Annotated in this window: 120 protein-coding genes, 1 pseudogene and 2 riboswitches (1 of these 123 only partly in view); of the genes and pseudogenes, 83 read left to right on the top strand and 38 right to left on the bottom strand. The window is 37.1% G+C overall.

The window, feature by feature from the left end; all coding sequences use genetic code 11:
* Together QNH17_RS07570 and QNH17_RS07575 are read left to right on the top strand one after the other, a co-directional pair.
* Positions 1 to 944, top strand: the 3' portion of a protein-coding gene (locus tag QNH17_RS07570) for a response regulator transcription factor (RefSeq protein ID WP_283878124.1). It extends 247 nt beyond the left edge of the window; only the last 944 of its 1191 coding nucleotides appear in the window; its start codon lies off the left edge, out of view; it ends in the stop codon at positions 942 to 944.
* Positions 945 to 1172: 228 nt separating this feature from the next.
* Entirely contained in the window at positions 1173 to 2003 is an 831-nt protein-coding gene (locus QNH17_RS07575; protein ID WP_283878126.1) for an undecaprenyl-diphosphate phosphatase, read from the top strand.
* 90 nt (positions 2004 to 2093) lie between these two features.
* Here the strand turns inward: QNH17_RS07575 and QNH17_RS07580 are convergent, their stop codons facing one another.
* Positions 2094 to 2807, bottom strand: a complete 714-nt coding sequence (locus QNH17_RS07580; protein WP_283878127.1) for a glycerophosphodiester phosphodiesterase — start codon at positions 2805 to 2807, stop codon at positions 2094 to 2096.
* 339 nt (positions 2808 to 3146) lie between these two features.
* On the opposite strand from QNH17_RS07580, the gene QNH17_RS07585 reads away from it, so the two are divergent.
* The gene (locus QNH17_RS07585; RefSeq protein ID WP_098572537.1) at positions 3147 to 3242 is read left to right on the top strand and encodes a YjcZ family sporulation protein; all 96 of its coding nucleotides are present in this window, start codon (positions 3147 to 3149) and stop codon (positions 3240 to 3242) included.
* Between the two features lie 34 nt (positions 3243 to 3276).
* A complete protein-coding gene (locus QNH17_RS07590; protein ID WP_081825507.1) occupies positions 3277 to 3402 on the top strand; it encodes a YjcZ family sporulation protein in 126 nt (41 codons plus the stop codon).
* A gap of 26 nt (positions 3403 to 3428) precedes the next feature.
* On the opposite strand, the gene QNH17_RS07595 is transcribed toward QNH17_RS07590, so the two are convergent.
* From QNH17_RS07595 to QNH17_RS07605, 3 genes are all read right to left on the bottom strand, one after another.
* Positions 3429 to 3845, bottom strand: a complete 417-nt coding sequence (locus tag QNH17_RS07595; RefSeq protein WP_283878128.1) for a YkvA family protein — start codon at positions 3843 to 3845, stop codon at positions 3429 to 3431.
* 125 nt (positions 3846 to 3970) lie between these two features.
* Positions 3971 to 5710, bottom strand: coding sequence for an AAA family ATPase (locus QNH17_RS07600; protein WP_283878129.1), 1740 nt, complete (start codon positions 5708 to 5710; stop codon positions 3971 to 3973).
* 148 nt (positions 5711 to 5858) lie between these two features.
* Positions 5859 to 6119, bottom strand: coding sequence for a hypothetical protein (locus QNH17_RS07605; RefSeq protein ID WP_283878130.1), 261 nt, complete (start codon positions 6117 to 6119; stop codon positions 5859 to 5861).
* A 174-nt stretch (positions 6120 to 6293) separates the two neighbouring features.
* On the opposite strand from QNH17_RS07605, the gene QNH17_RS07610 reads away from it, so the two are divergent.
* From QNH17_RS07610 to QNH17_RS07635, 6 genes are all read left to right on the top strand, one after another.
* The gene (locus QNH17_RS07610) at positions 6294 to 7874 is read left to right on the top strand and encodes a peptide chain release factor 3 (RefSeq protein ID WP_283878131.1); all 1581 of its coding nucleotides are present in this window, start codon (positions 6294 to 6296) and stop codon (positions 7872 to 7874) included.
* Between the two features lie 142 nt (positions 7875 to 8016).
* The gene (locus QNH17_RS07615; protein ID WP_283878132.1) at positions 8017 to 9114 is read left to right on the top strand and encodes an SDR family oxidoreductase; all 1098 of its coding nucleotides are present in this window, start codon (positions 8017 to 8019) and stop codon (positions 9112 to 9114) included.
* Positions 9115 to 9129: 15 nt separating this feature from the next.
* On the top strand, positions 9130 to 10668 hold the full coding sequence (locus tag QNH17_RS07620; protein ID WP_283878133.1) for an aldehyde dehydrogenase family protein: 1539 nt from the start codon (positions 9130 to 9132) through the stop codon (positions 10666 to 10668).
* Positions 10669 to 10772: 104 nt separating this feature from the next.
* Positions 10773 to 11237, top strand: a complete 465-nt coding sequence (locus QNH17_RS07625; protein WP_144548682.1) for a hypothetical protein — start codon at positions 10773 to 10775, stop codon at positions 11235 to 11237.
* Positions 11238 to 11565: 328 nt separating this feature from the next.
* Positions 11566 to 12315: an RNA polymerase sigma factor SigI gene (gene sigI, locus QNH17_RS07630; protein ID WP_144548683.1), complete on the top strand. Its 750-nt coding sequence runs from the start codon at positions 11566 to 11568 to the stop codon at positions 12313 to 12315.
* Complete coding sequence (locus tag QNH17_RS07635) at positions 12312 to 13541, top strand: anti-sigma factor domain-containing protein (protein ID WP_283878134.1); 1230 nt, start codon at positions 12312 to 12314, stop codon at positions 13539 to 13541. Before sigI ends, QNH17_RS07635 begins: the two co-directional genes overlap by 4 nt.
* A gap of 40 nt (positions 13542 to 13581) precedes the next feature.
* On the opposite strand, the gene QNH17_RS07640 is transcribed toward QNH17_RS07635, so the two are convergent.
* The 5 genes from QNH17_RS07640 to QNH17_RS07660 form a co-directional block, all read right to left on the bottom strand.
* On the bottom strand, positions 13582 to 13779 hold the full coding sequence (locus tag QNH17_RS07640; RefSeq protein ID WP_283878135.1) for an alpha/beta-type small acid-soluble spore protein: 198 nt from the start codon (positions 13777 to 13779) through the stop codon (positions 13582 to 13584).
* A gap of 152 nt (positions 13780 to 13931) precedes the next feature.
* Positions 13932 to 15257, bottom strand: a complete 1326-nt coding sequence (locus tag QNH17_RS07645) for a (Fe-S)-binding protein (protein ID WP_283878136.1) — start codon at positions 15255 to 15257, stop codon at positions 13932 to 13934.
* A complete protein-coding gene (gene glcD, locus QNH17_RS07650; protein WP_283878137.1) occupies positions 15254 to 16717 on the bottom strand; it encodes a glycolate oxidase subunit GlcD in 1464 nt (487 codons plus the stop codon). The genes QNH17_RS07645 and glcD overlap by 4 nt, the downstream gene beginning before the upstream one ends.
* A 109-nt stretch (positions 16718 to 16826) precedes the next feature.
* Positions 16827 to 17954, bottom strand: a complete 1128-nt coding sequence (locus QNH17_RS07655; protein ID WP_283878138.1) for a CdaR family transcriptional regulator — start codon at positions 17952 to 17954, stop codon at positions 16827 to 16829.
* A 113-nt stretch (positions 17955 to 18067) separates the two neighbouring features.
* Positions 18068 to 18421 carry a DUF3905 domain-containing protein gene (locus QNH17_RS07660; protein WP_283878139.1) on the bottom strand — a complete coding sequence of 118 codons (354 nt, stop codon included), beginning with the start codon at positions 18419 to 18421 and terminating at the stop codon, positions 18068 to 18070.
* A gap of 139 nt (positions 18422 to 18560) precedes the next feature.
* Here QNH17_RS07660 and QNH17_RS07665 point away from each other — a divergent pair, with 139 nt between their 5' ends.
* Both QNH17_RS07665 and QNH17_RS07670 read left to right on the top strand, forming a co-directional pair.
* Positions 18561 to 18722, top strand: a complete 162-nt coding sequence (locus tag QNH17_RS07665; protein ID WP_166257651.1) for a protein YkzP — start codon at positions 18561 to 18563, stop codon at positions 18720 to 18722.
* Complete coding sequence (locus QNH17_RS07670; RefSeq protein ID WP_180230027.1) at positions 18722 to 18859, top strand: hypothetical protein; 138 nt, start codon at positions 18722 to 18724, stop codon at positions 18857 to 18859. Before QNH17_RS07665 ends, QNH17_RS07670 begins: the two co-directional genes overlap by 1 nt.
* 18 nt (positions 18860 to 18877) lie before the next feature.
* Here QNH17_RS07670 and QNH17_RS07675 read toward each other — a convergent pair whose 3' ends face one another.
* Positions 18878 to 20623 carry a B12-binding domain-containing radical SAM protein gene (locus QNH17_RS07675; protein WP_283878140.1) on the bottom strand — a complete coding sequence of 582 codons (1746 nt, stop codon included), beginning with the start codon at positions 20621 to 20623 and terminating at the stop codon, positions 18878 to 18880.
* A gap of 119 nt (positions 20624 to 20742) precedes the next feature.
* Positions 20743 to 22434, bottom strand: a complete 1692-nt coding sequence (locus tag QNH17_RS07680) for an L-lactate permease (protein ID WP_283878141.1) — start codon at positions 22432 to 22434, stop codon at positions 20743 to 20745.
* Between the two features lie 320 nt (positions 22435 to 22754).
* Here QNH17_RS07680 and QNH17_RS07685 point away from each other — a divergent pair, with 320 nt between their 5' ends.
* From QNH17_RS07685 to QNH17_RS07715, 7 genes are all read left to right on the top strand, one after another.
* Positions 22755 to 23483, top strand: coding sequence for a FadR/GntR family transcriptional regulator (locus QNH17_RS07685; protein ID WP_283878142.1), 729 nt, complete (start codon positions 22755 to 22757; stop codon positions 23481 to 23483).
* Between the two features lie 231 nt (positions 23484 to 23714).
* Positions 23715 to 24431 (top strand): (Fe-S)-binding protein, encoded by a 717-nt coding sequence (locus QNH17_RS07690; RefSeq protein ID WP_283878143.1) that lies wholly within the window; start codon positions 23715 to 23717, stop codon positions 24429 to 24431.
* Positions 24432 to 24515: 84 nt separating this feature from the next.
* Positions 24516 to 25940 carry a LutB/LldF family L-lactate oxidation iron-sulfur protein gene (locus QNH17_RS07695; protein WP_283878144.1) on the top strand — a complete coding sequence of 475 codons (1425 nt, stop codon included), beginning with the start codon at positions 24516 to 24518 and terminating at the stop codon, positions 25938 to 25940.
* Between the two features lie 2 nt (positions 25941 to 25942).
* A complete protein-coding gene (locus QNH17_RS07700) occupies positions 25943 to 26662 on the top strand; it encodes a LutC/YkgG family protein (protein ID WP_283878145.1) in 720 nt (239 codons plus the stop codon).
* A gap of 320 nt (positions 26663 to 26982) precedes the next feature.
* Positions 26983 to 27996, top strand: coding sequence for a 2-oxoacid:acceptor oxidoreductase family protein (locus QNH17_RS07705; protein WP_283878146.1), 1014 nt, complete (start codon positions 26983 to 26985; stop codon positions 27994 to 27996).
* A complete protein-coding gene (locus QNH17_RS07710) occupies positions 27996 to 30290 on the top strand; it encodes a thiamine pyrophosphate-dependent enzyme (RefSeq protein ID WP_283878147.1) in 2295 nt (764 codons plus the stop codon). The genes QNH17_RS07705 and QNH17_RS07710 overlap by 1 nt, the downstream gene beginning before the upstream one ends.
* A gap of 126 nt (positions 30291 to 30416) precedes the next feature.
* Complete coding sequence (locus QNH17_RS07715) at positions 30417 to 31001, top strand: DUF2087 domain-containing protein (protein ID WP_283879454.1); 585 nt, start codon at positions 30417 to 30419, stop codon at positions 30999 to 31001.
* A 32-nt stretch (positions 31002 to 31033) separates the two neighbouring features.
* Here the strand turns inward: QNH17_RS07715 and mtnK are convergent, their stop codons facing one another.
* Entirely contained in the window at positions 31034 to 32218 is a 1185-nt protein-coding gene (gene mtnK / locus QNH17_RS07720) for an S-methyl-5-thioribose kinase (RefSeq protein ID WP_283878148.1), read from the bottom strand.
* Positions 32219 to 32321: 103 nt separating this feature from the next.
* Positions 32322 to 32473: riboswitch (SAM riboswitch) on the bottom strand.
* Positions 32474 to 32537: 64 nt separating this feature from the next.
* The gene (locus QNH17_RS07725) at positions 32538 to 33323 is read right to left on the bottom strand and encodes a carbon-nitrogen family hydrolase (protein ID WP_283878149.1); all 786 of its coding nucleotides are present in this window, start codon (positions 33321 to 33323) and stop codon (positions 32538 to 32540) included.
* 124 nt (positions 33324 to 33447) lie between these two features.
* On the opposite strand from QNH17_RS07725, the gene QNH17_RS07730 reads away from it, so the two are divergent.
* The 6 genes from QNH17_RS07730 (at position 33448) to QNH17_RS07755 (ending at position 38551) form a co-directional block, all read left to right on the top strand.
* Positions 33448 to 34623: a pyridoxal phosphate-dependent aminotransferase gene (locus QNH17_RS07730; protein ID WP_283878150.1), complete on the top strand. Its 1176-nt coding sequence runs from the start codon at positions 33448 to 33450 to the stop codon at positions 34621 to 34623.
* Positions 34624 to 34707: 84 nt separating this feature from the next.
* A riboswitch (SAM riboswitch) is annotated at positions 34708 to 34818 on the top strand.
* A gap of 71 nt (positions 34819 to 34889) precedes the next feature.
* On the top strand, positions 34890 to 36101 hold the full coding sequence (mtnW, locus tag QNH17_RS07735) for a 2,3-diketo-5-methylthiopentyl-1-phosphate enolase (protein WP_283878151.1): 1212 nt from the start codon (positions 34890 to 34892) through the stop codon (positions 36099 to 36101).
* Complete coding sequence (locus QNH17_RS07740) at positions 36098 to 36772, top strand: 2-hydroxy-3-keto-5-methylthiopentenyl-1-phosphate phosphatase (RefSeq protein WP_283878152.1); 675 nt, start codon at positions 36098 to 36100, stop codon at positions 36770 to 36772. Before mtnW ends, QNH17_RS07740 begins: the two co-directional genes overlap by 4 nt.
* The gene (locus tag QNH17_RS07745; protein ID WP_481858580.1) at positions 36766 to 37395 is read left to right on the top strand and encodes a methylthioribulose 1-phosphate dehydratase; all 630 of its coding nucleotides are present in this window, start codon (positions 36766 to 36768) and stop codon (positions 37393 to 37395) included. The genes QNH17_RS07740 and QNH17_RS07745 overlap by 7 nt, the downstream gene beginning before the upstream one ends.
* Positions 37396 to 37425: 30 nt before the next feature.
* Positions 37426 to 37956 (top strand): 1,2-dihydroxy-3-keto-5-methylthiopentene dioxygenase, encoded by a 531-nt coding sequence (locus QNH17_RS07750; RefSeq protein WP_283878153.1) that lies wholly within the window; start codon positions 37426 to 37428, stop codon positions 37954 to 37956.
* A gap of 352 nt (positions 37957 to 38308) precedes the next feature.
* Positions 38309 to 38551 carry an aspartyl-phosphate phosphatase Spo0E family protein gene (locus QNH17_RS07755; RefSeq protein WP_283878154.1) on the top strand — a complete coding sequence of 81 codons (243 nt, stop codon included), beginning with the start codon at positions 38309 to 38311 and terminating at the stop codon, positions 38549 to 38551.
* A gap of 46 nt (positions 38552 to 38597) precedes the next feature.
* On the opposite strand, the gene QNH17_RS07760 is transcribed toward QNH17_RS07755, so the two are convergent.
* Positions 38598 to 39332: a ZIP family metal transporter gene (locus tag QNH17_RS07760; protein WP_144548706.1), complete on the bottom strand. Its 735-nt coding sequence runs from the start codon at positions 39330 to 39332 to the stop codon at positions 38598 to 38600.
* A gap of 405 nt (positions 39333 to 39737) precedes the next feature.
* Here QNH17_RS07760 and QNH17_RS07765 point away from each other — a divergent pair, with 405 nt between their 5' ends.
* From QNH17_RS07765 to QNH17_RS07780, 4 genes are read left to right on the top strand one after another with little or no spacing between them, the layout of a single operon-like run.
* Positions 39738 to 40562 (top strand): electron transfer flavoprotein subunit beta/FixA family protein, encoded by an 825-nt coding sequence (locus QNH17_RS07765; RefSeq protein ID WP_283878155.1) that lies wholly within the window; start codon positions 39738 to 39740, stop codon positions 40560 to 40562.
* 35 nt (positions 40563 to 40597) lie between these two features.
* Positions 40598 to 41629 (top strand): electron transfer flavoprotein subunit alpha/FixB family protein, encoded by a 1032-nt coding sequence (locus QNH17_RS07770; protein ID WP_283878156.1) that lies wholly within the window; start codon positions 40598 to 40600, stop codon positions 41627 to 41629.
* Positions 41622 to 42917: an FAD-dependent oxidoreductase gene (locus QNH17_RS07775; RefSeq protein ID WP_283878157.1), complete on the top strand. Its 1296-nt coding sequence runs from the start codon at positions 41622 to 41624 to the stop codon at positions 42915 to 42917. The genes QNH17_RS07770 and QNH17_RS07775 overlap by 8 nt, the downstream gene beginning before the upstream one ends.
* Positions 42917 to 43201 carry a ferredoxin family protein gene (locus tag QNH17_RS07780; protein WP_026566270.1) on the top strand — a complete coding sequence of 95 codons (285 nt, stop codon included), beginning with the start codon at positions 42917 to 42919 and terminating at the stop codon, positions 43199 to 43201. The genes QNH17_RS07775 and QNH17_RS07780 overlap by 1 nt, the downstream gene beginning before the upstream one ends.
* 135 nt (positions 43202 to 43336) lie before the next feature.
* Here the strand turns inward: QNH17_RS07780 and QNH17_RS07785 are convergent, their stop codons facing one another.
* Positions 43337 to 43678: a hypothetical protein gene (locus QNH17_RS07785; RefSeq protein WP_283878158.1), complete on the bottom strand. Its 342-nt coding sequence runs from the start codon at positions 43676 to 43678 to the stop codon at positions 43337 to 43339.
* A gap of 222 nt (positions 43679 to 43900) precedes the next feature.
* Between QNH17_RS07785 and QNH17_RS07790 the strand changes: the two genes are divergently transcribed.
* Positions 43901 to 44422 (top strand): hemerythrin domain-containing protein, encoded by a 522-nt coding sequence (locus QNH17_RS07790; protein WP_283878159.1) that lies wholly within the window; start codon positions 43901 to 43903, stop codon positions 44420 to 44422.
* Between the two features lie 26 nt (positions 44423 to 44448).
* On the opposite strand, the gene QNH17_RS07795 is transcribed toward QNH17_RS07790, so the two are convergent.
* On the bottom strand, positions 44449 to 45690 hold the full coding sequence (locus QNH17_RS07795) for an MFS transporter (protein ID WP_283878161.1): 1242 nt from the start codon (positions 45688 to 45690) through the stop codon (positions 44449 to 44451).
* 238 nt (positions 45691 to 45928) lie between these two features.
* On the opposite strand from QNH17_RS07795, the gene QNH17_RS07800 reads away from it, so the two are divergent.
* Positions 45929 to 46369, top strand: coding sequence for a MarR family winged helix-turn-helix transcriptional regulator (locus QNH17_RS07800; protein WP_283878162.1), 441 nt, complete (start codon positions 45929 to 45931; stop codon positions 46367 to 46369).
* A 95-nt stretch (positions 46370 to 46464) separates the two neighbouring features.
* Positions 46465 to 48159, top strand: coding sequence for a M3 family oligoendopeptidase (locus QNH17_RS07805; RefSeq protein ID WP_283878163.1), 1695 nt, complete (start codon positions 46465 to 46467; stop codon positions 48157 to 48159).
* Between the two features lie 50 nt (positions 48160 to 48209).
* On the opposite strand, the gene QNH17_RS07810 is transcribed toward QNH17_RS07805, so the two are convergent.
* Positions 48210 to 50363 (bottom strand): ATP-dependent Clp protease ATP-binding subunit, encoded by a 2154-nt coding sequence (locus tag QNH17_RS07810; protein WP_283878164.1) that lies wholly within the window; start codon positions 50361 to 50363, stop codon positions 48210 to 48212.
* A 276-nt stretch (positions 50364 to 50639) separates the two neighbouring features.
* On the opposite strand from QNH17_RS07810, the gene QNH17_RS07815 reads away from it, so the two are divergent.
* Complete coding sequence (locus tag QNH17_RS07815; protein WP_283878165.1) at positions 50640 to 51689, top strand: YkvI family membrane protein; 1050 nt, start codon at positions 50640 to 50642, stop codon at positions 51687 to 51689.
* A 32-nt stretch (positions 51690 to 51721) separates the two neighbouring features.
* Here the strand turns inward: QNH17_RS07815 and QNH17_RS07820 are convergent, their stop codons facing one another.
* Positions 51722 to 52333 (bottom strand): CPBP family intramembrane glutamic endopeptidase, encoded by a 612-nt coding sequence (locus QNH17_RS07820; RefSeq protein ID WP_283878167.1) that lies wholly within the window; start codon positions 52331 to 52333, stop codon positions 51722 to 51724.
* Positions 52334 to 52478: 145 nt separating this feature from the next.
* Between QNH17_RS07820 and QNH17_RS07825 the strand changes: the two genes are divergently transcribed.
* Positions 52479 to 52598, top strand: coding sequence for a DUF6254 family protein (locus tag QNH17_RS07825; RefSeq protein ID WP_283878168.1), 120 nt, complete (start codon positions 52479 to 52481; stop codon positions 52596 to 52598).
* Between the two features lie 70 nt (positions 52599 to 52668).
* On the opposite strand, the gene QNH17_RS07830 is transcribed toward QNH17_RS07825, so the two are convergent.
* Positions 52669 to 52857 carry a YkvS family protein gene (locus tag QNH17_RS07830; protein WP_026566278.1) on the bottom strand — a complete coding sequence of 63 codons (189 nt, stop codon included), beginning with the start codon at positions 52855 to 52857 and terminating at the stop codon, positions 52669 to 52671.
* Between the two features lie 250 nt (positions 52858 to 53107).
* Between QNH17_RS07830 and QNH17_RS07835 the strand changes: the two genes are divergently transcribed.
* The 9 genes from QNH17_RS07835 to QNH17_RS07875 all read left to right on the top strand — a co-directional run bounded on the left by QNH17_RS07835 (position 53108) and on the right by QNH17_RS07875 (position 59451).
* Positions 53108 to 53302 (top strand): protein YkzS, encoded by a 195-nt coding sequence (locus QNH17_RS07835; RefSeq protein WP_283878169.1) that lies wholly within the window; start codon positions 53108 to 53110, stop codon positions 53300 to 53302.
* A 281-nt stretch (positions 53303 to 53583) separates the two neighbouring features.
* Complete coding sequence (locus QNH17_RS07840) at positions 53584 to 53850, top strand: phosphocarrier protein HPr (RefSeq protein ID WP_144548718.1); 267 nt, start codon at positions 53584 to 53586, stop codon at positions 53848 to 53850.
* Positions 53850 to 55562, top strand: a complete 1713-nt coding sequence (ptsP, locus tag QNH17_RS07845) for a phosphoenolpyruvate--protein phosphotransferase (RefSeq protein WP_283878170.1) — start codon at positions 53850 to 53852, stop codon at positions 55560 to 55562. The genes QNH17_RS07840 and ptsP overlap by 1 nt, the downstream gene beginning before the upstream one ends.
* A 230-nt stretch (positions 55563 to 55792) precedes the next feature.
* Positions 55793 to 55939 carry a hypothetical protein gene (locus QNH17_RS07850; protein ID WP_283878171.1) on the top strand — a complete coding sequence of 49 codons (147 nt, stop codon included), beginning with the start codon at positions 55793 to 55795 and terminating at the stop codon, positions 55937 to 55939.
* 107 nt (positions 55940 to 56046) lie between these two features.
* On the top strand, positions 56047 to 56682 hold the full coding sequence (locus QNH17_RS07855) for an FMN-dependent NADH-azoreductase (protein ID WP_283878172.1): 636 nt from the start codon (positions 56047 to 56049) through the stop codon (positions 56680 to 56682).
* Between the two features lie 126 nt (positions 56683 to 56808).
* Entirely contained in the window at positions 56809 to 57594 is a 786-nt protein-coding gene (locus QNH17_RS07860; protein ID WP_283878173.1) for an SDR family oxidoreductase, read from the top strand.
* Between the two features lie 88 nt (positions 57595 to 57682).
* Positions 57683 to 58156, top strand: a complete 474-nt coding sequence (locus tag QNH17_RS07865) for a hypothetical protein (RefSeq protein ID WP_283878174.1) — start codon at positions 57683 to 57685, stop codon at positions 58154 to 58156.
* Positions 58157 to 58322: 166 nt separating this feature from the next.
* Complete coding sequence (locus tag QNH17_RS07870; RefSeq protein ID WP_283879456.1) at positions 58323 to 59198, top strand: NAD(P)-dependent oxidoreductase; 876 nt, start codon at positions 58323 to 58325, stop codon at positions 59196 to 59198.
* Between the two features lie 73 nt (positions 59199 to 59271).
* Complete coding sequence (locus QNH17_RS07875; RefSeq protein ID WP_144548723.1) at positions 59272 to 59451, top strand: hypothetical protein; 180 nt, start codon at positions 59272 to 59274, stop codon at positions 59449 to 59451.
* A gap of 50 nt (positions 59452 to 59501) precedes the next feature.
* Here the strand turns inward: QNH17_RS07875 and QNH17_RS07880 are convergent, their stop codons facing one another.
* The 5 genes from QNH17_RS07880 to QNH17_RS07900 form a co-directional block, all read right to left on the bottom strand.
* A complete protein-coding gene (locus tag QNH17_RS07880; RefSeq protein ID WP_283879457.1) occupies positions 59502 to 60656 on the bottom strand; it encodes an aminotransferase A in 1155 nt (384 codons plus the stop codon).
* A 160-nt stretch (positions 60657 to 60816) separates the two neighbouring features.
* Positions 60817 to 61017 carry a hypothetical protein gene (locus tag QNH17_RS07885; protein WP_283878175.1) on the bottom strand — a complete coding sequence of 67 codons (201 nt, stop codon included), beginning with the start codon at positions 61015 to 61017 and terminating at the stop codon, positions 60817 to 60819.
* Positions 61018 to 61175: 158 nt separating this feature from the next.
* Complete coding sequence (locus QNH17_RS07890; protein WP_283878176.1) at positions 61176 to 61652, bottom strand: YkyB family protein; 477 nt, start codon at positions 61650 to 61652, stop codon at positions 61176 to 61178.
* Positions 61653 to 61833: 181 nt separating this feature from the next.
* Positions 61834 to 62706 (bottom strand): metallophosphoesterase, encoded by an 873-nt coding sequence (locus QNH17_RS07895; protein ID WP_283878177.1) that lies wholly within the window; start codon positions 62704 to 62706, stop codon positions 61834 to 61836.
* Between the two features lie 277 nt (positions 62707 to 62983).
* On the bottom strand, positions 62984 to 63838 hold the full coding sequence (locus QNH17_RS07900) for a C39 family peptidase (RefSeq protein WP_481858581.1): 855 nt from the start codon (positions 63836 to 63838) through the stop codon (positions 62984 to 62986).
* 134 nt (positions 63839 to 63972) lie between these two features.
* Here QNH17_RS07900 and QNH17_RS07905 point away from each other — a divergent pair, with 134 nt between their 5' ends.
* The 12 genes and pseudogenes from QNH17_RS07905 (at position 63973) to QNH17_RS07960 (ending at position 75501) form a co-directional block, all read left to right on the top strand.
* Positions 63973 to 65184: an EAL domain-containing protein gene (locus QNH17_RS07905; RefSeq protein WP_283878179.1), complete on the top strand. Its 1212-nt coding sequence runs from the start codon at positions 63973 to 63975 to the stop codon at positions 65182 to 65184.
* A gap of 221 nt (positions 65185 to 65405) precedes the next feature.
* Positions 65406 to 65642, top strand: coding sequence for a YkuJ family protein (locus QNH17_RS07910; RefSeq protein ID WP_026566292.1), 237 nt, complete (start codon positions 65406 to 65408; stop codon positions 65640 to 65642).
* A 151-nt stretch (positions 65643 to 65793) separates the two neighbouring features.
* Complete coding sequence (gene cbpB / locus QNH17_RS07915) at positions 65794 to 66246, top strand: cyclic-di-AMP-binding protein CbpB (RefSeq protein ID WP_144548730.1); 453 nt, start codon at positions 65794 to 65796, stop codon at positions 66244 to 66246.
* A 55-nt stretch (positions 66247 to 66301) separates the two neighbouring features.
* Positions 66302 to 67813: an MDR family MFS transporter gene (locus QNH17_RS07920; protein WP_283878180.1), complete on the top strand. Its 1512-nt coding sequence runs from the start codon at positions 66302 to 66304 to the stop codon at positions 67811 to 67813.
* Positions 67814 to 67845: 32 nt separating this feature from the next.
* On the top strand, positions 67846 to 68733 hold the full coding sequence (locus QNH17_RS07925) for a transcriptional regulator CcpC (RefSeq protein ID WP_283878181.1): 888 nt from the start codon (positions 67846 to 67848) through the stop codon (positions 68731 to 68733).
* A gap of 75 nt (positions 68734 to 68808) precedes the next feature.
* Positions 68809 to 69519, top strand: a complete 711-nt coding sequence (gene dapD, locus QNH17_RS07930) for a 2,3,4,5-tetrahydropyridine-2,6-dicarboxylate N-acetyltransferase (RefSeq protein WP_283878182.1) — start codon at positions 68809 to 68811, stop codon at positions 69517 to 69519.
* A 90-nt stretch (positions 69520 to 69609) separates the two neighbouring features.
* Positions 69610 to 70731: an N-acetyldiaminopimelate deacetylase gene (locus QNH17_RS07935; RefSeq protein ID WP_283878183.1), complete on the top strand. Its 1122-nt coding sequence runs from the start codon at positions 69610 to 69612 to the stop codon at positions 70729 to 70731.
* Positions 70732 to 71006: 275 nt separating this feature from the next.
* Complete coding sequence (locus tag QNH17_RS07940; RefSeq protein WP_098572591.1) at positions 71007 to 71555, top strand: peroxiredoxin; 549 nt, start codon at positions 71007 to 71009, stop codon at positions 71553 to 71555.
* Positions 71556 to 71809: 254 nt separating this feature from the next.
* The gene (locus QNH17_RS07945; protein ID WP_144548735.1) at positions 71810 to 72265 is read left to right on the top strand and encodes a TlpA family protein disulfide reductase; all 456 of its coding nucleotides are present in this window, start codon (positions 71810 to 71812) and stop codon (positions 72263 to 72265) included.
* 80 nt (positions 72266 to 72345) lie between these two features.
* Positions 72346 to 73705, top strand: a pseudogene (locus tag QNH17_RS07950) (IS3 family transposase).
* A gap of 148 nt (positions 73706 to 73853) precedes the next feature.
* Positions 73854 to 74756, top strand: coding sequence for a DUF4349 domain-containing protein (locus QNH17_RS07955; protein WP_283878184.1), 903 nt, complete (start codon positions 73854 to 73856; stop codon positions 74754 to 74756).
* A gap of 85 nt (positions 74757 to 74841) precedes the next feature.
* Complete coding sequence (locus tag QNH17_RS07960; RefSeq protein WP_283878185.1) at positions 74842 to 75501, top strand: potassium channel family protein; 660 nt, start codon at positions 74842 to 74844, stop codon at positions 75499 to 75501.
* A 303-nt stretch (positions 75502 to 75804) separates the two neighbouring features.
* On the opposite strand, the gene rnjA is transcribed toward QNH17_RS07960, so the two are convergent.
* From rnjA to def, 3 genes are all read right to left on the bottom strand, one after another.
* On the bottom strand, positions 75805 to 77472 hold the full coding sequence (gene rnjA, locus QNH17_RS07965; RefSeq protein WP_026566302.1) for a ribonuclease J1: 1668 nt from the start codon (positions 77470 to 77472) through the stop codon (positions 75805 to 75807).
* A complete protein-coding gene (locus tag QNH17_RS07970) occupies positions 77469 to 77687 on the bottom strand; it encodes a DNA-dependent RNA polymerase subunit epsilon (RefSeq protein WP_283879458.1) in 219 nt (72 codons plus the stop codon). The genes rnjA and QNH17_RS07970 overlap by 4 nt, the downstream gene beginning before the upstream one ends.
* 501 nt (positions 77688 to 78188) lie before the next feature.
* Entirely contained in the window at positions 78189 to 78743 is a 555-nt protein-coding gene (gene def / locus QNH17_RS07975) for a peptide deformylase (RefSeq protein ID WP_283878186.1), read from the bottom strand.
* A gap of 179 nt (positions 78744 to 78922) precedes the next feature.
* On the opposite strand from def, the gene QNH17_RS07980 reads away from it, so the two are divergent.
* From QNH17_RS07980 to lpdA, 5 genes are all read left to right on the top strand, one after another.
* The gene (locus QNH17_RS07980) at positions 78923 to 79585 is read left to right on the top strand and encodes a YkyA family protein (RefSeq protein ID WP_283878187.1); all 663 of its coding nucleotides are present in this window, start codon (positions 78923 to 78925) and stop codon (positions 79583 to 79585) included.
* Between the two features lie 499 nt (positions 79586 to 80084).
* The gene (gene pdhA, locus QNH17_RS07985; protein WP_283878189.1) at positions 80085 to 81200 is read left to right on the top strand and encodes a pyruvate dehydrogenase (acetyl-transferring) E1 component subunit alpha; all 1116 of its coding nucleotides are present in this window, start codon (positions 80085 to 80087) and stop codon (positions 81198 to 81200) included.
* Between the two features lie 3 nt (positions 81201 to 81203).
* Positions 81204 to 82181, top strand: coding sequence for an alpha-ketoacid dehydrogenase subunit beta (locus tag QNH17_RS07990; protein ID WP_283878190.1), 978 nt, complete (start codon positions 81204 to 81206; stop codon positions 82179 to 82181).
* Positions 82182 to 82257: 76 nt separating this feature from the next.
* Positions 82258 to 83595 (top strand): dihydrolipoamide acetyltransferase family protein, encoded by a 1338-nt coding sequence (locus QNH17_RS07995; protein WP_283878191.1) that lies wholly within the window; start codon positions 82258 to 82260, stop codon positions 83593 to 83595.
* A gap of 4 nt (positions 83596 to 83599) precedes the next feature.
* The gene (lpdA, locus tag QNH17_RS08000; RefSeq protein WP_283878192.1) at positions 83600 to 85015 is read left to right on the top strand and encodes a dihydrolipoyl dehydrogenase; all 1416 of its coding nucleotides are present in this window, start codon (positions 83600 to 83602) and stop codon (positions 85013 to 85015) included.
* A 648-nt stretch (positions 85016 to 85663) separates the two neighbouring features.
* On the opposite strand, the gene QNH17_RS08010 is transcribed toward lpdA, so the two are convergent.
* Positions 85664 to 86098 (bottom strand): DUF1885 family protein, encoded by a 435-nt coding sequence (locus QNH17_RS08010; protein WP_283878194.1) that lies wholly within the window; start codon positions 86096 to 86098, stop codon positions 85664 to 85666.
* A 168-nt stretch (positions 86099 to 86266) separates the two neighbouring features.
* On the opposite strand from QNH17_RS08010, the gene QNH17_RS08015 reads away from it, so the two are divergent.
* Entirely contained in the window at positions 86267 to 86566 is a 300-nt protein-coding gene (locus QNH17_RS08015; protein ID WP_144548755.1) for a DUF3055 domain-containing protein, read from the top strand.
* 165 nt (positions 86567 to 86731) lie between these two features.
* Entirely contained in the window at positions 86732 to 86854 is a 123-nt protein-coding gene (locus tag QNH17_RS08020) for a GapA-binding peptide SR1P (RefSeq protein ID WP_283878195.1), read from the top strand.
* Between the two features lie 52 nt (positions 86855 to 86906).
* Here the strand turns inward: QNH17_RS08020 and QNH17_RS08025 are convergent, their stop codons facing one another.
* On the bottom strand, positions 86907 to 88379 hold the full coding sequence (locus tag QNH17_RS08025; RefSeq protein ID WP_283878196.1) for an aminotransferase class I/II-fold pyridoxal phosphate-dependent enzyme: 1473 nt from the start codon (positions 88377 to 88379) through the stop codon (positions 86907 to 86909).
* A 202-nt stretch (positions 88380 to 88581) separates the two neighbouring features.
* Here QNH17_RS08025 and QNH17_RS08030 point away from each other — a divergent pair, with 202 nt between their 5' ends.
* Together QNH17_RS08030 and QNH17_RS08035 are read left to right on the top strand one after the other, a co-directional pair.
* Positions 88582 to 89541: an NAD(P)H-dependent flavin oxidoreductase gene (locus tag QNH17_RS08030; protein WP_283878197.1), complete on the top strand. Its 960-nt coding sequence runs from the start codon at positions 88582 to 88584 to the stop codon at positions 89539 to 89541.
* Between the two features lie 42 nt (positions 89542 to 89583).
* Positions 89584 to 89856 carry a UPF0223 family protein gene (locus tag QNH17_RS08035; protein WP_283878198.1) on the top strand — a complete coding sequence of 91 codons (273 nt, stop codon included), beginning with the start codon at positions 89584 to 89586 and terminating at the stop codon, positions 89854 to 89856.
* A gap of 43 nt (positions 89857 to 89899) precedes the next feature.
* On the opposite strand, the gene QNH17_RS08040 is transcribed toward QNH17_RS08035, so the two are convergent.
* On the bottom strand, positions 89900 to 90532 hold the full coding sequence (locus tag QNH17_RS08040; protein ID WP_283878199.1) for a YktB family protein: 633 nt from the start codon (positions 90530 to 90532) through the stop codon (positions 89900 to 89902).
* A 179-nt stretch (positions 90533 to 90711) separates the two neighbouring features.
* Between QNH17_RS08040 and QNH17_RS08045 the strand changes: the two genes are divergently transcribed.
* On the top strand, positions 90712 to 90906 hold the full coding sequence (locus tag QNH17_RS08045; protein ID WP_098572623.1) for a YkzI domain-containing protein: 195 nt from the start codon (positions 90712 to 90714) through the stop codon (positions 90904 to 90906).
* 264 nt (positions 90907 to 91170) lie between these two features.
* Complete coding sequence (locus QNH17_RS08050) at positions 91171 to 91968, top strand: inositol monophosphatase family protein (RefSeq protein ID WP_283878200.1); 798 nt, start codon at positions 91171 to 91173, stop codon at positions 91966 to 91968.
* 29 nt (positions 91969 to 91997) lie between these two features.
* Here QNH17_RS08050 and QNH17_RS08055 read toward each other — a convergent pair whose 3' ends face one another.
* Positions 91998 to 92183: a YlaF family protein gene (locus QNH17_RS08055; RefSeq protein ID WP_283878201.1), complete on the bottom strand. Its 186-nt coding sequence runs from the start codon at positions 92181 to 92183 to the stop codon at positions 91998 to 92000.
* A gap of 172 nt (positions 92184 to 92355) precedes the next feature.
* Here QNH17_RS08055 and typA point away from each other — a divergent pair, with 172 nt between their 5' ends.
* The 3 genes from typA to QNH17_RS08070 are packed head-to-tail and all read left to right on the top strand — an operon-like array spanning position 92356 to position 94825.
* Positions 92356 to 94194, top strand: coding sequence for a translational GTPase TypA (gene typA / locus QNH17_RS08060; RefSeq protein ID WP_283878202.1), 1839 nt, complete (start codon positions 92356 to 92358; stop codon positions 94192 to 94194).
* Positions 94195 to 94213: 19 nt separating this feature from the next.
* Positions 94214 to 94519, top strand: a complete 306-nt coding sequence (locus QNH17_RS08065) for a YlaH-like family protein (protein ID WP_144548773.1) — start codon at positions 94214 to 94216, stop codon at positions 94517 to 94519.
* 15 nt (positions 94520 to 94534) lie between these two features.
* Positions 94535 to 94825: a hypothetical protein gene (locus tag QNH17_RS08070; RefSeq protein WP_283878203.1), complete on the top strand. Its 291-nt coding sequence runs from the start codon at positions 94535 to 94537 to the stop codon at positions 94823 to 94825.
* Between the two features lie 84 nt (positions 94826 to 94909).
* Here QNH17_RS08070 and QNH17_RS08075 read toward each other — a convergent pair whose 3' ends face one another.
* Complete coding sequence (locus tag QNH17_RS08075) at positions 94910 to 95110, bottom strand: YlaI family protein (RefSeq protein WP_283878204.1); 201 nt, start codon at positions 95108 to 95110, stop codon at positions 94910 to 94912.
* Between the two features lie 175 nt (positions 95111 to 95285).
* Here QNH17_RS08075 and QNH17_RS08080 point away from each other — a divergent pair, with 175 nt between their 5' ends.
* On the top strand, positions 95286 to 95741 hold the full coding sequence (locus QNH17_RS08080) for a pyridoxamine 5'-phosphate oxidase family protein (protein WP_283878205.1): 456 nt from the start codon (positions 95286 to 95288) through the stop codon (positions 95739 to 95741).
* Positions 95742 to 95834: 93 nt separating this feature from the next.
* Here the strand turns inward: QNH17_RS08080 and QNH17_RS08085 are convergent, their stop codons facing one another.
* Entirely contained in the window at positions 95835 to 96419 is a 585-nt protein-coding gene (locus QNH17_RS08085; protein ID WP_283878206.1) for a YhcN/YlaJ family sporulation lipoprotein, read from the bottom strand.
* Positions 96420 to 96623: 204 nt separating this feature from the next.
* On the opposite strand from QNH17_RS08085, the gene QNH17_RS08090 reads away from it, so the two are divergent.
* Entirely contained in the window at positions 96624 to 97952 is a 1329-nt protein-coding gene (locus tag QNH17_RS08090; protein WP_098572738.1) for a PhoH family protein, read from the top strand.
* Positions 97953 to 97992: 40 nt separating this feature from the next.
* Here QNH17_RS08090 and QNH17_RS08095 read toward each other — a convergent pair whose 3' ends face one another.
* On the bottom strand, positions 97993 to 98490 hold the full coding sequence (locus QNH17_RS08095; protein ID WP_283878207.1) for a molybdopterin-binding protein: 498 nt from the start codon (positions 98488 to 98490) through the stop codon (positions 97993 to 97995).
* Between the two features lie 221 nt (positions 98491 to 98711).
* On the opposite strand from QNH17_RS08095, the gene QNH17_RS08100 reads away from it, so the two are divergent.
* The 3 genes from QNH17_RS08100 to pyc all read left to right on the top strand — a co-directional run bounded on the left by QNH17_RS08100 (position 98712) and on the right by pyc (position 103904).
* Entirely contained in the window at positions 98712 to 98993 is a 282-nt protein-coding gene (locus tag QNH17_RS08100; RefSeq protein WP_026566329.1) for an Fpa/YlaN family protein, read from the top strand.
* 192 nt (positions 98994 to 99185) lie between these two features.
* Entirely contained in the window at positions 99186 to 100394 is a 1209-nt protein-coding gene (locus QNH17_RS08105; protein WP_283878208.1) for an FtsW/RodA/SpoVE family cell cycle protein, read from the top strand.
* A 66-nt stretch (positions 100395 to 100460) separates the two neighbouring features.
* Positions 100461 to 103904 carry a pyruvate carboxylase gene (gene pyc / locus QNH17_RS08110; protein ID WP_283878209.1) on the top strand — a complete coding sequence of 1148 codons (3444 nt, stop codon included), beginning with the start codon at positions 100461 to 100463 and terminating at the stop codon, positions 103902 to 103904.
* Positions 103905 to 103941: 37 nt separating this feature from the next.
* On the opposite strand, the gene QNH17_RS08115 is transcribed toward pyc, so the two are convergent.
* Positions 103942 to 104850 carry a COX15/CtaA family protein gene (locus tag QNH17_RS08115; protein ID WP_283878210.1) on the bottom strand — a complete coding sequence of 303 codons (909 nt, stop codon included), beginning with the start codon at positions 104848 to 104850 and terminating at the stop codon, positions 103942 to 103944.
* Between the two features lie 586 nt (positions 104851 to 105436).
* Here QNH17_RS08115 and cyoE point away from each other — a divergent pair.
* The 7 genes from cyoE to QNH17_RS08150 all read left to right on the top strand — a co-directional run bounded on the left by cyoE (position 105437) and on the right by QNH17_RS08150 (position 112053).
* Positions 105437 to 106372, top strand: a complete 936-nt coding sequence (gene cyoE / locus QNH17_RS08120) for a heme o synthase (protein ID WP_283878211.1) — start codon at positions 105437 to 105439, stop codon at positions 106370 to 106372.
* Positions 106373 to 106487: 115 nt separating this feature from the next.
* Positions 106488 to 107546, top strand: coding sequence for a cytochrome c oxidase subunit II (coxB, locus tag QNH17_RS08125; protein ID WP_283878212.1), 1059 nt, complete (start codon positions 106488 to 106490; stop codon positions 107544 to 107546).
* Between the two features lie 31 nt (positions 107547 to 107577).
* Positions 107578 to 109449: a cytochrome c oxidase subunit I gene (gene ctaD, locus QNH17_RS08130; RefSeq protein ID WP_283878213.1), complete on the top strand. Its 1872-nt coding sequence runs from the start codon at positions 107578 to 107580 to the stop codon at positions 109447 to 109449.
* Positions 109449 to 110075: a cytochrome (ubi)quinol oxidase subunit III gene (locus tag QNH17_RS08135; protein WP_283878214.1), complete on the top strand. Its 627-nt coding sequence runs from the start codon at positions 109449 to 109451 to the stop codon at positions 110073 to 110075. Before ctaD ends, QNH17_RS08135 begins: the two co-directional genes overlap by 1 nt.
* Before the next feature lie 4 nt (positions 110076 to 110079).
* Positions 110080 to 110415 (top strand): cytochrome c oxidase subunit IVB, encoded by a 336-nt coding sequence (gene ctaF / locus QNH17_RS08140; protein ID WP_026566336.1) that lies wholly within the window; start codon positions 110080 to 110082, stop codon positions 110413 to 110415.
* Positions 110416 to 110563: 148 nt separating this feature from the next.
* Positions 110564 to 111469 (top strand): cytochrome c oxidase assembly factor CtaG, encoded by a 906-nt coding sequence (gene ctaG / locus QNH17_RS08145; RefSeq protein ID WP_283878216.1) that lies wholly within the window; start codon positions 110564 to 110566, stop codon positions 111467 to 111469.
* A gap of 119 nt (positions 111470 to 111588) precedes the next feature.
* Entirely contained in the window at positions 111589 to 112053 is a 465-nt protein-coding gene (locus tag QNH17_RS08150) for a DUF420 domain-containing protein (protein WP_283878218.1), read from the top strand.
* Between the two features lie 36 nt (positions 112054 to 112089).
* Here the strand turns inward: QNH17_RS08150 and QNH17_RS08155 are convergent, their stop codons facing one another.
* Positions 112090 to 112449: a YugN family protein gene (locus QNH17_RS08155; RefSeq protein WP_283878219.1), complete on the bottom strand. Its 360-nt coding sequence runs from the start codon at positions 112447 to 112449 to the stop codon at positions 112090 to 112092.
* Positions 112450 to 112640: 191 nt separating this feature from the next.
* On the opposite strand from QNH17_RS08155, the gene QNH17_RS08160 reads away from it, so the two are divergent.
* Positions 112641 to 113075, top strand: a complete 435-nt coding sequence (locus QNH17_RS08160) for a CBS domain-containing protein (RefSeq protein WP_283878220.1) — start codon at positions 112641 to 112643, stop codon at positions 113073 to 113075.
* A 179-nt stretch (positions 113076 to 113254) separates the two neighbouring features.
* Entirely contained in the window at positions 113255 to 114337 is a 1083-nt protein-coding gene (locus tag QNH17_RS08165; protein ID WP_283878221.1) for a CAP domain-containing protein, read from the top strand.
* A 16-nt stretch (positions 114338 to 114353) separates the two neighbouring features.
* Here QNH17_RS08165 and QNH17_RS08170 read toward each other — a convergent pair whose 3' ends face one another.
* Complete coding sequence (locus QNH17_RS08170) at positions 114354 to 114713, bottom strand: hypothetical protein (RefSeq protein ID WP_283878222.1); 360 nt, start codon at positions 114711 to 114713, stop codon at positions 114354 to 114356.
* 20 nt (positions 114714 to 114733) lie between these two features.
* Complete coding sequence (locus tag QNH17_RS08175; RefSeq protein ID WP_283878223.1) at positions 114734 to 115219, bottom strand: PaaI family thioesterase; 486 nt, start codon at positions 115217 to 115219, stop codon at positions 114734 to 114736.
* Positions 115220 to 115343: the final 124 nt, after the last annotated feature.

Genomic DNA, 115343 nt, shown 5'->3' on the forward strand with positions numbered 1-115343 from the left:
AGTGGTTTGCACAATTCCAACGTCGTCCGGAGCCAGAGGCCCTCGTCTTTCACCTGAATTTGTTGGAAAATGCAGCACACAAGGTCTTAAAATCAAGGATTATGTACTCATCAAAATTACATCCATCGGTCCATTATTTATTTTCAAAAATGAGTGAAGTTATGTTGTTTCATTCTGAAAAAGATAATTATAGTATTTGGAAGGATGCTGTAATCTTATTTAATGAATGGATTATCCGTTCACAAAATTTTCGTGAATCAATTGAAAATATATGCTTTGGATTTGGCTATTTTCTTCCTTTTAAGCGCTGTGCACTATTTAAGTTTACAAATCATGAAAGTATCGGAATTGGTTTATTTGGACATCATTTCAACAATGATGAAGTGCAGGCGATAGCTGAAAAAATTACTAACATTCCAGTCCTTAGTGAAAGTCTGGTCAAATTAAAATCACAAGGGCACGAAATGAAGAATTTTCAGCCAATATATATTTCTAGTGCAGAAAATGACCTCCCCGAGAGATATGTGAAAAGATTTGACCTTGGCTCCTTAATCATTGTTCCTATTTATGTTCCAGCGGAAGGGAAAATAATCGGTGGAGTAATTTTAGATCAAGGTCAGGGAATCCATTTTACAGTTGACACTAGCCTATTTCCAGCCCTAATGAAATTTGGCCAAAGTTCGGGTGAATTACTAACAAAGTTTATTAAGGCTGATATTAAGAAGCAGGATATATTAACTGATGATTCGATTACACTTTCACCAAGGGAAATTGAAATTATCAAACTTTTGGCTGATGGTGCCTCAACTGCTGAGGCAGCTTTAAAGCTATATTTAAGTGAATTTACGGTAAGAGATTATATATCAAATATCATGAAAAGATTAAATGCCCAAAATAGAACAGAAGTTGCTGTAAAAGCAATTCGGTTGGGAATTATTGATTAAGAATAACAATATAAAGAAAAAACACCGAATGTGGCAAAACTTTAACGCCGCATTTTTTCTTTGGAAAAAATACATGAAACCATTTTTGAATGCCTGCGTTATTAATAGTAGAGTGTAAACTGGAATTTAATAAATATTGCTTTGTTATTGTTTAATGAGTAAAATGGATGAGTTATACCATATAATCACTTACAATACTTTTGCAAATAGGTTAGGAGATAAACAGAAATGGATCTACTTATGATTATTAAAGCTATTATTCTAGGGCTAGTAGAAGGTTTAACAGAATTTGCACCAGTATCATCTACAGGGCACATGATTATCGTGGATGATATGTGGCTTCAATCCGAAAAGTTTTTGACACAGCATGGAGCAAACACATTTAAAGTCGTTATCCAACTTGGTTCCATATTGGCGGTTGTTGTCACCTTTAAAGATCGCTTTATTGATTTATTAGGGTTAGGGCGCTTCAAAAAACAAGCTGCCTCGCAACAAGGCCGTTTAAAACTTTCTCAAGTAATGGTGGGATTAATTCCGGCTGGTGTTCTAGGCGTTCTTTTTAACGACTATATTGATGAACACTTATTTTCAACTGCAACTGTTTTAATTGGGCTAGTTATTGGGGCGATCCTAATGATTCTTGCTGACGTTATTGGTCCAAAGAGTCCGAAAGTACAAACAGTTGACCAAATTACCTATAAGCAAGCATTGACTGTCGGTTTGTTTCAATGCTTTTCACTTTGGCCAGGATTCTCTCGTTCAGGGTCAACGATTTCTGGAGGAGTTCTGATGGGGATGAGTCACCGTGCTGCCGCTGATTTTACCTTTATCATGGCAGTGCCAATCATGGCAGGTGCTAGTTTTCTCTCTTTATTAAAGAATTGGGAATATATGACGGCTGATGCCCTTCCCATCTTTATCGCAGGATTTATTAGTGCCTTTATTTTTGCTCTTTTGTCTATTCGCTTTTTCCTAAAGCTTATTAACAAAATAAGATTATTACCATTTGCCATTTATCGTATTGTACTGGCAATCATCCTGTATTTTATATTTATCTAAATCATTCGTTGCTTTTCTGTATTATAGAACCAAAAGGTTAATAAAGAATGTGAGTGGGTCTATTCAGTCAAAAATAGACCCTTTTTCTATTTATGATAAATCTGGAAAATCACTGATGATTCCTTCTACATGGAAATTTTTTAGCGTCCTTAAGTCATTCTTTTTATTAACTGTCCAAATAATTGTTTTAAAGCCATGGTAATGAATTCTTTTGATCATTCGCTTATTCACCATGGTTATTTTTGGATTTACATACGACACAAAGCTAGAAAAAGACTTTAAATTCTTATTCGAAATCATCTTTACCCCGGTGTTTTTAACCAAAATGCCAATTGGAATGGCCGGCACAAGTTCATGAAACCGTTTGAGCGCACCACGGTCAAAGGATTGAACAATAATTTGCTTGTCACCGGATGTTAACTCTCTTTTCTCTAGTTCCTCCGCAAGTTTTTCCTCCATGAGGGGATAAAGTGAGGGTTTTTTTAATTCAATTAAAATGCCAATTTTCCCAGCAAACTCATCAAATACTTCAGAGAGAGATGGGATCTTTTCTCCCGCAAAATTACAATGAAACCAGCTTCCTGCGTCAAGTCTTTGAATTTCTTGTAAAGTAAAATCCTTTACTTTTCCTTTCCCATTCGTTGTCCTGTTAACGGTTGGATCATGTATCACAACTAATTTACGGTCTTTTGTCATCTGAATGTCAAGCTCGAGGTAGTCGACACCTAATTCTACCGCTTTCTTAAAGGATGAGATTGTATTTTCTGGACAGTAGCCTGCCGCACCTCTATGACCAATTTTCAAGGGGGAATTTTCTTTCTTTTTCTCGCTGAACCGTGTTATTGCTCGTACTATTACCGTGATAAGTATTAAAAAAAGCGTAGCAGCATTCCTCAAGTTGGGGCCCCAATCTAAATTTATTTGTGAACATGGTATGAAAAATAGAAAGGAATGTCAATTGGAGGAGGATGAAATTGTAAAAAATATTTTTTTGAGGGTCAAAATCCATTATTATACTTGATTTTTCACCTAATTATGGGCTTCTTCTTTTTTTCTTAAACTGGGTAATTTGGATATGTGTCTATCGCACATTTTTAACCAAGTGAATAGGATATATGGAATTAAGAAAAGGAGGTAATGTAAATGTCAGGTGTAGCTGGTGGATACGGCGGCGGATTTGCCCTACTAGTCGTTTTATTTATTTTGTTAATTATTATTGGGGCTTCATGGTGTTACTAAAAAAACAATTTAGATAAAAAGGAGGTCTTGAAAAATGTTTGGTTACGGATATGGTGGATGCGGCTATGGTTACGGCGGCTGCGGCTACGGCGGGGGATTTGCTTTAATCGTAGTATTATTTATCCTCTTGATTATTGTCGGTGCAGCTTGCTTCAGATAAAAATATAAAAAGGGAGGCCCGCTTGCTTAATCAAGCGGGTTTTCATTTGAAAAAGCTCGTTTCCATTTACTAAAAGCATCTAATTCAGTGGAGATTTTCTTTACAGTAAAGCCAATCAGAGCTGCATCATCCAGTATGCCTAGACCAATAATGAAATCTGGTACTAAGTCAAGTGGTGAAACAAAGTAAAGCAGAGTACCGATGACAGTAAGAATTGTGCTTGGCGAGACATTTTTATATTCACCTTTTGAATAGGATTTAACTAATTCAAAAAATAATTGCAGTTTTTCCCAAACTTCTCCTAGACTTCCTTTTTTCTCATTTGCCATTTTTAATGCTTTGTTAAGTAATCCCTCTGTTTTTTGCGGGTTAAGAAGGTATTCTTTTGCCTCATTAGTATATTTATGCTGCTCTTTTTCAAAAATCTTAGTTTTACCAAACAAATCATTCACTTCCTTTTTGTGAAGTCCATGCTTAGTTTACCACCAAATGAAAAAAACATTAGATGATTCATGAAAAATGAAAACCAGGTGCCCCATAAGCAGCACCTGGTTTTCGTAGGTTATATTTATACAAAGACCATATTATCACTAATGGCTGCCGGCGATCCCCAAACTATCTCTTCAATTTCTGAGCCTTCAAGTGTTTCTTTCTTTAGTAATGCATCAACTAATTGTTGATACTGATACTGATTGTTACTAATAAGACTCTCTGCTTTTTGTAAAGCTTTTTCAAATAGCTCTTGCATTTTTTCTTCTTTATCTTGTTTTTTGAAGGTCAATGTGAATCCTTCTTGAAGCATTCCGGTATCTACCATTTGTTCGATAATTTGTTTTGCTTGCTGAACATCGCCACTTACGCCGATGCTGTGTTCTCCTAAATGCATTCTCTCAGCAACCCCGCCAGCTAATACCATTGCGACACGCTCTAACAAGTCACTGGTCGTAGATAAATGCAATTCTTTTGGAATTGGTGCAACATACCCGAGTGCCTCACCACGAGGGATAATGGTTGCTTTCCTAACTGAACCAGGTTTCGTTAAGGATGCTACAATGGCATGACCTGCTTCATGAATAGCGACCCTGCGTTTTGTATCATAATCTTGTAATGACCGGGAAGTGCTCCCTAAAATTGTTCGATCAAGGGCATAGTCGATGTCTTGCTTCTGGATCGTTTCTTGGCCGTTCCGAACAGCTCTTCTGCTAGCCGTCTCAAATAATGATTGAAGTTCCGCACCTGAAAAGCCTGAAGTACTTTCTGCTAATTCATCTAATTGTGCAAGAGCATCCTTATCAAATGATTTATCTTTAGCATGAATAGCGATAATCTCTCTTCTTCCTTTTGTATCTGGAAGTGGTACATGGAAGGAGAAGTCGATTCTTCCTGGACGAAGGAAGGCTTCATCCAACATGTCTTTTCTATTTGTGGCAGCAATAAAAAGAATTCCATCATTTGAATGGCCGCCATCAAGCTGCACAAGTAATTCTGTTAATGTTTTTTCGGCTTCCTCGCCGCCATGTGCCTTTCTTTTTGCGGCTAAAGCATCCACCTCATCAATGAATACAACGGCAGGACTATGCTTTCTTGCTGATTTGAACAATGACCGGACCCGGCTTGCTCCAACACCAATAAACATTTCATTAAATGACGAACCGCTTGCCGAAAAGAAAGCAGCGTTTAATTCTCGGGCGATTGCTTGAGCCAGTAAGGTTTTACCAGTACCCGGGGGACCGTATAAAAGAATCCCTTTGGGTGGGGTAATCCCTAATTTTGAAGCCCGCTCCGGTTCTTTTAGGGTCGAGAGTGTTTGTAAGATTTCTTCCTTCATTTCGTCACCGAGTCCACCTACATCTTTCAAACTAATGGAGGGAAGGGTTTGAGACTTTGCAACACTATTCTTCATCGAATTATTTATTCCCAATCCACCTTTTGTTTTTTGAAGGGTAAATGCTGCCCCAGCCAACAGAAGGATAACTCCGCCTAATATCCATTTTCCATATTTACTGCTCTTTGAATAGGAGTATTCGATATTATATTTAACAACCAACTTATCTACCATTTGGCTGTTTGGTGGGACATGGGAAAGATATACCGTTTCACCCGCATGAATATAAAGGCTTCCATCGGGTTTTTCAATTATGTTAACGGTTTTTCCTTGTTGAGCTTGAATGGTTTTCTCAACAGAAGAGAATGGGATAGCCACTTCATTATTGGTTGTTTGTATAATCCAGACGATTCCTGCAATAACTAATATTAACGCTGCAATGAGCGGAATAAACTTATAAACTTTTTTTATTTTTGGCTTCAATTTTCTTCATCTCCTTCAACAGAGTACTACTCTATTATAAAGGGGTTTCCAGAAAAATGGATGTGGGAATCGTTGGGAAACGCAAATCCCTGCATAAAAAAATAACCAGCACAATTTTTTATAAATGTGCTGGTGTGATTGATAAAAGCTACGATAATAAGCGAAGATGTGGAATGATTGGCAGTAATACACTTTGAGCAATTGCCCCAATACTGGCTCCTATACAGGATGCTTTATTCCATTTAAAAACATGAACTTTTTCATCTTTTCCTTCAAACAAGAATAATAATTGGACATCTTCTTCTGCAATTCCAATTTTTTTATAATGAATATTGTTCTCATTGAGGACAATTTCAAAGGCTTTATGCAATAAATTCAGGGTCTGCTGATCGATTTTAGTAATATCCAAGTCATGTACCTCCGATGTGTTATGTACTCACGCTACTTATTTTTCTCATTACCACTTTCTTTCATTATATTCTTTATGCTCTCGTGTTTAAAGAAATATTGCAAAGTTTCTGTTTGAGAGATAAGATTGAAGTTATGGACAAAAATTTTTATTGTCAAAAGAGAGGAAAACGAAATGGGTAACAATTTTAAAGAAGATGTATTGTCACGCCGGACATTTGCGATTATTTCCCACCCAGATGCCGGAAAAACTACGCTAACCGAAAAATTATTATTATTCGGAGGCGCTATTCGAGACGCGGGAACTGTAAAAGCGAAAAAGACAGGAAAGTTTGCAACCAGTGACTGGATGGAGATTGAAAAGCAACGGGGAATTTCCGTTACCTCCAGTGTCATGCAATTTGACTATGAAGGATTCCGAGTTAACATTTTGGATACTCCTGGACACCAAGATTTCAGTGAAGATACGTATCGGACTTTGATGGCTGTAGATAGTGCTGTAATGATCGTTGATGCTGCCAAGGGGATAGAGGCACAAACACTTAAACTATTTAAAGTATGCCGGATGCGCGGGATCCCTATTTTCACATTTATGAATAAACTTGATCGTCAGGGCAAGCCGCCGCTTGAACTGTTAGCTGAATTAGAAGAGGTTCTAGGCATAGAATCATATCCAATGAACTGGCCGATTGGGATGGGGAAAGAATTCCTTGGTATTTATGATCGATATAACAATCGAGTGGAACAGTTCCGAGTAGATGATGAAGACCGTTTTATACCATTAAATGATGACGGAGAAATTGCCGGTGATCATCCGCTAAAAAATTCCGGACTTTACGATCAAACGCTAGATGAAATTATGCTCCTAAATGAAGCTGGGAATGAGTTTTCAGCTGAAAGGATCGCAGCAGGAAACTTGACACCTGTATTTTTTGGAAGTGCGTTAACTGCCTTTGGAGTCCAAACATTTTTGGAGTCATACTTAAAATTTGCTCCGCCGCCAATGGCCCGGAATTCATCCATTGGAGAAATTGATCCGTTAGGGGAACAATTTTCAGGTTTTGTGTTTAAGATTCAAGCAAATATGAATCCTGCACACCGTGATAGGATTGCCTTTGTGCGTGTGTGTTCTGGGAAATTTGAGCGGGGAATGACAGTGAATATTCCACGTTTGAATAAACAAATTAAGCTCTCCCAGTCAACTTCATTTATGGCTGAAGAACGGAATACTGTGGATGAAGCGGTTAGTGGAGATATTATCGGGTTATACGACACAGGAACATATCAAATTGGTGATACTTTGACTACCGGGAAGAACGATTTCCAATATGAAAGACTTCCGCAATTTACACCAGAATTGTATGTCAGGGTTTCGGCTAAAAACGTTATGAAGCAAAAGTCTTTCTATAAAGGAATTCAGCAACTGGTTCAAGAAGGAGCCATTCAGTTATATAAAACCGTTAAAACGGATGATTATTTATTAGGTGCCGTGGGTCAATTACAATTTGAAGTTTTTGAGCATCGGATGAGAAATGAATATAATGCCGAGGTTTTAATGGAAAGAATGGGTTCAAAAATTGCCCGGTGGGTAGATAGTGAAACGGTTGATGAAAATTTATCGAGTTCTCGTTCAATGTTAGTGAAAGACAGATATGATCATTATGTATTTTTGTTTGAAAATGATTTTGCTCTCAGATGGTTTCAAGAGAAAAATCCATCGGTTAAACTCTATAATCCAATGGACCAACATGACTAAGAAAAGTGGCGGAATAGAATCCGCCATTTTTTTTTCGCGTTTATTAAACTGAAAATTCAGACTAATTACCCATGGACGAATCTTTTCCTAGGACTTTACGATTGATTACAATCGTCTTAATAAAGACTAAGGAGGAGATAAGTTGGTAAAAGGTTTCTTTTTTACTGGGTTTCCTGGGTTCATTTGTAATCAATTGATTCGCGAAGTATTAAAAAGCAATCAATTGAATGGATCTGTTTTTGTCCTAATCCTGCCTGATATGGTTGCAAGTGCAAAAAAAGAATCGGCGGCTATAATAGCGGAATATGGGTTAGATGAGTCCACCTTCCACATAATTGTTGGAGATATAACCAAACCGTTTCTTGCTATTACAGAAGAAGAACAAGAAGTTTTACAACACAGGGTTACCCATGTTTTTCATCTAGCAGCCATTTATGATTTAGCCGTTCCAAGAGATATTGCGCAAAAAGTGAATGTAAATGGAACGGAAAACGTAAATGAATGGGTACGAAGATTACCAAACCTAGATAGATATATTTATTTTAGTACTGCCTATGTAGTCGGAAATAGAGAAGGGACTCTGTATGAAACGGAACTTATTGCACCACCCGGTTTTAAAAATCATTATGAACAGACAAAATATGAAGCAGAAGTTTTAGTGGAAACTTTAAAAAAGGAAGTACCTGTTACTATCATTCGGCCGGGGATTGTCAAAGGCCATTCCAATACGGGAGAAACCATTAAATTTGATGGCCCTTATTTTATTATGAACTTTTTAGATCGGTTAAAATTTCTTCCTCTCATACCTCGACTAGGGAAAGGTGAAGCCTTTGTGAACCTTGTTCCAATAGATTATATTATAAAAGCCACTACCTATCTAAGCCAATTAGACAAAGCTGCTGGAAAAACGTATCATCTAACAGACCCTCATCCCTATCGTGCTTCAGAAATATATGAAATCATGATGCAAGAAATGCTAAACAAACAACCAAAAGGAATGATACCATTAACTATAGGGAAATGGTTCCTTTCTATTAAACCGTTGCGCAAATTTCTGGGAGTAGAGAAAGAAGCATTAGATTACTTTACTTGGAAAGGACAATTCGACTGCACACATGCTGTCACAGATCTTAAGGAATCAGGGATCGCCTGTCCTGACTTTAAAGATGGGGTTAAACCAATGACAGCATTTTATTTACAAGAAAAAAATAACCCAACCTTTCAAATTAATATCTTATAGCAGGGGTGATGACTGATGGATGCCACTCAAGAAAAGCTTAAAATAATTGCCCCGGCAACAGGAGAGCAGATCGGAGAAATTCCTGAAACGCCAATAAGCGAGGTTGACAGCTTTTATCAAAAGGGTAAAACTGCGTTTAAGCAGTGGAGTAATCTGACAATATCTGAGAGGGCAAAATACCTATTAAAGCTCAAAGATATTATCGTAGAGCAGATGGAGGCTATAGCTAAAACAATCGCTGCGGATACTGGAAAAGTGGTTACGGAGGCATTGGTAGCTGATATCATGCCAACCCTTGACAGTATTGATCACATAATAAAGCATGGGGAGAGAATTCTTCAGCGCCAAAAAGTAAAAACGCCTCTTTTATTGATAGGAAAGAAATCATTTATTGAATACATGCCGAGGGGAGTGGTTTTAGTAATTTCGCCATGGAATTATCCATTTCAATTGGCAATGGTCCCAATGCTTAGTGCTTTGGCATCGGGGAACACAGTGATTTTAAAACCATCAGAAGTAACTCCACTAGTAGGCAAATGTATAGAGGGGCTTTTTGCTAAAGTGGGCTTTCCTATGGGAGTTGTTCAAGTTGCACATGGTGGAAAAGAGGTAGGGGCAGCCTTTACAAATGGAAAACCAGATTATATTTTCTTTACAGGATCTATCCCGACCGGGAAAATCATTCAACAAGTTGCTTCAAAGCATCTTATTCCAACAACGCTAGAACTTGGCGGCAAGGATCCAATGATTGTATTTGCAGACGCTCATTTGGAACGTGCGGCAAAAGGGGCAGTGTGGGCGGCATTTACTAACAGTGGTCAAGTATGCATGAGTGCAGAAAGGCTGTATGTTGAAAAATCGATTTATCCGAAGTTTCTATCCTTACTTAAAAAAGAAATTTTAAACTTAAAACAGGGGATAGATGAAGATGATGATGTCGGCTCGATGACCTTCCCGGCTCAAAAAGAAATTGTAAGAGACCAGTTAGAGGATGCATTAAAGAAGGGCGCAAGTCTAGAGACCGGTCTAATTCCTGAAAAATGGGATAGTAGTATGTTTTTACCACTAATGGTAGTTACAAATGTGAATCATGATATGAAAATAGTCCAGGAAGAATCCTTTGGACCTATTCTGCCAGTCATTCCATTTGAGAGTGAAGATGAAGTAATTAGTCTTGCAAATGATACGGTTTATGGATTAAATGCAAGTGTTTGGTCAAATGATAATGAAAGAGCGAGAAGAGTATCCTCTAAACTCGTATCAGGGGCAGTGGTGATAAATGATGCTATTATTAGTATTGCCAATCATGGCCTTCCCTTTGGAGGGGCCAAACAAAGTGGAATCGGCAGGTACCATGGGGATGCCGGGTTAAGAATTTTTTGCCATGAAAAAGCAATTGTCGAGGATACCGGACGGAAAAAAAGTGAAATTCATTGGTATCCATATCAAGGAAAATACCCATTATTTCTTCAACTCTTTAAAAGTTATTTCCAAACCAATCGAAACTGGATTAAATTTTCACAAACCTATTTACGAATCCTTAAAAAGAATTAAGTTGGGAAAAATAATAGAATTTCCGCTGTTTTTTGGCAAAAATGGATAAACTAAGTTTAGGTTTTTCACCTTAAAAAATATGCCATGAAAAGCGGGACTGTACGATGAAAAAGATGAATAAACTGGAAGCTGTTTTTTGGAATATTGCTTTTCCTGGTTTTAGTCAGTTGTTAATGGGTCAATATATCAAAGGAATATTGTTTGTCACCTTAGAAGTAATGATAAATGCCAATAGTCATTTTAATTCGGCAATCATGTACAGCTTTTTAGGTGAAATTGACAATGCAGAGGCGGTTCTTAACTATCAATGGCTAATGTTTTACCCATGTGTCTATTTATTTTCCTTGTGGGATGGGTATCGTTCTGCCATGCCTGCTAATGAAAAATACTCATTCTTTCCATTTGTCTTCGGTGCCTATTTTGTTACTGTAGGATTAATGGTATCACCTAAGGTTACAATTTTTCAAATCCATCCTGGTCCAGTCTTTCTACCGATGCTGTTTTTAATTCCTGGGTTGCTTATTGGTTTTTTAATTAAATTTTTACTGTCTTTAAAGCTAAAAAATTAAAGTTTATTTAATAAAAAGCTTCAAATCAGGATATTCTGATTTGAAGCTTTTTATTGGGAAAAATTTTTTAAAATGAACCCCCACAAATTGCTTAAGATGCAACGTAACTATGTAGTGAAAATAAGGTTTTATACAGAAGAAACAAGATTAAAGGGTGTGGTAAGGGAAATAAAAAAACATGAAACAAAGGAAATGTAAAATAAATAAGCGCTATAACAATAAACAGGAAAAGATAGCCATTCTTGGGGCTTTTTTTTTCTAAATGCTTAACACCAAAAAGTCCAAGTTATCACTCATATGTTATAATTGGTCGAATAGAGGTGAGCATATGCTAGGTTTATTGTTTATGGCCAAAAAGAAAAAGAAGAACACCCTGGAAGAAATGGTTCTTCTGATTCAACAAGGCGACCGTTATTTGCTTGACGAAATTATTAATTCTTACAAACCATTTATAGCTAAAACAGTATCTTCTGTATGCAAACGATATATCTATGAAACCGATGATGAATTTAGTATTGGTCTCATCGCATTCAATGAAGCGATAGAGAAATATTCAAAAGAGCGAGGAAACTCCTTATTGAGTTTTTCCGAAGTCATTATCAAGAGAAGAGTAATTGACTATATTCGTAAGCAATCCAAAAATCAACATTTAAGTTTTGACTTAACCAATGATACTAACGAAGAAGAAACAGCTGGAACAATTATTGTTAATGAACTCTCATTAGATGATTACCAAAAAAAGAATGATGAACAATTAAGAAAGGATGAGATTGTTCACTTTCAGAAATTATTAACTACTTTTGATTTAAGTTTTTCTGACTTAGTTGAGAATTCACCGAAGCATGTCGATGCGCGCAAAAACGCAATTATGGCTGCAAAATTGTTAGTAGAAAACGAAGAATTAAAAGAAATGTTATTCACTAATAAACGTCTTCCCATTAAACAATTAGAGAAAATGGTAGATGTCAGCAGAAAGACGATTGAACGAAATAGGAAATATATTATTGCCATTGCACTTATTTTATCTAGTGATTATGTTTATATGAAAGATTATATAAAGGGGGTGCTAGACACATGAAAAAGGGAATTATAATGGAAATAGAAGAAGAATTCCTAACGCTAATGACCCCTGAAGGTGAGTTTTTGCATACTACGAGGCAAAATCAGCCATATGCAATTGGGGAAGAAATTTACTTTTTTCCAATGGAACGTGTTAGAAGTTCGAATCCTTTTAATTGGTTTATTAGCATTTTTAAATTTAAACCTGTTTGGGCACTAGTAGCTGTGTTCGTTATTATGCTAGGCTCATTTTTCCCTATGTATCAAAGTAATAAAGCATATGCCTATATGTCCATTGATGTTAATCCTAGTATAGAACTTGGTGTTAATAAGAAGATGCAGGTTGTTAAGATCAAAGGATTTAACAAAGACGGTAAGAAGATTGTCTCGCATCTGACTAGCTGGAAAAAGAAAAATGTTTCTGATTTAGTACAAACGATCTTAGCTGAAATGAATAAAGAAGGTTATTTGAGTAAAAATGATCACGTTATTATATCCACAGCTCGAACCAAAAGTCCGGAAGAAAATGTGGAAAAGGAACTTAAAGCGAACATTGAGGAGATTAAAGCATCAATTGAAAAGCAAAATGCTGAACCAACAGTTGTTAACGCCTCAAAAGAGTCATTAGATGATGCTCATAAACGTGGTATTACTACTGGTAAATTACATGATAATAATACCCAAGTTTCCATTAATAAAACAAAAAAAGTGAAAACAAAAGATAAAAAGAAAACTTCAGATAGTAAAGCTATACAAACGAAACCGCCTGTTAAATCTCCGCCTTCTGTACCACTAAAAAAACGAACAGAAACTAAGGCCCTACAAAATAAGGCTTTTGCAGAAAATAAAAGGCAGCCTGAAAAGAAAGGGATAAATGGAAAATTTACTCCACCCGGACAATTGAAAAAGATAAATGAAAAGCAAATAAAGCAAAATCAAGAGCGTCCTAAAAAACAAAATAATAATCAAAAAGAAAATAAGGCAGAGAACAAAAAATCGACGAAACAAGAAAAGTCTAAAGGGAAAGACAGCCATAGAGATCCCGGAAAAGAAAAAAAAGCAGAGAACAAAAAACCGTCGAATCAAGAAAAGTCTGAAAAGAAAGACAGTTATAGAGATACCGGTAAAAATAAGAATGGGAACAAATGGAAAGATAAAAATAAAGAAAAAGAAATAGCTAAACAGGATGACAAAAAAAATAAAAAACCTTATGGAAACCATAGGAGTAATCAAAAGGATAAATAAAGTCCGGAAGTAATTCCGGACTTTTTCCATATTTATAAAGTTATTGTTGTTGTCCAGATAATTGTGCTTGTGCTTGTTGGACAAGGCGTTTTGTAATTTCCCCGCCTACAGATCCATTTGCTCTTGAAACTGTATCTGACCCTAAATTTACTCCAAATTCTTGGGCAATTTCGTATTTAACTTGATCTAAATATTGTTCAATCCCAGGTACTAACAACTTGTTCCTGCTATTAGCCATATAAATCAGCTCCTTATTTTCTGTCCAGAGATAATTTTACCTCTGTATAGGTATTATTAATTTATTTTGTTGTTTTATTAGTGGAAATGTTTTTCGTTATTGGATATAAATTTCTAAAGAAAAATAAAAAGGAGCCAAACGGCTCCTTCCTCCTATTCCTTCACTGCCTCTAATAATAGGTCAACGATGTGAACACCTCGCATCTTCTCAGCGAGTCCTTCCTTTTCAATCCCAACCTTTACTTGTAATAAGCAGCCTGGGTTAGCAGTTACAATTGTGGTAGCATGAATATTTTTGGCTTGGACCATTTTGTAATCAAGCATTTTCATCGACATTTCTGATTCGATAATATTATATATGCCCGCAGAACCGCAACAACGGTCCGCATCTTTCATCTCAACATACGTTGCTCCTTTAATAGATTGCAGAAGGAGCCTTGGTGCAGATGCAGTTTTCATTACATTTCTTAAATGACAAGAATCCTGATACGTAATTATTTGAGATGGAAGCTCTAATTTTACTCTTTCATGGAAGGTAACTGAAACTAGAATTTCGGACACATCCTGAATTTTTTCTGTGAATTTCTTTGCTCGTTCGCTCCACTCTGGGTCTTCTTTTAATAAGTGATCATAACCAAGTAAGAATGCGCCACAACCCCCGGCATTTGTAATGATAAAATCAATATTTAAATCTTCAAAAGCTTTGATATTTCTCTTGGCAAGATCTTTTGAACCACCCTTTTCACCATAATGACCGTGCAGGGCACCACAACATGTTTGCTCCTCGGGAATAACAATTTCACAGCCAGCCAGTTGGAGTAATTTGATGGTAGCGTCATTTGTTTTCATAAACATGGAGTCCATCAAACAGCCACTAAAGAAGGCAACTCGGTGTGTTTTTTTTCCAATTGGTTCTGCATGAACCGGTCTATTTTTCAGTTCTTTCATCGTTGATACTGGAGGTAGTACTTTTTCCATTAAGGTTAGATGCTCAGGCAATATACCTAAGAATCCAATTTTTCTCGCCATAGTTTGTAAACCAGACCGTTGGTAAAACCCAATTAACCCTGTCACATTTTTCATTCGATTTGGATGTGGGAACAATCCTTCGAATACTGTTTTTCGAACGATACTAGTCGATAATGAGTATTTCTTATTCTGACTGACAATATCACGTGCTTCTTCGAGTAAATGGCCATACTTTACTCCAGATGGGCAAACAGTTTCACATGCCACACAGCCAAGACAAAGGTTAAGTGAACGCTCAAAATCTTCATCCGGTTCAATTAAACCATCGGTTACAGCCTTCATTAAGGCGATCCTGCCTCGCGGGGAATGTGATTCTTTATAGCCTGATTCAATATATGTGGGACACGCAGGCAAACAAAAGCCACATCGCATACAATTTAATAGTTCATCTTCATTCATTCTCACTTTAAACTGTTCTTGGATGATTTCTTTTTCTTTAACAGTTGTCATTTTGAAACCACCATGTCTTTTTTGTCGTCTGCTGCTAATACTGTTCCTTGGCCAGAAACTACCACGCGCTTTTTATAACTTTTAGCAAAAACCTTCCCTGGATTCATGATATTATTTGGATCCAAAGCAAGCTTAATGGCTTTCATCACGGCAATTCCTTCTTTACCCAGTTTCCATTCAAGATAAGGTGCTTTCATAACTCCAACACCATGCTCACCTGTAATGGTTCCGCCAAGTTCCACTGCTTTTTCAAAGATTTCAGCAAAAGCCATCTCGACACGTTCCATTTCTTCGTGATTTCTTGCATCCGTTGGGCATGTAGGATGGAGATTTCCATCACCTGCATGGCCAAAAGTACAAATTTGCAGATTGTATTTGTCAGCAATGTTATTGATGGCGTTTACCATTTTCGCTAGTTCTGACCTTGGGACAGTAGCATCTTCAAGTACAGTAGTTGGCTTGAGTCGTGCAAGTGCAGAAAGTGCTGTGCGCCTTGCAGCAGCTAAGGCTAACGCTTCTTCCTCTGAAGATGCTACTTTAACGGAGACGGCACCTTCCTGCTCGCAAACCTTGATGATTTTTTCAATATCACGTTCGACAACTTCAGGTGAACCATCTTGTTCAATTAATAAAACTGCTTGAACGTCTGTAGGTAATCCAATTTTAGAATAGTCTTCGACTACTCTAATCGTAGGTTGATCTAGGAATTCAAGTGTGATAGGTATAATTTTATTGGCGATAATTTTGGAAACAGATTTTGCTGCAGCTTCTAGATCCTGATACAAGGCTAGCATCGTTTTCTTGGTTTCAGGCATGGGGATAAGCTTTAAAATTGCTTCAGTGATGATCCCAAGAGTTCCTTCCGAACCCACCATTAACCGAGTTAAGTCATAACCTGCGACATCTTTTGCCAGTTTTCCACCTGTTCTTACGATATCCCCGTTCGGCATGACAACCTCAAGACCAATCACATAATCCCGGGTTACTCCATATTTAAGTCCACGTAATCCACCAGAGTTTTCGTTAATAGCTCCACCAATCGTGGCAATTTTCATTGAACCTGGATCAGGTGGATAAAAAAGTCCCTTTGCTGAAGCAGCGTTAGCTACATCGAGGCAAATGACGCCTGGCTGGACAGTAATCGTTAAATTTTCTTCATCTAGATCAACAATTCTGTTCATATGCTTGAAAAGAATAACTACGCCACCCTCAGTTGGGCAGGTACCTCCACAAAGATTTGTCCCAGAACCTCGCGGTACAATAGGCACTTTATTTTCATTACATACCTTAACAACTTCTGAGACTTCCTTTGTATTCCTTGGGCTGACAACCGCATCTGGCATAGCCTGCAAGTTTGGTGTTGAATCATAAGAATAAACAAGTCTTTCGGTTTTAGCATCATCAAAATTTTCCTTTGAGACAATGCTGATTAATTTGTCTTTTACTACTTTGGAAAGCATTCTGTTTCCTCCATTCACTGAATACGCTTACAAGCTAAATGATTTTTTCTTCTAAATTAAGTATAAAAAAACAGGCTTCTGCCTGCTATGGATGAATATCTAAAAAACCTCAATAATATTTTTGAATTTTTGTTTGTTCATCCAAAAAGAGAATTGCAAGATACAACGTAACTAAATCTTGGATATTATTAGGGTTTAATTGTGTTAATTCCTCAACTTTTTTTAAACGGTAGTGGAGGGTATTAATATGTATATGTAATGTATTGGATGTGTTCTTCAGCGAATGATTTTGCTTAAATAATTCTTTAATGGTTTCTAATAGTTCTGTTTCCTTCAATAGGGGGCCAATGGTTCTTGTAATAAAATCAGCTTTGATTTTAGGATTTATTTCTTCAGAAATCATTTCAAGTGTCAAATCTTCATCGAAGATAATCGAGGAATTTAACTTAGCTATTTTCAGGGATCTTTCGGCTTGTCGATATGAATTACTGATTTCCTGCGAATCCACTGCCTGACCAACACCAGCAACCGCTTGAATCCCGAAATTGCTTGTCAAGAATTGAAAAAATTGCTTCAAGCGTCTTTCAATACTCTCCCGTGTAGGCCGATTAGTGCAATTTATGAGTAAAACCATCCTTTCGTTGCCCGACCGGGAGACAACTTCTTTTGTATTTTGCTGAAACCTATTAAAAATCATTGTCCAACTATCTCTCGAAAGTGGTGCATTTAACCCGATAAACTCAATAATTACAACCATTCTTTTGACTTCTATGTCTATTGATAGAAGCTTAGCTCTGTCTAAGAAGGAGTAATTCCACTCTTTGGCTTGGACCCAATCCATTATGAATGATTCTACTGCCCGGGTATGCCATTCAAACTGTTCTGCATAATAATTTTCACTAATAAGGAGTTCAGTCATTTTTCGGATTACTTCTCCAAAGGGGGTAACTTTATTTGGTTCGCCAGTAATCCCAATAACACCAATCACATCATGTTGAAATAAGATCGGTAAATTAATCCCAGCTTTTACACCAGATAACTTTAATTGGTCTTCATCTTTAATAATCATCTTTCGTTTTTGTTGTAATGCGATCAATGCTCCTTCATGGAAAGAACCTACTCTATCGAGGTCTGTACTTGCAATGATATAGCCCTCCGTATTTACAACTATAATATCTTCACCAATTAACTTCTGAACTTCTTTGACAATTTTTTCTGCTAATTCAGGTAATATCAAGGGTGACACCTCCATGAACAACTGCTTATATTATAACAGTGTTTGTCTGCAAGTTGTTTTGGTATAAAAAATACTCTGGATGTATCACCCAGAGTTTGGTAGAAATTATAATCTTAATCACTTCCTTGACTTACATCTTTTGAAGGATGCATAAAAGGATATGCTTGCGGTTTCTTTTTGCTTTCCAATAGCTCACGATTTTCACTTGTGTTCCAGCCAATATCATTTGTCGGATGAACCCATTCATCTCCCGCCATAATCGAAGGGTCGGTATCCTTTGTCCAGTTTTCTAATGGAGAATTAGGCGAGGCATAAATACTATCACCAATTGTAACGCCATGTTTATTAACAAAGGGAGGCTCCATTTTTATTCCCGTACCCTCAAAACTAGGCGCACTGATTTGATGGGGCATCGTTTCATTCAAGCTCACTGGTTTGGCGGACTGTGTATTTTTCGCTTTTTTCATTTTCTAATCACTCCTGTTTTTTCTTTATTTTCTTCGAGAAGGACAATTTTATTTATGAAAAATAAGGAAAGGAATGATTACCTTTAGTTTGTTCAAAACTATGGAAGTAAGATTAAACTATTTCAGGGAGGATTATTTGATGGCTAAGCGTAAAGCAGAATTTGATGCAGTGGAAAAATATACAAAAACACCTCATAAAAATGTTCAAGAAAGTGAATTTTCAGCGGAATTTACTGATAATAACAATGCGATTAGATTTCAAAATCGAAATTCAAAATTAGGGAAAAAGGGAAGAAGTTAATGAAAAGCCGCCGTAAAACCCCACCACGTATTCCTACTGAAGAATTCAGCATCGAATTTGGCGATGTTAACGGCACAAAATTATATGATATTATGCAGGTGACTCAAAAAGAGAAGAAAAACAATAAAAAGAAATAAGCCGGCAACGCCGGCTTGTTACTTTTCAGAATATGAAAAGATAAGTGTACGATTGTTCATTGGGTCAAAATAAGCTAATAGACAGGAGGCTTGTTTAGAAATTTTCCCAGTTGTTTGGAACTCTGATAAATCAAAAGAGAGTTCTTCAAGCATCGTATGTTTATATAACTCTTTTTCATCGAGACCAAGCTCTACAAATGAATGTCCTAAAATAGCTGGGTGTTCTGAAATTCGTTTGTAAATTTGTGTTCTTTTTTCCTTATTAAAGCTTGCTTCCCACCAGGGTTTCCTCGGTTTGAATTTGTGCTTCAAGAGGTAATCATATTTCATTAGCCCAACAATAACATCAAGGTCGGCTACATCCTGGTGTTCCAAAAAGGCAAACAGTCTTCGGAATAAATCTTCTAGTTGATGACCAATTCTAGACCAGCCTTGGCTTTCCCAAAAAGAACCAAATTCTTGAAAGAAGTCAAACGGTGAAGGAAACACATTGGTTATTAAATATTCCACAGTAGTATCCATCCGATGATCATTCCAATACTTTTCCAACACATCCTCCACCTGCTTAATTCTAACGATATCATCGAAAGAGAGGACATTGTTACTTAAAATTTCATAGGGAGAATGATCCATATATATATATTTGTGGTCATCCGCACGAAGCCGGACTCCAGTTCCTCTGAGCATTTTTAGAAAACCTAATTGCAGCTCTTCAGGACGGAGTTCAAATACATCATTGAAAGTTTTTCGAAAAGAAGCGTAATCTTCTTCAGGTAAACCAGCTATTAAATCAAGATGCTGGTCGATTTTTTTGCCTTCTTTCACTAATGAGACTGTTCTTGTCAGTTTTGAAAAATTTTGTTTTCGCATTACGAGTTCATTGGTAAAGTCATTGGTGGATTGAACACCGATTTCAAAGCGGAAAAGACCTTTTGGTGCTTCTTGATTAAGAAATTCAATCACTTCAGGACGCATGATATCGGCTGTAATTTCAAACTGAAAGACGGTTCCCGGGAGATGTTCATCTATTAAGAAACGAAACATTTCCATTGCATAACTCCTGCTAATATTGAAGGTACGATCGACAAACTTAATTGTTTTTGCCCCATTTGCCATTAAATAGCGTATATCTTCTTTAATTTTTTCACGGTCAAAGTACCGAACCCCCACCTCAATCGATGACAAGCAAAATTGGCAGCTGAATGGACAACCACGGCTAGTCTCAATATAAGTGACACGTTTGCCTAAATTGGCGATGTCTTCAGGGAAACGATAAGGTGAAGGCAATTCCTTAAGGTCCAACTTATTTATTTGGGGAGTAATAACAATTTGCTGATCCTCACGTAAGGCAATTCCAGGAACTTTTTTAAAGTTATGATTATTTTGTATTTCTGTTAGCAATTGTTTAAAGGTTTGTTCTCCTTCACCCATAACAATAAAGTCCACCTCTGGGACTTTTTCCATCCATTCACGGGTGTCATAAGTAACCTCAGGTCCGCCCAGAACAATAATTAGCGACGGGTCCACTTTTTTTAACAGATTGACCACTTTAATGGTTTCTTCGATGTTCCAGATATAGCAGCTAAATCCAATCACTTTCGGTTTCTGTTGATAAAGATCTGTAACAATATTTAATATAGGGTCCTTTATGGTATATTCTTTGATTTGTATATTAAAATCTGGTTCTGCATATGCCTTTAAATAGCGAATCGCTAGGTTGGTATGGATAAACTTAGCATTCAAGGTGGAACAAATAACATTCATAAAAAAACTCCTTTGCATAAATGAAAACAATATTTTATTATAGCCTAGTTTAGACAAAAAATGAAGCAAACGATACAAAAGACCCATGCCGCTTTGGCATAGGTCTTTTCAATTAATTATTAAGGAATCATAAAACTGAGGAAATGACTCTGAACAAAGGTCATAATTCCAATTATTATCACTAGGAAGAAGCTGTGTTTGATTGTAAAACGGAAAAGTTCGGATTCCTTACCTGCAAGTCCAACAGCAGCACAGGCAACGGCTATTGATTGTGGTGAAATCATTTTTCCTGTTACTCCACCTGAAGAGTTAGCTGCCAGAGCTAACACCGGATCCATACCAATAGAAGTAGCTGTGATTTTTTGGAGGTTACCGAATAATAAGTTTGCAGAAGTATCAGACCCAGTAATGAACACACCAAGCCAGCCAAGGAAAGGTGAGAAAAACGGAAATAGTAAAGAACCTGTTTTGGCAAGTGTCATTCCAAGAGTAGTACTCATTCCAGATGCATTCGTAACATAGGCAAAACCAACAACAGAAGCGATTGTAATGACTGGATATTTTAATTCATTAATTGTTTCGCCAAAAGTAATAGCCCAATTTTTCCATGAGATGCCGACAATGAATTTTGTTAAAATCGCTGCGATTAGAATTGCTGTACCGGCTGCTCCAAGAAGTTCCAATTTATAAATTGCTGGGATAGGAGCCCCAGCGGTGTTAATGATTTTATTATTTATTAATGGCACATTTGGAATATATGTAAATGCATGCCCAATCGAATTAACTGCCTTTAAGATGGCGTTTGTACCCTCGTAATGACCAGTTAATGCAAGCTTAACGGTAGGCATACCCCATAATGTAATTATTGCTGTTAACAATAGGAAAGGTGACCATGCCTTGAAAATTTGTCCACCCGTATGCTGTACATCTTGTGTTTTAAGTTGCCTTGCTGACGTAGCGGCAAGTTCTTGCTCAGAAGCAAATCGAAAGATTGTTTTTGGCTTCCAGAATTTTAAGAAGATGGCAAGTGCAAATAAGGAAACTAAAGCTGATAAGATATCGGGAAGTTCTGGTCCCATAAAGTTAGAGGTAAAATATTGAGTCCCAGCAAATGCTACTCCTGATACGAGAATTGCTGGCATGACTTCTTTCGTTTTTTTCCAGCCAGCCATGATAAATACTAGATAGAATGGGATAAAGACTGATAAAAATGGCAACTGGCGGCCTACCATTTTTGAGATCTCTGTTGCTGCAATACCAGTTGGCCCTTCCATGGCAATAATCGGTGCACCAATCGCTCCGAATGCAACAGGTGCAGTATTAGCAATCAGACAAAGTCCTGCTGCATATAAAGGATTAAATCCTAAACCTACTAAAAGTGCTGCCGAGATGGCAACTGGTGCTCCAAATCCTGCAGCACCTTCAAGAAACGCTCCAAAGGAAAACGCTACCAATAATGCTTGTAAACGGCGGTCCTCAGTAATAGAAACAACAGAGGTTCGAATAATATCAAATTGTCCAGTCTTTACAGTAAGTTTATAGAGGAATACTGATGTAATGATAATCCAGCCAATCGGCAGTATACCATATACAGCACCTTGTGAGGCAGACATAAATGCCATACCTGCAGGCATTTTATAGGCAAAAATTGCAATCACTAAGGCTATAGCAAGTGTCGATAATCCAGCAAGATAGCCCTTCATCCGTTTAATAGCTAAAGCCCAGAAAAAGTAAAGAATCGGAATTAGTGCAACAACAGCAGATAATGCGAGATTATCCCCCACTGCTGTAAAATTTTGAGTAAATGTCATAATAGCTTAATCCCCCCGAATTAGCTTTTTTTGATTTTTCTTCAAGTAATGATGTCTACCCTCCTTTATTTCAGCAACCGCTTACAAATGGTGACTAGGTCATCAGATGACTAGATGTTTCCTGCTTCTAAAATGAATTATAGGGACGAAATGGAAGAAATTCAATCTTTTTTTTAAAAATTTGCATTATTAAATATTATCATGTAACAAATAGTAGAATATTGTTTAAATTGATGAAGTTGATTACATAGGCAGATTTTTGAAAAAACTGTATAATGAAGATGCGTCTGAGAAACGAATGCTTGTTAGGGGCTGGACCGGTGAATTATAAAAAAATAAAACCAAAAAAGATCTATGAAGAAGTAGCAGAGGCCATATATGAAATGATTCGAACGGGTCAAGTTAAACCAGGTGAAAAACTTGATTCGGTACAACAACTTGCAGAAAATTTCCAAGTGGGCCGCTCCGCCATCCGTGAAGCGTTAACCTCGTTAAGAGCGATGGGTCTCGTTGAAATGAAGCAAGGGGAGGGTACATTTGTAAAGGAATTTGAACCAGAGCAAATCACTTTTCCGCTATCGACAGCTATTTTAATGAACCAAGAAGACATTGCTCAATTATTAGAGGTTCGTAAGATAATTGAAATTGGTACGGCTGCTGCAGCTGCTAAAAAAAGAACGAGTCAACATTTATCCATGCTGGAGGAAGCACTGGAAGAAATGAAGAAAGCACAAGGGAATGAAACACTGGGTGAAAAAGCTGATTTACAATTTCATCTTGCTCTTGCTGATGCCGCGCAAAATCCTTTGTTGCTTAGCTTAATGAATCATGTTTCTGGTTTGATGGGAGAAACCATGAAAGAAACACGACGTGTTTGGCTCTTTTCTAAACAAACCACAGTGGAGCGACTATTTGATGAACACAAGGATATATTTGAAGCTGTAAAAGAGCAGGATGAAGAAAAAGCGAGAAAGTTTATGCTCGTACACTTAGAAAATGTAGAAGCTGTGCTGCAAAAGTATTTTCAATCTGCGAATTTTCCAAACTAACTATTTTACAGCCAAAATCGATTGAACCCATAAAACATGCGTCTCCTAGCCATTGGAGAATGCATGTTTTTTATAATTTTATTTTTTTTTGCTGGAAGCACTTTCAAAAGGTTCTAGTTTTATTGTAGTATGAATAATATAAAAATTTATTTCTTTTTTTATTTAAGTCATCAGATGACCAGTTCATCAGCGGAAATTATGAAAATTGAATTATAGGAGAGGAAGACAATCATGAAGGTTACACTTTTTGCAACTTGTATTGTAGATATGTTCCAAAGTAATGTAGGAAAGGCCACCGTCGAACTCCTTGAGAGGCTCGGTTGTGAAATTGATTTTCCTGAATCACAAGTTTGTTGCGGGCAGCCGTCATATAATAGTGGTTATGTTAAAGAAACAAAAGAAGCAATGAAACGGATGATAGACACATTTATCGATGCTGAATACATAGTCTCTCCATCAGGATCTTGCATAACGATGTTCCATGAGTATCAGCATATTTTTAAGGGGGACCCCGTTTGGGAACCAAAGGCAAAAAAACTTGCTGAAAAATCATTTGAACTTACGCAATTTATTGTTGATGTTTTGAAAATTGAGGATGTCGGTGCCCGTTTTGAAGGAAGTGTAACCTATCATACCTCCTGTCATATGACAAGATTGTTAGGTGTGAAGAAAGCTCCTATGATTCTATTAAGTAATGTAAAAGGTCTAAAGTTTACTGAATTGCCTGGGAAGGAACAATGCTGTGGATTTGGGGGTACTTTTGCAGTAAAAATGGCTCAAATTTCAGAGCAAATGGTGGATGAAAAAGTCCGACATGTTGAAGAAACTGGTGCTGAATATCTAATCGGTGCCGATGCAGCCTGCTTAATGAATATTGGCGGAAGAATTGATAGAGTTGGAAAACCGATCAAGGTAATGCATATTGCCGAGGTATTAAATAGCCGTTGATTTTGGAACTCTATTAATTGAAGTGCCTGGAACGGAAATCAACAGACAAGTTTTATAAACTTAGAAGAATGGAGGAATAATTGTATGGCAATGAAGATTAGCACAGATCAATTTAAAGAGCGTGTTGATAAAGGAATTCATGATGACTTCATGCGCGGTGCCGTTGCTGGAGCACAGGACGGTATGGGTGTAAAAAGAAGAGTCGCCGCTGAGGAACTAGGAAACTGGGAAGAATGGCGCTCTCATGGGGAAGAAATTCGTCAACATGTACTGGAAAATTTGGATTATTATTTAGAACAACTAAGTGAGAATGTTGCCAAGCGTGGTGGACATGTATTTTTTGCACAAACTAAGGAAGAAGCAAATGAGTATATCCAAGGGATTGTAAAAAAGAAGGAAGCCAAGAAAATTGTTAAATCGAAATCGATGGTAACTGAAGAAATCAGTTTAAATGCGATGTTGGAACAAGAAGGCTGTGAGGTTATAGAAACAGACCTTGGCGAATACATTCTTCAAATTGATGATCATGATCCGCCGTCTCATATTGTTGTACCTGCGCTCCATAAAAACAAAGAGCAAATTCGCGATGTGTTTACGGAGAGGTTAGGTTACACAAAAACATCAAAACCAGAAGAGTTAGCTTGGCATGCCCGTGAGATGCTTCGTAAGGAATACCTATCAGCCGATATTGGAATTACTGGCTGTAATTTTGCTGTGGCCGAAACAGGTTCTTTTAGTCTAGTAACTAACGAAGGAAATGCTGATTTAGTAACAGCATTACCTAAAACACAAATTACAGTTATGGGAATGGAAAGACTGGTTCCAACCTTTGAAGAGATGGAAGTTTTAGTAAGCTTACTAACGAGAAGTGCGGTAGGTCAGAAATTAACTAGCTATATTACTGTGTTAACAGGACCGAAAGAAGCATTTGATGTCGATGGTCCGGAGGAATTTCACCTTGTCATTGTTGATAACGGAAGATCCAAGATACTTGGGGGAGAGTTCCAATCTGTTTTACAGTGTATCCGCTGTGCTGCCTGTATTAACGTATGTCCAGTGTATCGGCATGTGGGCGGTCACTCATACGGCTCTATTTATTCCGGCCCTATCGGTGCAGTCCTATCACCATTATTAGGCGGATATGACGAATTTAAAGAGCTTCCTTACGCTTCAACCCTATGTGGTGCTTGCACAGAAGTATGTCCAGTAAAAATACCATTACATAACCTTCTTCATAAACACCGAGAAGTTATTGTCGAAAAAGAGGGAAAAGCACCAATATCCGAAAAGCTATTAATGAAAGCTTTTGGTTTAGGGGCAGCCTCTCCAATCATGTATAAGATAGGATCTAAGATGGCACCCGCTGCCATGAACCCTTTTACAGTGGGTGAGAAGATAACTAAAGGACCAGGTCCATTAAAGGCTTGGACAGATATTCGAGATTTTCCGGCACCAAATAAAGAGCGATTCAGAGATTGGTTTAAAAACCGTGAAAAAGGAGGCAAATAATCATGGTTGGGACGATTCACAATCGAGATAAATTTCTAAACCAAATCGCGGGCAGTCTTGGGCGGCCACGCATTTCCTCTCCAGTTGAAAGGCCGACCTGGAAATTCCAGCCCCAATATGAGGTTTTGAAAGATGCTACACAAGATGAATTGTTAGAGGTACTTAAAGACCAATGTAAAAAAATTCATACAAGCCTTTATGTAACTGAAAGCAATGATTTATCTTCAGTCCTAAATGAAGTAGTTTCTGGTTTTGGCGGCGGTCCGATTGTCACTTGGAAAGATGATCGCTTTTCCAAGTGGGGACTAGATCCGCTTTTGAAGAAGGAATGGCCTGCACAGAATATAGAGGTTTACGAGTGGAATCATAGCAAGGGGCAACAAAACATTGCAAAGGCGGAAAAGGCTAATGTAGGGATTACTATTAGTGAAATAACACTGGCTGAATCCGGAACGGTCGTATTGTTTAGTGATGAGAATAAAGGAAGAACTGTCAGCTTTCTACCTGCAACATATATCGCACTTATACCGAAAAGTACACTAGTACCGCGGATTACGCAAGCATCTCAAAAGATGCGGGAGATTCATAAGAAAACTGGTCATGTTGCTTCATGCGTCAATTTTATTACTGGACCGAGTAACTCTGCGGATATTGAATTGAATCTTGTCGTTGGAGTGCATGGACCAGTAAAGGCATCGTATATTGTCATTAATGATTTATAAATATTTTTAAAGGTCTGTACCATAATCGGGTGCAGGCTTTTTTTATTTTCTGTTCTACAACAATTTTGAATCTGTTATACAATGAAAAATCATCTTGAAAATCATATATACTAGCATTTATTCAATAATGAATTTTTGTGTTATAAAATTTTTTTCTCTGTGTTTGACTTTTATCACAGATTAATAAAAATATTCGTTTTACAATAGTTGTGGGGAAGTAAAATTTTATTTTACGAGATTTCTAGCTACAGCGCCTAGGGGCTCGGGGTCATAAGCCCCTGGTCACTGCGCTTCCGCTTTTCAAATCAGGGAGGGACATTATGTCTATTTTACCGAAAAAAAATGAATTGGGCTTTTTTGAAATCCGTCTTGAATCAATTGGGGGGTTAGGTGCTAACCTTGCTGGAAAAATGTTGGCGGAGGCAGGCGTTTTAAGTCTTGGCTTGAAGGGTTCTAATTTTTCATCCTACGGATCAGAAAAAAAGGGGTCTCCAGTAAAGAGCTTTATCCGCTTCTGTGAACCAGATGTGGAAATTAGAGACCATAGTCCAATTGAACAACCACATATTGTTGGGGTTTTCCATGAAGCCTTATATAGAACTGTTAATGTTGTCAGCGGATTAAATGCTGATGGTATCGTACTCGTTAATACAGCGAGAGAATTTGATGAAGTAAAAAAGGATTTACAATTGGAATACGGAACACTTGCCATTGTAGATGCCCTTTCGATTGCTGTTGAAGAAAAAACGAAAGTAAATACAGCCATGCTAGGTGCACTCTATCGCATTTGTGACTTTTTAGATCCAGAATCAATGAGAGATGTAATAAGGAAAACGTTCACAAAAAAATACCCGCATCTAGTTGAGCCAAATATCCGTACTTTTGACCGCGGTTATAATGAGGTTCAGTTTAAAACATACGAAGTACCAGCCGGGGCGGAAGGAAAAGCTTTTACCCGTCCATTGCCAATGCTGGGATATATGACTCAGGAAATCGGTGGAGTCATGGTTTCACAAGCTAATAGTATTTATAAAGATTTAAGCGGTTCACGCCAAGGATTCCTTCCAGAATTCCAACAAGAGAAATGTATTCATTGTGCAGCTTGTGACAATGTTTGTCCGGACTATTGTTTCGTTTGGGAAGAAGGAGAGGATAAGCGTGGCAGAAAACAAATGTTCCTTAAAGGTATTGATTATCAATACTGTAAAGGCTGCCTAAAATGCGTGGAAGCCTGTCCAACGGATGCCCTTGGTGATCTTCGCGAATTACTTGGGTATGCAGATGACCACCGCGTTAAACAAAACTTTCCGTATATTGCAGGAGGGGTCCAATAATGTCTATTTTAGAAGAAAAATTAACATCAAAAAGCATTGCAGAACAAATTTCTACTTTTGAATCAGGGAATGAAATGGCTGCAATGGCCGCAGCACAAATCAATTATCATATTATGGGATACTTCCCAATAACGCCTTCCACTGAGGTCGCTCAATTTTTAGATCAAATGAAAACACGTGGAGAACATGATATTAAACTGATTCCTGCAGATGGTGAGCACGGTTCGGCCGGGATTTGCTATGGTGCAGCAGCAACAGGTGCACGGGTAATCAATGCAACAAGTGCAAATGGATTCTTGTATATGCTTGAGCAAATGCCAGTCCAATCAGGTACTCGTTTTCCTATGGTAATGAATCTTGTTACGCGTGCTGTGAGTGGTCCATTAGATATTCGCGGAGATCATTCTGACTTATATTATGCTTTAAATACAGGCTGGGTCATATTAACAGCAAAAACCCCGCAAGCTGTTTATGATATGAATATTATGGCATTAAAAATTGCGGAACATTCTAAGGTCCGTTTACCTGTTATTGTTGCTTATGATGGATTCTTTACTTCCCATCAAAAGCGCCGGGTTGAATTCTTTAAGGAGCGCAGTGTTGTGCAGCAATTTGTGGGTGAATGCCCAACAGATTACAACTTTATTAGGGATTTAAGTAAACCAGTAACGATTGGTGCCCATATGAGCGGGGATGATTTCCTTAACAATCACTTCCAACAGTCTGAAGCAATGTACAATGCTGGTGAGATTTTTAAAGAGGTAGCTGAAGAATACGCTAAGCTATCGGGAAGAGAATATCCTGTACTAGATTTATATAAAATGGAAGATGCAGAAGTTGCTTTATTTCTATTAAACTCTGCTGCAGAATCTGCTAAGGATGTTGTGGATCAACTTCGTGAAAAAGGAATAAAGGCTGGAGTGATCAGTCCAAATATTATTCGTCCATTCCCTGCAAAAGAAATTCGCGAAGCTCTTAAGAATGTAAAATCATTATTAATTGGGGAACGCGCCGATTCCTATGGAGCAAATGGTCCTAACCTTACACATGAAGTGAAATCTGCACTTCAAGATGACAAAGACAACAAGACCATTGTGTTAAGTCGCGTATTTGGACTTGGCGGTAAGGATTTCTACGCAAGTGATGCCGAGGCATTCTTTGATATGGCATTGGATACATTGGAAAAAGGCTATGCCGAAAAGCCATTTGATTACTATGGACATATCCCTGGCAATCCTGAGAAAATTCTTAAGCCAGTCATTTTACCTCAACATGGAGATGTCTATAAAACTGGACTAATCGATGTGAAAATGGATGAAGAAACAAATAAATTAAAAGTAAAAATACCACCACTTCGGGCCTTAACTGGTAAACCAAAACGAATTGCATCAGGTCACGGTGCATGTCCGGGCTGTGGAATTTTTGCTGGGCTTGAGTTGTTCTTTAAAGGAATTGAGGGAGACATCGTTACTCTATTCCAAACAGGCTGTGCCTATGTAACTACTACATCTTATCCAAGCACATCCCATAAGCAAACAATGATGCACAATTTATTCCAAAACGGTGCTGCAACATTATCAGGTACTGTTGAAGCGTTCATGGAATTAAAACGCCGTGGTGAAATTCAGGTATCTGATGATGCTACATTCGTAATGATTACTGGTGATGGCGGAATGGATATCGGGATGGGATCAGCTATCGGTACAGCGCTTCGTGGTCATAAGCTAATTATGCTCGAATATGATAATGAAGGCTACATGAATACCGGCTCACAGATGTCTTATTCCACGCCAATCGGTCATATGACAAGTACTTCAGGTGTAGGAAAAACACAGCGTGGTAAGGCTTTCCATCATAAAGATACAGCACAAATTATGGCAGCAACGAATATTTCATATGTGTTTACAGGTTCCGAAGCATTCCCTCAGGACCTAGTTAAAAAAGGCGCTAAAGCACAGTGGTATGCACAAAATGTCGGTACAGTTTACGGGAAACTTCTCATCACATGCCCGCTTAACTGGAAATCTGACGATCGTTTTGGCACAACCATTGTGGAGGCTGCGGTAAACTCATGTTTCTTCCCTCTTTATGAAGTGGAACAGGGGGTTACATCGATTACTTACAATCCAGAAGAGAAGAATAAACGAATTCCACTTTCGGATTGGTTAAAGTATATGGGGAAAACAAAACACCTTCTAAAAGAAGAGAACAAGCCAATGTTAGAAGAGTTTGAAGCTGAAGTTGAGAAAAGATGGCAGCGTCTAAAAGCAAAGGATGAAAATCCAATGTTGTAAATTGAAGAGCCTAAAAAACACTTCCTTTGGGAGTGTTTTTTTATAATTATTGACAAGGTTAATCCAATTTGATAAAAATCTAATTAGATAATTGTCAAATATAAAGGAAAGCGAGGTAGGACAATGATCCAATTAGATAAAATCGTATCTTTTTATAAAACAATGGGAGACCCAACAAGAATTCGGATTGTAGCCATATTGGCAAAAGGTCCACTTCATGGTCAGGCGATTGCTGGAAAGCTTGGCTTATCTGCTCCAACGATTACACATCATTTAAAGAAATTACGGGAAATTCATGTGGTTTATGACAGAAGAGTCAAGAATACTATCTACTTTTACCTAAATGAATCGCTGATAAATCAGCAGGCAAAGGTGTTTACAGAACTGTTAGAAAAAAAGGGAGAGGAGTTGGATGAAATGGTCGAGTCCAGTCTCGAGAGACAAAAAATCATCGAAAATTTCTTTACGAAAACTGGGAAACTAAAAAATATTCCAGCACAACGAAAAAAGAAGTTAATCGTATTTGAACACATGATACGCGGGTTAAAAATGGGTGAAAAGTACGAAGAAAAACAATTAAATGAGTTTATAAAACAATTCCATGACGACTATGCAACCATTCGCCGGGAATTTATCATTAATCACTATATGTTTCGTGAGAGTGGTATTTATGAACTAAATCCAGAAGAAATGTGGGCAAAAAATGACTAGAAAAGCAATCCAAAGTGGATTGCTTTCCTTAGCTAAATACGTTCTTTTATAGTTTTGATAAATGATGATAGGTCCTTAATTTCATTTCGTTGTTTAATTAGGATTTTTCCGAGCTCTATCGTTTTTTGTTTTGCAGTGATTCTGGTTTGCTTGTCCTCAATCCCATCTAAATCTGCAACATGTGCAAGTCCAATGGTTCTTCTGATTAATTCACAGCCAGCAAAGCCGAGGGAATCTCTAAAAAACTTGGCTAATTGATAGTTTAAGAATGTAGAAGTTTTTGCAGCAGCCTCTTTATTTTCTGTATTCCATAAGAATGTAAATTGCTCCTCAAATACATTCCACACAGTTTCAATATGGTTTATGAAAAGATCACATTTTTCTTCATTCACATTAACCTGGAAAAGTAGGTTCGCAAATACTTGACCTATATCAAAGCCAGCTGGTCCGTAGAAAGCAAATTCAGGGTCAATTACTTTTGTTTCAGAATTACTAGCAAACACACTACCAGTATGTAAATCCCCATGCAGGAGGGCTTCAGCTTCTGTTAAAAAGCTTTTCTTCAAGACATTTACATGGAACTTTAGTTCTTCATCATGCCAAAGAGCTTCGACCGCGGGACGGAGACTATCCTCAAATTCATTGGTATCTGCATCAATAAATGGGTCGGTAAAGATTAAATCCTCAGTGATTTTGCATAATTCTGGATTGATAAATTGGTGGACACGTTCTTTTTTTACTCCAGGGCCTAATCCGTAATCTGAAGTGAAAAATAATGTCTTAGCAAGATATTCACCCAGATGTTTAGCAATTAATGGATAGGTTTCACCTTTAATAAAGCCAGTTCTTGCAATCAAAAGATGGGAAAGATCCTCCATAATAGTTACAGCAAGGACATCATCAGTGAATAATACTTCTGGAACATAATCAGGAGCAATTTGCCCGAAAATTTTTAAGGCATCTGCTTCAATCTTTGCTCTTTTCAGTGTTAATGGCCAGCTTTCACCAACTACTTTTGCATATGGGAGAGCTTGTTTAATAATAATACTTTTTCCTTTTAATTCTTCGACAATATGAAAAACAAGATTGAGATTTCCGTCACCAATCTCCTTGCAGGAGAGTTTAGCATGCCCTGGAAAAATATTTAATTCCAGTGCAAGTTCTACAGCACTCTCGTTTGTTAATGGTTGGTATGTTTTCTGTTTTAGTAGACTCATAATGGCTCCTCCTTGTTTTTGGGAGGCTTAATCGTGCAATAAGGCACAAAAAAGCCTCTTTCTCATTTGAAAGAGGCTCGGGAAGACAAATTGTCTATCGCACCTCTCATCTCTCAGAAAGATAATCCTTCTGTTGGAATTAGCACCGTGCCTTATTGGGATTATTAAGCGCATGAAGCGCCCTATTATCCAATGAGTTTAAGGTCGGTTGCTGGGCTTCAAAGGGCCAATCCCTCAGCCAGCTCGTGATAAGAGAATTTTATTTAACTGGTAAAAATCATATCAGCAATAAAATAATATTGTCAATATTTTTTGAAAATTAATTATAGTATTCTGGTTTTCTATCTGTGAAAATAGGGATCTGTTTGCGAATCTCTTTGACTAAATCCATCTCAATTTCTGCAGATAAAATTTCTTCGCTTTCTCCAGCTTCCGCGATCACCTCTCCCCACGGGTCGATAATTAAGGAATGCCCAGCGAACTGGTTATTAGGATCTTGACCGGATCGGTTACAAGCGATGACGTAACATTGATTTTCAATGGCTCTGGCAATTAAAAGGGCTCTCCAATGAGACAATCGCTGCGCTGGCCATTCGGCAACCACAAACAGTGCCTCAGCACCTTCTGATGTATGTGCACGAATCCACTCAGGAAAGCGAATGTCATAACAAATGTTCCCGGCAAATTTATTATTCTCAATTTCAAAAAGTCCTTTTTGAGATCCTGATTCTAAATAAACATGCTCATCCATTAGCTTAAACAGGTGAAGTTTACTATACTGGTGAACGAGTTTACCCTCCTTATTGACAATGAGCAAGGTATTTTTTACACCGTTATCTTCACGGTTAGCTACAGATCCGCCAACAAAGTTCACTTGGTATTTTTTTGCAGCCTTTTGAAGGAAATCAATTGTCTTACCAGCATGAATATCAGAAATTTCATTAAGTCGAGTTAAGTCATACCCTGTAGTCCACAGCTCTGGTAGAACAATGATATCGGGCTGGTCAGCTACAGCCTTTTCAATGAGTCTTTCAGCAGATTGATAGTTTTTATTTGGATCACCAAAGGCGATATCCATTTGTAAACATGAAATTTTTAATTTCACGAATCTTCACCTCGTTTGAACTTTCGGAATTTTTTCTTTACAAGCAGTTATAAAAGTTATATCATTTGTGACTAGAATTTAACAATAGAATCACTTTTATAAATTATTAAAGCAGGTGAGAACCATGAAGCAATTTCCACCATCAGAACTTTTAAATAGTCTTCCTAAGCAGTTTTTTGCTTCACTCGTTAAAAAAGTCGGGGAATATATTTCACAGGGGTATGATGTGATTAATTTGGGGCAAGGAAACCCAGATCAGCCAACACCGGCACATATCGTAGCTAAACTTCAGGAAGCAGCGGTGAATCCATTAAATCACAAATATTCTCCTTTTCAAGGGCACCAGTATTTAAAACAAGCAGCAGCTGATTTTTATTTAAGAGAATATGGAGTAACCATTGATCCAGATAAAGAGGTGGCTATACTGTTTGGCGGTAAAGCGGGACTTGTTGAAATTCCCCAGTGTTTATTGAATCCCAGCGATACCATCCTCGTACCAGATCCAGGCTACCCGGATTATTTGTCAGGGGTTGCACTGGCAAAGGCTGAAATGTTTAGGATGCCGCTAAGGGAGGAAAATAATTTTCTACCGGATTATGGTATTTTGGATAGGGATGTATTAGATAAAGCAAAATTAATGTTCCTCAATTACCCTAATAATCCGACTGGCGCGGTGGCCACTCATGAATTTTTTGAAGAGACAATTAAACTAGCGAATGAACATGATATCTGTATAATCCATGATTTTGCCTATGGTGCCATTGGGTTTGATGGTAAGAAACCAGTAAGTTTTTTACAGGTGCAAGGGGCAAAGGAAGTTGGAATTGAAATTTATACCTTATCAAAAACCTATAATATGGCAGGCTGGCGTGTTGGTTTTGCAATAGGGAATGAGAGCGTCATTTCCGCTATTGAACTTTTACAAGACCATTTGTATGTCAGTTTATTTGGAGCCGTACAGGAGGCTGCTGCGGAGGCATTAATTGGACCTCAAGACTGTGTAAAGGAATTAAACGAGTTGTATGAGCGAAGAAGGAATGTATTGATTAAGGGGCTTCGTTCCTTGGGGTGGAATGTCAGCGCACCAAAGGGATCCTTTTTTGCCTGGCTTAAGGTTCCTAAAGGCTATTCCTCTACGGAATTTGCTAATATTCTCCTTGATCAGGCACATATTATGGTTGCACCTGGTATTGGATTTGGTGAATTTGGAGAAGGGTATGTCCGGGTGGGGCTACTTTCAACAGAAGAACGATTAGCTGAAGCCGTCGAAAGAATTAGTCGTTTAGAAATATTCAGTTAAATCGATTGACATTTTATTTTTTTCTTGCGATAATGCAAATTAAAGTTAAACACACATTAATAACTGAATAAAATACGAATCGTTTTCTTATCAAGAGCAGGCGGAGGGAAAAGCCCAATGAAGCCCGGCAACCGACTTAAACTAATGCTTAAGCACGGTGCTAATTCTTGCAGCAACAAGGCTGATAGATGAGAAGATGTTAGTTGGCGGCTAACCTCTTCTTTGTTGAAGAGGTTTTTTATGTTTGATTAAAAGGAGTTTTTATTATGACTGAAATTATTGCAACATATCTACTAAATAACGAAAAGAAACCATCCAAGAAGGCAGAAGAAATTGCCCTTGGTTTAACAGTTGGGTCATGGACGAATCTGCCTGAATTAGAACAAAACCAATTGCGTAAACATAAAGGAAGAGTCGTATCAGTCGAAGCGAATCCCTCAGAAACAGAAGAGCATGCACTGATTAAAATTGCCTATCCAACGATAAATTTTTCTAATGACCTTCCTGCTATCTTAACAACCGTTTTCGGTAAACTTTCATTGGATGGAAAAATTAAATTACTTGATTTGCAATTTGATGAGGGATTAAAGAGGCAGTTCCCTGGTCCAAGATTTGGGATTGATGGACTAAGGGAGAAATTAAACGTTAATAATCGACCGTTAGTAATGAGCATCTTTAAAGGCGTACTCGGGAAAGACCTCACGTTTTTAGTCGAACAGCTAAAACAACAAGCCCTAGGTGGTGTTGATTTGGTTAAGGATGATGAAATCCTGTTTGAAAATGAATTAACACCATTTGAAAAAAGAATTGTCGAAGGGAAAAAAGCACTGCAAGAAGTATATGACCAAACAGGCCACCGCACTTTATATGCTGTTAACCTAACTGGCAGAACTTCTAAGCTGAAAGAAAAAGCTAGAAAGGCTGCTGAGCTTGGAGCAGATCTCTTATTATTCAATGTTTTTTCATATGGGTTAGATGTTCTGCAGGAATTAAGAGAAGATGATGAAATTGCATTGCCGCTTATGGCACATCCTGCTTTCAGTGGTGCATTTGCATCATCACCCGTATATGGAGTATCCCATTCATTATTACTTGGTAAACTACTTCGATATGCCGGAGCTGATTTATCATTGTTCCCATCTCCGTATGGGACAGTTGCATTAGAAAAACCGAAGGCACTGTCGATTGCTAAGGAATTAACAAGTGAGGAAAGTTTTAAAAAGTCCTTCCCAGTGCCATCGGCTGGAATTCATCCTGGCTTGGTTCCATTGTTAATAGGTGATTTTGGTATCGATTCGGTTATTAATGCTGGCGGTGGAGTACATGGACATCCAGACGGTGCCCGTGGCGGCGGTCTTGCTTTCCGACAAGCAATTGAAACTAATCTCCAAGGGAAGTTATTGGCTGAAGGGGCTGAAATGTATCCTGAACTTAAACTAGCACTAGCGTTATGGGGAAATTCAGAGGTAACAGTATGACCAAACCTGTAATCTTTTGTGATTTTGACGGAACCGTAACGGAAAGTGATAATATTATCCGAATGATGGAAGAGTTTGCTCCTCAGGGATGGGAAAACATAAAAGATCAAATTCTCACTCGCCAAATCTCTATTAATGAGGGAGTAGGAAAATTATTCTCCTTATTACCAAGTCAATTGGAGGAAGAGTTGACTGCGTTTGCGATTGAGCATGCAAAAATTCGGCCGGGATTTAAAGAATTTGTAGAATTTGCTCATAAAGAAGAGATTCCTTTATATATTGTTAGCGGTGGGATTGACTTTTTTGTAAATCCGATATTAGAGAAGTTTGGACCATTTGCTGGTATTTATTGTAATGAATCTGATTTTTCAGGTGAGAGGATTAAAATTCTTTGGCCGAATGAATGTGATTCGTTATGTGACAATAATTGTGGCTGCTGTAAGCCGAGCATTATTCGAAAGCTAAACCATGAAAACAACAAGTTCAAGATTGTCATAGGAGATTCGGTCACAGATCTTGAGGCAGCAAAACATGCTGATTTTGTGTTAGCAAGAGATTTACTGCAGGAGAAATGTGAGGAATGGGGTATTAATCATCGAGGATTTAGTACTTTCTTTGAATGTATCGAGGAAATTAAAAAAAGAATTGAGGTGGGGGAATTAAAATGTTAAAGGAAAGATGGAATGAATTAGCAGATGTAAAAGATGAACTTGCTAATCGGGACTGGTTTATGGGTACGAGCGGTAATCTAGCGATAAAAGTAAGTAATCATCCACTTCATTTTTTGGTAACAGCAAGTGGTAAGGATAAGCGGAAACGTACGGATGAAGATTTTTTACTTGTTGATGAGTTTGGTCACCCGGTCGAACAAACAAATTTAAAACCCTCAGCAGAGACACTTCTTCATGTTGAAATTTATCGTAAAACGAATGCTGGCTGCAGTCTTCACGTCCATACAATTGATAATAATGTTATTTCAGAAATATATGGTGATCAGGGTGAGGTCACCTTTAAAGGACAAGAACTAATCAAAGCATTTGATATGTGGGAAGAGGATGCAACCCTAAAAATACCGATCATTCACAATTATGCACATATACCGACTCTGGCTTCTAAATTTTCTGAACATATTTCAGGAGATACTGGTGCTATTTTAATTCGTAACCATGGAATCACGGTATGGGGGAGAACTGCATTTGAAGCGAAAAAAATACTTGAAGCTTCTGAGTTTTTATTTCGGTATCAGTTACGGTTATTAGAACACAAACCATACCAGTTATTTAAAGTGGTTTAACTTACCAAAAAAGGAAAGGAAGAATATAAAATGGCATATATTACATTTCAAAACAAAAATGAGCAAATAAATGTTCTGGAAGAAGTTGCAAGTTTCCTAGAATCTCAGGAAGTTGTTTATGAAAATTGGGATATTAGCAAGCTCCCAGGTGATTTGGTAGAAAAGTATCTTTTGAGTGAGGGAGAAAAAGAAGAAATTCTGAGTGTTTTTTCTGAAGAAATCGCTGATATCTCTGCTAGACGGGGGTACAAAGCTCAGGATGTGATTTCATTGTCAGAAAATACTCCGAATTTGGATGTCTTGCTGACAAATTTTAAAAACGAACATCATCATACTGATGATGAAGTTCGTTTTATTGTCAGTGGTCACGGTGTGTTTGTTATTCAAGGAAAAGATGGTGAGTTCTTTGAGGTACATTTAAATCCTGGTGACTTGATTTCTGTCCCTGAAAATACAAGACACTATTTTACCTTAGAAGATGACAAAAAAGTTGTCGCAGTAAGGATATTTGTTACAACTGAGGGCTGGGTTCCGATTTACGACAAGTTAGAAGTTCAATAATAGTAGTGAAAAGAACTGGCTGTAGTTATCTACAGCCAGTTTGATTGTCAAGAAGTGTATTTTCTTGGCAATTTTTTTTATTAGGATTTAATAATTGATTGTTTCTGCGCATGTGCCTGTCGCAAAACCCTAAAGAAAAAAGATAATACTGGATAGGGCTTTTGTGAAAAATGAGGAATTTTGTCGCAAAACCGATATATTCAATGAAGAATTTGTCGAAAAACGAAAGAAATAGATTGTTTTGTCTACTTTTGCGAATGTGTTTACAATTATCAAAATTCTTGTCATAATTCATCAAGTAGTCTAAATTTTAGTGGTTTACAGTAATTGGGTAATAGGTAGGGGGATACAAATGTATGAGCATCGTAATAACCATAATGAAATGATTGAAGAGATAAAGGAAAAAAGGCAACTAATGATTAATAGTGCCAACTCACTTGGGTTTACAAGTGAAGTAACTATAAAATATAGTCAAGAGCTGGATGAATTAATAAACGAGTATCAAAAGGCCATGGAAGGATCCTCCAGGCCAAATGATGAAATCAAGTTTGCTTTTAAACAGATGATTATGATTTGGCCTAAAATATTGATTTAATAACAATGCAAAAAACCATTTCGATTAGGCCCCGTTAAATGAAATCCTATGAAAAAATATCAATTATGTACACCATGACCAGCAGTCCCATGATAAATGCATAGGTGGACACCCGCTCATTACCGTCTCCATGGCTTTCGGGTATCAATTCCTTATAAATGATAAATAACATAGCCCCGGCTGCAAAAGAAAGCCCATATGGTACAAGACCTTGAACATATGATGTCAAAAAATATCCTAATAATGATGTAACGATTTCAATGGCTCCCGTTAAGGTAGCTATAATGAAGGCCTTCCACTTACCTATCCGTTGATTAATTAAAAATAATGCGACAAGAAGGCCTTCTGGTGCATTTTGAAATCCAATTGCCAAAGCGATAAGATTTCCTGTATCGCCCTGCTCCGATGCGTAACTAACGCCAACTGACAATCCTTCAGGAATATTATGCAGAGTAATCGCAGAAATAATTAAAAGAGCTTTCTCGTCAAATTGAATTCCAGTTTTGTTATGCTGTAAGTCAATATGAGGGATATTTTTTTCTAATAGAGTCAGTGTCCATACTCCTAGACAGATTCCTACAAAAAGTGATGCAAATCCACCGTATTTCAATGCCTCAGGGATTAAACCTATCGTAGAAGCTGCCATCATAATACCAGCACTAAAGGCTAATAAAACATCCTTCCAACGATGTGTAATAGAATGTTGAATAAATAGAATGATTAGAGCACCTGCCCCTGTAGATAGCGCCGAAAGTACACTGCCAAAAATAACCTCAGTCATCACATATTTCCTTCCTTATCCAATAATCCTATCAAGACATCTACAAAATTAGACATGAACTGTGATTTTTATCATTGTTTATATCTAAATATTTCATATAGTTATATTAGTACTATTTATCAAATATTTACATCACGATTAACTACATATCTTACCACAACTTGTCATAACTTCAAATTGTTAATACTTTTAAAACTACCTCCTAGAAACAGCATAAAGATTTGTTTGGAATCTTTTAATCATCACTAGTTTCAGTGAAATTCAGTAAGAAAATAAGAAATCTATCATTGTTTGGTACTATGCTTCTGTTGCGATACATATATCGTTAATAAAAGCATTTTTAACCATAAGGGAGCAAGCGCTTTCACTAAATCTAGAGATCATATGGAGGAGGGAAATTCCTACATGCATATTGTCGTATGTGTCAAACAAGTACCCGATACAAAAATTATTAAAATCAACCCAAAAACGAACACACTCGACCGCCGCAGTGCACCTGCCATCTTGAACCCTTACGATGCCCACGCTGTTCAGGAAGCGGTAACAATCAGGGAAAAAACCGGGGGTACCATTTCCGTTTTATCAATGGGTCCGCCGCAAGCGACTGATATCATTAAAAAGAGTGTAGAAATAGGAGCAGATAAAGGATATCTAATTTCTGACCGTGCCTTTGCAGGAGCAGATACATTGGCAACAAGTTACGCTCTTTCAAAAGCATTAGAAAAGATCAATAAAGAACACCCAGTAGATATGATTATTTGTGGAAAACATGCAATCGATGGTGATACAGGACAAGTTGGGCCAGGAATCGCAAGAAGAATGGATATCCCTCCAATAACCAATGTAATTGAAGTGACAGAAGTAAATCAGAAAGAAAAGACAGTACTGATAAAACGAAAATTAACAAACGGCTATGAATTAATTCAATCGGAACTACCTTGCTTATTAACCGTTGAAAAAGAAATTAATGAGATTGAGTATTCAACAATGCCCAACATGATTCAAGCAGCAAGGTATGAACCGATTATTTGGGCAGTAAGTGACTTTGAAAATGTTGAACGCTCGCAGCTCGGCCTAAAAGGTTCACCAACAATCGTGGGGAAAATGTTTACGCCGCCTCGTCCAGAAGGTGGTAAGAGACTAGAAGGTGATGCAGATGAGCAGGTTAAGCAACTTATGGACCTTTTGATGGAGAAGAAGGAACTATTAACAATCCAGACATCTAAATAAAATAGAACAATCATTTGTCAAGGGGGGAATTTAACATGAATCTAGACGATTTTCGAGGAGTCTGGGTATTCATTGAACAAAATGATGGTAAGGTCGAAGGCGTTTCTCTAGAATTACTTGGTGCTGGAAGAAAGTTAGCGGATAAATTGCAAGTTCCATTAGCTGGCTTTTTACTTGGTCATGAAATAAAACCATTAGCGAATAAGATTATTTCTTATGGTGCAGATATTGTGTATATGGTTGATCATCCTGTTTTAAAGAATTATCGTACAGAATCATATATGAAGGGCGTAATGCTCCTTGCTGAAAAATACAAACCAGAGATAATCCTTTACGGTGCAACACCCAACGGGAAAGATTTAGCAAGTGCCGTAGCTACAGATTTAAATACAGGTTTAACGGCAGATACAACCATGCTAGACGTGGATATTGATAATAGATTGTTAGAAGCAAGCAGACCTGCCTTTGGCGGTAATATTATGGCAACCATCCTTTGTAAAAAACATCGGCCGCAAATGGCAACGGTGAGACCAAAGGTAATGAAGGCATTAGAACCAGAGCCAGGGAGAACAGGCAAAATCATTGAGGAAAAAATTACACTTCAAGAAGAAGATATGCGTACAAAAGTATTACAAATTGTGAATGACGTAACAAAAAAAGTCAATTTAGCTGATGCCCATGTCATCGTCTGTGGCGGAAAAGGAATGGGGGATTTGCAAAACTTCCAGCTTCTTTATGAATTTGCTGAAACAATTGGAGCAACCGTTGGTGGTACACGTGATGTTGTTGAAGCTGGCTGGCTGCCACACCACCTTCAAATTGGTCAAACAGGTGAAACAGTTACTCCAAAAATTTATTTTGCCGTTGCCTTATCTGGAGCCATTCAGCACGTTGTTGGTATGAAAAATTCTGATTTAATTATCGCGATTAACAAAGATCCAAATGCGCCAATTTTTGATGTTGCGACATACGGTATCGTTGGAGATGCATTGGAAATCATTCCAAAATTAATCGAACAATTTAAGCAACTTAGATCTGTAAAGGGCGGTGAAATGATTTATGTCTGAAAAATTTGATGTGATTGTCGTTGGTGCTGGCCCTGCAGGTACTTCATGTGCCCTTACCTGTGCAAAAAGTGGACTAAACGTTTTACTAATTGAAAGAGGGGAATACCCAGGGGCTAAAAACGTAATGGGCGGGGTATTGTACCGTAAGCAAATGGAAGAATTAGTTCCTGAATTTTGGAAGGAAGCACCTCTGGAACGACCAGTGATTGAACAGCGTTTTTGGATGATGGATAAAGAATCTGTAGTTCAATTTGGATATAAAGGTCTCGAATGGGGTGTAGAGCCATATAATAATTTTACAGTCTTACGAGCACAGTTTGATCAATGGTTTGCCAAAAAGGCAGTTGATGCAGGTGCACTACTTATAAATGAAACGGTAGTAACTGAATGTATTGTTGAAAACGGTAAAGTCGTTGGAGTTCGTACCGATCGTCCAAATGGTGATGTATATGCGGATGTCGTCGTGCTTGCAGATGGGGTTAACTCGCTACTTTCAAAACAATTGGGCTTCCATAAAGAATTTAGACCAGATGAAGTTGCTCTAACAGTAATGGAAGTGATTAATTTACCAAAAGAAAAAATAAATGACCGATTTAATTTGGAAGATAATCAAGGGTGTACGATTGAAATTTTTGGTGATTCAACAAAAGGCAACCTCGGAACAGCGTTTGTGTACACCAATAAAGAAAGCTTAAATATTGGGGTAGGAACAACACTATCGAGTATGATTAAAGCGAAAATAAAGCCATATGAGCTCCTAGACTACTTAAAAACTCACCCTATGGTAAAACCAATGCTGGCAGGGGGAGAATCCGCCGAATATCTTGCCCATCTCATACCAGAAGGCGGCTACCGTTCGGTTCCTAAAGTTGCTGGAAATGGAGTTATTGTCGTTGGAGATGCAGCACAGCTAGTCAATGCGATTCATCGTGAAGGTTCGAACATGGCGATGTCATCTGGAAAAATGGCTGCTGAAGCTGTAGTCCAGGCACATAGTCGTGGGGATTTCAGTGAATCAAGCTTAAATAGCTATCGTGATGCACTAAATAATAGTTTCATAATGAAAGATTTAGAGAAATATAAGGATGCTGCACATACCTTTGAGAAGTATCCACAATATTTTAATGAATATGTTCCAATGATGAATAAAGCCATGAGCAAATTCTTTACTGTTGATGGAACACCGAAACGGGAAAAACAAAAACAAATCATGAAGAGTGTGACTTCAGAACGTGGAACCATCCGTGTGATACAAGATATTTATCGTGCTTGGAAGGCGGTGAAATAATGTCAACGAAAAATATCGAGGAAAAACAGTATCTCCTTCGTTTTAAATGTGATACAAAATCTCATTTGACCGTACTGGATCATGACGTCTGCATGACAAAATGTCCCGATAAACTTTGTACAGTATTTTGCCCTGCTGAGGTTTATAAGTGGGAAGGAACACGTATGCAGGTAGGCTATGAGGGCTGCCATGAATGCGGAAGCTGCAGGATTGGCTGCCCGTACCAGAACATAAAATGGGAATATCCAAAAGGCGGACATGGGATTGTATTTAGGTTAGCCTAAGTTTCAAATGGAAAAGTGCTCTCTGCAATATGCAGACAGCACTTTTTTATGTAGATTTTTCATTTTTACTATATGTGGGTTATTTCACAAATGAGGGTAAAAAGAAGGTGAAGCAGAAGGTAATATTTTTAGGGGTTAGCTTATTTTCTCTAGAAGCGTTGCGGAAGAAAGTCGATCGTTTTTGCCGGCCGTAACGAGAGAAGATGCAAATGCATTTGCATGATCAATTAACTCCATATTCGGAGAACAATAATATGGCTTTTTCCAATTGAAGTCTCCTTCACAATCAGCAGGGTATATACTTACTTTCCAATGAAAATATATTTTTGTTTGTGGGAGTTGAACCCCTTCTACAGCAATCAGCCAATGGGTTGAAGGTGAGTTCGCATCACTGGATTCCTGTAAGGCAATTTGGTCATTTACACCAATGGGGATTAGTGCCTTTTGATAAAAATCATGATAATTTGGGGTTTTCATATTTTTTCCCTCCCTTTTATGATCTACCTCTATTATATGAAACATTTAATCTTTTTTTGTGTGATAAATGTTAAAATTTTAAAAAAAATTAGCGAGTTTTCATTAAACTGACAAAATTTCTTTAATTCATTCATAATTTTTTATAAATGTGAGCAATGTCACTACATTAACTACTGGTTGATTTTATACTTGTACCAATAAAAGTGATAGAGGTGATTGTTGATGAGTGGCTGTATGAGTGCGTTTGGAGACATGCCCCAAGCTGAACTAAGTAAAGGACTTAAGCAATTAAAAGGTGAACACCCACCGTTATTAAAGCAATTAGATGAAATGTACGAGTTAACACAAAAAATTGACCAAGAAATAGAAATCGAGACTAATTTCTCAGGATTAATAACAAGTGTAAATGAATTTAAGGCCGCATTAGACCCCCATTCTGAAAGAGAAGAAGGTGTTCTTTTTCCGATGATGGGTGTTTATATCGGAACAACTTCAGGACCTATTGCTGTAATGGAGTATGAGCATGACCAAGCAAAATCCAAAATTGGAGAATTTCTTACGAATGCAGAAAGTAATCAGGGGTCCATTGAAGAAAAGAAAAAAGCAGCACAACTAGTTCAAAGTGCTTACTTTATTTTAACAGAGCATTTCTCTAAAGAGGAAAATGTTTTATTCCCAATGGCGGAAAGAATGCTTAGCGACGAGGAAAAGGAAGAATTATATCAAAAAATCCAGGAAATATAAAAGGATGGGCTCCCGTGCCCATCCTTTTATATTTCCTGCTTATTCCATTCTATAATTTTTTTATCGGTCGGAAGAAGGAAAGCTATTATACCTAGTAACGGCAGCACTCCGAGCCATCTTATCATTGATTGCATCCCAATCCAGTCTGCGATATAACCAAGGCCCACAGAACCAATTGCCCCCATTCCAAATGCAAGGCCTACGGTTAATCCTGACATCGTCCCAATTTTACCTGGGACTAATTCCTGGGCGTATACTACCGTAACTGAGAAACTAGTCATTAAGATAAATCCAGCGATAATCAGGAAAATAAACGCCAGAGTTGGCGGTGCATACGGAATTAAAATAGAAAAGGGAACGGTCGTTAACATTGAGATAGAAATGATGGTCTTCTTTCCAAAACGATCTGATAGAGGGCCTCCGAAAAAAGTACCAACAGCTCCCGAAACTAAAAAAGCGAAGAGGAAGAGCTGAGACTGCTTAATTGACAAGGAATATTCATTTATTGCATAAAAAGTATAAAAATTTGTAATCCCAGAAGTATACCAAGTTCTCGCAAAGATTAATAACAAAATCAAAACTAATGTCGTTTTTACCTCTTTTGTTAACCCTTTATTTGTTCCGGCACTAGATTTCTTTTTCTTTGTTACATTTGGTGAAACTATTAACCTCTGATGATACCAATTAGCGATATAGACCAATAAGATTACCGCAAGTGCAGCTACAACTGTAAACCAGGAAGCCCCAATTTGTCCTAGTGGAACTAATATTAACGCTGTAATTAAAGGGGCTAATGCCTGCCCTGTGTTACCGCCGACCTGATATATCGATTGAGCCAATCCACGTCGATTTCCCGCTGCCATATAGGCAACCCTAGAACCCTCTGGATGAAATACCGCTGACCCAAGACCAATGAAAAGAACTGACAATACGATCAATCCGAAGCTTGAGGCAAATCCTAATCCAAGAATACCGATTAAAGTGAAAGTGAGGCCAACTGGCAGTGCGTAGGGTAATGGTTTTTTGTCGGTAATAAATCCAACAATAGGCTGCATAACAGACGAAACCATATTTAAGGAAAAAGCAATTATCCCGAGTTGGGTGAAACTCAGTCCCATTGATTTTTCTAGAATAGGAAACATCGCAGGAACGACAGCCTGAATAGCATCATTTAATAAATGGCACAATCCGATAATAAATAAAATTTTAAACATGGTTGCTTCAGAAGTATTGGGTTTACGTGATGATAAAACTGCTGGTTGACTCATAGACATCCCTTCTTATGAAAAATTAGTTTGTAAATATTTGTTAACCTTATCTTACTATCGAATGATGGAAATAAGAAATATTTTATTCTTTATTCAACAAAAATTCTTATCCCTTCCTTGTCTGGTAAATTGACAACTCGTCAAAAATTTTTTATAATAATCTTGAAATCAAGATATTTATAAGATCCGGTTTCTTATATAAATAAAATTTATTTAAAACTAAAAGGATGAGTTTTTTATGGAAAATAATTCAACTGCTAATTCATTAAAGCTTTTTATCGTCCTTTCAAGAGCATATAAAGCTATTAACGAACATGTAAATAAAGTAATCCAAGCTAACGGGTTAAACCCTACTGAATTTGCCGTTCTGGAACTTCTGTATCATAAAGGTGACCAGCCGATGCAGCAAATTGGCGGGAAAATCTTGCTTGCAAGTGGGAGTATTACTTACGTGGTTGACAAGCTTGAACAAAAAGGGATGTTAAGAAGAATTGCCTGTCCGAAGGATCGCCGTGTCACTTATGCACAAATCACAGAAGATGGGAAAAAATTTATTCAGGATATTTTCCCAGAACATGCGGAGCAAATCAATAATCTCATGTCATCACTTAGTGAATCTGAAAAACTAGAGGCGATTGAATTGTTAAAAAAACTGGGATTACCTGCTGGTAAATTCTAATACGGCCATTTTGGCCGTATTTTTTTGTTTTCAGGAATGTTAGTCGATAGTATATAATATAATAGGTTGGAATATTTTACAAAGGGGTTGTTTCAATGGGGTTTGAAAACTATACATACATAAGACCGAATTTAAAAGAAGTTACTGAAAAATTTAATGCTGCCCTTGAGCGTTTAAAAAATGCAGTCACAGTAGATATACAAAACGAAGTAATGAATGAAATTAATAAACTAAGAAATGACTTAGGGACGATGTTTAACCTTTGTTATATCCGTCATTCAATTGACACGAATGATGAATTTTACAAGGAAGAACAGGATTATATGGATGAAATTCAACCTGAGGTTGAAGGGTTAGTGACAAAGTATTATCAAGTACTGGTTGATTCTAAGTTCCGGCCTCAACTAGAAGCAAAATGGGGGAAACAGCTTTTTGCCCTTGCCGAAGGACAGCTGAAGACATTCAAACCAGAAATTGTTCCTTTACTTCAGAAAGAAAATCGGTTGTCAACGGAATATACGAAGCTAATGGCATCTGCAAAGATTGACTTCGAAGGGGAAGAAAGAACTTTAGCACAATTAGAGCCGTTCGCTCAATCAACTGACAGAGGAATGAGAAAAAGAGCAAATGAAGCGAAATTTGGCTTTATGGTTGAACATGAAGCAGAATTTGATCGCATTTATGATGATCTTGTAAAAGTAAGGACTGAAATTGCTCAGAACCTTGGGTTTAAAAACTTTGTTGAACTTGGTTATTATCGAATGATGAGAACTGATTATAATGCAGAAATGGTTGCCAATTTCCGTAATCAAGTAAAGGACTACATTGTTCCAATCGCAACAAAATTAAAGGTGAGACAACAGGAAAGAATCGGTCTCGATAAGCTTAAATATTACGACGAATCTTTTAATTTTCAAACAGGAAATGCCACTCCAAAGGGTACGCCGGAATGGATTATAGAAAATGGGCAGCAAATGTATGAGGACCTATCACAAGAAACTGGGGAATTTTTCCGATTTATGCAGGAAAATAATTTGATGGATCTTGTGGCTAAGAAAGGAAAAGCTGGCGGTGGCTATTGTACTTTTATCGAAAATTATAAAGCACCTTTCATTTTTTCAAATTTTAACGGTACCTCTGGAGATATTGATGTTTTGACACATGAGGCCGGTCACGCGTTCCAAGTTTATTCGAGTCGTCATTTTGAGATTCCTGAATATGCATGGCCGACATACGAAGCATGTGAAATTCATTCCATGAGTATGGAATTTTTCACATGGCCATGGATGGATTTGTTCTTTAAGGAAGATACCGATAAGTACAAGTTTTCTCATCTAAGTGATGCTTTGTTATTCCTGCCATATGGGGTGTCCGTTGATGAATTCCAACACTGGGTCTATGAAAACCCAGAAGCTACACCAAAAGAGCGAAAGCTTCAGTGGCGTGAAATTGAGAAAAAGTATTTACCTCATAAAGATTACGACGGTAATGAATACCTAGAAAATGGCGGCTTCTGGCAGCGTCAAGGCCATATTTTTAATTCACCGTTTTACTACATTGATTATACACTTGCGCAAATTTGTGCCTTTCAATTCTGGAAGCGCTCCAGAGAGAATAAAGAGGAAGCATGGGAAGACTATGTGAAATTATGCAAATTAGGCGGCAGTATGTCATTCACTAAGTTAGTTGAAGCTGCGAATTTAATCTCGCCATTTGAGGCTGGTTGTGTAGAATCGGTAGTGGGTGTGATTGAAAATTGGTTAAACTCTGTAGATGATAAACATCTATAAATGAAAAAAGCGAAGCCATTCTAGAATTTCTAGAATGGCTTCGCTTTTACTTATTTAACAGTAGTAACATGAGAAACTACTTTTATCTCATCATCTTCCACAATAGCAGTTAATTCTTTAATCTCTGGCTGATCTAAGATAAAATCTGCTATTTTATCTTCAAGCTGCTCTTGGATGACACGGCGGAGCGGTCGTGCCCCGAAAGCTGGATGGTATCCAAGCTGTGCAAGTTTTTCTTTTGCCTCAGTCGTCAACTTTAGTTCAATCTTTTGTTCCGTTAGCGTTACTTGTAATTCATTAATCATTAAGTCGACAATATAAAGGATATGCTCTTTGCCGAGTGAATTAAACTCGATGATACTGTCGAACCGATTCAAGAATTCAGGTTTAAAGAAACTGCCAAGTGAGTCAAGAATACTCGCTTCTTCTATCGCCTCGTTTGTACCGAATCCAACATGAACGGTCTTGTGGCCCACGCCAGCATTGCTTGTCATAATGATTACGGAATCCTTAAAGCTGACAATTCTTCCTTGACTATCCGTCAGGCGTCCATCATCAAGGATTTGCAGGAATAGATGTTGAACGTCTGGATGTGCCTTTTCAATTTCATCTAATAGAATAATACTGTATGGGTTTCTGCGCACTTTTTCTGTTAGCTGCCCTGCTTCTTCGTGACCAACATAGCCAGGAGGTGAGCCAATCAATTTAGAGATACTGTGTTTTTCCATGTATTCGCTCATATCAAGGCGGATCATAGAATCTTTAGAGCCAAATAGTTCTTCGGCAAGTGTTTTCGTTAATTCTGTTTTACCAACTCCGGTTGGTCCGACAAATAAGAAGGAACCGATTGGACGATGTTTTGATTTTAAGCCGGCACGACTGCGTCTAATCGCTTTAGCTACTTTTTTCGCAGCTTTTTCCTGGCCGATAACCTTAGATTTTAGCTTTTCTTCTAAGGATTTCATTTTTAACTGTTCATCTTGTTGCAGCTTTCCAACTGGAATACCTGTTTTTTCTTCAATAATTTCTTGAATATGTGATACATCCACAATGGGTCTCTCCATACTTGAAACCGTATTTAATGCCTTTTCCAGTTTGGCTTCTTCATCGCGAAGAGTAGCGGCCTTTTCATAATTCTCGCTTTTCAGTGCCTCTTCTTTTTCAACACCAATATCTTTTAAGCGCTGTTCAATTTGTTCATTGTTTTGATAATCCGAAATAAGGTTTAATTTTGAACCTGCCTCATCCAGCAAATCAATGGCTTTGTCAGGTAAGAAGCGGTCTTGGATATAGCGATGTGACAATTGCACACAGGCAAGAATTGCTTGATCAGAATAGGTCACTTGGTGATAATCTTCATATTTCTTTTGAATCCCTTTTAATATATCAATTGCAGCGTCTGGTGTTGGTTCAATAACATGAACGGGCTGGAAGCGTCGTTCTAAAGCGGAATCTTTCTCGATTTGCCGATACTCTTTTAGTGTGGTTGCACCAACAACTTGAAGTTCACCGCGTGCCAGGGCTGGCTTTAAGATATTTCCTGCATCCATAGAGCCTTCGGCGGAACCAGCACCAACAAGAAGGTGAATTTCATCGATGAAAAGAATAATATTTTTCCGCTCTTGTAATTCAGAAATGAGTTGTTTCATTCTCTCTTCAAATTGACCACGGATTCCTGTATTGGCAACAAGGGACGCAACGTCCAGCAAGTAAACCTCTTTGTTACGTAACTTGCCAGGAACATCTCCTTCAGCAATCTTCAGTGCAAGACCCTCCGCAATCGCCGTTTTTCCGACTCCTGGTTCACCTATTAGGACGGGATTATTTTTATTCCGTCTATTTAGAATTTCGATGACACGCTTTACTTCTCGATCGCGGCCAATAACAGGATCAATTAAGCCAGCTTTGGCCATTTGAGTTAAATTTCGTCCAAATTGATCTATAAAACCGCTATGTCCGCTTTTTCTCCCAGGTTCTGTAACAGATTGACTGTTGTTATCCTTACCAGGACCTGTATTAGACATGAAAAAGTCTTCAAATGGGAAACTTGGGAAAAGGTTCATATTTTGACCTAGCCCGGCTCCTAGAGATTGCTTTTCTTTTGAATAACATTCGTGACAGAGTTTAATTTCCTTACGCTGTCCATTAATAATCATATTTAATTGTATGTTTGCATTATTTTCATTACATTGTTGACAAAGCATAAGTAAATACCCTCCTATTAAAAAATTTATTAACATGTTTGACTTTGACTATATTTGACCTTATGACGATAGTATACTCTGACCTTTTTTGACTTTCAAGTGATTTGTTTTGGTAATGGTTTCTAATTTGCTGTGTTAACCTTGTCTGTTGAGTTCCGCTCCAATCAACAGAGTGGAAATATCAATATAAGTCTTTAACAAAGCTTTCTAATTAAGGAAAAAAGCTCGTCTTTGTTTGTCCTTATCATCATATATTGATGATAAGGAGGAGATGATGTGAAAAGGGAATGGACACAAGCATTTCAAATAGCTGCAGTCTATGTAGGGACTGTGGTAGGAGCTGGCTTCGCCACAGGAAAGGAAATCGTTGAATTTTTTTCACGGTTTGGTTTCTTTGGCTTAATAAGTATAATAATGAGCGGTTATCTCTTTATAGCGTTGGGCTCGAAACTAATGAGAATGGCTGCACATATAAATGCAAAATCCTATCAAGAGTTTAATGAGTATTTGTTTGGCAAATGGCCAAGTCGTGTCATTAATTTCTTTATGCTTTTTATGCTTCTTGGAGTTAGTGCCGTTATGCTTTCAGGGGCTGGGGCCGTGTTTGAGGAACAGTTAGGTTTGCCGAAAACAGCCGGTGTTTTCATGACCATTTTTTTATCCTTTTTAGTTATGTTAGTTGGAACAAAAGGTTTATTTGCTGTTAATACGTTTGTTGTTCCTCTAATGATAACTTTCAGCCTTATCTTAATGCTTTTTTCTGTACAGATGCCTCACTTTTTAGATCAATTACTATTTATCCCGCATGCGGATGATGGCTGGAAGAGCGTCGTCGCCCCATTTTCGTATGTGGCATTAAATCTTGGTCTATCTCAAGCAGTTTTGGTTCCTATTGCTACAGAAGTGAAGGATGATTGGACGATTAAATGGGGAGGAATTCTTGGAGGGTCAGCTTTAACTATCATCTTAATTGCGAGTCATTTTTCCTTAATCATGCTCCCTAGTTTAGAAATATATAACATCCCAATGGCCATTGTCATGAAAAATTTAGCTCCTTTTTTATTTTGGATTTTTGTTCTCGTTATTTATGGAGAAATTTTCACCTCAGTGATTGGAAATGTCTTTGGACTCGATCGGCAGTTGAAACAATATTCGTCTATACCGACAATGCTATCTGTAACGCTCATTTTTGTTGTTTCTTATCTGATCAGTCTTGTAAATTATGGGACGCTGCTCTCCTATTTATATCCTTTGTTTGGGTATATTTGCATGATTTTTTTTATTTTACTTTGGATAAAGCCATTACCAACAAGTATCAGAAAATAACAAAAGCAGTTGTTCAGGAGAGCAACTGCTTTTTAATGTAAAGGTAAGATAATAAACATCATCAAGTCAAAAATGATATGAGAAACAATCACCAAAGGCATACTCTTTTTCCATAGATACAGATATCCCCAAGCTAAACCAGAAATAAAGGCCGCAAGAACTAACAAAAATGAGCCAGCATAAATATGGACGGAAGCATACAAGAGTGACGCTGCCAGAATACTGAACCCTGGCTTAAACTTTTTACTCAATCTTTTTTGAATAAAACCTCGCCAGAAAAGTTCTTCTCCAGGGGCTGCAACTAATAAAAGGGCAAGATATTGCCAAAATATTGTAGGAGCAAACCATTTATATAGGTTCTTAAGACTTGTATCATAGGGTAGATGCAGTATCTTCATTCCACGGATCCCAAGCCAAAAGATAATATATAATATTAAACCGGTTAGTGCCCCAAGAAAAATATACTGAATAAAGGATACGTTATCATCCACCTCTTCTTGAAACATAGCATAAGCGATTAAGATTAGAATCGAACCAGCAAAAATATACCAAAAGATCGCTTTATCATGAAATGAAAAAAATAAAAGTATATGTGCAATAATTAAACCAATCAATATGCGTGGGTCTTGGAAGAATTTCTTCATTACGCGATCTCCTTTTTAGAAAACATAAAATTTATTTTATCAAATAAGTTTTTCAAATGGAAATCATTACATCTCTAATATTACTGTTTCATTAGGTTAGAACATAAAGAATAGAAAAAAATAAAAAAGGAAGGGAGTGAAAGAAATGAGCAAATCAAAAAGTGAACAAGAACGAGAATGGACTGTCCGTAAACAAGATCAAAATCCACATGGAAAAGTAAAATCATTAAAACAGTTATCAAATGAAGCTGGTAAGGGCCAATAACAATTCAGGCTGAGGTCAAAAAAGAAAAGGCAGCCATAACGAGGACTGCCTTTTCTAGTATTCTATAATTTTAATAAGCGCTTTCTTTTATAACTTTATAGTTTTTGTGATTAACAACAGTTCGTTGATCCAATTCTAAATCCCGATAATTATCCATAACTGTTAGGTCGACAATGACAGAATTTTCATTTACCTTTTCAACAATCCCTTTCAAGCCACCACGGAATTCTATGATATTTCCAACTTCTGCTTTTCTCATAATGTCTCTCTCCTTTACCTCAAAAACTATAAATAAAATCCAGTTAAATAACAGTTTGCACTACTTTTTTCTTTTCGTAAAGCCTTTTATTTGACAATTATGTTAATTCTTTATTAACAATGTAATTATATGAGAAAAAAGGCAACAAAAGAATAGGAAACGCTTTCAATAATAGTGAAAAGAAATTACAATGTTGGATTATGGAAATACAGTTACGTTAATATAAGACTAGGTAAAGGTGGTGTTTGGAATGACGGAAGATATGATTACAGATATCTTGGATCGCCTTATGACAGGGGAACTTTCTGAGTATTATGTCACTAACGATCAGTTTATGGAATTTCGTCAGGTATTGGTGAAAAGAAAAGATTTTAAGCATTTCCGCGGGATCGGGCAAAGGGGCGGCGATGTTTTGTATCAATATCTAAAAGAAGCAAGGAGTTAATTGCAAATTTTCAAGGAGCTTCGGAGAAATGTATGATAGTTTTTGATAGTTTTTGACAGTTTTGTGACAATTCAATATAAAATAGAATTTTCAGTTGTTCGAATAAGTCGAAAATGGTATTATTCATTACATGTTTGTTTTCTTTTTGGAAAAAATAGCTGAAAAGAAATGATTTTTTCTCTTTAGTTAATTATCGATTTAGTTGACTAAATGATGAGAAATGTTTATTTTTAATGAAGCAAGTTTGAATTTTATATAAATATTAAAGGAGTATGATTAGCATGTCAGAAAAGCAATTTAAAATAATCGCAGAAACAGGAATCCACGCTAGACCCGCAACTTTATTAGTTCAAACAGCAAGCAGATTTGATTCTGAGATTCATTTAGAATATAAAGGTAAAAAAGTTAACTTAAAATCAATTATGGGCGTTATGTCTCTAGGTGTTGGCCAAGGGGCTGATATTACCATTTCTGCAGAAGGAAACGATGCAAATGATGCATTAAATAGCCTTGAAGAGACATTGAAAAAAGAAGGATTGGCAGAATAATGACTTTTTTACAGGGGATAGCCGCATCAAATGGTATCGCTATTGCAAAAGCATACCGTCTTGTTGAACCAGATTTATCATTTGAAACAAAAACAATTGATGATGCTGCTGCAGAGGTTGACCGTTTCCGCAAGGCAATAGAGAAATCTAAAACAGAACTCGAAGCAATTCGTGACCGTGCCAAAGTAGACCTTGGAGCTGATAAAGCAGCGATTTTTGAAGCACATTTACTCGTGTTAAGTGACCCTGAATTAAATTCACCAATTGAAGATAAAATTCAGTCTGATAAGGTAAATGCTGAATCTGCATTAAAGGAAACAGCTGATATGTTCGTTATGATGTTTGAACAAATGGATAATGAATATATGAAAGAACGTGCTGCAGATATTCGTGATGTAACAAAGCGTGTATTAGCCCATCTATTAGGTGTGCAGCTAGTTAATCCAAGTATGATTGCTGAAGAAGTGATTATTGTGGCTGAAGATTTAACTCCTTCCGACACAGCACAATTAAACAGACAATTTGTCTTAGGATTCACAACAAATATTGGTGGTCGTACCTCACATTCAGCCATTATGGCTCGATCAATGGAAATTCCAGCGGTAGTTGGAACAAAGTCAGCGACAGAAGAAATCAATAATGGAGATCTTGTCATTGTTGATGGACTAAAGGGCGAGGTACATATTAACCCGACAACTGAGCTTGTTGAACAATACCGTAAAATTCATGACCAATACGAAGTTCAAAAAGCCGAATGGGCCAAGCTTGTCAATGAACCAACTGTAACAAATGATGATCATCATGTTGAATTAGTGGCCAACATCGGAACTCCAAAGGATTTAAAAGGAGTTATTGAAAATGGTGGTGAGGGTGTAGGTCTATATCGGACTGAATTCCTATATATGGGAAGAGATCAATTACCAACAGAAGAAGAACAGTTTGAATCCTATAAGGCTGTATTAGAGGGTTTAAATGGTAAGCCAGTTGTTGTTCGTACCCTTGATATTGGTGGAGATAAGGAACTTCCTTATTTGGACCTTCCAAAGGAAATGAACCCATTTTTGGGCTTCCGGGCTATTCGCTTATGTTTAGAAGAGCAAGACATCTTCAGAACCCAGCTCAGAGCACTATTACGGGCTAGCAACTATGGAAACTTAAAAATCATGTTCCCAATGATTGCAACTCTAGATGAGTTCCGTGCTGCCAAAACGATACTTGAAGAAGAAAAGCAAAAACTTCTTGCGGAAGGCCAAAAAGTTGCCGAAGGTATTGAACTTGGTATTATGGTCGAAATTCCGTCAACGGCTATCTTAGCGGATCAATTCGCAAAAGAAGTAGATTTCTTTAGTATCGGTACAAATGATTTAATTCAATATACTATGGCTGCTGACCGGATGAATCAGCGTGTTTCTTACTTGTACCAGCCATATAGCCCGTCCATTTTACGATTAGTAAAAATGGTTATTGATGCAGCACATGCACAAGGAAAATGGACAGGTATGTGTGGGGAAATGGCAGGAGATGAAACAGCTATTCCAGTTCTCATCGGACTTGGACTTGATGAATTTTCAATGAGTGCGACATCAATCTTAAAAGCTCGCTCTCAAATCAAGAATTTGAGAAAATCTGATATGGAAAAGCTTGCTCAACAAGTTTTAAATATGCAAACAACTGATCAGGTTATCGAAGCAGTTAATGCTGCGACAAAGTAATTATATGAACAGAAAGACCGGCTGATGATTAGCCGGTCTTTTTGTGATTATATTTTTTTGACTTTTCATATTATTTATCTTTTTTATTATCGATTTTTGATTATAATAAAAAGTAATACCTAATACCTATTTTTTAGTAGTACTTATGGATGATTAATAGACAAAAATAGGCAAGTTATTAGGTAATAATTGTACATAATATAGTAGTAATGGTGGAGGTGAAAGAAAATATGGAACAAAAACCTGTACATTATGATGGAAGTTCACAACTAGGTCTGGCAACAAATGAGACATTGGTTAATGAACCATTCCAGATGACTGATGAAATGAGAAGTAATATTGGTCGAAACCCTTACTCCCTTGATACAAATGCATAAATAATGGAAGAAAAAGGATTTGTCTTCGGGCAAATCCTTTTTGATTATTTTTTTGTCTTTTGACTGATAATAATATTGTCTTTATTTAAATGAAAGGTGGAGCATGAATGGTACGTGTTTTGTATATAACGGCACATCCTCACAATGAAACACAGTCCTATAGTATGGCTGTAGGTAAGGCTTTTATTGATAGCTATAAACAAGTTAATACCAGTGATGAGGTTATTCATCTAGATCTGTATAAAGAAAATATACCTCATATTGATGCTGATGTTTTTAGCGGATGGGGCAAGCTCCGTTCCGGTCAAAGCTTTGATGAACTAACTGGAGAGGAGAAGCAAAAAGTCAGCCGTCTTAACGAGTTAAGTGAGCAGTTTGTGAGTGCCGATAAATATGTATTTGTCACGCCTCTATGGAATTTCTCATTTCCACCGATTATGAAGGCTTATCTTGATTCAGTAGCTGTTGCAGGAAAGACTTTTAAATATACGGAAAAAGGTCCAATTGGTTTGTTAACGGATAAAAAAGCCCTGCATATACAAGCAAGAGGTGGATTTTACTCTGAGGGGCCTGCAGCAGAGATGGAAATGGGACACCGGTATATTAGTGTGATGATGAGTTTCTTTGGTGTTCCTTCCCTTGAGGGACTATTTGTAGAAGGTCACAATGCCATGCCTGACAAAGCACAAGAAATTAAAGAAAATGCAATTGCAAGAGCAAAAGATTTGGCACATACCTTTTAAAAGTATCGCGAGTTTGATGAAAAGAGGCAGAAGAAATCTGTCTCTTTTTTTATGAACTTTTACCAAGTATTCCCTCGATATATCCTGTATACTAGTAGTAGATTTAATAAGGAGGAATCGAACACGATGGAGTTAAATTTAACAGGTAAAACAGCTTTGGTTGTTGCTTCGAGTCAGGGCCTAGGATTTGCAATAGCTGAACGTTTAGTAAAAGAGGGAGCAAACGTTATGATTTCTGGCCGTGAAGAGGAAAAGCTGAGACAGAAAGCAAGTCAGCTTGAATCTATCGGTATGGGAAAAGTAGCCTACCAAAAAACTGACATAATGAATGTAAACGATATTAATCAGTTGGTAAAAGTAACTGCAGATACATTTCAAAGAATTGATTTGCTAGTGAACAATGCTGGAGGTCCTCCTGCAGGTTCGTTTGAGGAATTAACAGATGAAGAATGGCAGAATTCCTTTGAATTGAATTTATTATCATATGTTCGTCTAATTCGTGCAGCATTGCCCTATTTAAAACAACAAGGGGGAAAAATTCTTAACATCGCATCTAGTTCAATTAAAGAACCGATACCAGGATTGATTCTTTCAAACACTTTTCGGACAGGTATTGTTGGACTTTCAAAGACACTAGCATCGGAGTTAGCTCCCTATAATATTTTAATTAATACGATTGCGCCTGGTCGAATTGCAACGGACCGAGTTAATCATTTAGATCAAGTAAACGCAGATAAATTAGGGGTGGACAGGGAAACAATTGCATTAAAGGCTAAAGAAGGAATTCCTTTAAAAAGATATGGAACTCCTGAGGAATTTGCAAATGTTGCCGCTTTCCTATTATCTGATGCTAATTCCTATATGACAGGCAGTTCATTCTTAGTGGATGGAGGGATGATCAAAACAATCTAAAACAAAGTTTTTTCCTATATTAACCTTTCTTTACGTTTATTACCGATGTATTTTGGCTATGGTAAAAATATTAAGGGAGTGTTATTACATGCTGAAAAATATTCGATTAATGACTGTTTTGCTCTTGGTTCTATGTGGGTCCATGCTAATAAGTGGCTGTGGTTTACTTTTTTCCAATGAATTAATTGTCAATCGTTATGCAGATGCTTTGTTGACAAAAAACAATGAATTACAGTTCCGATTTCGAATTAACAATGAAATCTTATCAGGGCAGCAATTATATAAGGTAAAAGTGACTATTCATGATGATAAACTAGCAGCTGCAATTGGGAAAAGAGAAATAGTTTACGGCGAAGATCAAGTGTTAAACGGTGAATATTTAGAAGTAAAAGGAAAAAGCGGAAAATATATTTTTATGGACCCGCTTCCTCTGAAAGAAGATTTACATATTCATGAACTTAAAAACATGATAGAAAAGGATAATGCGGTTTCGATTGAAGTATTTAATAATCAAGAAGTATTCGGCCGTGCCTATTTAACAAACTTTTCATCAGAGTTGTAAATTATGATTATGTTGGGATGAAAAAGGACAAAATAAAAATGTGCATAATATTGGAGATGGAGCACAAAGGCTGGAGCGATTGGGACGCTCCGGTTTTTTTTTTGCCAAATTTTTTTTGTATAATGCTAAAATTAAAAAGATAATAAACATGAGAGGGATGATGATGTTGCTTACACCAGAAAATACGGTGATTGGTTTTATTGGTACTGGGGTTATGGGAAAAAGTATGGCAGGGCATTTATTAAAGGCGGGATACTCCTTAGTTGTGTATTCAAGGACAAAGGAAAAAGCACAAGAACTATTAGATCAAGGTGCAGAGTGGGCTGCAACACCCAAAGTGGTGGCTGAAAAGGCATCGGTAACATTTACAATGGTCGGGTATCCAACCGATGTGGAGGAAATATACCTTGGTGGAGATGGTTTAATCAATAATGGAAATCCAGGTAGTTACTTTATCGATATGACAACCTCCTCCCCTTCACTTGCGCTTAGAATTTATGAGGAAGCAAAGAAAAAAGGGATTCAGGCTATAGATGCACCAGTATCTGGTGGAGATGTAGGAGCAAAAGAGGCTAAGCTCTCAATCATGATCGGGGGTGAAAAGGAAGCTTTTGATGAGATGCGGCCTATTTTAGAATTAATGGGAACGAACGTAGTCTATCAAGGTAAACCAGGTGCGGGACAGCATACAAAAATGTGCAATCAAATTGCCATTGCTTCAAATATGATGGGTGTCTGTGAAGCGATAATTTATGCTGAAAAAGCTGGCCTGGACCCTGAAAATGTCCTTAAAAGTATAACCACGGGGGCTGCTGGCAGCTGGTCGTTGAGTAATCTTGCTCCAAGAATGTTAGCAGGAAATTTTGAACCTGGTTTTTACATAAAGCATTTTATTAAGGATATGAAAATTGCGATAGATGAAGCAGAACGAATGGAGATGGAAGTACCAGGTCTTTCCTTAGCAAAGTCTTTATATGATCAATTAGCAGAAAGAGGAGAAGAAAATAGCGGGACTCAAGCACTTTATAAATATTGGAAGTGATAATTGGATTGAATAAATTCCTCCTATCTATTTGAAACTATGAGAGAAATCTTCATATAGGAGGAATTGTATCATGGCTAAAAGGACGAAAAAGAACGACGCTAAACAAAAAAATAAAAAGGGATTTGATTCTGCAGTTGCCAACGAAGAATTCGCCACTGAAATAGGTTCAGCAGCGGCAAATCAAGCTCATAAAGAAAAAGCAAAAAAAGAAAAAGCACCTAAAAATAATGGAAAATACAAAGGGCAGTAATACTTACATCTTAAGACCCTCACATTCATTGTGAGGGTCTTAAATTTTCCCTATTTCAAGTTTTTCAAGAATGGTTCTAGCCGGTTTAGGCCGATTTCTAATAATTCCATGGAACATGCAAACGATAAACGGAAATAGCCCTCGCCATATTCTGAGAAAGCACTACCTGGAACAACAGCCACTTTTGTTTCTTGAACAAGCTTAAGACAGAAATCAAAGCTGTTTAATGCGATGGTTTCAGGGATTTTTATAAAGAAATAAAATGCACCATCTGGCTTAATGACATTAAGTTCCATAGCAGATAAACGCTTGTAGACATATTCTCTTCTTTTTAAATATTCTTCTTTCATAACAAGCGCGTCATCAATACCTGTTGTTAATGCCGCATAGGCTGCCTTCTGTGCAATGGAAGTGGCACAAGAAATATTATATTGATGAACCTTTAAAATATGTTTTGCAATGCTATCAGGGGCAAATAAAAAGCCGATTCTCCAGCCTGTCATTGAATGGGATTTTGATAATCCATTAATGAGGATGGTTTGTTCCTTTAGAAAGGCGGCAATTGACTTATGTGGCTGATCATAGGTAAGCTCGCTGTATATTTCGTCTGCCAGGATAAAAATATTTTTATTCTTAATAAAATCAGCTATTTCTCTTAATTCTGATTCTGAGAGACTTACTCCCGTTGGGTTAGAAGGGTAGGGGAGTACGATACAGCGGGTTTTCTCAGTAATAAAGGGTTTAATCATTTCTAGAGTAAACCGAAACTGATTCTGTCGAATATCGACATGGACTGCGGTGGCTCCCATCATATTAATAATTGGTTCATAGCCAGGGTAAATCGGCCCCGGTAGAAGAACTTCAGAACCTTCTGTTAAAATAGTCCGAAATGCAATATCGATTGCCTCGCTTGCCCCTGCAGTAACGATAACCTCTGAATCAGGTTTGTAATCCAAGCCATATTTAGTTTTAACGAAATTACAAGCAGCTACCCTTAATTCTAATGTTCCTGCATTATGGGTATATGAAGTGAAGTTTTGCTTAATCGCATCAATACCGGCCGCTTTCACATGTTCTGGTGTAGGAAAATCAGGCTGCCCAATCGTAAAGGAAATTAAGTCATCGACATCGGCTACCATATTAAAAAACTTTCTAATTCCGGAGATTTCGATATTTTTTACACGTTCATTGATTAAATGCTCCAACATTGTCCATCCTTCCGAGTGAGGCTTAATTTCAGTTTTTATGTATAAAATGATTATAGACTATTTTCGGGTGAAGATTCTACCAAACAGGAATGAAAAAAACGATCTGAGCTCTCAGACCGTTTTTGGGGGAGGGGAGGTTATAACAAATTAAAGTGTTTTAGTAGCCATAGTCCCAGTCAATTTCGTCTTCGTGCCAAAATACAGGGGACACAAAACCGAAATTAACTAATTTATTTTCGAGTTTGCAATTACATTGTTCGCAGCCACATTGATCTTTAATCTCTTCATAAATAGAGTGATCAATATCTTCAATAAATGTAACCTTTTGTTCCTGGAAAAGAATCGCAGTTCCTTTCATTGGTTAAGCACCTCTTTGAATAGATTTATCTTATAACTGTATTGTAAATCTGTTGTGAATACGCGTCTATATATTAGTGATATTGTTCACAAAATTATCACGAAGCTGTTTGTGAAAAAGGACAGATTTACAAAATAAAAAAGCCAGGAGACCTGGCTTCAAGAGTATCGTTCGCCTAATTTTTTGAAGATAGGCTTTTGATAGGTTTTGCTCTTTTTATTTTTCGGTGGCATTTGCTCGAGATCAGAGATACCTGTATAAAGTTGAAGTAATGCTTTTGCTGAATTAAGGGAGAGTGTTGCTTTTGGATTTCGTACTCGTTCGTCTAATTTCCCAAAATGGGGTAGATTTAGAAAGTCAGTTTTCGTTGGAGGCATATGGAATGTGTACCTTCCACATTCAACTAGCACATCGGATTGCTGTTGACTATTTCGCGGATTTTCAGAAAAATGGAGACCCACTTTTTTCGCTTTACCTTCGTCAATTAATTTCTTTAGTGTTTCCTGTTTTAATTTGTACAATAATTTGGGATTAGGTGCTGTTTTGGCATGGCGATTCACAATAAAGACAGCTTGTGCGAGGTTATCGATGGTTAGATTTAGATTGATTAGGGGGCCTTTCTGATCACGATTCAAAATATGTTCTCCTTTCAGTTATATAAAACATTTATATTATACCTTTTTTATTAAGAAAAGGGAATATAATGTTTTTATTGTAAAATATAAACAATCGAATGTACAAACATTATTGTAAAATATAAGAACTTTTTCTAATTGCAAAAAACTCCCAATCTAAATTGAGGAGGAGTTTTTTTGCTTACTTTTCGGATCTAAGCGTAAAGATAGTTAACTCAGGTTTTGACAAAAAGCGAAAGGGGAGACGAGTGGTTCCAATCCCTCTATTTACATAAAGTGATAGGTGAGAATCGTCACCAACCGAATAAAGACCTTCTGGGTATAATTGGCCAAAGGGAGGAGTCACAAGTGCTCCCAAAAATGGGATTTTAATCTGTCCACCATGACTATGGCCGCTGAGCTGCCAGTAGACCGGATATTGTGCCGCTGTTTCTGCAAGATCAGGTGCATGCGATAATAATATATTAAAAGTATTGTTAGGTACATTTTTTAAAGCTAATGGCAGATTGGGATTCCCTAACATCGCATCATCAATTCCGAGCAAATAGATGCTGCTCCCATCGCTCATTTTAACGGGAGCTGATTCATTTAAAAGTACGCTGAAATCAGAGTTCACCATGATATTTCTATAAATATCAGAACCATATCCCCCATGATCATGATTTCCGAAAATGCAGTATTTTCCAAGTGGAGCATGTAAACTCTTTAAAATCGTCATCAATTTATTAATTTCGGTATATTGATTGGGCTCGTCCATTAAATCTCCAGTAAACAAAATAATATCCGGTTGAAGACTATTAATTTTCTTTACTAATTTAGTAAATTGGTGAAGATTATATTGAAAACCTAAATGGGTATCACTAAATTGAACTAGTTTTATCCCATCAAAGCTTTTTGGGATTAGTGGATGTTTTATTTGAAGTTCTTGTATATCAAGTAATGAAGGCTCAATTCGATTGGCATATAGAAATCCACCCGAACTTAATCCAAGAAGGGTAAGGACTGAGCCAATTGATCGTCTTAAAAACGTTCTCCTCGTCTGTTTTTTAGCCATTTTTTCTACCAGCCTATCTTTTATTTACCTAAAAAAGTAGAGTCTTTCTGTATTTTCATTAAAAACGAAAAATAAAGCAAGTGGAAGGGTACTTTGTATGTGTTTATTCAAAAAATAATAAAATATTCATAAAAGCAGCCAATGTTGGCTCATGTTACTGGCCTGTTGAAAAGCTATGTATTATATAATAATTATAACAAAATAACGCGGTGAACTATTGAAAAAAGGCTATCGAAATTTTTTCGACAGCCTGTTCAGCCAATGTTGGCTGCTTTTCTTAATGATAACTAACGGCGCGGCTTTTTAATGCCTTCCAAGATGATATAAATTGTTGTTTTCCAACCCGTACTTTTTTTCTACCCGAAAGGGGGTCATTTAAGTAGACATAATTGTTGTCATACCCTACTAAGACGACGGCATGTAAATCAAGGGGGGTTTTAATATATTGCTTCCCGTGGTACCAGCCCTCCCAACGGTCAGGCAGGCGGTAATCCCCGGTTGTCCATACTACGACAGGATATCCAGCAGATACATGCTCTAATACTTGATCGAATGGCTTGTTTGTTAAATTAACCGCTCTTCCAGGAAGCTTTTGGTTGATTAGGGCAATCATTGGTTGATCAAATACAGCATAGCCAGATCGATGGCCAGTCATATCCCCAACAAAGCCGTCAGCAGGGTTTCCCCAACGTAAAATATCACCCTTTGGTGATTTAATTAACGGGTCAGAATCTTTCCTAACAGATCGGTAAAGGTCGATTTTGCTTGTTTTAACTCCTGCATAATTTAATACCATTGCAAGGCTTGTGACCTCACAACCGTATCGTAATTCAGGATTTTGCTTAATTAGCACTACATTCAGCATTGCGGAGTCTTTTTTCTTTTGGGTGGTAGTAACAGACTTGCTTTTATTAACTGAATTCTTAACATTTATCACTTGCTCTTTTACATCGTTCATATTGTATGGAGTACTATTTAACTTAGTTGCTGAAGAGTTGGGTGTTTTATCTTCTACTGTTACCGAAGAAAGAGGCTGTTTCTTTTCAATTTTGTCATTGGTATCAGCATCAAAGTGACTACATCCAAGCATAGGAAGGATCATCGTTAATAAACAAAGTCTTTTCAAAAACATATCCTCCTTATCAAACAACTTGGGTATAGGATATGATTGTTTCTAGGCGGCTATAATGGTATCCTTTTGGAAAAGAACGATAATTCTTACATAAGCGTATGGTATAATAAGAAAAAATTTTTGGAGGTACTTGGATGGATGCTTTGGAAATACTATCGGATCTTGAAAATGTATTTCCCTATTTTCAACCGATTTTTAGTGCCGATCAACAAAGTGTAATTGCCTATGAGGTATTAGGGAGATATAGATCTGGAGAAGATATCATTAGTTTAGGAAACTTTTTTCAGGATGATCAAATTCCTGATGAATATAAATACGAAGTGGATTTGTTATTAGTTAAAATGGCGCTTGAAAAAGCACTAACCCTAGATGAGGATGTAAGTATTTTTTTAAATCGACATGCTGATTTATTAATGTACGGGCATGGTGAGCCTTTCTTACAAGAACTGCTTTCATTTGAAAAAAAAGGTTTTAATCTCACTCGAATTGTCCTTGAAATATCTGATCGGAATTATTCTGGGGATTTAAATCAATTTGATCACTTACTGCATTATTATCGAACCTATGGGATAAAAATAGCCATTGCGAGAATTGATAGTGAAAGTCATTATTTTGAACGGATTGGACAACTTGAGCCAGATATTTTGAAAATTAACTTACAGGCTTTAAAATCAACATCAACAGGAATAAATTTTAACGATGTATTGTTTTCATTATCCCTTTTGGCAAGGAAAATAGGTGCAACCCTCTTATTTGAGAATATTGAGATGAGTTACCAGCTGCAATTTGCTTGGAAAAATGGAGGCCGCTATTATCAGGGATATTATTTACATCCGCCTGCACCTGACTTTATTCAACATGATTTGTTGAAAGAACGCTTAAAAGATAAGTTTCATGACTTTATTTCCTATGAAAAAAAGAAATTAGAGGCTGTTTATACCACCGCAGAATCCTTTCAAGCTAAGGCCCAAGAGATTGTGATGAAAAACAGGAATGGAACATATCAAACACTTTTTCAGGCTTTAATAAAAGAATTAGACCAGATTGCCTTTAGGATGTATGTATGTGATGAGGATGGCTTCCAGAAATCTGTCAATATTTTCAAAGCAAAAGACGGTTGGATTTCACAATCCGAATACATTCATAAGAACTGGAGCTGGCGGCCATATTTTTTAGAAAATATTATTAAAATGAGAAATGAACGGAAAGGGATTTTATCCGACTTATATTCTGATATAGAAACTGGAGAAACCATTCGAACTTTTTCTTTTCCAATGAATGGGGAGGATTATTTGTTTATTGATATTTCCTATCAATACTTATTTCAAAACGATCAATTACTTTAAAGGATTGAATGAAAGTTTAAACCCCAAATTCGTTCATATAGAAAAAATTACCCTATTTTTTTATTTTTACTTGGACAAATGGTCGGTGTTATTTTATTCTTTTAATATTGGCATATTAAAATACGGCTGGAAAATTATGAAAGTCATCCACTCGGATAGAAAAATGCTAAATGAGAAATATAATTGTAAATGTTTGTTTGGTTGGAAAGGAGTCGGAGCATATGTCACAGCTTCAAGGTATATTAACAAGATTAAAAAATCTTCAGGAAACAGCAAATAGTGGTGAACCAGCACAACGCTATTTCGAAGTAAACGGAGATCGGAAATGTCAAGTAACATTTCATCCGAAAACGGAAACATTTGAATTAGAAGTATATAATGAAAAGGAAAAACCAAAACGTTATCAATTTGACAATATTGATATGATTACAATTGAAATTTTTGATTTGATTCAATAAGGGACCTTAAGGGTTCCTTTCTTTTTCATGTCGTGCACAATGGTGGGGGAGGCAAAAACGTTTCCACCGTTACGGTACCAAAATTAGCACAGACTCCTGAATACTATGGTAGAATGTAACTGTAGAAAAACAAATTTGAGGAGTTACGGCGATGATCAGTCTTCCTAACGATGAATTTTTAAAATTAACGATAAAAGAATTAATGATTCCCTCTGAACGGGTCGCACATGTGCAAATTGGCAATAACCTCGAGCATGCCTTATTAGTTTTAACAAAAAGCGGTTATACGGCGATCCCTGTGTTAGATCCCCATTACAAACTTCATGGGTTAATTAGCACACCTATTATTATGGATTCAATTCTAGGATTAGAAAGAATTGAGTTTGAACAACTTGAGAAGAAACGCGTAGAAGAGATTATGAAAAGCTCAGTACCGCGAGTGAAAATTTCTGCATCTATTAAAAAATGCCTAGAGTTACTTGTTACTCAACCTTTTTTATGCGTCGAGACTGAAGATGGTTATTTTGAAGGGATTTTACCAAGAAGCACTTTATTAAATCAAGTAAATAAAATAATTAATAAATTTCAAAACAGTGAAAAATGATGCTTTTAGGCTCCCGAAATGGGAGCTTGATTTTTTTAAAGTTTGAGGTGGTAATATGAGTAATCCTACTGATAAGATTACCAAAGAAGGTTCACAAAGAAAGCAAACAAAAAAACCACTAGTATTAGCATCAGTGATGTTAGCAATGTTTATGGGGGCGATTGAAGCCACGATTGTTTCCACTGCAATGCCGGCCATTGTTGCAGACTTGGGCGGATTTACCCTTTATAGCTGGGTGTTTTCTGCATACTTATTAATGAATTCTGTAACCGTTCTCATCTATGGGAAATTATCTGACTTATTTGGCCGGAAACCAATACTTACAATCGGAATTATTTTCTTTTTAATCGGTTCGATTCTATGTGGGTTCGCTACTTCCATGAAAATGCTGATAATATTTCGTTTGATTCAAGGGTTTGGCGCTGGGGCTGTCACACCCATAGCGACAACCATCGTTGGTGATATCTACACTACTGAGGAAAGAGCGAAAATTCAAGGGTATCTGTCTAGTGTTTGGGGTATTTCTGCAATTACAGGACCAGCTGTGGGGGGCTTACTTGTTCAATATGTAAGCTGGCATTATGTTTTCTGGATTAACATTCCACTTGGGATTCTTTCATTAGTGGGACTCTGGATGTTTTTGCATGAAGATATCAATAAGAAAAAACATGAGATAGATTATCTTGGCGCTATATTATTAACGTTCACGATTTCTTCACTGATGTTTATTCTTGTGGAAGGTGGAAGCCGCTTTGCATGGGGGTCATGGCAGACACTAAGTTTATTTGCATTTAGTGCTTTAACATTACTGGGATTCGTGCTTCAGGAAGGCCGTGCAAAGGAGCCGGTTATGCCATTTTCGATTTGGAAAGAACGTTCAATTCTTATCGCTAACACAACCTCGCTGACAACGGGTATTATGTTAATTGGAATCTCGAGCTTTTTACCAACATTTGTACAAGGTGTGATGGAACAAACACCTATTGTTGCAGGGTTTACATTAACAACGGTATCAATAGGCTGGCCAATAGCATCCACTCTTGCAGGACGGTGGTTGATAACCATTGGGTATCGAAAAACATCGATAATTGGCGGGGTGTCCTTAATCGTCGGCAGTATCGCTTTTGTGACGATGTCAGCGTCTTCTGGGCCTCTTTGGGCAGCAGTGGGTTCATTTTTGGTAGGAGTAGGAATGGGCTTAACATCAACAGCATTTATTGTCTCGATTCAAAGCACTGTCGGTTGGGAACAGAGAGGAATCGCTACCGCATCTAATATGTTTATGCGAAATCTGGGAAATACAATAGGGGCTGCATTACTAGGAGGTATTCTTAATAATCGGCTAAGTCAGTATTTCAGCCAAAATGGACATCCCTATTCAGTGGATGATGTCAATATTCTCTTAAAATCGACTGAAAGAGACCATCTCTCAGAATCAGTCCAAAGTATCTTGCAAAATGGATTAACCCATTCCCTGCATTTTGTTTATTATGTTGTCCTTGCTTTTGCTGTGATTAGTTTACTATTAATATTTTTTATACCGAAAAAGATTGATAGCTCTGTGTAACTTTCACAGGGCTTTTTTAAGGAGTGGTCAGTTTGTCCTCATTATCTGAATTTCAGCTACTATCTGTATTGGCCCAGGAAATGAATATGAGAAAGGCGTCAGAACGACTATTTGTTTCACAACCAGCCCTATCACAACGATTGCAAACAATTGAAAAAGATTGGGGAACTAAATTATTTATTCGCTCACAAAAAGGTTTAGCACTAACTCCTGCTGGTGAACATGTCATCCAATTTGTCAATGATGTGCTAACAAAGCAAGAAAAGGTTCGTGAAACCATTTATTCTCTCCAATCAGGGGTGTCAGGCACTTTAAAAATTGCTGTTGCTTCGATTGTAGGGCAAAACTGGCTTCCTCAGGTGTTAAAGAAATTTATTGATAGATATCCTCAAGCTAAAATTTCATTAGTGACTGGATGGAGCAGTGAAATTTTAAAATCCTTGTATGAGGATCAAGTTCATATTGGAATTATTCGCGGAACACCTGATTGGAAAGGTGTTAAAGTCCACCTTTTTAATGACCCTTTATATTTAGTTGACAGGGAAATTACTAGTCCAGAACAAGTATTACATACGGACCGTCCCTTCATTCAATTTAAGAGTGACTCAAATTATTATCAGGAAATTCAAGATTGGTGGATGCGAAATTTTAAAACTTCACCAAAACGAACAGTTGTTGTTGACCAAATTGAAACCTGTAAACAAATGGCCTTTAATGGTATTGGTTATGCCATACTGCCAGCGATAACATTAACGAAAACTGACAGGGAAATTTTCAAAATACCGCTTGTTGATGAGAATAATCACCCCTTAAAACGTGATACATGGCTTTTGGGTTATGAATCAGCCTTTCAACTAAAGCAAGTTAAAGCATTTGTCGAATTAATTAAGGAATATATCGCAGAATCTTCAGAAGAATAAGGTGGTTTTTCTTGTTTTCATTTCTTTTGTTTGATAAAGTAATTTTTAGTAACGACAACAATAGGGGGCCCTCAAATGAAAATGATGGATGCAAATGAAATTATTTCTTTTATTCAAAACAGCAAAAAATCTACACCAGTAAAGGTTTATGTAAAAGGTGAATTAGAAGGAATAGATTTTGGTACTGATACAAAAACCTTTATTAATGGGAATACTGGTGTTCTTTTTGGTGAATGGTCTGAAATTAATGAAATATTAGAAGCGAATAAAGCGAGCATTGAAGATTACGTAGTTGAAAATGACCGCCGTAATTCTGCAATTCCTTTACTAGATATGAAGCATATAAATGCGCGAATTGAGCCGGGAGTCGTTATCCGTGATCAAGTAGAGATTGGGGATAATGCCGTTATTATGATGGGGTCTGTTATCAATATTGGTGCTGTGATTGGGGAAAAATCCATGATAGATATGGGTGTTGTCCTTGGCGGCAGAGCAACAGTAGGGAAGAACTGTCATATTGGTGCAGGAACGGTATTAGCAGGAGTAATTGAGCCGCCATCCGCTAAGCCAGTAGTAATTGAAGATGATGTTTTAATCGGAGCAAATGCCGTTGTCCTTGAAGGGGTAACAGTCGGACAAGGTTCAGTAGTTGCTGCAGGTGCAGTAGTTACTCAAGATGTAGCACCATTTACAGTTGTAGCTGGAATGCCTGCTAGGAAAATAAAAGATATCGACGAAAAAACAAAATCGAAAACAGAAATTATGCAAGAACTTCGACAACTATAAAAGTTAAAGCGCCTAGGCGGTTGAGCTAGATAGTAAAAGTGGAAGCGTGGATCCTTTCCACGCTTCTTTTATAGGGAGGAAAGGTAATAAATGAATCAATTTATCAAAATCCGCCGTGACCTTCACCAAATACCAGAACTAGGTTTCCAAGAGTTTAAAACACAGGCATACTTATTAAATTACCTTGAGTCTTTGCCACAAGACCGAATGACAATAAAGAAATGGAAGACGGGCTTGTTTGTTAAAATCCACGGAATAAATCCTCGAAAAACAATTGGTTACAGAACAGATATTGATGGATTGCCTATAAGTGAAGATACAGGCTTACCCTTTTCATCTACACATAATGACAAGATGCATGCGTGTGGTCATGATTTTCACATGAGCATTGCTCTCGGGGTACTTACCTATTTTACAGAAAATCCAATTATAGATGACCTTTTATTTGTTTTCCAACCGGCTGAGGAGGGACCTGGCGGAGCAGAGCCAATGTTGAAATCAGAAGAAATGCAGGAATGGAAGCCGGACCTAATTTTTGCCTTACATATTGCACCAGAATATCCCGTTGGATCAATAGCCGTGAAGGAAGGGTTATTATTTGCGAATACCTCTGAATTATTTATTGACCTCAAGGGTAAGGGGGGGCATGCAGCAAGACCGCATGAAACGAATGATATGGTTGTTGCCGCTTGTTCATTGGTTAATCAGCTCCAAACCATTGTCTCGAGAAATGTTGACCCATTAGATAGTGCTGTTATAACCATTGGGAAAATTACTGGAGGCACAGTTCAAAACATCATTGCAGAAAAAGCTAGACTTGAAGGAACAATTAGATCGCTCTCAGCCGAATCAATGAAAAAAGTTAAACATCGTATTGAAGCAATTGTTAAAGGAATCGAAGCCGGCTTTGAATGTGAAGCCTCTATCGATTATGGTTCGATGTACCATCAAGTATATAACACTGAGTCGATCACAAGAGACTTTATGAAATATATTCAAGAAGAAACCGATGTGGATGTCATTGAGTGCAAGGAAGCGATGACAGGTGAAGACTTTGGTTATATGCTGAAAGAAATCCCAGGGCTTATGTTTTGGCTTGGTGTAGAATCACCATATGGATTACACCATGCAAAGTTAAATCCACAGGAAGAAGCAATAGGTGCAGCGATTAAAGTTATTAGATCTTATTTTTCTCATCTGGGGAATAGCTAAGCAGGCGGATTATTTTATTCTACTTCGCAATCATGATAAAATAAAAGTAGAATTAAAAGGGAAATTGTTACATATCGTCGTTTTATTCTGTAGCATATAGGGTAAACTTATGAAGGGGAAATAGGGTTATAATTAATAATATTTATTAAATTAAATTAATTATAATTTAATATTGACTCAAAATAAGTTCTGTCCTATAATTAGTATTGTGATAAAGGATAGCAAATGAGAATTGCTATAAACACTCATTTTATTTAATATTTGGAGGGATTTGAATGCCTGAACGTATGGTAGGTAAACAAGCACCACGCTTTGAAATGGATGCTGTATTGCCAAACAAAGAATTTGGTAAAGTTAGCCTAGAAGAAAACATGAAAAACGATAAGTGGACTGTATTATTCTTCTATCCAATGGACTTTACATTTGTTTGTCCAACTGAAATCACAGCATTATCAGACCGCTATGAAGAGTTTGATGATTTAGATGCAGTTGTTATTGGTGCTTCTACAGATACTATTCATACTCACCTCGCTTGGATCAAAACAGACCGTAAAGAAAATGGTCTTGGCGATTTAAATTACGCATTAGCAGCTGATACTAACCATGTTGTAGCTCGTGATTATGGCGTTCTAATTGAAGAAGAAGGTATCGCATTACGTGGATTATTCATCATCAGCCCAGAAGGTGAATTAATGTATTCTGTTGTTAACCACAACAATATCGGCCGTGATGTTGATGAAACTCTTCGTGTTCTTCAAGCATTACAAACAGGTGGTCTTTGCCCAGCTAACTGGAAGCCAGGACAAGCTACATTGAACGTATAATTTGTAGAAAATAAATTGACCTAACCTATTATAGTGTTAGGTCTTTTTAAAATGATCAGAAATTATAAGTTTTTGAACTTAGATTATTGTCTAGCTCCAGCGCCCTAGCGGCTAGTGTCCTTCGCTCTCCGCCCTACGATAAGTCAAGCACGAATGCGCCTCTGGCTCTTCGTGTTTCCTTTATCTCGGTTGGAGTGCCAGGCCATACGCCGCTGAACAGGGCGCTTGCGCTTTTCTTATAGGAGGAAATCTAAATGAAATTACGTGAACCAATGCCAGAATTAACTGGGGCCGTTGAATGGTTAAATGGTGAAGTTACAAAATCTGACCTAATTGGTGAAAAACCAACCCTAATCCATTTTTGGTCGGTTAGCTGCCATCTTTGTAAAGAAGCAATGCCTCAGGTTAACCAATTCCGTGATGATTTTAAGGACAAATTAAATGTGGTTGCTGTGCATATGCCTCGTTCTGAGAACGATTTGAATATAGAAGACATTAAACAAGTAGCCGCAGAACATGGTATCAATCAACCGATTTTTGTGGACAGTGAACATAAGTTAACGGAAGCGTTCGAAAATCAATATGTCCCTGCTTATTATGTCTTTGACCGTGAGGGTAAGCTTCGTCATTTCCAAGCAGGTGGAAGCGGCATGAAAATGCTCGAGAAACGTGTAAACCGTGTATTAGATGAATTGGAAAAAACAGAATAATAAACATTGAAAAGCTGCCTGCTTATAATGAACTGCCCCGTAAATGTTAGACACTAAACTAACATTTACGGGGTGTTTTTATGTCCAAATTTAAAACGGAAGATAAGATACAAATTGTATTAAGGTATTTAGAGGGAAATGAAAGTTTTGGAAAAATTGAGGAAGAAGTAAGAGTTAGTAAAACTATTATCAGTGGATGGGTTAGGCTTTATGAACAACATGGTATGGAAGCATTTATTAAGTCCTATACAAATTATTCTGGGGAGTTTAAACTAAATGTACTTAATTATATGAACGAAACGGGTACATCTTCTTATGATACAGCTGCCATTTTCAATATTTCTTCACCTGGTATGGTCCGAAATTGGAGAAAGGCTTTTGAAACTGGAGGAATTGATGCCCTACAATCAAAGAAAAAGGGGCGTCCTTCCATGAAAAAAGTATCAAAGATAAACAAAGAACAACAACTGCCAGTTGAAGGTTCAATCGAAGCTCTTCGAGCTGAAAATGATCGCTTACGTATGGAGAATGCCTATTTAAAAAAGTTGAACGCTTTAGTTCGAGAACAGGAAAAATTACAAACAAAATCAAGGCGCAAGTAATTTTTGAACTAAAGAATAAATTTGATGTAGTGGAAATAGTTCAAGTCGCAGACATTCCATGTAGTACGTACTATTACTGGGAAAAACGATTAAATAATGAAGATAAATATGCAAAGGTAAAAGAAGCGATTGCAGCTATTTATCATGAGCATAAAGGACGTTATGGTTACCGTCGTATCACCAAAGAATTGGAGAAAAAGAATATTTACCATGATCCAAAGACCATTAATCGATTAATGAATGAGATGGGCTTAAAATGTGAGGTGCGTATGAAAAAGTACCGTTCATACCGTGGATCAGTTGAAAAGTTGCACCCAATATACTAAATCGCGATTTTAGGGCAGGTAAAATGAATGAGAAATGGGTAACTGATGTTACAGAATTTCATTTATTTGGGGAAAAACGATATTTATCGCCTGTTTTAGATTTATGTAATGGAGAAATAATTGCTTACAAAGTTATGAACCGTCCTGTTTATTCTCTTGTTGGAGATATGCTTGAAGAAGCAATAAAAAAAATAAAACCTGATGATGAAGCTATCCTCCATTCAGATCAAGGCTGGCATTATCAGATGAGTAAATATCAAAATAAATTAAAAGAACATGGTATACGACAGAGTATGTCCCGGAAGGGTAATTGTTTAGACAATGCAGTCATAGAAAATTTCTTTGGCTTATTAAAGTCTGAACTACTCTACTTACAAGAATTTGAGAGTATGGAACATTTCGAACGAGAATTAGAAGAATATATTTATTATTACAATCACAAACGAATGAAGGCAAAATTAAAAGACCTAAGTCCAGTCGAATACCGGACTCAGGTTTTGAAAGCAACCTAAAATTTTTGTCTAACTTTATTGGGTCAGTTCATAAATCAACGGCAGCTTTTTTTATTTGATTGTAACCTTGCAGCCTTTTAATCGTCGGTATTTATAAGTATGCATTTATACAGGCCATGACAATAAGGACTAAAAGGGGTGTCTGAAGATGAAAAATAGAAGGTTACCAATCCTATTTATTATTTTATTAGTTTGGATTACTGGTTGCAGTGCTAGCGGTGAAAATAAAAGTGAAAAAATGTCTCAAAGTAATGACGTGGCTATGGATAACACTCAATCTGGAACTGGCGAGCAAGCAAACTTTTATTCAAGTGAAATGGGAAAAGCGGATAAAACAGTTGAGCCTGATAAAGTAAAAGTACAAAACCAAATGGTCATTTATCAAGCGGACCTCGAACTGCGTGTAAAAAAATTTGATAAAACAGTCCAGACTCTTGAAGAAAAAGTAATCAAATATGGCGGCTATATTACTGAGTCTAATGTGTCTAAAGAGGGGAAGGAGCAGGTCAGTGGCAGCATTAGGATAAGAATACCACAAAAAAACTTTCAAACCTTTTTACATGATGCAGAGAGCCAAGCTGCTGAGGTGCTGCAAAGGAACATTACAGGCCAGGATGTTACGGAGGAATATGTTGATCTTAAGTCAAGATTAAAATCAAAAAGAGTAGTGGAAGAACGGTTAACAACTTTCATGAAAAGTGCAGTAAAAACAGAAGATTTATTGAAAATTTCAGCTGATCTAGCAGTTGTTCAAGAGGAAATCGAGGCTATTGAAGGAAAGATGAAATTCTTAGAAAATCAAACATCCTTTTCGACTGTTAACATCACTCTATATGAAAAAAGCGTAGTAATTCCAACCATTGATAAAGACAAATTAAATACTTGGGAAAAAACAAAAAAACAATTTATGAAAAGTATCAATATGTTATTAGTTGGCTTATCAGGTTTAGTTGTTTTCATCATTGGTAATATTCCTGTCATAGCTATTTTATTATTACTAGGATTTCTTTTCGTTTTCTTTTATAGAAAGAAGAAAAACAGACCTGAGTAAATAGTGGTACCATACTATATATCCTTAATGAATAATGATAAAATGAATCCATAGTAGATAATGTTTGAAGCAGAGGGGCAATTCTATGAAAATGAGCTTTGCGGTTATTGGGCTAGGCCGATTCGGTGGAAGTATTTGTCGCACGCTTACCGATGAGGGGATGGAAGTACTGGCAATTGATATAAATGAGGAACGTGTCAATGAATATGCAATGATTGCTTCCCATGCGGTTGTAGGTGATACAACAGATGAAGCTGTTTTAAAAAGCTTAGGGATCCGGAACTTTGATCATGTAATCGTAGCTATTGGCGATGATATTCAATCAAGCATACTAACAACCCTTATTCTCAAAGAATTGGGTGTCGGACGTATTACAGCAAAGGCTCAAAATGATTACCATGAAAAAGTTCTTCGTAAAATTGGAGCAGACAGTGTTGTCCACCCAGAAAGAGATATGGGAAGACGTATAGCTAACAATATGGCCTCTAGTAACGTTGTTGACTATCTTGAACTTTCAGATGAACACAGTATTGTTGAAATTGTTGTGAATGGAAGACTTAGTGGTCATACGATTATGGATTTGGACATTCGAAAGAAATATGGTTTGAATATTGTTGCTATCAAAAGAGGAGAAGAGATTATTGTTTCTCCGCAAGCGAAAGAAACCTTCCACGCTAATGATGTGTTAATTGTAATCGGTACAGACCAAGACATCGATCGATTTGAAAAAAAGGTATTAGAATAAAGAAAAGCGGAAGCGCCGTGCTCAGGGGCGACAGGCATAAGACGAGCAGGCGTGAAGGTTGCTCTTTAACCTTCATGACTGATTGGCTTATGACCCCGAGCCCCTAGGCGCTGGAGCTAGACAATAAAGAAAAGCGGAAGCGCCGTGCTTAGGGGCGACAGGCATAAGACGAGCAGGCGTGAAGGTTGCTCTTTAACCTTCTTCATGACTGATTGGCTTATGACCCCGAGCCCCTAGGCGCTGGAGCTAGACAATAAAGAAAAGCGGAAGCACCCTGAAAGGTGCTTCCGCTTCTTTTATTATTTACACTTCCATAATGATTGGTAAGATCATTGGTCTGCGTTTTGTTTTTTCGTATAGGAAAGGAGCTAATGTATCTGTAATTTCGTTTTTAATTTCCGACCATTGGCTTGTCTTTCTTTCCATTACCCTATTCAAGTGTTTGGTGATTAGGTTCTGTGCATCATTAATTAAATCACCTGATTCCCGCATATAAACAAATCCTCGCGAAATTAAGTCTGGTCCGGATGCGATTTTGAATTCTTTCATATTAATGCTTACCACCACAACTACTAAACCTTCTTCTGAGAGGATTCTACGGTCACGTAAGACGATGTTTCCGATGTCGCCTACTCCGCTACCATCAATATAAACGGAACCAGATGGGATCTTTCCTGCAACCTGTGCTGTATCCTCGGAAAGTGCTAATACCTCACCATTATCCATAATAAAACAATTTTCTTCTTGTACCCCACAATCCACTGCAATCTTAGCATGCATTCTTTGCATACGATATTCACCATGGATTGGCATAAAGAACTTCGGTCTGATTAAGCGAAGCATAAGCTTTTGTTCTTCCTGTCCACCATGACCAGAGGTATGAATATTGCTAAGTTTTCCGTGAATAACTTCAGCCCCAGCTCTGTAGAGCATATTAATGGTTCTGCTCACGCTGATTGTGTTTCCAGGAATAGGTGATGATGAAAATACAACGGTATCTCCGGGAATGATTTGGATTTGTCTGTGTGTACCATTGGCAATTCTTGATAGGGCAGCCATCGCTTCGCCCTGACTTCCAGTACAAAGAATGGTAACTTTATCAGCAGGCAGTCGATTGATTTGATTTGCTTCAATAAAGGTTTCTTTAGGTGCATTAATATAACCTAACTCTAGTCCAATATTAATGGCAGCTTCCATACTGCGTCCAAAAACAGCTACTTTCCGTCCGTACACTACGGCTGCCTCTACCACTTGCTGCAATCGGTGAATATTTGATGCAAATGTTGCAAATATGATTCGGCCATCCACTTTACGGAAAATATCGTTAATGCTGTCTCCAACCCGGCGTTCTGACATCGTAAATTCAGGTATTTCACTATTCGTACTGTCTGAAAGTAAACAAAGTACGCCTTCCTTACCGATTTCGGCCATTTTCGTCAAATTGGCTGGTTCACCGACAGGGGTAAAATCAAATTTAAAATCACCAGTATGGACAATTTGTCCTGGCGGTGTTTTAACAACAATTCCATAAGAATCAGGAATACTATGTGTGGTTCGGAAAAAAGTAACGGATGTTTTGCGGAATTTTATGACATCGTCTTCTTTTATATCAATCAGCTTAGCATTTCTCAATAAGCCGTGTTCTTCAAGTTTATTTTTTATTAACCCAAGAGCCAATTTTCCTCCATAAATTGGAACATTAACTTCACGTAATAAATAGGGAATACCACCGATGTGGTCTTCATGCCCATGAGTAACAAATAAACCTTTTATTTTTTCTTGATTTTTAACCAAATAGGTGTAATCCGGAATAACATAATCAATGCCTAATAGCTCGTCCTCTGGAAATTTAATGCCGGCATCAATCAATATTATTTCATCCTGGAACTGAACTGCATATGTGTTTTTGCCTATTTCGCCTAAACCACCCAGGGCAAAAACTGCAGTTTGATCATTCTTAACAAATTTCATAAATTATCTTTCTCCAATACTTTATAGTCTTCATTTTGTTGTTCATAACTAAGATGTGCTCCCTTAACTTCTTGAACAGATTCAACATTATAGCCACGGTCAGCAATTTTTGAACGGACTTCTCTGACTGATTCACCTTCAATAAAAAGGGTTTTTGTATTTTCTCTAACAGGTACTTCTGTGATGCTTTCTTGATAATATACTTTAAATATCATTACAATATCGCTCCTAACTTGGGTCATAGCTTTTTCTATTATATAAAACATTTTCATCTTTTTCATTTATTTTCTTTGGAAAACATTAGTCTTGTATGAAAAGTATGTAAAAAAGAATCGTTGTTTTTACAATTTACAATAACGAAGGAGCCCTTCGCAAGTTTGAAGGGCCCTAAATAAATTTAGGCAATGGGATTTATGCAATGGATTTTTTTCGTAGTAAATCATTCCACTGTTTTAAGAGCTTCTTTCTCAGCTTCTTTAACATAGTGGATCATCTCCTTATCTCTTATTTTATACGAACCTTGTCCAATGTAAAGTAAGCGATGGCAGATTATTGAAGTTTTTTTAAAATAAGAGTATTTTTACTTTATTATATGAAGAAAAATGCTAATTCAATCATGGTTAAACATGGAATTACAGTGACATTATAAAAATATAGCAAAAGAACCGACCAATAGGCCGGTTCTTTTATTTTTTACGACTTCAATTTGGGGTGATTTACCGCTCAATTGCAATGGCACCTTCGATCGGTCTTAATGGATCTTCATGATTAATATAATCATAAAACATAATCCCATTTAAATGATCAATTTCGTGTTGAAAACAAATAGCAGGAAGTCCTTTTAAACGAAGTTTCACTTCTTCACCGTTTAGAGTAGTTCCCTTTACCGTTATTCTTGCATGTCTTGGGACATAGCCGGGAATCGCTCTATCAACAGACAGGCAGCCTTCACCTGAATTTAAATAGGATTTTTCGATAGAATGGCTAATAATTTTTGGGTTAAATAACGCATAACTATAAAGAGTTCCTGTCTCATCCATAAGATGGACAGCAATCATTCGTTTTAACACATTGATTTGTGGGGCCGCTAAACCGATTCCTGGTCGCAAACCGTATTGTGCAGATATTTCAGGATTTTGGCTATTAATGACATATTCTAATAAACTGCTTAGTATTTGTTTATCCTCTTCAGAGGGCGGCATAGATACTTCTGCAGCCACTTTTCTAAGGGAAGGATGGCCATCTCGTATGATATCTCCCATCGTTAACATGAAAACACTCACTCCTGTACTCTAACTAAATTATTAATAATAATTAGTCTATCAGACAATTAATAAAAAGTTAACAATTGATTAAAGCCCTCCTTAAAGCATCCTTTTATAAACTCCTTATTGTCAAACAAACCAAGTGTCGATATAGTAGAATATGGAATAATCAGGAGGTTTAAAACATGTCGTCATTAAAAAAGTATGGTTTTATTTTTATTATATTGGTTTTGGCAGTTATTTTTGCAGGATGTACAAAAGAAAAGGCACCTGAAGAAAAAATGTATACCGTCTTAGAAAAAGTCGTAAAGGCGGAAAAAGTATTCGAGGAACAACAGAATCCCCTTGTCGCACTCGAAAAAAAGGAAAAAGGGATTTATGACCAAATTATTGAACTTGGCATGAAAGAATATGATCAAATCGTTAAGCTTTCCGATGAAGCGCTTGTATTAGTAGATCAAAGAAAAGAGCTAATGGATAAGGAAACAAACAGTATCAAGCTCTCGGAAAAAGAATTTTCAAAAGCTGCAAATATAAAGGATAAATTGGAAGACCCAAGCTTAAGGAAAGCAGCTAATGATATGTATGAGACAATGATGAATAGATATGAAGCGCATGATGAGTTATTCACAGTATATAATGAGGCGCTTAAAAATGATAAAACATTATATGAAATGTTTAAAAACAAAAACCTTCCACTAGAGGATCTTGAATCCCAAGTAAATAAGCTCAATGAAACATATAAAAGAATCTTTAATGCGAATGAAAAATTTAATATGCTAACAGAACAATACAATGATAAAAAGTTGTTATTTTATAAGCAGGCAGGACTTAATTCAAGTAACTAAATATTATTTAATAAAAGTAATCGGCAAATTATGCCGGTTTTTTTTATATTATAACAACACCAGGAAAAGAAAATATATATATAACAGATAATGAAATTGAATGATACAGTAAGAATAATATACAAATATTTAGCAACATGATTGTGTTGAAAAATATTAATACATAGTATTTGACGTGTAAAAACTAATGAGGTAAACTTGTAAAAGAGTTCATTAATTGTATCAATGGTGTTACATAAAATAGTGGTACAGAATAAAATGATGGTGAGGTAAAAGAAAATTTGTTTTATCTTATCTTTTCTGTAAAAACTATTTAGTAGTATGTTTAAGAACTAAGCTAACCAAAATTCTATGTAATATCACGGGTTTACTCAATACAAAGTACAAAATAGATAGGACTGACTATCTGCTTTTTAATCTTTAGGTTTTGGGTAATCTAATTTAGTGGATAATATTTTCAAAAATTTAGCTCCTGAATTGAAAGGAAGAGGTGACCTAAATGGTTTCTAAAACTCAAAACGCTAAGCTTGATGCGAAGAAAACACTAGAAGTTGTTGAGGAACAATTTCAAACACTTCAAATTTTAAATGAAGCTGGTGAAGTCGTAAACGAAGCAGCAATGCCTGAACTTACTGATGAACAGCTCCAAGAATTAATGCGTCGCATGGTTTACACGCGAATTCTTGACCAGCGTTCTATTTCTTTAAATCGTCAAGGAAGATTGGGTTTCTACGCTCCAACTGCAGGGCAAGAAGCTTCTCAATTAGCTTCCCAATTTGCATTAGAAAAAGAAGATTTTATTTTACCTGGATATCGTGATGTTCCGCAAATTGTTTGGCATGGCTTACCATTATCCCAAGCATTTTTATGGTCAAGAGGACATTTTCAAGGTATGCAAATTCCGGACGGAGTAAATGTTCTTCATCCTCAAATTATCATCGGTGCCCAGTATGTTCAAACTGCCGGTGTTGCTCTTGGTTTTAAAAAGCGTGGAACAAAGGCAGTAGCTATTACTTATACCGGTGATGGAGGAACATCACAAGGTGATTTCTATGAAGGAATGAACTTTGCCGGCGCCTATAAAGCTCCAGCCATCTTCATTGCTCAAAATAACCGATTCGCTATATCAACTCCTGTTGAAAAGCAATCAGCTGCCAAAACTCTAGCTCAAAAAGCTGTTGCAGCTGGAATTCCGGGAATTCAAGTTGACGGTATGGATCCACTTGCTGTTTATGCTGCTGTACGTGAAGCACGCGAACGAGCAATTAATGGTGAAGGTCCAACATTCATTGAAACTTTAACATACAGATATGGTCCACATACTATGGCAGGTGATGATCCAACTCGTTATCGTACAGCAGACCTTGACAATGAATGGGAAAAGAAAGATCCATTAGTTCGTTTCCGTAAATTCCTTGAAAACAAAGGTCTTTGGTCAGAAGAAAAAGAAAATGAAGTAATCGAACAAGCGAAAGAAGACATTAAAGAAGCAATTAAATTAGCTGATGCTGCACCTAAACAAAAGGTTACTGATTTGATGTCTATTATGTATGAAGAAATGCCTCAAAACTTACAAGAACAATATGAAATATATAAAGAAAAGGAGTCGAAGTAAGCCATGGCTCAAATGACAATGATTCAAGCAATAACAGATGCTTTACGTTCGGAATTACGCAACGATCCAAATGTGTTAGTATTCGGTGAGGACGTTGGTGTAAACGGGGGTGTATTCCGTGCAACCGAAGGGTTGCAACAGGAATTTGGCGAGGATCGTGTATTTGACACTCCACTTGCTGAATCTGGAATCGGCGGCTTAGCAGTAGGTCTAAGTTTGCAAGGATTCCGCCCGGTTCCGGAAATTCAATTTTTTGGTTTCGTATTTGAGGTCATGGATTCCATTGCTGGTCAGTTAGCCCGCCAACGTTATCGTTCAGGTGGAAAGTTTAGTGCGCCTGTAACGTTTCGCTCGCCATTTGGTGGAGGGGTACATACTCCTGATATGCACGCTGACAGTTTAGAAGGACTTATGGCTCAGACACCAGGAGTTAAGGTTGTTATTCCTTCCACTCCGTATGATGCTAAGGGGCTGCTCATTTCATCTATCCGTGACAATGATACAGTTGTTTTCCTTGAGCATATGAAGTTATACCGTTCTTTCCGTCAAGAAGTTCCTGAAGAGTCATATACAATTCCACTAGGAAAAGCTGAAGTTAAACGTGAAGGTACAGACGTTTCAATTATTACTTATGGTGCAATGGTACATGAGTCATTGAAAGCTGCAGAAGAGTTAGAAAAAGAAGGTTTTTCTGCGGAAGTAATTGATTTACGGACTGTAAGCCCGATTGATATTGAGACAATTATTGCATCCGTTAATAAAACAGGCCGTGCGATTGTTGTTCAAGAAGCACAAAAACAAGCTGGTATTGCAGCAAATGTTGTTGCTGAAATAAATGATCGTGCAATTTTAAGTTTGGAAGCACCAGTCCTACGTGTGGCTGCTCCAGATACCGTTTTTCCATTCCCACAAGCAGAAGCTGTTTGGCTTCCGAATTATAAAGATGTAATTGCAACAGCTAAAAAGGTTTTAACCTTTTAATTAACCTATTTAATCGTAGTTTATTTCTATAGTTATGTTGCTCAAAAAAACATGTAATTTAGGAGGATGAATCCTAGTGTCATTTCAATTTAAAATGCCTGACATCGGTGAAGGTATACATGAAGGCGAAATTGTTAAATGGTTCGTAAAACCAGGTGACAAAGTTCAAGAAGATGATGTACTTTGTGAGATTCAAAATGATAAGGCTGTAGTAGAAATCCCTTCCCCTGTTGAAGGAACAGTAGTTGATGTATTAGTTGGCGAAGGAACTGTCGCAACAGTTGGACAAGTTTTGGTAACCTTTGATGCTCCTGGTTACGAAAACCTACAATTCAAAGGCGATGAACATGCTGATGAACCGAAACAAGAAGAGAAGCCAGCAGCAGCAGCTCCTGCGCCAGAGGTTAAACAAGATACAGCACCACAACCAGCAGCAGTTGCAGTAGCAGTAGCACCACAAGTTGATGTTGATCCAAATCGTCGCATTGTTGCTATGCCATCTGTTCGTAAGTATGCTCGTGAGAAAGGAATTAATATCCAATTAGTTCCTGGAACAGGAAATCTTGGACGCATTCTTAAGAGTGATATCGATTCATTTGTAAGCGGTGGAGCAGCACCTGCACCACAAGCTGCGACTGATACTGCAGCAACAACGGAAAATGCTAAAGTGGAGGCACCACAAGCGGCTGCGGCAGCTATTCCTCAAGGAGAATATCCTGAAACTCGCGAGAAAATGAGTGGTATTCGGAAGGCAATTGCTAAGGCAATGGTTAACTCTAAGCACACTGCACCACACGTAACACTTATGGATGAAGTGGATGTAACTAAACTTGTTTCACACCGTAAGAAGTTTAAAGAGGTAGCTGCAGCCAAAGGCATTAAGCTTACATTCTTACCATACATCGTTAAAGCATTAACAAGTGCATTACGTGAATTCCCTGCATTAAACACATCACTAGATGATGCAACAAGTGAAATTATTCATAAGCACTATTATAATATTGGAATTGCAGCTGACACAGAAAAAGGCTTACTTGTACCAGTTGTAAAAGATGCAGACCGTAAGTCCGTTTTCTCAATTTCTAACGAAATCAATGAATTAGCTGGAAAAGCACGTGACGGAAAGCTTGCCCCTAATGAAATGAAAGGTGCTTCATGTACTATTTCCAATATTGGTTCAGCTGGCGGTCAATGGTTTACTCCAGTAATTAATCACCCTGAAGTTGCTATCTTGGGTGTTGGCCGAATTGCAGAAAAACCAATCGTTAAAAATGGTGAAATTGTTGCGGCACCAGTATTAGCTTTATCTTTAAGTTTTGACCACCGTATGATCGATGGAGCAACAGCACAAAATGCATTAAATCATATTAAACGTTTGTTGAACGATCCAGAACTATTGTTAATGGAGGCGTAATATAATGGTCGTTGGAGATTTCCCAATTGAAACAGATACTATAGTCATCGGAGCTGGTCCGGGAGGATATGTTGCAGCTATTCGTGCAGCGCAGCTTGGACAAAAGGTGACAATTGTTGAAAAAGAATATGTAGGTGGCGTTTGTTTAAATGTCGGTTGTATTCCTTCGAAAGCTTTGATTTCAGCGGGTCACCGCTACGAAACAGCCATGCATTCCGATTCTTTTGGTATTACCGCAGAAAATGTAAAAGTGGATTTTTCAAAAGTTCAAGAATTCAAGGCAGGCATCGTTAAAAAGTTAACAGGTGGTGTCGAAGGTTTATTAAAAGGTAATAAAGTAAATATTGCTCGTGGTGAGGCTTATTTTGTCGATGCCAATACATTGCGTGTTATAAATGAAGATTCAGCACAGACTTATACTTTTAAAAATGCAATTATTGCAACTGGATCTCGTCCAATCGAACTTCCAGCCTTTAAATATTCAAAACGTGTTCTGAATTCTACTGGGGCGCTTAACTTAAATGAAATCCCTGAAAAAATCGTCGTCATTGGCGGTGGAGTAATTGGGATTGAACTTGGCGGTGCCTACGCAAACTTTGGCAGCCAGGTCACCATTTTAGAGGGTGCCGAAGAAATACTCGGTCTTGGCGTTTTTGATAAGCAAATGGCTGCACTCGTAAAAAAGAGCATGAAGAAAAAAGGTGCAGAATTCTTTACAAAGGCATTTGCTAAGGGCGTTGAAGAAACTGAAAACGGCGTTGTCGTAACGTTCGAAACAAAAGGCGAAGAAAAGAAAATCGAAGCAGATTATGTGTTTGTAATGGTCGGAAGACGCCCTAACACCGATGAAATGGGATTAGAACAAGTAGGCGTTAAGTTATCTGACCGCGGTTTGATTGAAATTGACAAACAATGCCGCACCAACCTCACTAATATCTATGCTATTGGTGACGTTGTAGCAGGTCCTCAGTTAGCACATAAAGCTTCATATGAAGCGAAAATTGCTGCTGAGGCAATTGCTGGTCACACGTCTGAAATTGATTATTTAGGTATCCCTGCTGTTGTCTTCTCTGACCCTGAATTAGCTTCAGTTGGCTATACAGAATCACAAGCAAAAGAAGAAGGAATCGCTGTAATTGCAGCTAAATTCCCATTTGCTGCAAATGGTCGTGCGTTATCATTAGACAGTGGTGATGGATTCTTGAAACTAATTACTCGGAAAGAAGATGGACTTGTAATTGGGGCACAGATTGCCGGAACTAGCGCGTCGGATATGATCGCAGAATTAGGTCTTGCGATTGAAGCAGGAATGACTGCAGAAGATCTTGCTATGACAATTCATGCACATCCAACACTCGGAGAAATAACAATGGAAGCGGCGGAAGTAGCGTTAGGAAGCCCAATCCACATTATGAAATAAATTAGAAAGAATAAAGTCCTTTTCGCTAATTAGCGGAAAGGACTTTTTTTATTTCTGACGAATTGTTCTTATAAGAGGGCTGTGTTAAAGGTTAAAATTGATTCTGTTGATTGTAGTGGAAGGCGCGAAGACTCCTGCGGGAGTACGGGTCAGGGGAGACCCCGCAGGAGCGCAGCGACGAGGAGGCTCCCCGGCACGCCCGCGGAAAGCGAAGCGCCTGGAACGGAAATCAACAGACAAGGTTAACATAGCCTTATAAATAGAAGCGTAAAAAAATCCTTGTTATCATAAAAACAAAATATATCTCTCGTTTTTAAAACATATACTTAAAAGAACTAACATTCTAATTTTTATTTTGAATGTATTAAGAGTGGTGATAAATATGAGGGTCTATATAGTCGTGATACTACAATTTATCATTTGGAGCGGTTATACCTTTATTGAATGGTTGTCAAAACATGACCAGCTAATATATAAAGTCATTATGTTTTTTGTATTTTTTTATCTAGCTTATTTACTTGGAAATCATGTAACCAAATCGGCGCGTAAAACACTATTTATCACTACTTTAAGCCTTGTTATATACACTTCAATTCACTATACCATGGAAATGTTTACTCACTAAAAAAAGCCCCTTAAGGAGCTTTTTTATTTTCGTGGATAATAATACATGATGCGCTCATTGAACAGATGGAGTTCCCCTTGCAGTTTTTTCGCAAGGTATTTACAAAATTCATTGGCTTTCCCTTTATCACCGTAAGTAGATTGATCAGGTAAAGTGATTTGTATGTATGTTTGTTCCAGTTCCTGACCCTCTTCGTTACGAATCGTTTCCTGATCAACTCCAACTAAAATGGCATAGTAGCGTTCATCATTTGAATGTAAATAGAACCATTTGCCTTTGGCCTCTATTGTTTCTTTCAGTTCATATGGGAAGGCAGACTCTCCGTATTCCCATCCTATTTGATTGCCTGTTTTTGTTGTATTCTTTTTATACTCAATAAATAAGTCCTTTACTTCCTCAATTGTTACCTTTTGTTTAGCAGATGAAGGCACTAGCTTAATGTATGCGTTAACAGCCATCATCATTCCCCCCCACGAGTACGTAGTTTTAATCCTCTCTATTCTAGCACTGAATAAAATATTATGACAACTGCGGTATGAAATAAATGTACAAGTTTCTTGTTTCTTATTTAAATTTGAATTATAATAATATTCTAAAGAATCATTCTTTTAAAAAAGGAGGAACTTATGGAAATCTTTGAGAAGCTCTATGATGAGCATGAAAATTCAAAAGTTAGGTTTATTGGGTTTACCACGGAAAGTACACGTTATGATTTTGGAATTATTTATACCACCATGTTTTTTGGAAAGCCGTTAGTTGTCTGCATGCAAACAGGCCGCTCCACTCTCCTTGACCCCAAAGATATTGAAGATATTGATTACCTTCAAACCGTATTCCGTATACCTGACCAACAGCAGGCAGCTGATTTGGCTGACTTCTTCAGAGAAACTCTACCATCCATCCCTTTTGTCACCCAATATGAGTAATGATTCAAAAAAGAAGGCCTTAATTGGCCTTTTTTTTTATGAAAATTTTTAATTGTGACATACAATTTAGGCTTGATATTTATAATGTGATATATTATTATGTGATTAAGGATATATAAATACTTCACTTTTTGGACATTCATTAATGAAAAGGGGATTGAGCAGATGGGTACTTTAGTATGCCAAACATGTAATTCTACTATTGATCATTTTGAAGATGAAAAAGTAACGGTGCTTTATTCTAAGTGCAATTGTTGCGAGGATCATCATACAGAGGAAGATATTTAATAGCTAAATATAAATAAAACAGGATTCCTAAATGGAATCCTGTTTTTTTGTTCTATTTTATTGCTTTATATTCCTTAATCACGAGAAGTGATTTAAGTTCATCATCCTCCGGTCCTTGTACAGGGAGGCCTGCTTCGAGGTTTTTCCGGATGTAATGGAGGTTTTCCTTTGTAATAATCTCACCAGGGATAAAAATTGGGATACCTGGTGGATAAACCATTACAAATTCTGCAATGATTCTTCCTTCTGATTCTTCAAAAGGAATAACTTCAGTTTCCGCATAAAATGCATCTCTAGGTGTTAATGCAAGCACGGGGATTTCTGGAAGAAGAACTTCTACAGGTTCAATTCTATCAGTACTGTGCTGGCATTCGTCCGCTAATTCCTTGAGAGCATTTACTAGTAAGTCTGCTTCGGTTTCTGTGTCTCCAAGTGTGATAATACAAAGAATGTTATATAAATCGGAAAGTTCCACTTCAATATTATGTTTTTCTCTTAGCCACTTTTCTACATCATAACCAGTTAAACCTAATTCTTTCACAGAAATAATCAATTTAGTTGGATCGTAATCAAAGGTAGCTTTTGAGCCTAAGATTTCTTCACCAATACAATGCAGATTTTCAATCTCATTAACTCTTTTACGAATTGATTGTGCTACTTTAATGGTATTATCAATTAATTCCCTTCCCTTTGTAGCTAATTGCTTACGTGCGACATCAAGTGAAGCAAGCAATAAATACGACGTTGAGGTAGTAGTTAGCATACTTAATATGGATTGGACATGTTTGGCAGAAACAAGGCCTTCTTTAACATTTAGGATCGAACTTTGGGTCATTGAACCGCCTAGTTTATGAACGCTTGTAGCAGCCATATCTGCACCAGCCTGCATCGCAGAGAGAGGAAGTTCTTCATGGAAATGAATATGAACACCATGGGCTTCATCAACAAGGACAGGAATATCATAAGAGTGTGCAATTTCAACAATCTTTTTTAAATCTCCGGATATACCAAAATAAGTTGGGTTGATAACTAATACTGCTTTTGCATCTGGATGCTGTGTAAGAGCTCTTGCTACGGCATCGGGAGTGATTCCATGTGAAATACCTAATTCCTTATCAATTTCGGGCTGGATAAATACGGGAATAGCTCCAGAGAAAACAATGGCCGACATGATTGATTTATGGACATTCCTAGGAACGATAATTTTATCATCAGGTCCACAAACAGCCATGATCATCGCAATAATTGCTCCGCTTGTGCCTTGTACCGAAAAGAATGTTCGGTCCGCACCAAAGGCTTCCGCTGCTAAATCCTGCGCTTGCTTGATAATCCCTTTTGGTTGATGCAAGTCGTCTAGCGGCCCGATATTTATTAGGTCGATAGACAGGGCGTTATCCCCGATAAAGTTACGAAATTCAGGGTCAATCCCAGCCCCTTTTTTATGACCTGGAATATGGAATTGTATTGGGTTCTTTTTTGCATGTTCTAATAAACCGCTAAATAACGGTGTTTGATTTTGAGTCAATTGTTAACCACACCTCTTTGTAAAAAATACTCTATTTATGTCGAATTTCAATAATAAACAAAAGGAATTATAGCATTATTCCTATTCATTGCAAAGAAATATATGTTATTCCTTGCCCGGTTTACGATAGTTTCCCTTGAATACAGGAAAATTACCCTGAAGTAACGAAATAACAAGTAGAAAGTTTTTAGGAGGGTTTCAAATGGAATGGAAAACACGAGTTACTCATTTATTAAACATACGTTATCCGATCATTCAAGGGGGATTAGCTTATTTAGCCTATTCTGAGTTAGCGGCAGCCGTTTCAAACGCTGGTGGTCTTGGACAGATTACGGCCATGTCCTTAGCTGAACCTGAACAACTTCGAGCGGAAATTCGTAAAGTGAAACAACTGACAAACAATCCTTTTGGGGTTAACTTTGCGATTGGACAGCATGGCAGACCATTCGCCGATTTTCTCCAAGTGGCTATTGATGAAAAGGTCCCGGTAGTTTCAATGACAGGAGGAAACCCTGCTCCCATATTTGAGCAATTAAAAGGGACACAGATAAAAACACTCGTCCTTGTTGCAGCTAGAAGACAGGCAGTGAAAGCAGAAGAACTTGGTGCAGACGCTGTTATGGTCGTGGGGCAGGAAGGTGGGGGACATCTTGGCCGAGATGATGTAGGTACCATGGTTTTGGTGCCTCAAGTTGTAGATGCTGTTTCTATACCAGTTATTGCTTCGGGTGGAATAGGTGATGGCCGCGGTCTAATGGCTGCCCTTAGTTTAGGTGCAGAAGGAATTGAAATGGGTACAAGATTCATTGCAACAAAGGAATGTGTTCATGCCAACGAGTTATATAAGAAGACCTTAGTAGAAGGCAATGAATCTGGAACAGTGGTGATAAAGAGAACACTAGGTGCTCCGGCTAGGGCACTTGCTAACAGTTGGACAGAAAAAATTCTGGACATTGAAAAAAACAATGGGGGATACGATGGATTAAAAGATTACATTAGTGGAACTGCAAACCAACGCTATATTTATGATGGTGTACCTGATGAGGGCTTTGCATGGGCAGGTCAAGTGATGGGGTTAATTAAAGATGTCCCTACAGTTGAAGAATTATTTCGTCGAATGATTCATGATGCAGAACAAATTCGTGCAAAATGGGGAAAATAAGTATATGATTCTGTTTAGTTGAATTAGTTAGAAGGTGAAATTATGGAATACCAATATCCTATTGATCATCATTGGAGTACAGAAGAAATTGTGGATGTGATTGCATTTTTCGAAACAATTGAAAAGGCTTATGAACAGGGAATTGACCGCGATGAAGTATTGAAGGCGTATCGCCGCTTTAAAGAGATTGTTCCTAGCAAAGCTGAAGAAAAGACAATTTGTAATGAATTTGAAGAAATGAGTGGCTATTCGTCTTATCGAACCATAAAAAAGGTAAAAGATGCATCCTCCGGGGATAGAATAAAAATGAAATAGGATGAACAGCTCCTGCACCTTTTGTGCAGGAGCTGTTTTCTTTTTACTTTCTATTTTGTGAGATTCGATATAGAGCGGCTACCTTCTCAAATACGTCCTCAATTTGTTGAACTAACTGATCGGAACCTAATTGAATGACTTGTTCTCTGTCAATCGTATACCCACATAATAATTCTGCTTTCTTTACGTTTTGCAGGCGGTCAAAAAGCGAACGAAGTTCTTCTTTGGATAAATGACTGTGTGCAATGGTTTCTGGTTTTGTATGATCCACTGACCAAACAAAGTCCTTTGGAGTATCTTTGTAAATCTTTGCTAATTTTTTTGAAAATCTTTCAGCAATTAAATCTTTTTGAGGTGCTTCATAAATAACGGCAAACCATATAAACAAATGGGTGTTCCACATGCCAATCTGAAAATGGGGGAGCATTTTATAACCTCGAGGATTACTAGAGAATGCTACCCAAGTATCTTTAGGCGGATTAATGGTCCTTCTGGCATGTTTTGCTACATGAACAAACATTTCATCATCCGTAAGTGAAGAAATGAAAGGGGCGAAGTGATTGCCTAATTCTTCTAATTTGGGTCGAACGGTTTCCTTCAAAGCCTCCATTCTTGCCTCTAAACCATCTATTAAAAAAACATCAAAATCAACGTTTGTAAATCCTTTAAAAACCATACGTATAAACCTCCAGCTAAACATTTGTTCTTAATTGTAGCATAACAATAAGAGAGACCAATAATTTGATGCTTTCTAGGTAAGAGCACATATTTGTTGCAACATATCTCCCTGACTCATATTATACAGTAAAAAAATAATCTGAAAAATGAGTTAAATCCAGGAAGGGGAGGAGAAACGTGAAACAATTAATGAATACCTCACTTAAAAAAGCAAGCGAAAAGGAAAGAACAGCAGTTTTAAGATTGGAAATGGATTATGAATTAGCTACATTATTCGAAGCCATTGAAGAAAAGAATGAGAAAAAAATGAAGGAATGCAAACAAAAATTAGAAAAAATCCGCCAAGAATTATTACGATTAAAAGCACTTTGATAAATTAATAATGTTTTTTTATCCAAGGAGAAATAAAGCAGGATGGAAAGAAATAGAATATATTCTGAACTTATAAAACGAACTCCAGTAAAAATGAAGGGGGTTCGTTTATTATTGTCCTTTTTGATGTGGTACGGGTACCTCTTAAAAGTTGATGTGTTCCAACAATTTGATTAAGCTATAGGTACATTATTTAATTTATGATGCATCATACTACATACATTGAAATCTTGACAGGATTATAGAATTATTTGGAGGAGAGTTATGGACTGGGATCAAATTTATTTTCATGCAAAGGAATGGGTTAATGCCGCAGGAGCTAGAATTAGATTATCTTTTGATGAAACATTAAATATTCAAACGAAGTCAAATGCTAATGATTTGGTAACGAATATGGATAAAGAAATTGAACAATTTTTTATTAGTAAGATCAGAGCGGTTTATCCTGATCATAAAATATTGGGCGAAGAAGGGTTTGGGGATACACTAGAAAATCTTGATGGTGTGGTTTGGATGATTGATCCAATCGATGGAACGATGAATTTTATTCATCAACAAAGAAATTTTGCTATTTCTCTTGGTATTTATGAGAATGGGATTGGTAAAATTGGGCTCATTTATGATGTGTTCCATGACGAACTATATCATGCCAAAAGGGGAAATGGAGCTTATTTAAATGAAAAACCTTTGGCTCCTCTAAAGGATTCAACTGTTAAGGAATCCATCATAGCACTAAATGCAACATGGGTCATGGAAAATCGCCGTATTGATCATAATTTAATGATTCCTCTAGTGAGAGATGCACGGGGAACAAGATCATATGGTTCGGCAGCCCTTGAAATGGTGTTTGTTGCGACAGGAAGAGTTGATGCGTACCTCTCGATGCGCTTATCTCCTTGGGATGTTGCTGCAGGGGCAGTAATTATAGAAGAACTTGGCGGTTTTGTTACAAATCTAAGGGGAGAAAAACTGAGCTTCCTTGCACAGGATTCATTATTTACTGCAAATCAAGGATTACACCAATCGATCTTGAAGGACTACTTAAAAGAGGGAAGATGGTAAAAAGAAGAAGCCGTTGTAGGCTTCTTCTTTTATAATTCTCCATTTTCACGCATTTTCTTTTTTGTTTTAAATCCCATTCCCATAATTACGATAATTGCAAGGATACAGCCAATAGCACCGATTATGCTTTTTTCGCTAATTGCAACACCAATCCCCATAATACTTGCCGCTGCAAGGATCGCATAAACGAGTAATGACCACTTTACGTTTTTCATTTTTTCACCCCTTTTTCATTGAAAAATACAGTTCAAACGTACAATGCTTTTGTATATTTTATATTCTACAATAAAATGGTTAGGGGTTTCCACTTTAATTGTGGTATAATGTTTTAGTTGTGAATGGGAAACTACAAATAGACTTATTTTTAGAATATAGGAGTGGAATTTTTTGAATATAAGAAATGATATACGTAATATTGCAATCATTGCCCACGTTGACCACGGGAAAACCACGTTGGTGGATCAATTGTTGAAACAATCTGGAACATTTCGTTCTAACGAGCATGTTGAAGAACGTGCTATGGATTCTAATGACTTAGAAAGAGAGCGTGGAATCACCATCCTCGCGAAGAACACGGCTATTCAATACAAAGATACTCGTATCAATATTTTGGATACTCCAGGACACGCTGACTTTGGCGGAGAAGTGGAACGGATTATGAAAATGGTTGATGGGGTATTACTTGTAGTTGATGCTTATGAAGGCTGTATGCCACAAACTCGTTTTGTTCTTAAAAAGGCATTAGAACAGAATTTAACTCCAATTGTTGTTGTTAATAAAATTGACCGTGACTTTGCGAGACCTGCAGAAGTAATCGATGAAGTAATCGATTTATTTATTGAACTTGAAGCAAATGAGGATCAACTTGAATTCCCAGTTATTTACGCTTCAGCGATTAATGGTACAGCAAGTACTAACCCTGAGAAGCAAGATGAAAATATGCAATCCTTGTATGATGCAATTGTTGAATATATACCTGCTCCAGTTGATAATCGTGAAGATCCTTTACAATTCCAAGTTGCTCTTCTTGATTACAATGATTATGTTGGCAGAATCGGTATCGGCCGTGTTTTCCGCGGTACGATGAAGGTAGGTCAACAAGTTGCCCTAATGAAGATAGATGGTTCAGTTAAGCAATTCCGTGTGACCAAAATTTTCGGTTTCTTTGGATTAAAGCGTCAAGAAATCCAAGAGGCAGTAGCGGGTGATTTAATCGCAGTTTCAGGGATGGAAGATATCAACGTTGGTGAAACAGTTTGTCCGGTTGAACATCAAGAAGCACTACCAATTCTAAGAATTGATGAGCCAACATTACAAATGACATTTGTTGTAAACAACAGTCCATTTGCAGGTAGAGAAGGTAAGTATTTAACTGCAAGGAAGATTGAAGAAAGATTACGGGCACAATTGCAAACTGATGTAAGTTTACGAGTGGATAACACAGATTCACCGGATGCATGGATCGTTTCTGGTCGTGGTGAACTTCATTTATCAATCTTAATTGAAAACATGCGTCGTGAAGGCTATGAACTTCAAGTTTCTAAACCAGAAGTTATCGTTAAAGAAATTGATGGTGTACGTTGTGAACCAGTGGAAAGAGTCCAAATCGATGTACCAGAAGAGCATACTGGTGCAGTAATGGAATCTATTGGTGCCCGCAAAGGCGAAATGCTGGATATGATCAATAATGGTACCGGCCAAGTTCGTTTAATCTTTAATGTGCCAGCACGTGGCTTAATTGGTTACACTACCGAATTCTTAACGATGACTCGTGGTTATGGAATTATTAATCATACCTTTGATAGCTACCAGCCAATGTTACCAGGCCAAGTCGGTGGACGACACCAAGGTGTGCTTGTTTCAATGGAATCTGGAAAAGCTTCCACATATGGTATCATGCAAGTGGAAGACCGTGGAACTATTTTTGTTGAACCAGGTACGGAAATATACGAGGGGATGATCGTGGGCGAAAATACTCGTGAAAATGACATCACCGTTAATATTACTAAAATGAAACAGGCAACAAATGTGCGTTCAGCTAACAAAGATCAAACATCAGTGATTAAAAAGCCGCGCATTATGACATTAGAAGAGTCATTAGAATATTTAAATGACGACGAATATTGTGAGGTTACACCGGAATCGATTCGTCTTCGTAAGAAAATTCTTGATAAAAATGAACGTGAAAGAGCTGCTAAAAAGAAAAAATATGCTGAACAGAGTTAAGTAAAAGGAGTGCAAGAAGATGGAAGGATTCTCTCCTAGCCTTAGATTTTTCATTGAACTAACAGATGTAAAAACCGCTGTGTGGTTACAGTATGTATATATTGTTATTTTAGCGGCCATTGTATATAAGTTAGGCTTTGCAAAAAAATTGCCTCTTTTGAAAAACATCGTGATTTATACTTGCTTACTGATTGGATGCTTTGTTATGCTGATTTTTTCTTATGCATTGCCAATCGCGGAAGGGCTCGCAGGTGCGGCCGTGTTATTGATAATTTATAAAATACGCTTACATCAAACGAAAAAGCATCAGGCTGAAGCGAAATAACGGGGGTTTAGTTAAATGAAATCCGTTCAGGATACACTATATAATTGGCTTACAATTAAGGTTGTATGCGACTCACGTCCTGATGATACAGCAGCTCGAGATACTTTACACCTTTTTGAAGAAATGTTAGCTGATCTTGACCTCTCCAACATAGAGGTAACAACAGATGTTGTCATGTATTATGTTTCCTATCAACAAGGGGATGAGACGAAAAAAACTCGTTTTCCACGGGAATTGATAGAGGTCATGCTGCAACAGATTAATCAAGAACCAGAAAAGTATGAGAATTATCCAATTGAAGAATAAATAAAAACCATCATGTTCATTCCAATTTGGAATGTGCATGATGGTTTTTTTAGTAATAATCTACACGTGCGCTTTCGTTTTTTTTCACCAGTCGTCTTCCTCCGATTTCGTACGGTATAAACGGAAATTTCCTGTTTCAAATCTGGCATTTGTTTTTTTGGCTATTCTTGCATTACATTCATTACACATATATGTATGGATGGGACGATTACGAAGTCGTTTGGCCACAAACGATTCATCCTCAATTGCTTCAATTTTATCGCAAATTACACATTTAACTCTCATAAGACACCTCTTTAACTATTTCTAATAACCGATGGTTTTCCTCTAGTATATCATGGCAGAAAGTTTGTAAGTAATCAATTGGTTAAATTTGATGAAAGAAAGGGATAGTAGTAATATGAGAATATCTGTTTTTTTAAAAACAGGGTAAAGGATCTAATTAAAGGGGATGTAGAAAATGGCAAATCAAGTAGAACCAATGCTAATTAAGCCTTTATATGATGAGCTTCAAAAAGAGCGGTTTGTGACATTGGCAACAGTTGATTATGAAACAGGGGGTCCTAATGTTAGTTCTATTTCCTGGGTGTTTGCAAAGGATGAAAGTACCATCTATTTTGCAGTAGATAATCGCTCTAGGATCCTCGAGAATATTCATAAAAACAATCAAGTGGTTATTAATTTGATTGCGAATGAATCTACATATGCTATTCACGGGGACGCTCTGGTAAAAGAGGAAAAACTGCAGGATGTGCCACTAAAACTTGCTCTTATCCAGGTGAAAATTACTGCGGTAAGGGATGTTATGTTTTATGGTTCTAAAATAGTCACAGAGGTTCAATATGACAAAACCTATGATAAAAATGCTGCCCAAAAGTTAGACAATCAAGTTATGGATGCAATAAGAAAAGCTTAGGAGTTAACCTAAGCTTTTTTTTATACTTAGTATATATCTTTGAAATTTGTTTGCTGTCTAGCTCCAGCGGCCGTGATAGGCGCTTCCGCTTTTCTATTTATAGTGATTAGATTGGTCTTCTTGTTCTTTTTCCAGCTTCTTTTGGTCGTTTGATTTTAGCTTTTTATCTGGTTTTTCAGGAGCATTTTTAGGGCTTGGGGTAAGTATATCTCCAGGTACTTCTGGCATTAATCGACCGGCTACATCTGCAAGTTCCTCCATAATACCTTGGATTGGCCTGCCTTTATTAATATCCTCTTGAATCTCTTTCAAACGCTGCGTTGTATCCGCATCAGCTACGACTACTGACTTAGCACCATAGGGATCCTTTTTTAAACTTTCAGCCACGGAATACTTAATGGACCCTACTTGTGAACGGTCAATTTTTGAGTTCACATCAATACCGACAATGGCATATCTTCCTATTACCACAGCAGTTGCATCTTTAACATTTGGAATACTTGTTGCAAGTTTTACCAATCGTTTAGAGATCTCTTGCCCTGTTTTTCGATCAACATTTTCAATATAGCTGTTTTTTACTTTAACGGATGAATTGTTTACATTGTTTGAGAGTTCCTTATTTGTACTACAGCCGGCTAAGATTAGCAAGAACGCAGTTATGATAAAGGTCTTCTTCATTTCTATTCCACCTCCGCAATGCTTTATAAATAATTGAGATAAAGTCATAATCACTTATCTGAATTGAATGTCTCACTAACATTTATTGTGCGGAAATCCTTCTATCTTTATTCCAATAAACATATATTTTACCAAAGTTCAATCTAGCAGAAGGGTTGTTTGCAAGTTGCAATCCAAACAACAAGTAAAGCAGGAGGCGTTGCTTTGAGTAAGATATACGTGTTAGATACGAATGTCTTGTTGCAAGACCCGTATTCACTCTTCTCCTTTGAAGATAATGAGGTTGTAATTCCTGCAGTGGTTCTTGAAGAAGTGGACTCAAAGAAAAGGTACATGGATGAAGTAGGGAGAAATGCAAGACAAGTATCAAGGTTAATTGATGGCTTTAGGGCTTCAGGAAAACTCCATGAAAAAATTCCTCTTGAAAACGGAGGGACCATCCGAATTGAGTTGAATCATCGTACTTTCCATGAGCTTCAGGATATATTTGTTGAAAAAACAAATGATAATCGAATTTTGGCTGTTGCGAAAAATTTATTTTTAGAAGAACAAACCAAAGAAAATGGAAAGCCAGTTATTCTAGTAAGTAAGGATGCTCTTGTCAGGGTCAAAGCAGATGCAATTGGATTAGATGCCGAAGATTTTTTAAATGATCGAGTAGTTGAAATCGATCATATCTACACAGGCTTTTTTGAAGTGTTGATTCCCATCGAGTTATTAGGTCGTTTTTATGAAAAAGGTGAACTGAATCTCTCTGAGATAGCAAATCACCCATTTTATCCGAATCAATTTTTAGTAATGAAAGATGCATTGGGGAGTTCTGCATCTGCCATAGGAATGGTAGATAAAACCAGTAAGAAAGTAAAAAAACTAGCTTTAAACCAAGAGCATGTTTGGGGCATCCATTCCAGGAATGTTCAGCAGACGATGGCAATTGAATTGTTATTACGAAAAGATATTCATTTAGTGACATTAACTGGGAAAGCAGGAACAGGAAAAACGCTGTTAGCACTTGCTTCTGGTTTGATGCAAACGGAAGATTTCCGGGAATATAAAAAACTTTTAGTGGCAAGGCCGATAGTCCCGGTAGGGAAGGACTTAGGATTTTTACCGGGAGAAAAACAAGAGAAACTTAGACCATGGATGCAGCCCATTTTTGATAATCTCGAATTTCTATTCAACACTAAAAAGCCAGGAGAACTTGATGCTATTTTAGCGGGACTGGGATCAATTGAAGTGGAGGCATTAACGTATATTCGCGGCAGAAGTTTACCGAAGCAATTCATCATCATAGATGAAGCCCAAAATTTAACGAAGCATGAAGTGAAAACGATCCTTACGCGTGTTGGAGAAGGAAGTAAAATTGTGTTAATGGGCGACCCTGAACAGATTGATCATCCGTATCTTGATGCATATAACAACGGATTAACTTATGTCGTTGAAAAATTTAAGGATCAGTCTATTTCAGGACATGTTAAATTAATGAAAGGAGAAAGGTCGGGATTAGCTCTATTGGCTGCAGATTTACTCTAAATTATATTAAAAAGTAAAACGGGCGCCAAAGGCACCCGTCTTATTTTATGGTTATACGCGTAACATTTTTAATCGGAGTTTTCTGATTGGAGCCATCGCCAAAATAAACATGAATTGGTCCGTCTACTGTAAGTGGCTTGCCATTATCGGAAAATTTTAAGATAAAATCATTGGCCGTTTCAAGAGGGTATTCATATTCACTGTTAATACAGTGAATAACTAATGTATTTGCATTACTAGCAGGTTCTGAATTTTGTAAAAAGGGTTTTAATGGTATACCGAATGTCCCGGTCAATACCTTTTCTTTTTCAAATTTTCTTTCAGTTTTCAATGTAGGCGGGTAAATCGCACCCTCGATAATTTCACGGTCCCAATGTTTGGATACTGCTTTTGTATACTCTTCCAATGATTGAGAATTCTCTAACTTTGTTGTAAAATAGGTGGTTAAATCAACTCGTCTGTCGTCAAAAATCCACACACTAGGATCAAGTGTGATTGTATACTTCACGTTTCCTGAAATGATAATTATATTTTCCATAGTGTATTCCCCCTAAACCTTTGCATAATTAGTATAACTTTTTTTTGCAAGATGTCATAGTAGGACAATCGGGTTTCGCTAAAAGATAAATCATCTATGAAGAACATTTGTCCCAACTTGCTGCTTTATTTAATCTACTTCATTGTTCTTGCAATTTTCCGTTGTAAACGGTAAAATTTATAGATAAGTTGAATTATCGCTCTGAGATGGGGGGATTTATGTTGGCCTCTGAAATGATCGTGAATCACCAAGAAAAAGCATTTGCCTTATTACAGGCTGACGCTGAAAAAATATTAAGGCTAATCAAAGTGCAAATGGACAATCTCACAATGCCTCAATGCCCTCTTTATGAAGAGGTTTTAGACACTCAAATGTTTGGCCTATCAAGAGAGATAGATTTTGCTGTTCGATTAGGTTTAATAGATAGTAAAGATGGTAAAGCAATCCTCGATACATTAGAAAAAGAGCTATCAGTGCTTCATGATGCATCGTTAAGGAAATAGTTGCATAGGAACTCAAACAATTACTGTTCATTGTTTGGGTTTTTTTGTTATTTAAGACAGGTGATTTCATTTATTTTTGAGACTATTCCAATATTAATTTGTTGTAACAAATTAGCTTTTCCTCAAGAAATAATGTTTATTTTCTATTATAATAGAATGATATAAATCAATATTGAAAATGAGGACCATTTAATGCTAAAAAAAATATTGAAATCATATGATTATACTTTAATTATTGCTACTGTCCTTTTGTGCACCTTTGGACTTGTTATGATTTACAGTGCAAGCATGGCTTCAGCCGTACAAAGATACGAAGTACCAAGTGATTATTTTTATCAAAAGCAAAAACTTTGGTTGTTGATTTTTACACTAATTTTTCTTTTTACTGCGATTATGCCCTATAAGATAATGCAGTTTACAAAAGGGTTTCAGGTTCCTATGGTTATTGGGTCTATCGTGATCCTTTTAGGACTAATTCCCTTTGGTGTAATCGTTGGTGGTGCCCAAAGTTGGTATCAAATCGGCACATTTCGCCTGCAGCCATCTGAATTTGTCAAACTTGCGGTGATCATTTATTTAGCAGCAGTATATGCGAAAAAGCAATCCTATATAAATCAACTGAATAAAGGTGTTCTTCCGCCGTTAATTTATTTATTTATCATATGCGGGATTATTATTTTACAGCCTGATTATGGAACAGCCTTTATTATTGTATCCATTGCCGCTATGATAACCTTATGCTCAGGGCTGAACCCTAAAAGTATCTTAAAATTACTAATCATAGCTCTTATAGTATTGGTGCCAATTGGTTTTGTTGCAAAAGATAAGATATTTTCAGAAAAGCGTACTGACCGTTTTGCTATTTTAGACAATCCTTTTGCTGAAGATGTTGTAAATAATGCTGGGTTTCATCTAGCAAACTCATACATTGCGATAGGCTCCGGTGGTATTAATGGATTAGGTTTAGGAAAGAGTATCCAAAAACTTGGCTATTTACCGGAATCACATACTGACTTCATCATGGCTGTAATTGCGGAAGAATTAGGGATATGGGGTGTTGGTTTCGTAATTATTCTCCTCTTCTATATTGTTTTAAGAGGGATTTATGTTGGATTACAGTGTAAAGATCCTTTCGGAAGTCTGCTAGCGATTGGTATTTCAAGTATGATTGGAATCCAGACATTTGTAAATTTAGCAGGAGTATCTGGATTAATTCCATTAACAGGAGTCACGCTGCCATATGTAAGCTATGGCGGGTCCTCGCTTTTAGTACTTGCAGCAGCGACCGGAATCCTTGTAAATGTTTCTATGTTCAATAAATATGAAAAGAAATATAAAAATAACCAGGAACAGCTTGATAAACGGGTTAAACAAAAAGATGGTAAGGTTTTTTATATTTAATTAAAACGCGAAGGACATTTATGCTCTTCGCGTTTTTAAAAATACATAGAATAGAAGGTGCTTTTTGTGACTAGACAAATTAAAAAAGTATTGGTAGCCAACCGAGGGGAAATTGCCATAAGGGTTTTTCGTGCTTGTACAGAATTGAATATTCGAACTGTTGCGATTTATTCGAAAGAGGATTCCGGGGCTTACCATCGTTACAAAGCTGATGAGGCTTATCTCGTAGGGGAAGGAAAAAAACCAATTGATGCCTATTTAGACATTGACGGCATCATTGCAATCGCCAAAAAAAGCGGTGCTAATGCCATTCATCCAGGGTATGGTTTTTTGTCTGAAAATATTCATTTTGCTAAGCGTTGTGAAGAAGAAGGAATTATATTTATTGGACCTCAGGTAACACAATTAGATATGTTCGGGGATAAGGTAAAAGCAAGGCATCAGGCAGAGCTTGCCGGAATACCAGTCATTCCAGGGAGCCCAGGTCCGGTTAAAGAGGTAAATGAGGTAGAAGACTTTGTGGAAGAACACAAGCTGCCAATTATCATAAAGGCCTCTCTTGGCGGAGGCGGCCGCGGGATGAGAATTGTAAAACAAGTAGATGAAATCCGTGAAGCATTTGAAAGGGCAAAGTCGGAAGCAAAAGCCGCTTTTGGAAATGACGAAGTATATCTTGAAAAATTAATTGAAAATCCAAAGCATATTGAAGTTCAAATTATTGGAGATAAGCAGGGGAATATAGTTCACCTTTTTGACCGGGATTGTTCCGTACAAAGGCGCCATCAAAAGGTTGTAGAGGTTGCTCCAAGCGTATCCATATCTGAAGAATTACGAAAAAGAATATGCGAAGCTGCTGTAAAATTGATGAAAAATATAAATTACTTGAACGCAGGTACCGTAGAGTTTCTTGTTTCTGGCAATGATTTTTACTTTATTGAAGTAAATCCACGAGTTCAAGTAGAACACACAGTCACGGAGATGGTAACAGGTGTCGATATCGTCCAAACGCAAATATTGATTGCGGAGGGGCATGAATTACATGGTCCGATAGTCGGAATACCATTACAAGAAAAAATCCAAGTTAACGGATTTGCGATTCAGTCAAGGGTAACAACGGAAGACCCGCTAAATAATTTTATGCCTGATACAGGAAAAATTATGGCCTATCGTTCTGGTGGAGGTTTTGGAGTACGTCTGGATGCAGGAAATGGCTTTCAAGGTGCTGTTATTACCCCCTATTATGACTCATTATTAGTAAAACTATCAACTTGGGCATTGACCTTTGAGCAAGCAGCCTCAAAAATGGTTCGCAATTTGCAGGAATTCAGGATTAGAGGGATAAAAACAAATATCCCGTTCTTAGAAAATGTCGTGAAGCATGAAAAGTTTAGGAATGGCGAATATGATACTTCATTTATTGATACGACTCCAGAATTGTTTATTTTCCCGTTTCGTAAAGACCGTGGGACAAAAATGTTATCGTACATTGGAACTGTAACCGTAAATGGGTTCCCAGGTATTGAGAAGAAGAAAAGACCAGTATTTTCAAAGCCAAGAATACCTAATTTACCATATGATTTGCCGTATCAATCGGGGACTAAACAAATCCTTGACAAGTTCGGTGCAGAAGGTCTTGTCGAATGGGTTAAGAACCAACCACAAGTATTATTAACGGATACGACCTTTCGTGATGCACACCAGTCATTATTAGCTACCCGTTTGCGGACGACCGATATTCTACATATCGCTGAGCCTTCTGCAAAACTTTTGCCAGACTTATTCTCATTTGAAATGTGGGGCGGAGCAACTTTTGATGTGGCATACCGCTTTTTGAAAGAAGATCCATGGGACCGATTAGTATCACTTCGTAAGAAAATTCCAAATGTATTATTCCAAATGTTGATTCGTGGAGCGAACGCAGTAGGATATAAAAATTATCCTGATAATCTGATCCGTGAATTTGTGGATCAATCTGCTTCAGGTGGAATTGATGTTTTTCGAATTTTCGATAGTTTAAACTGGGTAAAGGGAATGGAAGTTGCGATCGATGCGGTTCGTCAAACTGGTAAAATTGCTGAAGCATCAATTTGTTATACAGGCGACATTTTAGATCAGACAAGAACGAAATACAATCTTCAGTATTACAAACACTTGGCAAAAGAGTTGGAACTTCAAGGGGCACATATACTAGGAATTAAAGATATGGCTGGATTATTAAAGCCTGAGGCAGCGTACAGACTTATTTCTGAGCTAAAAGAAACAGTTAATATTCCTATCCATCTTCATACCCATGATACTAGCGGAAATGGTCTCTTTACGTATGCAAGGGCAATAGATGGAGGAGTAGATATTGTTGACACGGCTTTAGGAACAATGGCAGGCTTAACATCCCAGCCTAGTGCTAATTCATTATTTTATGCACTTGAGGGGACGCCTAGGAAACCACAAGTAAATATTGATGCATTGGAGAAGTTGTCTTATTATTGGGAAGATGTACGCAAGTATTATCAAGATTTTGAAAGTGGAATGATTTCCCCTCATACTGAAATTTATCAACATGAGATGCCAGGAGGTCAATATAGCAACCTTCAGCAACAAGCGAGAGCGGTTAGTCTCGGTGACCGTTGGGATGAAGTAAAAGAAATGTATGCACGCGTAAATCAGATGTTTGGTGATATTGTCAAGGTGACCCCATCTTCAAAGGTCGTTGGCGATATGGCATTATTTATGGTTCAAAATGATTTATCCGAGGAAGACGTTCTAATAAAGGGGAATTCGCTGGATTTCCCAGACTCAGTTGTTGAACTATTTGAAGGATCGCTTGGCATGCCATACGGTGGCTTTCCAGAAGGCTTGCAACAAGTAATCTTAAAAGGAAAAAAACCATTGGAAGTTCGCCCAGGTGAATTGCTTGATTCAGTGGACTTAGAGGAAATAAAGGAAAAATTATTTAAAGAACTTGGCAGACAAGTGACTGATTTTGAGATTATTTCTTATGCTTTATATCCTAAAGTATTTATGGAGTACATGAAAATAGATGAACAATATGGCAATATCTCAGTACTTGATACACCAACATTCCTTTATGGAATGCGACTGGGTGAAGAAATTGAAGTTGAAATTGAAACAGGGAAAACACTAATTGTTAAACTCGTCTCTATCGGTCATCCTCAAGCTGACGGTACGAGAGTAGTTTACTTTGAATTAAATGGTCAGCCACGGGAAGTATCCATCAAGGATGAGAGTATTAAATCTACGGTAGTCTCTAGGTTAAAGGCTGATCCGAAAAATGAAAATCAATTAGCTGCGACAATGCCGGGAACGGTGGTTAAGTTGCTCGTCGAAAAAGGTGAAAAAGTGGAACGCGGTGATCATTTAATGATTACCGAAGCAATGAAAATGGAAACAACCGTTCAAGCGCCATTTTCAGGAATTGTGAAGGATATTTATGTATCAAGCGGGGATGCAATATTAACAGGTGATCTTTTACTTGAATTAACTAAAAACTAAAAAAGTTGCTAGGGATAACGTTTCCCTAGCAACTTTTTTACTGATAATTTCTTTTAGATCTCGAATATAACAAAAGGAAATAACTCAAAACTCCAAATAAGCAGGTAATAAAGAAAGCATGCAAAAGAGCGATATACAGATTTAAACTAGTAAAAATGATTAAAGCACCAGCAATCACTTGTAAGGAAACCAGGATGAAAGATATTATCCATCCCCAATAAAGAACTCTTTGCTCTTTATAATGGCGGACCGTCAAAATAAGGATATAAGTAATCCAGATAAAGATTAGGCCAGCAGCTGCCCGGTGCCCCATTTGCACCCATTCATACAAGTTAGAGGGTAAAGCTGGGGTGTCATTTAAACATAATGGCCAGTCCCGACAAACAAGACTAGACTTCGTATGACGCACTAGTGCACCAGTGTAAATAACCAGATAACTATAAATGGAAACACCGACAATATGAAACCCCATTCGCTTATCAATATAAAGTTTTTCTGCATTAAATTTCTTATCAATTTCAAAAATTAAAAGTGTTAACAATAACACCGATGAAAAGGAGATAAGTGAAATACCGAAATGTAAGGCTAGAACAAAACTTGATTGTCCCCATTTTACTGCAGCTGCCCCGATTAATGCTTGTAAAAGTAAAAAGAAAAAGGACAGGAATGAAAGAAATTTTGTTTCTCTTATATGCCCTATCGCCTTCCATGACCAAACCGATAGAATGAGAACCATAATTCCACCTACTCCGGAAACAAGCCTGTGGGCAAGTTCAATAGCTAATTCTGGCGTTATTGCCAACGGAAGGAATTTGCCATGACAAAGTGGCCAAGATCTTCCGCATCCCATTCCAGAACCGGTCTTTGTCACTAATGCACCGCCAATTAGGATAAAAATCATTACGATGGTAGTGGCAACCGCTAACCACTTCAAAGATCGTCGCAAAAAAGTCACCTCTTAATAGTTCAATAATTTGTCATTGGATAAACCTGACAGTATAATAAATGGAAAAGAACAAGGATTTTTAAATTCCCTATTAATAATAACGAATAATGTCGAAAATGAACAGAAATTAAGTATAGATTATTAAATAACTTTTATTAATAAAAAAGGTCCTGAATAATAAATAATTAACACTATTATTATAGTGAAAACAATTGAAACTTTGCTTTTAGTCTGTTAGAAATAGATATAAAGTAGTCTACATAGAATGAATTATTCGAAAAGTAAGCGATTTCACTTGTAAAATTCACACTTCAGTCATTAATTAATGAATCCTGTCACAATTTTGTACAAAATTATTCAAAAAAAGTTCACAAAAATATCGGAAAGTGTGATTTAATATACAGAGAAAGTGTTTTAAAAATCACTATTCTTTTTTGATAATTATTATTCAAGTCGAAAAAAATTTCTTGATTTTTCTGCTGAGCATTCCTTTTTATTACAAATGAGGGCATAAATAATTAAGTATCAATAATTACGTACTTAAATGATGAATGTTTTGTTATTTAGGTTTTAGGAGGAGAAACAAATGTCTAATTCTAAGGCTTACGGAGATGCTGCTATTGATAATGGCGCTGCGGGCCTGAATACTAATTTACAAACCTCAGCTTGGAAAGACCTTATGGCTCTCATAAAAATAGGGATTGTTAATTCCAACCTTATTACTACCTTTACAGGTTTATGGTTAGCGCTACATTTTACAGGGCAAAGTTTTCTACATAATTTAGATATTGTCTTTTTTACAGTAGTTGGTTCTTCTTTAATCATTGCTGGCTCCTGTGCAATCAATAATTATGTTGATCGCGACATTGACCATTTAATGGAAAGAACCAAAGCCAGACCCACTGTAACAGGAAAAATAGGGCCGGTAAAAGTTCTTACCTTAGGTATTTTACTCATTGGACTGGGAACACTGTCTTTATTCTTTACTACGATGACTGCAACAGTAATTGGACTGCTTGGAGTTTTTAGTTATGTTTTCCTCTATACCTTGTGGTCAAAGAGGCAATTGGTTTCCAATACTATTATCGGAAGCATTTCAGGAGCCGTACCTCCTCTAATTGGCTGGGCAGCTGTTGATGCAAATCTTGATATCATGGCATGGTCATTGTTTGTTTTAATGTTTGTTTGGCAGCCTCCGCATTTTTATGCATTGGCGATGAGAAGAGTTAAAGAATATGAAGCTGCTGGTATCCCAATGCTACCGGTAGTGAAGGGGTTCAAAACCACCAAAATTCACATCGTACTATGGGTTGCTGCACTACAACCGATTCCGTTTTTTTTAACCAAGTTAGGAATCCCATTTCTAGTACTTGCTATCTTATTAAATATCGGATGGCTGGCATTAGGGATTTATGGATATAGAATCAAAGATGACATAAAGTGGGCAAAACTAATGTTTGTTTACTCTTTGCAATATTTAACTATTATTTTTGTAGCAATGGTTATCGTTACATTAATTTAGTTTTGCAATTGATTGTTTCTGGAGATGAGTTTGAAGGAAACAATCATCCTACATACTTCTTTGATCCACCAAATGTTTTAAGAATTTATTAGTGAAAGAGGGGTTTGATTAAGCTATGAAAAGGCTTGCAAAATGGCGTTTATTTTCGTTATTTTCGATTTTAGCGCTTGTACTCTCCGGATGTGGCGAACCGTACCTTTCCACGTTAAGGCCTGCCGGTGAAGTTGCGGAAACGCAATATGATTTAATGAAGTTAAGTACTTTAATCATGGTTGGGGTTATTATTATTGTTGCGATCATTTTTGTGTTGATCTTGGTTCGTTTTAAACGAAAGGATGACAAAATCCCCAAACAAGTAGAAGGAAGTCACAAATTAGAAATTATTTGGACTGTTGTGCCGATTCTTTTACTATTAATTCTTGCCGTTCCAACGGTTGCTGCAACCTTTAAACTTGCAGACGTATCACCAATGGATAAGAAAAATACAAAGGCGCTTGTTATTAACGTGCGCTCTCATTTATACTGGTGGGATTTCGAATATCCTGGACAGAAGATTGTGACAAGTCAGGATTTAGTTGTTCCAACGAATGAAAAAGTGTATTTTAATTTAAAATCTTCGGATGTTAAACATTCATTTTGGATTCCAGCTGTTGGTGGAAAACTTGATACCAATCCTGAAAATGTCAACAAATTCTGGTTAGAGTTTGATGATAAACAGGCAAACGAGGCAGGAAACCTCTTTTATGGGAAATGTGCAGAACTTTGTGGACCATCCCATGCTTTAATGGACTTTAAAGTAAAAGCAATCAGCAGGGACAAATTTGATGCTTGGGTTTCTTCTATGCAAAATGTGAAAGAACCACAAAAAGCTCAAGGGGCAGTTGCCACTCAAGGGCAAGAAATTTTTAATCAAAGCTGTATCGGTTGTCATGCCGTAACACCATCAAATAAAATGCCTGAGACTGCACGTCTTGCACCGAATTTATCAGATTTTGGTAATCGTTCTCGTGTAGCAGGTGTTTTGGATCATAATAAAAAAGAGGTAAAAAATTGGATCCGTAACCCGGAAACATATAAGCCTGGTAACATGATGACAGGAAAATACCCTGAAATGTCTGAAGACCAGCTTGATGCGTTAGCTGAATATTTAATGAGCTTAAAGGTTCAGCAATAAAAGGGGAATTGGTTGAAAGGGAGGTAAAATTGTGAGTACCTATGCTCAAAAAAAGGGATTTGGGGCAACTTTATGGGACTTTTTAACAACTGTTGACCATAAAAAAATCGCCATCCTATATCTCATTGCAGGTGGATTTTTCTTCTTAGTGGGCGGATTAGAGGCAATATTTATCCGCATCCAACTTGCAGTGCCGAATAATGATTTTGTAAGTGCCGGATTATTTAATGAAATTATAACAATGCACGGAACCACTATGATTTTCCTTGCTGCAATGCCACTTGTATTTGCGTTTATGAATGCAGTAATGCCATTACAAATTGGGGCACGTGACGTTGCGTTTCCTTTTGTAAATGCACTAGGATTTTGGTTATTCTTCTTCGGGGGAATATTCTTAAACCTATCATGGTTCTTAGGTGGTGCTCCTGATGCAGGTTGGACATCTTATGCGTCACTTGCACTTCACTCAAAAGGACATGGTGTAGACTTTTATATCTTAGGTTTACAGATCTCTGGTATTGGTACCTTAATTGGTGGTATTAACTTCCTTGTTACCATCATTAACATGCGAGCTCCTGGTATGACATATATGAGAATGCCTTTGTTTACTTGGACTACATTTGTTACTTCAGCACTGATTTTGTTCGCCTTTCCTCCATTAACAGTTGGTTTAGTTCTAATGATGTTCGACCGATTGTTTGGTGCGAATTTCTTCGATGTTACTTTAGGTGGTAATACGGTAATTTGGGAACATCTTTTCTGGATTTTTGGTCACCCAGAAGTATATATTTTAATACTTCCGGCATTCGGGATTTTCTCGGAGATCTTTCCAATTTTCTCAAGAAAACGTTTATTTGGTTACTCTTCCATGGTATTTGCAACTGTATTAATTGGTTTCTTAGGCTTCATGGTATGGGCTCACCATATGTTTACAACTGGGTTAGGACCTGTAGCTAATGCCATTTTCGCAGTAGCTACTATGGCAATTGGTGTACCGACAGGAATTAAAATATTTAACTGGCTGTTAACAATGTGGGGAGGAAGTGTTAAATTTACCACTCCTATGCATTGGGCAATGGCGTTTATTCCATCATTTCTTGCTGGTGGAGTAACAGGGGTAATGCTTGCCTCTGCAGCAGCAGATTATCAATACCATGATACTTATTTCGTTGTTGCTCACTTCCATTACGTTATTGTTGGTGGTGTAGTATTTGCAGTCTTTGCTGGTACTCATCTTTATTGGCCAAAAATGTTTGGAACAATGTTGAATGAAGCTTTAGGAAAAATTACTTTCTGGTTGTTCTTTATCGGGTTCCATTTAACATTCTTTATCCAACATTTCTTAGGTTTATGGGGAATGCCTCGCCGCGTATTCACATACCTTCCTGGACAAGGATTTGACAGTGCCAACATGGTAAGTTCTATTGGAGCTGCGTTTATGGGCTTAGGTGTTATTGTTATGTTATTTAACATCATTATCACTTCTGTGAAAAATGTTAAAGTTGGTAATGATCCATGGGGAGATGGAAGAACACTAGAATGGGCAATCCCTTCTCCACCACCGTTCTATAACTTTAAGCAACTTCCACTTGTTCGTGGGTTGGATGCCTACTGGTTAGAAAAAATGGATGGTAAAAAAGGAATGACTCCGGCTGAGCCGCTTGGTGATATTCATATGCCAAATTCATCTTTCTTACCGTTTATGATGGCTTTAGGATTATTCATTGCCGCCTTTGGTGCAATGTACCATATTAATGATAAGGCATGGGCTTTACCTGTAATGATTATTGGATTATTAGTAACGTTTGGTTCCATGTTCTTACGATCAGTTAAAGATGATCATGGATTCCATATCCACAAAGAGGACTTAATGGATGATGACGATAAGGGGGTTAAGGCATAATGCACGCTGATGAAAAATTTACGTATGAAACTTGGCCTGCTGCGCCAGAAAAATCGACCCTTGAATCAAAAAATAAATTTTTAGGTTTTTGGTTTTTCCTAGGGGGAGAGACAGTTCTTTTTGCCTCCCTCTTTGCCACATACCTTGCATTAAAGGATAAAGTTCCAAGTTCAAGTCATCCTTTAGCAAAGGATTTATTTGAACTGCCATTAACATTTGTTGCGACAATGCTGCTCTTAACCAGCTCATTAACAAGTGTGTACGCCATGTATCATATGAAGAACTTTGCCTTCAAAAAAATGATGGTCTGGCTTGGTCTTACAGCTCTGTTAGGTGCAGGGTTCTTAGGGCTTGAAGTTTATGAGTTTAACCATTATGTTCATGAAGGTCACACCTTTACAAGCAGTGCTTTCGGATCTGCCTTCTATACACTAGTTGGTTTCCACGGGGGCCACGTTGCTTTTGGTTTACTTTGGTGTTTAACATTAATGTTTAGAAATTCTAAACGTGGCTTAGACCTTTACAACGCTCCAAAATTCTATGTATTTAGTTTATATTGGCATTTTATTGACGTTGTTTGGGTATTTATCTTTACAGTAGTATATTTAATGGGAATGGTGGGATAAACTGATGGCTAATCAACAATTAAATTCAGGTAACCCAAGAGTAGACATTGAATATCGTCGCAGGAAAAATGCAGAAGAAATGAGATATCAATTAGTTTCTTTTGCCTTAATGATTTTCTTAACACTAATTGCTTTTGCAGCTGTATATATTAAAGGGTTTACTTCATGGTTTACTGTACCGTTTATTATTCTATTAGCAGTTGTTCAAGTTATTTTCCAACTATATTATTTTATGCATATGAGCCATAAAGGGCATGAAGCTCCATCACTATTTTTATACTCAGGTGTGTTGGTTGGAGCCATAACTATTCTTGCCTTTTCAACAATTATTTGGTGGTAATATGTTCAAAAAAAGAAAATCGGCTAAGGCCGATTTTCTTTTTTAAGAGCAAATTTATGTAAGGTTACATTTCTTTGCTTATCGTTTTGACCAAAGGTATAATAATAATATAGTTAATAATTCTTTAATTCAAAAAGAGGTGATTTGGGTGCTTACGTTGGATATATTTGGTTTTAAAGCACTTTGGAGCCCATACTTTTTACTAATCTTAATCGTAGTTACTGCAGGATATTTTGTCCTTACAACAAAATATAGAAACTGGTTTCCAGATAGTGAGCCCTTAACGAAAACACAAGGTAGTTTATTTCTATTATCAATAATCCTTCTTTATGCCATTAAGGGATCACCAATCGATTTATTAGCCCATCTTATGTTTTGGGTTCATATGATTCAAATGGCTGCTTTAGTATTGCTGGTACCACCTATATTAATTATAAGTATCCCAAATTGGGTGTGGAGGAAATTTCTTAGCCTAAATGCAGTCAATTCTGTCTTTACGGTTTTAACTAAACCGCTAATTGCATTAATCGTTTTTAATGGTTTATTTTCCTTTTATCACGTACCAATTATTTTCGACCATGTCATGCAAAATGGTTGGCTGCATGCTATTTATTCTATTTTATTATTTGTTGTTGCAATTTTCATGTGGTGGCCTTTACTTAATCAATTGCCAGAACATGAGACATTAAGTGGACTAAAAAAGGTTGGTTATATTTTTGCAGATGGTATTCTGTTAACGCCAGCTTGTGCCTTAATTATCTTTGCAGATACACCAATGTATGCGACCTATTCGGATCCACAAGTTTGGGGACAAGTAATGAGTTTATGTGTCGGTTCCGCTAATTTTGATAGCTTGAATTTAAGTGGTCCCGAGCTTTTTAGTTCAATGTCATTAATTCATGATCAGCAGCTTGGTGGGGTTTTAATGAAAATTATTCAAGAAATCATTTATGGAGTTATCCTTGGACATGTTTTCTTTGAATGGTATCGAAAAGATCAAGCTGATACAGAACAAGAAATGAAGCAGCAGCTAGATCCTTTGCTCATAAAATAATCTCCCATACTCTTGGGAGATTTTTTTACTAATGAGAGGATATTTCTTGTTTATCCATTGAATTGTTAGTGTAGTTGAACTACTATTATTGTAGAATAAAAGAAAAGAGAGGACATGGAATGAATTCCTTACCGATTTTACCTACTATCAGTACTTCATTTATTGTATTAAGTGCTATTACCGTTGCTATTGGATGGTGGCAAATAGCGCAAAGGAAAATTGAATCTCACAAAAAAACCATGTTTTTGGCTGCTATTTTTGCTGTGATCTTTTTTATCATTTATGCTTCCCGGACAATCTTTATTGGGAACACATCGTTTGGCGGGCCTGACAATATTAAAATTTATTACACCATATTTTTAATCTTTCATATAACCCTTGCGACAACAGGTGCTGTGTTCGGTGTTGTTTCAATTCTGACCGGATATAAAAATAAGCTTTCAATCCATCGTAAACTAGGTCCAATAACTAGTCTCATTTGGTTTTTTACAGCAATCACAGGTGTTGCCGTATACCTATTGCTTTATGTATTTTATCAAGGCGGTGAGACAACTTCGATGATTAAAGCAATTCTAGGACTGTAAAATAAAAAGACGCATGAATCCATGCGTCTTTTGCTCTTACAGCGCGAATTTATTTACTTCCGTTTTAACAGCATCAAGAATCTTTTTACATTGATTCACAAGTGAAGTCGGGAAGTTTTCTCCTTCACCATATTCAACACCATGTGGATAATAGTGTTTACCTAAAAGCGGTGTCATTAATTGAATGGTTGCTCTATCTGCACCAATGTCACCCTCTACCGCATGGCCGCGAACACGAAGGTAAAATACACCTTCTTTTAATTCAAACTTTCGGTCATATGTAACACGTTCGTAGTCCCATTGCCCCTCGCGAACTAAACCGTGATCTAACATAACTTCATCCAAACGGTTTAAGTCAGCCTTTAACTTCTCAATCTCAGTATTCTCGAATTTCATAAATAATCCCTCCTAAAAACAATACCATTACCCCAAAGTTTCTTTTATCAGTAAAGCAATTATAATTCAATTTTAATAATAGTTGAAAATCAATCAACTTGCAATGAATAGATTCGGGCGAATAAAACATTATTGGTTGGAAAACCTAGTATAAAGATGAGAGGAAATAATTATACCATGGGGGTAAGAAAATGGAAAATATCAGGGATATTATGACTAGCGAAGTTGAAAGTTGTACTTTATTGGATAACGTATATGAAGTTGCCTTAAAAATGAAAGAGTTAAATGTAGGTGCTATTCCAATTCTCGATCAGGAAAAGCTTGTGGGGATGATAACAGACCGTGACATTGTCGTAAGAGGCGTTGCAGAAAAACATCCTGGTTCTACCAAGGTAGAAGATATTATGAGTAACGAGCTGATTACCATTACACCTGATTCTACAAGCAAGGAAGCGGCAAAATTAATGGCTGAACATCAAATACGCCGATTGCCTGTGGTAGAAGGAGATAAATTAGTTGGAATTGTTTCATTAGGTGATTTCGCCATCCGAGAATTAACTGATGATCAAGCAAAAGTGGCTTTAACCGAAATATCTGAACAAAACTTTAATAGTGCACAACACTAGAAATTATTATATAAAAAAAATAGTCTGATTATAATTAAACGGGTACTCAGTGTACCTGTTTTCTTTTAATCAGATCATTTATCTGATATTTAAGATATTCACTATTATTATTCAAGTCAGAGATGATATAATAATTTTATCTATACATATAATGATAGAAAAAGTTCCAGAGAGGGTGAATGCCTCTGCGTATACTGTCAAAAATTTTAATCCTTTCAGCAGTTTTTTTAACCATTGGTTTCTATGTTAGTATAAACGAAAATAATGAAGATACTATTTTAATTAAAGAAAATAATACATCAGAAATTAAAGAACAAAACATAACCCAAAACCCAGTAAATAAACCTAGTAAAAAAATTGTCTCAGAAAAACCAAAAGAAGGTTTGGCTTTATTAATTGGAAAAAATGAAGAGGAATTAGAAAAGGAACTTGGTAGACCTTTACGGATTGATGAGTCTACTTATGGCTATCAGTGGTATATTTATAATCAAAACCCTAAAGGTTATTTACAAGTGGGTGTAGAAAATAAGCGTATTGTTACGATTTTTGCCATTGGTCAGAATTTAGATGTAGCACCATTTGAAATCGGACAACCAGTTGAGGAAATTTTTAATACTCACTATATTGATACGAATGTTAATCTCGAGTATAACGGAAATTCTTATCGCTTTGAACTAAACGATACAGATTTAAATCTTCGACCGATGGTGCAATTGGGTGATATTTTTGTTCAACTATATATAGATAAGTTCACCGGAAACCTCTCAAGTGTTCGTTTCTTAGATGCATCTACACTAATCAAGCAGCGTCCCTATGAGCTTGTTTATAATGGAGCCTTAATTCAGGTTCCTGAGCCTAGTGAGGAAATGCAGCGCAAGATTGAAGAAGACACCGAACAGGAGATATTTGACATAACTAATGTCTTAAGAGCAAGAAATAAATTAAAGGTATTAAAGTGGGACGAAAATGCGGCTAAAGCAGCATTTCAACACAGTAAGGACATGTCAGAAAATAATGACTTCTCACATACATCTAAGAAATTTGGAGACCTCGACAAAAGACTAAAAACAGCTGAAGTGGTTTATAAGTCTGCAGGTGAGAATATCGCGGCAAATTATACCGATGGCCCTGCTGTGGTGGAAGGCTGGCTAAATAGTAAAGGTCATCGTGAGGCACTTTTAAATAAGGATTATTCACATCTTGGAGTAGGTGTTTTTGAAGAATACTATACGCAAAATTTCATTCAAAAAATAGAACAATAAAAAGGTGACGATTAGGTCACCTTTTTTCAATAACATATTCGTTAAATAAAAATTTATTATCCTTCCACATTCCATATACTCTAATGACTTCCCCTGCTTTAAAGGAAACTTTCTGAAAGTCTTTGGTAATGGGCATTATCTTTTGGACGGTAATTAATTTTGTTTCTGTTTGCAATTTTAATGACTGAACATAAATGTAACGGTGATAATAAAACCGTTGCTTCTCTTCTATGATGCTTTTGATTTCCCCAATTAGGATTGCTTCGTGCTGAACGTGACCAGCATAAGCCCACTTGGAATCATTTTCCTTCATCTCCTTTTTTGTAAGCCAATAAAAGTAAAGGCAAATAATTGGAATGACGATGGCGGTGACCACTATGTATCAAACTCCTCCGGTCATGATTTGCTAATAATAAAGAATGTACCTGTCGCATAGGCCATTTTTTTGCCGTCACTCCGGTAGGCTTCCCCTGATATAACCATTGTTTTGCTGCCCTTATGGACTATCTCTGCTTTACAACGAAGTGTTTCTCCAATACCTGGCGCTATGTAATGGATATTCAATTGATTGGTAACAGCCCCAAATCCTTTTGGCAAATAATAATTTGCCAAACTACCCATCGCAGTGTCAAGGACAGTAGCAGTAATCCCGCCATGGACGATATCTAGGTTATTATTCAGAATTGGATGAATGGGAATGGTAATTTCACAAGTATTCTCTTCAAATTTCCTTTCCATTTGAAGAATTCCATCAATATAAGTACTACGGTTTTGACTAATTTTTTGTTTAAACCCACTTAAAAGATAGGCAATAGAATTTAAATCAGCTTCTGACCCATTTTCGATACATGTTTCTAATAATTGTCGTAAATCATCTTTCATTCTAGATACCTCTTTCAATTCTTATTCTTCTGACATCTTATCATTAACAGAAAAAATATTAAATATATTCAACTTGCGAGGTTCTTTCACATTTTGAATGATCTTTCATATTGTATTATTGGCA

It is taken from the genome of Neobacillus sp. SuZ13, assembly GCF_030123365.1.
In the GTDB taxonomy this organism is placed as follows: Bacteria; Bacillota; Bacilli; order Bacillales; family Cytobacillaceae; genus Neobacillus.

Bases quoted from the DNA above. Each gene is read 5' to 3' on its own strand.
- QNH17_RS07575 (WP_283878126.1), top strand. From the start codon at position 1,173: ATGGATCTACTTATGATTATTAAAGCTATTATTCTAGGGCTAGTAGAA.
- QNH17_RS07585 (WP_098572537.1), top strand. From the start codon at position 3,147: ATGTCAGGTGTAGCTGGTGGATACGGCGGCGGATTTGCCCTACTAGTC.
- QNH17_RS07590 (WP_081825507.1), top strand. From the start codon at position 3,277: ATGTTTGGTTACGGATATGGTGGATGCGGCTATGGTTACGGCGGCTGC.
- QNH17_RS07610 (WP_283878131.1), top strand. From the start codon at position 6,294: ATGGGTAACAATTTTAAAGAAGATGTATTGTCACGCCGGACATTTGCG.
- QNH17_RS07620 (WP_283878133.1), top strand. From the start codon at position 9,130: ATGGATGCCACTCAAGAAAAGCTTAAAATAATTGCCCCGGCAACAGGA.
- QNH17_RS07625 (WP_144548682.1), top strand. From the start codon at position 10,773: ATGAAAAAGATGAATAAACTGGAAGCTGTTTTTTGGAATATTGCTTTT.
- sigI (WP_144548683.1), top strand. From the start codon at position 11,566: ATGCTAGGTTTATTGTTTATGGCCAAAAAGAAAAAGAAGAACACCCTG.
- QNH17_RS07635 (WP_283878134.1), top strand. From the start codon at position 12,312: ATGAAAAAGGGAATTATAATGGAAATAGAAGAAGAATTCCTAACGCTA.
- QNH17_RS07640 (WP_283878135.1), bottom strand. From the start codon at position 13,779: ATGGCTAATAGCAGGAACAAGTTGTTAGTACCTGGGATTGAACAATAT.
- QNH17_RS07645 (WP_283878136.1), bottom strand. From the start codon at position 15,257: ATGACAACTGTTAAAGAAAAAGAAATCATCCAAGAACAGTTTAAAGTG.
- glcD (WP_283878137.1), bottom strand. From the start codon at position 16,717: ATGCTTTCCAAAGTAGTAAAAGACAAATTAATCAGCATTGTCTCAAAG.
- QNH17_RS07660 (WP_283878139.1), bottom strand. From the start codon at position 18,421: ATGAAAAAAGCGAAAAATACACAGTCCGCCAAACCAGTGAGCTTGAAT.
- QNH17_RS07665 (WP_166257651.1), top strand. From the start codon at position 18,561: ATGGCTAAGCGTAAAGCAGAATTTGATGCAGTGGAAAAATATACAAAA.
- QNH17_RS07670 (WP_180230027.1), top strand. From the start codon at position 18,722: ATGAAAAGCCGCCGTAAAACCCCACCACGTATTCCTACTGAAGAATTC.
- QNH17_RS07675 (WP_283878140.1), bottom strand. From the start codon at position 20,623: ATGAATGTTATTTGTTCCACCTTGAATGCTAAGTTTATCCATACCAAC.
- QNH17_RS07680 (WP_283878141.1), bottom strand. From the start codon at position 22,434: ATGACATTTACTCAAAATTTTACAGCAGTGGGGGATAATCTCGCATTA.
- QNH17_RS07690 (WP_283878143.1), top strand. From the start codon at position 23,715: ATGAAGGTTACACTTTTTGCAACTTGTATTGTAGATATGTTCCAAAGT.
- QNH17_RS07695 (WP_283878144.1), top strand. From the start codon at position 24,516: ATGGCAATGAAGATTAGCACAGATCAATTTAAAGAGCGTGTTGATAAA.
- QNH17_RS07700 (WP_283878145.1), top strand. From the start codon at position 25,943: ATGGTTGGGACGATTCACAATCGAGATAAATTTCTAAACCAAATCGCG.
- QNH17_RS07705 (WP_283878146.1), top strand. From the start codon at position 26,983: ATGTCTATTTTACCGAAAAAAAATGAATTGGGCTTTTTTGAAATCCGT.
- QNH17_RS07710 (WP_283878147.1), top strand. From the start codon at position 27,996: ATGTCTATTTTAGAAGAAAAATTAACATCAAAAAGCATTGCAGAACAA.
- mtnK (WP_283878148.1), bottom strand. From the start codon at position 32,218: ATGAGTCTACTAAAACAGAAAACATACCAACCATTAACAAACGAGAGT.
- QNH17_RS07730 (WP_283878150.1), top strand. From the start codon at position 33,448: ATGAAGCAATTTCCACCATCAGAACTTTTAAATAGTCTTCCTAAGCAG.
- mtnW (WP_283878151.1), top strand. From the start codon at position 34,890: ATGACTGAAATTATTGCAACATATCTACTAAATAACGAAAAGAAACCA.
- QNH17_RS07740 (WP_283878152.1), top strand. From the start codon at position 36,098: ATGACCAAACCTGTAATCTTTTGTGATTTTGACGGAACCGTAACGGAA.
- QNH17_RS07745 (WP_481858580.1), top strand. From the start codon at position 36,766: ATGTTAAAGGAAAGATGGAATGAATTAGCAGATGTAAAAGATGAACTT.
- QNH17_RS07750 (WP_283878153.1), top strand. From the start codon at position 37,426: ATGGCATATATTACATTTCAAAACAAAAATGAGCAAATAAATGTTCTG.
- QNH17_RS07755 (WP_283878154.1), top strand. From the start codon at position 38,309: ATGTATGAGCATCGTAATAACCATAATGAAATGATTGAAGAGATAAAG.
- QNH17_RS07760 (WP_144548706.1), bottom strand. From the start codon at position 39,332: ATGACTGAGGTTATTTTTGGCAGTGTACTTTCGGCGCTATCTACAGGG.
- QNH17_RS07765 (WP_283878155.1), top strand. From the start codon at position 39,738: ATGCATATTGTCGTATGTGTCAAACAAGTACCCGATACAAAAATTATT.
- QNH17_RS07770 (WP_283878156.1), top strand. From the start codon at position 40,598: ATGAATCTAGACGATTTTCGAGGAGTCTGGGTATTCATTGAACAAAAT.
- QNH17_RS07775 (WP_283878157.1), top strand. From the start codon at position 41,622: ATGTCTGAAAAATTTGATGTGATTGTCGTTGGTGCTGGCCCTGCAGGT.
- QNH17_RS07780 (WP_026566270.1), top strand. From the start codon at position 42,917: ATGTCAACGAAAAATATCGAGGAAAAACAGTATCTCCTTCGTTTTAAA.
- QNH17_RS07785 (WP_283878158.1), bottom strand. From the start codon at position 43,678: ATGAAAACCCCAAATTATCATGATTTTTATCAAAAGGCACTAATCCCC.
- QNH17_RS07790 (WP_283878159.1), top strand. From the start codon at position 43,901: ATGAGTGGCTGTATGAGTGCGTTTGGAGACATGCCCCAAGCTGAACTA.
- QNH17_RS07795 (WP_283878161.1), bottom strand. From the start codon at position 45,690: ATGAGTCAACCAGCAGTTTTATCATCACGTAAACCCAATACTTCTGAA.
- QNH17_RS07800 (WP_283878162.1), top strand. From the start codon at position 45,929: ATGGAAAATAATTCAACTGCTAATTCATTAAAGCTTTTTATCGTCCTT.
- QNH17_RS07805 (WP_283878163.1), top strand. From the start codon at position 46,465: ATGGGGTTTGAAAACTATACATACATAAGACCGAATTTAAAAGAAGTT.
- QNH17_RS07810 (WP_283878164.1), bottom strand. From the start codon at position 50,363: ATGCTTTGTCAACAATGTAATGAAAATAATGCAAACATACAATTAAAT.
- QNH17_RS07820 (WP_283878167.1), bottom strand. From the start codon at position 52,333: ATGAAGAAATTCTTCCAAGACCCACGCATATTGATTGGTTTAATTATT.
- QNH17_RS07825 (WP_283878168.1), top strand. From the start codon at position 52,479: ATGAGCAAATCAAAAAGTGAACAAGAACGAGAATGGACTGTCCGTAAA.
- QNH17_RS07830 (WP_026566278.1), bottom strand. From the start codon at position 52,857: ATGAGAAAAGCAGAAGTTGGAAATATCATAGAATTCCGTGGTGGCTTG.
- QNH17_RS07835 (WP_283878169.1), top strand. From the start codon at position 53,108: ATGACGGAAGATATGATTACAGATATCTTGGATCGCCTTATGACAGGG.
- QNH17_RS07840 (WP_144548718.1), top strand. From the start codon at position 53,584: ATGTCAGAAAAGCAATTTAAAATAATCGCAGAAACAGGAATCCACGCT.
- ptsP (WP_283878170.1), top strand. From the start codon at position 53,850: ATGACTTTTTTACAGGGGATAGCCGCATCAAATGGTATCGCTATTGCA.
- QNH17_RS07850 (WP_283878171.1), top strand. From the start codon at position 55,793: ATGGAACAAAAACCTGTACATTATGATGGAAGTTCACAACTAGGTCTG.
- QNH17_RS07855 (WP_283878172.1), top strand. From the start codon at position 56,047: ATGGTACGTGTTTTGTATATAACGGCACATCCTCACAATGAAACACAG.
- QNH17_RS07860 (WP_283878173.1), top strand. From the start codon at position 56,809: ATGGAGTTAAATTTAACAGGTAAAACAGCTTTGGTTGTTGCTTCGAGT.
- QNH17_RS07865 (WP_283878174.1), top strand. From the start codon at position 57,683: ATGCTGAAAAATATTCGATTAATGACTGTTTTGCTCTTGGTTCTATGT.
- QNH17_RS07875 (WP_144548723.1), top strand. From the start codon at position 59,272: ATGGCTAAAAGGACGAAAAAGAACGACGCTAAACAAAAAAATAAAAAG.
- QNH17_RS07885 (WP_283878175.1), bottom strand. From the start codon at position 61,017: ATGAAAGGAACTGCGATTCTTTTCCAGGAACAAAAGGTTACATTTATT.
- QNH17_RS07895 (WP_283878177.1), bottom strand. From the start codon at position 62,706: ATGGCTAAAAAACAGACGAGGAGAACGTTTTTAAGACGATCAATTGGC.
- QNH17_RS07900 (WP_481858581.1), bottom strand. From the start codon at position 63,838: ATGTTTTTGAAAAGACTTTGTTTATTAACGATGATCCTTCCTATGCTT.
- QNH17_RS07905 (WP_283878179.1), top strand. From the start codon at position 63,973: ATGGATGCTTTGGAAATACTATCGGATCTTGAAAATGTATTTCCCTAT.
- QNH17_RS07910 (WP_026566292.1), top strand. From the start codon at position 65,406: ATGTCACAGCTTCAAGGTATATTAACAAGATTAAAAAATCTTCAGGAA.
- cbpB (WP_144548730.1), top strand. From the start codon at position 65,794: ATGATCAGTCTTCCTAACGATGAATTTTTAAAATTAACGATAAAAGAA.
- QNH17_RS07920 (WP_283878180.1), top strand. From the start codon at position 66,302: ATGAGTAATCCTACTGATAAGATTACCAAAGAAGGTTCACAAAGAAAG.
- dapD (WP_283878182.1), top strand. From the start codon at position 68,809: ATGAAAATGATGGATGCAAATGAAATTATTTCTTTTATTCAAAACAGC.
- QNH17_RS07935 (WP_283878183.1), top strand. From the start codon at position 69,610: ATGAATCAATTTATCAAAATCCGCCGTGACCTTCACCAAATACCAGAA.
- QNH17_RS07940 (WP_098572591.1), top strand. From the start codon at position 71,007: ATGCCTGAACGTATGGTAGGTAAACAAGCACCACGCTTTGAAATGGAT.
- QNH17_RS07945 (WP_144548735.1), top strand. From the start codon at position 71,810: ATGAAATTACGTGAACCAATGCCAGAATTAACTGGGGCCGTTGAATGG.
- QNH17_RS07955 (WP_283878184.1), top strand. From the start codon at position 73,854: ATGAAAAATAGAAGGTTACCAATCCTATTTATTATTTTATTAGTTTGG.
- QNH17_RS07960 (WP_283878185.1), top strand. From the start codon at position 74,842: ATGAAAATGAGCTTTGCGGTTATTGGGCTAGGCCGATTCGGTGGAAGT.
- rnjA (WP_026566302.1), bottom strand. From the start codon at position 77,472: ATGAAATTTGTTAAGAATGATCAAACTGCAGTTTTTGCCCTGGGTGGT.
- QNH17_RS07970 (WP_283879458.1), bottom strand. From the start codon at position 77,687: ATGATATTTAAAGTATATTATCAAGAAAGCATCACAGAAGTACCTGTT.
- def (WP_283878186.1), bottom strand. From the start codon at position 78,743: ATGTTAACGATGGGAGATATCATACGAGATGGCCATCCTTCCCTTAGA.
- QNH17_RS07980 (WP_283878187.1), top strand. From the start codon at position 78,923: ATGTCGTCATTAAAAAAGTATGGTTTTATTTTTATTATATTGGTTTTG.
- pdhA (WP_283878189.1), top strand. From the start codon at position 80,085: ATGGTTTCTAAAACTCAAAACGCTAAGCTTGATGCGAAGAAAACACTA.
- QNH17_RS07990 (WP_283878190.1), top strand. From the start codon at position 81,204: ATGGCTCAAATGACAATGATTCAAGCAATAACAGATGCTTTACGTTCG.
- lpdA (WP_283878192.1), top strand. From the start codon at position 83,600: ATGGTCGTTGGAGATTTCCCAATTGAAACAGATACTATAGTCATCGGA.
- QNH17_RS08010 (WP_283878194.1), bottom strand. From the start codon at position 86,098: ATGGCTGTTAACGCATACATTAAGCTAGTGCCTTCATCTGCTAAACAA.
- QNH17_RS08015 (WP_144548755.1), top strand. From the start codon at position 86,267: ATGGAAATCTTTGAGAAGCTCTATGATGAGCATGAAAATTCAAAAGTT.
- QNH17_RS08020 (WP_283878195.1), top strand. From the start codon at position 86,732: ATGGGTACTTTAGTATGCCAAACATGTAATTCTACTATTGATCATTTT.
- QNH17_RS08030 (WP_283878197.1), top strand. From the start codon at position 88,582: ATGGAATGGAAAACACGAGTTACTCATTTATTAAACATACGTTATCCG.
- QNH17_RS08035 (WP_283878198.1), top strand. From the start codon at position 89,584: ATGGAATACCAATATCCTATTGATCATCATTGGAGTACAGAAGAAATT.
- QNH17_RS08040 (WP_283878199.1), bottom strand. From the start codon at position 90,532: ATGGTTTTTAAAGGATTTACAAACGTTGATTTTGATGTTTTTTTAATA.
- QNH17_RS08050 (WP_283878200.1), top strand. From the start codon at position 91,171: ATGGACTGGGATCAAATTTATTTTCATGCAAAGGAATGGGTTAATGCC.
- QNH17_RS08055 (WP_283878201.1), bottom strand. From the start codon at position 92,183: ATGAAAAACGTAAAGTGGTCATTACTCGTTTATGCGATCCTTGCAGCG.
- QNH17_RS08065 (WP_144548773.1), top strand. From the start codon at position 94,214: ATGGAAGGATTCTCTCCTAGCCTTAGATTTTTCATTGAACTAACAGAT.
- QNH17_RS08070 (WP_283878203.1), top strand. From the start codon at position 94,535: ATGAAATCCGTTCAGGATACACTATATAATTGGCTTACAATTAAGGTT.
- QNH17_RS08075 (WP_283878204.1), bottom strand. From the start codon at position 95,110: ATGAGAGTTAAATGTGTAATTTGCGATAAAATTGAAGCAATTGAGGAT.
- QNH17_RS08080 (WP_283878205.1), top strand. From the start codon at position 95,286: ATGGCAAATCAAGTAGAACCAATGCTAATTAAGCCTTTATATGATGAG.
- QNH17_RS08085 (WP_283878206.1), bottom strand. From the start codon at position 96,419: ATGAAGAAGACCTTTATCATAACTGCGTTCTTGCTAATCTTAGCCGGC.
- QNH17_RS08095 (WP_283878207.1), bottom strand. From the start codon at position 98,490: ATGGAAAATATAATTATCATTTCAGGAAACGTGAAGTATACAATCACA.
- QNH17_RS08105 (WP_283878208.1), top strand. From the start codon at position 99,186: ATGCTAAAAAAAATATTGAAATCATATGATTATACTTTAATTATTGCT.
- cyoE (WP_283878211.1), top strand. From the start codon at position 105,437: ATGTCTAATTCTAAGGCTTACGGAGATGCTGCTATTGATAATGGCGCT.
- coxB (WP_283878212.1), top strand. From the start codon at position 106,488: ATGAAAAGGCTTGCAAAATGGCGTTTATTTTCGTTATTTTCGATTTTA.
- QNH17_RS08135 (WP_283878214.1), top strand. From the start codon at position 109,449: ATGCACGCTGATGAAAAATTTACGTATGAAACTTGGCCTGCTGCGCCA.
- ctaF (WP_026566336.1), top strand. From the start codon at position 110,080: ATGGCTAATCAACAATTAAATTCAGGTAACCCAAGAGTAGACATTGAA.
- QNH17_RS08150 (WP_283878218.1), top strand. From the start codon at position 111,589: ATGAATTCCTTACCGATTTTACCTACTATCAGTACTTCATTTATTGTA.
- QNH17_RS08155 (WP_283878219.1), bottom strand. From the start codon at position 112,449: ATGAAATTCGAGAATACTGAGATTGAGAAGTTAAAGGCTGACTTAAAC.
- QNH17_RS08160 (WP_283878220.1), top strand. From the start codon at position 112,641: ATGGAAAATATCAGGGATATTATGACTAGCGAAGTTGAAAGTTGTACT.
- QNH17_RS08165 (WP_283878221.1), top strand. From the start codon at position 113,255: ATGCCTCTGCGTATACTGTCAAAAATTTTAATCCTTTCAGCAGTTTTT.
- QNH17_RS08175 (WP_283878223.1), bottom strand. From the start codon at position 115,219: ATGAAAGATGATTTACGACAATTATTAGAAACATGTATCGAAAATGGG.